This is a genomic window from Sandaracinobacter neustonicus (assembly GCF_006385875.1).
GTDB classification, from domain to species: domain Bacteria; phylum Pseudomonadota; class Alphaproteobacteria; order Sphingomonadales; family Sphingomonadaceae; genus Sandaracinobacteroides; species Sandaracinobacteroides neustonicus.
The window spans coordinates 1-100,505 of sequence record NZ_VFSU01000031.1 but is presented as its reverse complement, the minus strand read 5'-3'; the positions used below and the strand labels follow the sequence as shown (position 1 = coordinate 100,505).

General features: G+C 66.6%; 97 protein-coding genes and 2 pseudogenes. 60 read left to right on the top strand and 39 right to left on the bottom strand.

Going from position 1 to position 100,505, the window contains the following annotated elements; translation table 11 throughout:
• Positions 1-546 precede the first annotated feature (546 nt).
• A complete protein-coding gene (locus FJQ54_RS14460) occupies positions 547-1,881 on the bottom strand; it encodes an amidohydrolase (protein WP_140929127.1) in 1,335 nt (444 codons plus the stop codon).
• A 51-nt stretch (positions 1,882-1,932) separates the two neighbouring features.
• A complete protein-coding gene (locus FJQ54_RS14455; protein WP_140929126.1) occupies positions 1,933-2,325 on the bottom strand; it encodes a metallopeptidase family protein in 393 nt (130 codons plus the stop codon).
• Positions 2,326-2,346: 21 nt separating this feature from the next.
• Between FJQ54_RS14455 and FJQ54_RS14450 the strand changes: the two genes are divergently transcribed.
• On the top strand, positions 2,347-2,649 hold the full coding sequence (locus tag FJQ54_RS14450; RefSeq protein WP_140929125.1) for a 4a-hydroxytetrahydrobiopterin dehydratase: 303 nt from the start codon (positions 2,347-2,349) through the stop codon (positions 2,647-2,649).
• Between the two features lie 188 nt (positions 2,650-2,837).
• Here the strand turns inward: FJQ54_RS14450 and FJQ54_RS14445 are convergent, their stop codons facing one another.
• Both FJQ54_RS14445 and purH read right to left on the bottom strand, forming a co-directional pair.
• Complete coding sequence (locus tag FJQ54_RS14445) at positions 2,838-3,620, bottom strand: SDR family NAD(P)-dependent oxidoreductase (protein ID WP_140929124.1); 783 nt, start codon at positions 3,618-3,620, stop codon at positions 2,838-2,840.
• A gap of 650 nt (positions 3,621-4,270) precedes the next feature.
• Complete coding sequence (gene purH / locus FJQ54_RS14440) at positions 4,271-5,845, bottom strand: bifunctional phosphoribosylaminoimidazolecarboxamide formyltransferase/IMP cyclohydrolase (protein WP_140929123.1); 1,575 nt, start codon at positions 5,843-5,845, stop codon at positions 4,271-4,273.
• A 193-nt stretch (positions 5,846-6,038) separates the two neighbouring features.
• On the opposite strand from purH, the gene FJQ54_RS17860 reads away from it, so the two are divergent.
• Complete coding sequence (locus FJQ54_RS17860) at positions 6,039-6,713, top strand: PEPxxWA-CTERM sorting domain-containing protein (RefSeq protein ID WP_235890472.1); 675 nt, start codon at positions 6,039-6,041, stop codon at positions 6,711-6,713.
• Between the two features lie 162 nt (positions 6,714-6,875).
• Positions 6,876-7,304 carry a VOC family protein gene (locus FJQ54_RS14430; RefSeq protein WP_140929122.1) on the top strand — a complete coding sequence of 143 codons (429 nt, stop codon included), beginning with the start codon at positions 6,876-6,878 and terminating at the stop codon, positions 7,302-7,304.
• Positions 7,305-7,306: 2 nt separating this feature from the next.
• On the opposite strand, the gene FJQ54_RS14425 is transcribed toward FJQ54_RS14430, so the two are convergent.
• From FJQ54_RS14425 to FJQ54_RS14415, 3 genes are read right to left on the bottom strand one after another with little or no spacing between them, the layout of a single operon-like run.
• Positions 7,307-9,073: a heparinase II/III family protein gene (locus FJQ54_RS14425; protein ID WP_140929121.1), complete on the bottom strand. Its 1,767-nt coding sequence runs from the start codon at positions 9,071-9,073 to the stop codon at positions 7,307-7,309.
• Complete coding sequence (gene rpe / locus FJQ54_RS14420; RefSeq protein ID WP_140929120.1) at positions 9,073-9,732, bottom strand: ribulose-phosphate 3-epimerase; 660 nt, start codon at positions 9,730-9,732, stop codon at positions 9,073-9,075. Before rpe ends, FJQ54_RS14425 begins: the two co-directional genes overlap by 1 nt.
• Positions 9,733-9,782: 50 nt before the next feature.
• Positions 9,783-9,959: a DUF1289 domain-containing protein gene (locus FJQ54_RS14415; protein ID WP_140929119.1), complete on the bottom strand. Its 177-nt coding sequence runs from the start codon at positions 9,957-9,959 to the stop codon at positions 9,783-9,785.
• A 96-nt stretch (positions 9,960-10,055) separates the two neighbouring features.
• Here FJQ54_RS14415 and FJQ54_RS14410 point away from each other — a divergent pair, with 96 nt between their 5' ends.
• Positions 10,056-10,733: a DUF2490 domain-containing protein gene (locus tag FJQ54_RS14410; protein ID WP_181160183.1), complete on the top strand. Its 678-nt coding sequence runs from the start codon at positions 10,056-10,058 to the stop codon at positions 10,731-10,733.
• Between the two features lie 7 nt (positions 10,734-10,740).
• On the opposite strand, the gene FJQ54_RS14405 is transcribed toward FJQ54_RS14410, so the two are convergent.
• The 5 genes from FJQ54_RS14405 to FJQ54_RS14385 form a co-directional block, all read right to left on the bottom strand.
• The gene (locus FJQ54_RS14405; RefSeq protein WP_140929117.1) at positions 10,741-11,370 is read right to left on the bottom strand and encodes a DUF4230 domain-containing protein; all 630 of its coding nucleotides are present in this window, start codon (positions 11,368-11,370) and stop codon (positions 10,741-10,743) included.
• Entirely contained in the window at positions 11,367-12,248 is an 882-nt protein-coding gene (locus FJQ54_RS14400) for an MBL fold metallo-hydrolase (protein ID WP_140929116.1), read from the bottom strand. Before FJQ54_RS14400 ends, FJQ54_RS14405 begins: the two co-directional genes overlap by 4 nt.
• Before the next feature lie 560 nt (positions 12,249-12,808).
• Positions 12,809-14,452 (bottom strand): DNA repair protein RecN, encoded by a 1,644-nt coding sequence (recN, locus tag FJQ54_RS14395; RefSeq protein ID WP_140929115.1) that lies wholly within the window; start codon positions 14,450-14,452, stop codon positions 12,809-12,811.
• Positions 14,453-14,460: 8 nt separating this feature from the next.
• Positions 14,461-15,336, bottom strand: coding sequence for an outer membrane protein assembly factor BamD (locus FJQ54_RS14390; RefSeq protein WP_140929114.1), 876 nt, complete (start codon positions 15,334-15,336; stop codon positions 14,461-14,463).
• Between the two features lie 10 nt (positions 15,337-15,346).
• A complete protein-coding gene (locus tag FJQ54_RS14385; protein ID WP_140929113.1) occupies positions 15,347-15,862 on the bottom strand; it encodes a 2'-5' RNA ligase family protein in 516 nt (171 codons plus the stop codon).
• 62 nt (positions 15,863-15,924) lie between these two features.
• Here FJQ54_RS14385 and FJQ54_RS14380 point away from each other — a divergent pair, with 62 nt between their 5' ends.
• From FJQ54_RS14380 to FJQ54_RS17635, 7 genes and pseudogenes are all read left to right on the top strand, one after another.
• On the top strand, positions 15,925-17,859 hold the full coding sequence (locus FJQ54_RS14380; protein WP_181160182.1) for a peptidyl-prolyl cis-trans isomerase: 1,935 nt from the start codon (positions 15,925-15,927) through the stop codon (positions 17,857-17,859).
• A gap of 3 nt (positions 17,860-17,862) precedes the next feature.
• Positions 17,863-19,380: an anthranilate synthase component I gene (gene trpE / locus FJQ54_RS14375; RefSeq protein ID WP_140929111.1), complete on the top strand. Its 1,518-nt coding sequence runs from the start codon at positions 17,863-17,865 to the stop codon at positions 19,378-19,380.
• A gap of 63 nt (positions 19,381-19,443) precedes the next feature.
• Complete coding sequence (locus FJQ54_RS14370) at positions 19,444-21,147, top strand: DUF885 domain-containing protein (RefSeq protein ID WP_140929110.1); 1,704 nt, start codon at positions 19,444-19,446, stop codon at positions 21,145-21,147.
• 119 nt (positions 21,148-21,266) lie between these two features.
• Positions 21,267-22,265 carry a GTP 3',8-cyclase MoaA gene (gene moaA / locus FJQ54_RS14365; protein WP_140929109.1) on the top strand — a complete coding sequence of 333 codons (999 nt, stop codon included), beginning with the start codon at positions 21,267-21,269 and terminating at the stop codon, positions 22,263-22,265.
• Between the two features lie 4 nt (positions 22,266-22,269).
• Complete coding sequence (locus tag FJQ54_RS14360; protein ID WP_140929108.1) at positions 22,270-23,070, top strand: NAD kinase; 801 nt, start codon at positions 22,270-22,272, stop codon at positions 23,068-23,070.
• A gap of 25 nt (positions 23,071-23,095) precedes the next feature.
• Entirely contained in the window at positions 23,096-24,034 is a 939-nt protein-coding gene (locus tag FJQ54_RS17640; protein ID WP_207790437.1) for an alpha/beta hydrolase, read from the top strand.
• A 47-nt stretch (positions 24,035-24,081) separates the two neighbouring features.
• Positions 24,082-24,524, top strand: a pseudogene (locus FJQ54_RS17635) (RNA pyrophosphohydrolase).
• A gap of 399 nt (positions 24,525-24,923) precedes the next feature.
• Here FJQ54_RS17635 and FJQ54_RS14350 read toward each other — a convergent pair.
• The gene (locus FJQ54_RS14350) at positions 24,924-25,697 is read right to left on the bottom strand and encodes a ThuA domain-containing protein (protein WP_181160181.1); all 774 of its coding nucleotides are present in this window, start codon (positions 25,695-25,697) and stop codon (positions 24,924-24,926) included.
• A 110-nt stretch (positions 25,698-25,807) separates the two neighbouring features.
• On the opposite strand from FJQ54_RS14350, the gene dnaN reads away from it, so the two are divergent.
• The 3 genes from dnaN (at position 25,808) to ribD (ending at position 28,867) form a co-directional block, all read left to right on the top strand.
• On the top strand, positions 25,808-26,932 hold the full coding sequence (gene dnaN, locus FJQ54_RS14345) for a DNA polymerase III subunit beta (protein WP_140929107.1): 1,125 nt from the start codon (positions 25,808-25,810) through the stop codon (positions 26,930-26,932).
• Between the two features lie 26 nt (positions 26,933-26,958).
• Positions 26,959-27,420, top strand: coding sequence for a hypothetical protein (locus FJQ54_RS14340; protein ID WP_140929106.1), 462 nt, complete (start codon positions 26,959-26,961; stop codon positions 27,418-27,420).
• A gap of 442 nt (positions 27,421-27,862) precedes the next feature.
• On the top strand, positions 27,863-28,867 hold the full coding sequence (gene ribD, locus FJQ54_RS14335; protein ID WP_235890471.1) for a bifunctional diaminohydroxyphosphoribosylaminopyrimidine deaminase/5-amino-6-(5-phosphoribosylamino)uracil reductase RibD: 1,005 nt from the start codon (positions 27,863-27,865) through the stop codon (positions 28,865-28,867).
• Here the strand turns inward: ribD and FJQ54_RS14330 are convergent.
• Positions 28,822-29,286 (bottom strand): hypothetical protein, encoded by a 465-nt coding sequence (locus FJQ54_RS14330; RefSeq protein WP_140929105.1) that lies wholly within the window; start codon positions 29,284-29,286, stop codon positions 28,822-28,824. The genes ribD and FJQ54_RS14330 overlap by 46 nt on opposite strands.
• Positions 29,287-29,376: 90 nt before the next feature.
• Between FJQ54_RS14330 and FJQ54_RS14325 the strand changes: the two genes are divergently transcribed.
• Genes FJQ54_RS14325 through ribH form a run of 3 tightly spaced genes read left to right on the top strand, consistent with a single transcriptional unit; the run spans position 29,377 to position 31,749 of the window.
• Positions 29,377-29,994 carry a riboflavin synthase gene (locus tag FJQ54_RS14325; RefSeq protein WP_140929104.1) on the top strand — a complete coding sequence of 206 codons (618 nt, stop codon included), beginning with the start codon at positions 29,377-29,379 and terminating at the stop codon, positions 29,992-29,994.
• Positions 29,995-30,043: 49 nt separating this feature from the next.
• Complete coding sequence (gene ribB / locus FJQ54_RS14320; RefSeq protein WP_140929103.1) at positions 30,044-31,312, top strand: 3,4-dihydroxy-2-butanone-4-phosphate synthase; 1,269 nt, start codon at positions 30,044-30,046, stop codon at positions 31,310-31,312.
• An 11-nt stretch (positions 31,313-31,323) separates the two neighbouring features.
• Positions 31,324-31,749: a 6,7-dimethyl-8-ribityllumazine synthase gene (ribH, locus tag FJQ54_RS14315; protein WP_140929102.1), complete on the top strand. Its 426-nt coding sequence runs from the start codon at positions 31,324-31,326 to the stop codon at positions 31,747-31,749.
• A 354-nt stretch (positions 31,750-32,103) separates the two neighbouring features.
• On the opposite strand, the gene FJQ54_RS14310 is transcribed toward ribH, so the two are convergent.
• Genes FJQ54_RS14310 through metZ form a run of 3 tightly spaced genes read right to left on the bottom strand, consistent with a single transcriptional unit; the run spans position 32,104 to position 34,554 of the window.
• A complete protein-coding gene (locus tag FJQ54_RS14310; RefSeq protein WP_140929101.1) occupies positions 32,104-32,901 on the bottom strand; it encodes a LysR family transcriptional regulator in 798 nt (265 codons plus the stop codon).
• Positions 32,901-33,308 (bottom strand): Co2+/Mg2+ efflux protein ApaG, encoded by a 408-nt coding sequence (gene apaG / locus FJQ54_RS14305; protein ID WP_140929134.1) that lies wholly within the window; start codon positions 33,306-33,308, stop codon positions 32,901-32,903. The genes FJQ54_RS14310 and apaG overlap by 1 nt, the downstream gene beginning before the upstream one ends.
• 37 nt (positions 33,309-33,345) lie before the next feature.
• Positions 33,346-34,554 carry an O-succinylhomoserine sulfhydrylase gene (gene metZ / locus FJQ54_RS14300; RefSeq protein WP_140929100.1) on the bottom strand — a complete coding sequence of 403 codons (1,209 nt, stop codon included), beginning with the start codon at positions 34,552-34,554 and terminating at the stop codon, positions 33,346-33,348.
• Between the two features lie 328 nt (positions 34,555-34,882).
• Between metZ and FJQ54_RS14295 the strand changes: the two genes are divergently transcribed.
• The 5 genes from FJQ54_RS14295 to FJQ54_RS14275 all read left to right on the top strand — a co-directional run bounded on the left by FJQ54_RS14295 (position 34,883) and on the right by FJQ54_RS14275 (position 39,398).
• Complete coding sequence (locus FJQ54_RS14295) at positions 34,883-35,485, top strand: glutathione peroxidase (RefSeq protein ID WP_235890470.1); 603 nt, start codon at positions 34,883-34,885, stop codon at positions 35,483-35,485.
• The gene (locus FJQ54_RS14290) at positions 35,482-35,916 is read left to right on the top strand and encodes a lysozyme inhibitor (RefSeq protein ID WP_140929099.1); all 435 of its coding nucleotides are present in this window, start codon (positions 35,482-35,484) and stop codon (positions 35,914-35,916) included. The genes FJQ54_RS14295 and FJQ54_RS14290 overlap by 4 nt, the downstream gene beginning before the upstream one ends.
• 472 nt (positions 35,917-36,388) lie before the next feature.
• Positions 36,389-37,054 (top strand): hypothetical protein, encoded by a 666-nt coding sequence (locus FJQ54_RS14285; protein WP_140929098.1) that lies wholly within the window; start codon positions 36,389-36,391, stop codon positions 37,052-37,054.
• Between the two features lie 296 nt (positions 37,055-37,350).
• The gene (locus FJQ54_RS14280) at positions 37,351-38,061 is read left to right on the top strand and encodes a response regulator (RefSeq protein ID WP_140929097.1); all 711 of its coding nucleotides are present in this window, start codon (positions 37,351-37,353) and stop codon (positions 38,059-38,061) included.
• Positions 38,062-38,141: 80 nt separating this feature from the next.
• The gene (locus FJQ54_RS14275) at positions 38,142-39,398 is read left to right on the top strand and encodes a sensor histidine kinase (protein WP_140929096.1); all 1,257 of its coding nucleotides are present in this window, start codon (positions 38,142-38,144) and stop codon (positions 39,396-39,398) included.
• Between the two features lie 480 nt (positions 39,399-39,878).
• Here FJQ54_RS14275 and FJQ54_RS14270 read toward each other — a convergent pair whose 3' ends face one another.
• The 6 genes from FJQ54_RS14270 to rpmF all read right to left on the bottom strand — a co-directional run bounded on the left by FJQ54_RS14270 (position 39,879) and on the right by rpmF (position 44,020).
• Positions 39,879-40,607, bottom strand: a complete 729-nt coding sequence (locus tag FJQ54_RS14270; protein ID WP_140929095.1) for a ParA family protein — start codon at positions 40,605-40,607, stop codon at positions 39,879-39,881.
• Positions 40,608-40,655: 48 nt separating this feature from the next.
• Positions 40,656-41,129, bottom strand: a complete 474-nt coding sequence (locus FJQ54_RS14265) for a MerR family transcriptional regulator (protein WP_140929094.1) — start codon at positions 41,127-41,129, stop codon at positions 40,656-40,658.
• A 1-nt stretch (position 41,130) separates the two neighbouring features.
• Positions 41,131-41,436 (bottom strand): integration host factor subunit alpha, encoded by a 306-nt coding sequence (locus tag FJQ54_RS14260; RefSeq protein ID WP_140929093.1) that lies wholly within the window; start codon positions 41,434-41,436, stop codon positions 41,131-41,133.
• Positions 41,437-41,720: 284 nt separating this feature from the next.
• Positions 41,721-42,683 (bottom strand): beta-ketoacyl-ACP synthase III, encoded by a 963-nt coding sequence (locus FJQ54_RS14255; RefSeq protein WP_140929092.1) that lies wholly within the window; start codon positions 42,681-42,683, stop codon positions 41,721-41,723.
• Positions 42,684-42,688: 5 nt separating this feature from the next.
• Positions 42,689-43,771, bottom strand: coding sequence for a phosphate acyltransferase PlsX (gene plsX / locus FJQ54_RS14250; RefSeq protein ID WP_268920588.1), 1,083 nt, complete (start codon positions 43,769-43,771; stop codon positions 42,689-42,691).
• Positions 43,772-43,840: 69 nt separating this feature from the next.
• Positions 43,841-44,020 carry a 50S ribosomal protein L32 gene (gene rpmF / locus FJQ54_RS14245; protein WP_140929091.1) on the bottom strand — a complete coding sequence of 60 codons (180 nt, stop codon included), beginning with the start codon at positions 44,018-44,020 and terminating at the stop codon, positions 43,841-43,843.
• 139 nt (positions 44,021-44,159) lie between these two features.
• On the opposite strand from rpmF, the gene FJQ54_RS14240 reads away from it, so the two are divergent.
• From FJQ54_RS14240 to FJQ54_RS14230, 3 genes are read left to right on the top strand one after another with little or no spacing between them, the layout of a single operon-like run.
• Positions 44,160-44,564, top strand: a complete 405-nt coding sequence (locus FJQ54_RS14240) for an MAPEG family protein (RefSeq protein ID WP_140929090.1) — start codon at positions 44,160-44,162, stop codon at positions 44,562-44,564.
• A 19-nt stretch (positions 44,565-44,583) separates the two neighbouring features.
• Positions 44,584-45,600, top strand: coding sequence for a beta-N-acetylhexosaminidase (gene nagZ / locus FJQ54_RS14235; protein WP_140929089.1), 1,017 nt, complete (start codon positions 44,584-44,586; stop codon positions 45,598-45,600).
• Positions 45,597-46,370 (top strand): segregation and condensation protein A, encoded by a 774-nt coding sequence (locus FJQ54_RS14230; RefSeq protein WP_140929088.1) that lies wholly within the window; start codon positions 45,597-45,599, stop codon positions 46,368-46,370. The genes nagZ and FJQ54_RS14230 overlap by 4 nt, the downstream gene beginning before the upstream one ends.
• 755 nt (positions 46,371-47,125) lie before the next feature.
• Here the strand turns inward: FJQ54_RS14230 and FJQ54_RS14225 are convergent.
• The 3 genes from FJQ54_RS14225 to sseA are packed head-to-tail and all read right to left on the bottom strand — an operon-like array spanning position 47,126 to position 50,590.
• On the bottom strand, positions 47,126-48,553 hold the full coding sequence (locus FJQ54_RS14225) for an amidase (RefSeq protein ID WP_140929087.1): 1,428 nt from the start codon (positions 48,551-48,553) through the stop codon (positions 47,126-47,128).
• A complete protein-coding gene (gene metC / locus FJQ54_RS14220; RefSeq protein ID WP_235890469.1) occupies positions 48,550-49,743 on the bottom strand; it encodes a cystathionine beta-lyase in 1,194 nt (397 codons plus the stop codon). The genes FJQ54_RS14225 and metC overlap by 4 nt, the downstream gene beginning before the upstream one ends.
• A gap of 7 nt (positions 49,744-49,750) precedes the next feature.
• A complete protein-coding gene (sseA, locus tag FJQ54_RS14215) occupies positions 49,751-50,590 on the bottom strand; it encodes a 3-mercaptopyruvate sulfurtransferase (protein WP_140929086.1) in 840 nt (279 codons plus the stop codon).
• Between the two features lie 198 nt (positions 50,591-50,788).
• Here sseA and FJQ54_RS14210 point away from each other — a divergent pair, with 198 nt between their 5' ends.
• The 8 genes from FJQ54_RS14210 (at position 50,789) to rplI (ending at position 59,121) form a co-directional block, all read left to right on the top strand.
• Positions 50,789-51,472: a hypothetical protein gene (locus tag FJQ54_RS14210; RefSeq protein WP_140929085.1), complete on the top strand. Its 684-nt coding sequence runs from the start codon at positions 50,789-50,791 to the stop codon at positions 51,470-51,472.
• 141 nt (positions 51,473-51,613) lie between these two features.
• Positions 51,614-56,263 (top strand): NAD-glutamate dehydrogenase, encoded by a 4,650-nt coding sequence (locus tag FJQ54_RS14205; RefSeq protein WP_140929130.1) that lies wholly within the window; start codon positions 51,614-51,616, stop codon positions 56,261-56,263.
• Between the two features lie 192 nt (positions 56,264-56,455).
• A complete protein-coding gene (locus tag FJQ54_RS14200; RefSeq protein WP_140929084.1) occupies positions 56,456-56,713 on the top strand; it encodes a type II toxin-antitoxin system ParD family antitoxin in 258 nt (85 codons plus the stop codon).
• Positions 56,710-57,006, top strand: a complete 297-nt coding sequence (locus FJQ54_RS14195; RefSeq protein ID WP_140929083.1) for a type II toxin-antitoxin system RelE/ParE family toxin — start codon at positions 56,710-56,712, stop codon at positions 57,004-57,006. Before FJQ54_RS14200 ends, FJQ54_RS14195 begins: the two co-directional genes overlap by 4 nt.
• A 64-nt stretch (positions 57,007-57,070) precedes the next feature.
• On the top strand, positions 57,071-57,535 hold the full coding sequence (locus FJQ54_RS14190) for a hypothetical protein (RefSeq protein ID WP_140929082.1): 465 nt from the start codon (positions 57,071-57,073) through the stop codon (positions 57,533-57,535).
• Positions 57,536-57,828: 293 nt separating this feature from the next.
• Positions 57,829-58,284 carry a 30S ribosomal protein S6 gene (gene rpsF / locus FJQ54_RS14185; protein ID WP_140929081.1) on the top strand — a complete coding sequence of 152 codons (456 nt, stop codon included), beginning with the start codon at positions 57,829-57,831 and terminating at the stop codon, positions 58,282-58,284.
• A gap of 3 nt (positions 58,285-58,287) precedes the next feature.
• Positions 58,288-58,512 (top strand): 30S ribosomal protein S18, encoded by a 225-nt coding sequence (rpsR, locus tag FJQ54_RS14180; protein WP_140929080.1) that lies wholly within the window; start codon positions 58,288-58,290, stop codon positions 58,510-58,512.
• A gap of 12 nt (positions 58,513-58,524) precedes the next feature.
• Positions 58,525-59,121, top strand: a complete 597-nt coding sequence (gene rplI / locus FJQ54_RS14175; RefSeq protein WP_140929079.1) for a 50S ribosomal protein L9 — start codon at positions 58,525-58,527, stop codon at positions 59,119-59,121.
• A 523-nt stretch (positions 59,122-59,644) separates the two neighbouring features.
• Here rplI and FJQ54_RS14170 read toward each other — a convergent pair.
• Positions 59,645-61,411 (bottom strand): hypothetical protein, encoded by a 1,767-nt coding sequence (locus tag FJQ54_RS14170; RefSeq protein WP_140929078.1) that lies wholly within the window; start codon positions 61,409-61,411, stop codon positions 59,645-59,647.
• A gap of 78 nt (positions 61,412-61,489) precedes the next feature.
• On the opposite strand from FJQ54_RS14170, the gene FJQ54_RS14165 reads away from it, so the two are divergent.
• From FJQ54_RS14165 to msrB, 3 genes are read left to right on the top strand one after another with little or no spacing between them, the layout of a single operon-like run.
• Positions 61,490-62,095, top strand: a complete 606-nt coding sequence (locus FJQ54_RS14165; RefSeq protein ID WP_235890468.1) for a shikimate kinase — start codon at positions 61,490-61,492, stop codon at positions 62,093-62,095.
• Positions 62,095-63,222, top strand: coding sequence for a 3-dehydroquinate synthase (aroB, locus tag FJQ54_RS14160; protein WP_140929077.1), 1,128 nt, complete (start codon positions 62,095-62,097; stop codon positions 63,220-63,222). Before FJQ54_RS14165 ends, aroB begins: the two co-directional genes overlap by 1 nt.
• Entirely contained in the window at positions 63,219-63,620 is a 402-nt protein-coding gene (gene msrB / locus FJQ54_RS14155) for a peptide-methionine (R)-S-oxide reductase MsrB (protein WP_140929076.1), read from the top strand. Before aroB ends, msrB begins: the two co-directional genes overlap by 4 nt.
• A 457-nt stretch (positions 63,621-64,077) precedes the next feature.
• Here the strand turns inward: msrB and radC are convergent, their stop codons facing one another.
• The gene (radC, locus tag FJQ54_RS14150; protein WP_235890473.1) at positions 64,078-64,719 is read right to left on the bottom strand and encodes a RadC family protein; all 642 of its coding nucleotides are present in this window, start codon (positions 64,717-64,719) and stop codon (positions 64,078-64,080) included.
• A gap of 88 nt (positions 64,720-64,807) precedes the next feature.
• Positions 64,808-65,614: a type I methionyl aminopeptidase gene (gene map / locus FJQ54_RS14145; protein WP_140929074.1), complete on the bottom strand. Its 807-nt coding sequence runs from the start codon at positions 65,612-65,614 to the stop codon at positions 64,808-64,810.
• Positions 65,615-65,673: 59 nt separating this feature from the next.
• Between map and FJQ54_RS14140 the strand changes: the two genes are divergently transcribed.
• From FJQ54_RS14140 to FJQ54_RS14105, 8 genes are read left to right on the top strand one after another with little or no spacing between them, the layout of a single operon-like run.
• On the top strand, positions 65,674-66,450 hold the full coding sequence (locus tag FJQ54_RS14140) for a competence/damage-inducible protein A (RefSeq protein WP_140929073.1): 777 nt from the start codon (positions 65,674-65,676) through the stop codon (positions 66,448-66,450).
• Complete coding sequence (locus FJQ54_RS14135; RefSeq protein WP_140929072.1) at positions 66,447-66,776, top strand: LapA family protein; 330 nt, start codon at positions 66,447-66,449, stop codon at positions 66,774-66,776. Before FJQ54_RS14140 ends, FJQ54_RS14135 begins: the two co-directional genes overlap by 4 nt.
• Before the next feature lies 1 nt (position 66,777).
• Entirely contained in the window at positions 66,778-67,455 is a 678-nt protein-coding gene (pyrF, locus tag FJQ54_RS14130) for an orotidine-5'-phosphate decarboxylase (RefSeq protein WP_140929071.1), read from the top strand.
• A 13-nt stretch (positions 67,456-67,468) separates the two neighbouring features.
• Positions 67,469-68,107, top strand: a complete 639-nt coding sequence (locus FJQ54_RS14125; RefSeq protein ID WP_140929070.1) for a phosphoribosylanthranilate isomerase — start codon at positions 67,469-67,471, stop codon at positions 68,105-68,107.
• Positions 68,100-69,326 (top strand): tryptophan synthase subunit beta, encoded by a 1,227-nt coding sequence (gene trpB, locus FJQ54_RS14120; protein ID WP_235890467.1) that lies wholly within the window; start codon positions 68,100-68,102, stop codon positions 69,324-69,326. The genes FJQ54_RS14125 and trpB overlap by 8 nt, the downstream gene beginning before the upstream one ends.
• Positions 69,323-70,132 (top strand): tryptophan synthase subunit alpha, encoded by an 810-nt coding sequence (gene trpA, locus FJQ54_RS14115; protein ID WP_140929068.1) that lies wholly within the window; start codon positions 69,323-69,325, stop codon positions 70,130-70,132. The genes trpB and trpA overlap by 4 nt, the downstream gene beginning before the upstream one ends.
• Entirely contained in the window at positions 70,129-70,974 is an 846-nt protein-coding gene (accD, locus tag FJQ54_RS14110; RefSeq protein ID WP_140929067.1) for an acetyl-CoA carboxylase, carboxyltransferase subunit beta, read from the top strand. The genes trpA and accD overlap by 4 nt, the downstream gene beginning before the upstream one ends.
• Positions 70,971-72,296, top strand: coding sequence for a bifunctional folylpolyglutamate synthase/dihydrofolate synthase (locus FJQ54_RS14105; protein WP_140929066.1), 1,326 nt, complete (start codon positions 70,971-70,973; stop codon positions 72,294-72,296). The genes accD and FJQ54_RS14105 overlap by 4 nt, the downstream gene beginning before the upstream one ends.
• Positions 72,297-72,898: 602 nt before the next feature.
• Here the strand turns inward: FJQ54_RS14105 and FJQ54_RS14100 are convergent.
• Complete coding sequence (locus FJQ54_RS14100) at positions 72,899-73,657, bottom strand: SDR family NAD(P)-dependent oxidoreductase (protein WP_207790436.1); 759 nt, start codon at positions 73,655-73,657, stop codon at positions 72,899-72,901.
• A 108-nt stretch (positions 73,658-73,765) separates the two neighbouring features.
• On the opposite strand from FJQ54_RS14100, the gene serS reads away from it, so the two are divergent.
• The 3 genes from serS to FJQ54_RS14085 all read left to right on the top strand — a co-directional run bounded on the left by serS (position 73,766) and on the right by FJQ54_RS14085 (position 77,285).
• A complete protein-coding gene (serS, locus tag FJQ54_RS14095; RefSeq protein ID WP_140929065.1) occupies positions 73,766-75,034 on the top strand; it encodes a serine--tRNA ligase in 1,269 nt (422 codons plus the stop codon).
• Complete coding sequence (gene surE / locus FJQ54_RS14090; RefSeq protein WP_140929064.1) at positions 75,034-75,792, top strand: 5'/3'-nucleotidase SurE; 759 nt, start codon at positions 75,034-75,036, stop codon at positions 75,790-75,792. The genes serS and surE overlap by 1 nt, the downstream gene beginning before the upstream one ends.
• Before the next feature lie 596 nt (positions 75,793-76,388).
• On the top strand, positions 76,389-77,285 hold the full coding sequence (locus FJQ54_RS14085) for a M23 family metallopeptidase (RefSeq protein ID WP_140929063.1): 897 nt from the start codon (positions 76,389-76,391) through the stop codon (positions 77,283-77,285).
• Between the two features lie 215 nt (positions 77,286-77,500).
• On the opposite strand, the gene FJQ54_RS14080 is transcribed toward FJQ54_RS14085, so the two are convergent.
• Positions 77,501-78,127 (bottom strand): hypothetical protein, encoded by a 627-nt coding sequence (locus FJQ54_RS14080; protein WP_140929062.1) that lies wholly within the window; start codon positions 78,125-78,127, stop codon positions 77,501-77,503.
• An 88-nt stretch (positions 78,128-78,215) separates the two neighbouring features.
• Between FJQ54_RS14080 and gyrA the strand changes: the two genes are divergently transcribed.
• From gyrA to FJQ54_RS14050, 6 genes are all read left to right on the top strand, one after another.
• Entirely contained in the window at positions 78,216-80,951 is a 2,736-nt protein-coding gene (gene gyrA, locus FJQ54_RS14075; RefSeq protein ID WP_140929061.1) for a DNA gyrase subunit A, read from the top strand.
• Between the two features lie 13 nt (positions 80,952-80,964).
• The gene (tsaD, locus tag FJQ54_RS14070) at positions 80,965-81,999 is read left to right on the top strand and encodes a tRNA (adenosine(37)-N6)-threonylcarbamoyltransferase complex transferase subunit TsaD (protein WP_140929060.1); all 1,035 of its coding nucleotides are present in this window, start codon (positions 80,965-80,967) and stop codon (positions 81,997-81,999) included.
• Entirely contained in the window at positions 81,996-82,973 is a 978-nt protein-coding gene (locus tag FJQ54_RS14065; protein ID WP_140929059.1) for an NAD(P)H-dependent glycerol-3-phosphate dehydrogenase, read from the top strand. The genes tsaD and FJQ54_RS14065 overlap by 4 nt, the downstream gene beginning before the upstream one ends.
• Before the next feature lie 29 nt (positions 82,974-83,002).
• Complete coding sequence (locus FJQ54_RS14060) at positions 83,003-83,461, top strand: MBOAT family O-acyltransferase (RefSeq protein WP_140929058.1); 459 nt, start codon at positions 83,003-83,005, stop codon at positions 83,459-83,461.
• A 90-nt stretch (positions 83,462-83,551) separates the two neighbouring features.
• Positions 83,552-84,466, top strand: a complete 915-nt coding sequence (locus tag FJQ54_RS14055; protein ID WP_140929057.1) for a UDP-2,3-diacylglucosamine diphosphatase — start codon at positions 83,552-83,554, stop codon at positions 84,464-84,466.
• On the top strand, positions 84,463-85,545 hold the full coding sequence (locus tag FJQ54_RS14050) for a glycosyltransferase family 4 protein (protein ID WP_140929056.1): 1,083 nt from the start codon (positions 84,463-84,465) through the stop codon (positions 85,543-85,545). The genes FJQ54_RS14055 and FJQ54_RS14050 overlap by 4 nt, the downstream gene beginning before the upstream one ends.
• Before the next feature lie 127 nt (positions 85,546-85,672).
• Here FJQ54_RS14050 and FJQ54_RS14045 read toward each other — a convergent pair whose 3' ends face one another.
• From FJQ54_RS14045 to FJQ54_RS14020, 5 genes are all read right to left on the bottom strand, one after another.
• Positions 85,673-88,357, bottom strand: a complete 2,685-nt coding sequence (locus FJQ54_RS14045; protein ID WP_140929055.1) for a TonB-dependent receptor domain-containing protein — start codon at positions 88,355-88,357, stop codon at positions 85,673-85,675.
• Between the two features lie 69 nt (positions 88,358-88,426).
• Positions 88,427-89,953: a hypothetical protein gene (locus tag FJQ54_RS14040; protein ID WP_181160180.1), complete on the bottom strand. Its 1,527-nt coding sequence runs from the start codon at positions 89,951-89,953 to the stop codon at positions 88,427-88,429.
• A gap of 143 nt (positions 89,954-90,096) precedes the next feature.
• Positions 90,097-92,493 (bottom strand): ligase-associated DNA damage response DEXH box helicase, encoded by a 2,397-nt coding sequence (locus FJQ54_RS14030; RefSeq protein WP_140929052.1) that lies wholly within the window; start codon positions 92,491-92,493, stop codon positions 90,097-90,099.
• Between the two features lie 33 nt (positions 92,494-92,526).
• Entirely contained in the window at positions 92,527-93,162 is a 636-nt protein-coding gene (locus tag FJQ54_RS14025; RefSeq protein ID WP_140929051.1) for a hypothetical protein, read from the bottom strand.
• Between the two features lie 53 nt (positions 93,163-93,215).
• Complete coding sequence (locus tag FJQ54_RS14020; RefSeq protein WP_140929050.1) at positions 93,216-93,782, bottom strand: GNAT family N-acetyltransferase; 567 nt, start codon at positions 93,780-93,782, stop codon at positions 93,216-93,218.
• A gap of 191 nt (positions 93,783-93,973) precedes the next feature.
• On the opposite strand from FJQ54_RS14020, the gene FJQ54_RS14015 reads away from it, so the two are divergent.
• On the top strand, positions 93,974-94,759 hold the full coding sequence (locus FJQ54_RS14015) for a helix-turn-helix transcriptional regulator (protein ID WP_140929049.1): 786 nt from the start codon (positions 93,974-93,976) through the stop codon (positions 94,757-94,759).
• 81 nt (positions 94,760-94,840) lie between these two features.
• On the top strand, positions 94,841-95,236 hold the full coding sequence (locus FJQ54_RS14010) for a DUF4345 family protein (RefSeq protein WP_140929048.1): 396 nt from the start codon (positions 94,841-94,843) through the stop codon (positions 95,234-95,236).
• Between the two features lie 48 nt (positions 95,237-95,284).
• On the opposite strand, the gene FJQ54_RS14005 is transcribed toward FJQ54_RS14010, so the two are convergent.
• Genes FJQ54_RS14005 through mscL form a run of 3 tightly spaced genes read right to left on the bottom strand, consistent with a single transcriptional unit; the run spans position 95,285 to position 97,023 of the window.
• On the bottom strand, positions 95,285-95,701 hold the full coding sequence (locus tag FJQ54_RS14005; protein ID WP_140929047.1) for an META domain-containing protein: 417 nt from the start codon (positions 95,699-95,701) through the stop codon (positions 95,285-95,287).
• A 41-nt stretch (positions 95,702-95,742) separates the two neighbouring features.
• Positions 95,743-96,588 carry a bestrophin-like domain gene (locus FJQ54_RS14000; protein ID WP_140929046.1) on the bottom strand — a complete coding sequence of 282 codons (846 nt, stop codon included), beginning with the start codon at positions 96,586-96,588 and terminating at the stop codon, positions 95,743-95,745.
• 12 nt (positions 96,589-96,600) lie between these two features.
• Entirely contained in the window at positions 96,601-97,023 is a 423-nt protein-coding gene (mscL, locus tag FJQ54_RS13995) for a large conductance mechanosensitive channel protein MscL (protein WP_140929045.1), read from the bottom strand.
• Positions 97,024-97,178: 155 nt separating this feature from the next.
• On the opposite strand from mscL, the gene FJQ54_RS13990 reads away from it, so the two are divergent.
• The 5 genes and pseudogenes from FJQ54_RS13990 to FJQ54_RS13970 all read left to right on the top strand — a co-directional run.
• On the top strand, positions 97,179-97,763 hold the full coding sequence (locus tag FJQ54_RS13990; RefSeq protein ID WP_140929044.1) for a LemA family protein: 585 nt from the start codon (positions 97,179-97,181) through the stop codon (positions 97,761-97,763).
• Positions 97,764-97,765: 2 nt separating this feature from the next.
• Positions 97,766-98,554, top strand: coding sequence for a TPM domain-containing protein (locus FJQ54_RS13985; protein ID WP_140929043.1), 789 nt, complete (start codon positions 97,766-97,768; stop codon positions 98,552-98,554).
• Positions 98,548-99,222 (top strand): TPM domain-containing protein, encoded by a 675-nt coding sequence (locus tag FJQ54_RS13980; protein WP_140929042.1) that lies wholly within the window; start codon positions 98,548-98,550, stop codon positions 99,220-99,222. The genes FJQ54_RS13985 and FJQ54_RS13980 overlap by 7 nt, the downstream gene beginning before the upstream one ends.
• A 242-nt stretch (positions 99,223-99,464) precedes the next feature.
• Positions 99,465-99,719: a hypothetical protein gene (locus FJQ54_RS13975; protein WP_140929041.1), complete on the top strand. Its 255-nt coding sequence runs from the start codon at positions 99,465-99,467 to the stop codon at positions 99,717-99,719.
• A 21-nt stretch (positions 99,720-99,740) separates the two neighbouring features.
• Positions 99,741-100,505, top strand: a pseudogene (locus FJQ54_RS13970) (IS1380-like element ISKpn23 family transposase); the annotation flags it as partial.

The window sequence follows — 100,505 nt, the reverse complement described above, 5'->3', positions numbered from 1 at the left end:
TGCCCACCACCCGGCAGGGGCGTGACGCCCCTGCACCCCCGAACTTTTTCTGAGCCCCTCCCCTGTAGGGGAGGGGTTGGGGTGGGGGCTATCCGCTTGGCGCTAGGTTGGAAGTTATTGCCTGCGGCGCTTTGGGGCAGTCTCCCATTACCCCTCCCCCCGCTCAGGCTGAGCTTGTCGAAGCCCCATGTGGCATGACTGCGAGCTTAGCCGTTGCGCTTTTGCTTCGGGGGCTTCGACAAGCTCAGCCTGAGCGGGTTGGAGAGTGGGTTGGGGCGGCGGTGGGTTTGTGGGTGGGGGTGTGGGGACGCTGGCGGATCAGGCCAACCGGTGACACCCCCTCTCCATCTCTCCCCCTTACAGGGGGAGAGGGCTTCGGTGCGCCGCAGGCAATCAAGGTTGATCACCCGCACGGCGTTGGGAGTTCGGGCACAACGCTAATGTTGAGGGTGCAGGGAAATCATTTCCTTGGCACGGGTTCCAAGGGCAAAGCCCTTGGCCGCCGGAGGCAAAAAAACCGCCTCGTTACAGCCCCTAAAGCCCCCCTTAACTCCCCGGCTTGGCCGCCAGATCCAGCACGGCCAGCGTCATCGTCTGCGCGCCCAGTTTCACGGCTGCTTCGCCGTCCACTTTGAACAGCGGCGAGTGGTGGCTGGGAACCGGCGGCCCGCCCGCCTTGGCGGCGTCCAGCGCCGCCTGCGGGGTGCCGCCGACGTTGTAATAGACGCCTTTCACGCCCGGGCCGACGAGGTAGGGGAAGTCTTCCGCGCCCATGCTGTCTCGCGTGACGGTGGTGAAGATTTTGTCGCCATAGGCCTTGGCGTAAAGCGCGTGCAGGCGGCGCGTGAGTTCGGTGTCGTTGATGTTGGGGATGGCGCGTTCGTCTTCGCGGACGGTGACGATGGGCAGCTTGTCTTCGGGCAGGCCCCATTTGCGCCCCGTTTGCACGGAGATGCGCTTGATGCCGTCGATCAGCTTGTTGCGGGTTTCCAGATCGTCCGCGCGGACGGTAACGGACAGTTCAGCCTTGTCCGAGATGATGTTGTGTTTGGACCCGGCGTGGAAGGCACCGACGGTGATGACGGCGGGTTTCAGCGGGGCGATTTCCCGGCCGATGAAGCCTTGCAGCGATTGCACGATGTCGGATGCGATGAAGATCGGATCCTTGCCGCTTTGCGGGCTGGCCCCGTGCGCGCCGATGCCGGGGACGACGATGTCCACGGTATCCGCCGCGGAATAGGTGACGCCTTCGGCGAGGCCGATGGTGCCGGTGGGGAGCGCCGAAGCGACGTGCCAGCCGATGGCGTAATCGGGCTTGCCGAAGCGCTGGTAGAGATTGTCGGCCATCATCTTCTTCGCGCCGCCGACGATTTCCTCGGCGGGTTGGGCGACGAAGATCACCGTGCCGGACCATTTGTCTTTCAGCGCCGCCAACTGGCGGGCGGTGGCGACGAGGCCGGTGATATGCGTGTCATGGCCACAGGCGTGCATCACCGGCTGCTCCACCCCGCTGCGGTCTTTCTGGCGGACCTTGGACGCGTTGGCGAGGCCGGATTTTTCTTCAACCGGCAGGCCGTCCATATCCGCGCGGAGCAGGATGACGGGGCCGGGGCCGTTCTTCAGCACGCCGACGACTCCGGTGCCGCCGACCTTTTCCGTGACCTCCATGCCCTTCACCGCACGCAGTTCCTTCGCCATGCGGGCGGCGGTGTTCACCTCCACGGCGGAGAGTTCGGGGTTGCGGTGGAAATGATCGTAGAGCGGCGCGAGGTAAGTGGACCAATCCTGCGCGACGGCCTTTTCCAGATCGGCGGGCGTCACGTCCGCCGCCATCGCCGAGGCGGATGCCGTCAACAGGATGGCCGAAATCAGTCCCTTCATGCGCGAACTCCCTGAATGTCTGTTCAGGGGACGCTAAAGGGGCGGGCGCATCTAGTCCAGCGAGGCTTCGATTGCGTGCATATCATCGTCAGACAGGCCGAAATGATGGCCCACTTCATGCACCAGCACATGCGTCACCAGCGCGGCCAGTGTGTCTTGCCCGTGCGCCCATTCGTCCAGCATCGGGCGGCGATAGAGATAGATGGTGGGGGGCAGCGCGCCGCTATACTCCGCGCCGGGATTGCCGACATGATGGCCCCAATAGAGGCCCAATATGTCCCACTCGCTCTCCAGCCCCATGGCCTGAATCACATCTTCGTCCGGAAAATCCTGCACTTTCAGGATGACGTTGCCGAGATGGCTGCGGAACAGCTCTGGCAGGCGCTCCACGGCGGCTTGCGCGAGGGCTTCGATGTCGGCGAGAGAGGGGGCATGGCGAAACATGCAGCAGAGATAGGGTGAGGGATGGCGAAGGTCGAGAAGCTGGACGCGGCGGCGCGCGCGGAACTGGGCGCAGCGCTGCCGGAATGGGCGCTGGAGGGCGAGCATCTGAAGCGCACGTTCCGCTTCCGGGATTTTTCCGAAGCGTTCGGATTCATGGCGCGGGTGGCGCTGCTGGCCGAGCAGCAGGAGCATCACCCGGAATGGTTCAACGTGTGGAACCGGGTGGACATCGCGCTGACCACGCATGACGCGGACGGATTGAGCGCGCGGGATGTGCGGATGGCGAAGGCGATTGATGGGATGGTTGGGGTGAGTTTGGGGTGAAAGCGGGGGACCGGCCGGCGGCTAAGCCGCCGAGTCCGGTTGAGGTTAAGGAAGGAAGGAAGACAGAAAGCAAAAGTCCCGGCAAAGCCGGGACTCGTCGGACTGGCGGGCGATAGAGATCGCCCGCTCAGCCGGCCGTGCTTTCGCCGAGTCTGCGAGTTAGCGCTTCGCGCTAATCGCAGCCGGCTTCAGCGCGGTGCCATCCGAATGGACCCATCAATCCGCACATCCTCACCGTTAAAGTAGGAATTCCGGATCATCTCCAGCGCAAGGCTCGCATATTCCTCCGGATTGCCAAGGCGCTTCGGATAGGGAACCGAAGCCGCCAGCGCCGCCTTCACATTATCCGGCGCGGCCGCCAGCAGCGGGGTGTTGAAAATGCCCGGCAGAATCGTGTTCACCCGGATGCCTTCGCTGGAAAGGTCGCGCGCGATCGGCAGCGTCATGCCCACAACCCCGCCCTTCGAAGCGGAGTAGGCAGCCTGCCCGATCTGGCCGTCTTCGGCGGCGACGCTCGCCGTGTTCACGATTGCGCCACGCTCGCCATACTCACCGATGGGCGGCAACGTCATTATGCCCGCCGCCGACTTGGCGATGCAGCGGAAGGTGCCGACAAGGTTGATCTGGATGATCATGTTGAAGGCATCCAGCGGGAAATGCTTGATTTCGCCGGAGTCCTTGGCGCGGCTCGCCGTCTTGATGGCGTTGCCGGTGCCCGCGCAGTTCACCAGAATCCGCTCCTGCCCGTTGGCAGCACGCGCCTTGGCGAAACCGGCATCGACCGACGCGTCATCCGTCACATTCACCTGGCAGAATACGCCGCCCAGCTCGGCCGCCAGCGCCTCGCCCTTCTCCGCGTTCAGATCGAACAGCGCAACCTTCACGCCCTCCGCCGCCAGCCGCCGCGCCGTCGCCGCACCCAGCCCGGACGCGCCGCCCGTAATCACCGCCGACAATCCCTTGATGTCCATGAATCTGTCCCTTCTCGCAAAACGGTTTGGTAGCCTGCCTATGCGCGGACCCGCCCGGCCTTAATCCCCAAACTTGGGAGGGTGGGCTGTTCGTGCAGCGTTGGGTGCTCCGGCCGGAGGTGTTGGAGGCCTCCGGCGGGCCGGGCTCTGCCCGGCACCCGGCAGGGGCGTGACGCCGCTCGCACCCCCGACATTCTTAAGCCCCTCCTCCTTTAGGGGAGGGGTTGGGGTGGGGGCCATCCGCTTGGCGCGTGGTTGGGGTTTGATTGCCTGCGGCGCTTTGGTGAGCCCCCTTAATCCCTCCCCCCGCTCAGGCTGAGCTTGTCGAAGCCCCATGCGGCATGACCCACGACCTCAACCATTGAGCCTTCGCTTCGGGGGCTTCGACAAGCTCAGCCTGAGCGGGTTTGAGAGTGGGCTGGGGGGGTGTGGGGATGGAGCGCATCAGGCCCGGCGGTGACACCCCCTCTCCATCTCTCCCCCTTGCAGGGGGGGAGGGCCACGTAGCGCCGCAGGCAATCGAATCCGATCACCCGCACGGCGCTGGAGTTCAGGCGCAACGCAAATATTGAGGGTGCAGGGAAATCATTTCCCTGCCGGGGTGAAGGGGCAGAGCCCCTTCGAACACGCCCCCAAACGCGAACCCGCGCTTAGTGGTTGAAATGCCGAAGCCCGGTGAATGCCATCGCCAGCCCGCGTTCGTCGGCGGCGGCGATCACTTCGGCGTCGCGCATGGAGCCGCCCGGCTGGATCACGGCGGTTGCGCCTGCGTCGGCGGCGGCGAGCAGGCCGTCCGCGAAGGGGAAGAAGGCGTCGGACGCCACCGCGCTGCCGATGGTGCGGGGCGTTGGCCAGCCCGCGGTTTCGGCGGCTTCCTTGGCCTTCCACGCGGCGATGCGGGCGCTGTCCACCCGGCTCATCTGGCCTGCGCCGATGCCGGCGGTCGCGCTGCCTTTGGCGTAGACGATGGCGTTGGATTTCACATGCTTGGCGACGATCCATGCGAACAGCATGTCGTTCAGTTCCTGCGGGGTCGGCGCGCGCTTCGTCACGATCTTCAGCTCATCCACCAGCCGGTTGTCGCGCGTTTGCAGCAGGAAGCCGCCGGACACGCTTTTCAGCTGGAAGCCGATCCGCGCCGGATCCAACAGCGGTGCGATCAGCAGGCGGAGGTTCTTCTTGCGCGCCACCGCCGCGCGGGCGGCTTCGTCTGCGGCCGGCGCGATGATCACTTCGGTGAACAGCTCGGTGATCGCCTCGGCGGTGGGGCCGTCCAGTTCGCGGTTCAGGGCGATGATGCCGCCGAAGGCAGAGACGGGGTCGGTCGCCTTGGCGGCTTCATAGGCTTCGATCAGCGTCGGCGCGCTGGCGACGCCGCAGGGGTTGGCGTGCTTGATGATGGCAACCGTCGGTTCCTTGTCGCGGAATTCCGAGATCAGGTTGAACGCGCCATCCGCATCGGCGATGTTGTTGTAAGACAGCGCCTTTCCCTGCACCAGTTCGGCGCTGGCGATGCCGCCGGGGCGCGCCTGCGCACCATAGAGCGCGGCTTGCTGATGCGGGTTTTCGCCGTAACGCAGCGTGTCCACCCGGCGCATCACCACCGGGAAAATGGCCGGATACATCTCTTGGCTGTCGGCAAATGAGAACCAGCTGGCGATGGCCGCATCATAGGCGGCGGTGGCCTGAAACGCCTTGGCGGCCAGCTTGCGGCGGGTGGCCAGCGAAAGTCCGCCGTCTGCCAGTTCCGCCGTCAGCGCCGCATAATCCGCCGCATCCGTCACGCAGGCGACGAATTCATGATTCTTCGCGGCAGAGCGCACCATCGAAGGCCCGCCGATATCGATATTCTCGATCACCTCGTCGCGCGCCGCGCCCTTCGCCACCGTCGCTTCGAACGGATAGAGGTTGATCACCACCATATCGATGGGCGGAATGGCATGTTCCGTAGCAGACGCCTGATGCCCGGCGTCATTCCGCAGCGCCAGCAGCCCGCCATGCACCTTCGGATGCAGGGTTTTCACCCGGCCGTCCATCATCTCCGGGAAGCCGGTGTGCTCAGACACGTCCTTCACAGCCAGCCCCGCCTCGCGCAGCGCCTTGGCCGTGCCGCCGGTGCTCAGCAGTTCCGTGCCATGCGCGGCCAGCGCCTGCGCAAATTCGACAAGGCCGGACTTGTCGGAAACGGAGAGCAGGGCGCGGCGAATGGGCAGGCGATCGGTCATGAGGGGGACTCGCTGGAACTGGGGGATAAGGATTGCGCGCCCCGGTGCCCGAGGCGAAGCGATGGTGCAACCATGTTTGCGCGAACACCGCTGACGATGCCGCTGTCAAGGCGGTGCAACATCGGCGTGCAATCGCTCCGGCAGGCGGCTGCCGCATCGGCAGAGTCGCTGCGTTCGGAACAGGGGACATCGCATGAAGCGGATTGCAAAACAGAGCATCGTCGCACTGGGCCTGCTGGCCACGCTGGGGGCCACGCCGGCCGCTGCCGTCACCATTAGCAACCCCACCAACACCCACGACCTCGGCTATCTTTCCGGCAGCCTGACGGGCGGCAACCAGACGCAGTTTCTGGGCCAGACCTTCACCGCGCCCGTGACGGGCGAACTGACCAACTTCCAGTTCACGCTGAACAGCTCCACGCTGCAATCGCTCTATGGCGTCGTCTATGTGTGGAACGGGTCCGCGCCCACCACGGAAGTGTGGCGCAGCGCGATCACCCCGGGCACGGCCGGGCTCGTCAGCTTCAACCCCACCGGCGTCACGCTGACGCAGGGCACAACCTATGTCGCCTTCCTCAGCACCTATGGGCTGGAGGGCAATAGCGGGCTGGCATCGATGGGCACCTGCCTGACGTTCGTCGGCTGCAATTCGAACCTGATCCCGAACCTCGGCACGCTCATCATCGGCAATATTCTGGGCGATGGCCCGGTGTTCAGCCCGATCGTCAACAACTCGCGCGACGCAACCTTCTCGGTGAGCATCGCCGAAGCTGCTGTCCCGGAACCCGCGACTTGGGCGATGCTGATCATCGGCTTCGGCACGGTGGGTATGGCGGCACGCCGCCGCCGGGTCGGCGCGGCGCAATAATCGCCGTCCGCCTGCAGGGAGAGGCCGCCGCTCGAAAGACCGGCAGCCCTTCGTTGCGCTTTGATCGCCGCCAGATCGACGGGCGGGATGATATGGGCGCACAACTGATGTAACGTCATCGCCCGTATCAACCTTCAGCCATATTCCGCACGGAGGCTCGGTTTGGAAACATCGCAACTGCATCGTGGTCGGCTGATCGATCATATCCAACTCGTGGTGGCGGACCTGAAGGCAAGTCAGGATTTCTACACGGCCGTGCTGGGCGTGCTGGAAATCCCCATCGTCAGCACGGGCGATGGCTATTTCTGGGCCGATGAACTCGTCGTCTCCTCGGCAGACAGCCCGGCGGCGCTGAGGGTGCTGACGGGGCGGCATCATCTGGCGTTTCAGGCGAAGGACCGCGCGACGGTGGATACCTTCTATCGCTCGGCGCTGGCCCATGGCGGGCAGGATTTTGGCCCGCCCGGCGAGCGGCCCTATCATCCCGGCTATTATGCGGCGTTCGTGCTCGATCCCGATGGCAACAATATCGAGGCCGTCTATCATGGCGAGGCGAGGCGCAGCGCGGCCTCTGTAGTGGTGGATTTCTAACCCTACTGCCGCTTGAAGCTCCAGCTCACGTCCGCAGGCTTGCCCGGCTCCACCAAAGTCGTCAGCAGCAGTTGCTGGATTTCATGCGTCGCGCCCTCGCTGTCCACCAGCAGGCTGGGTTCGATGGCGACGAGGCCGGGGGCGTTGTTGAAGCTGGCGCGGAAGGCCCATGCGATGGCCGGTTCCCGCCCGTGCGCGGCCAGCCGAATCAGCGCACCTTTTCCATCCTGCGTGGGGGTGGCGCTGGCGTCCGCGCCTAAATGGAAGCGGATGGCGACGGGCAGCGGCGCCTTGTGCCGGGCCAGCGCCAGCGTGCCTTTCACCGGCAGCAGATGGTCTTCGCCGCGCAGGTCCGTGCCGTCCGGGTTCAGCCACAGGCGGCGCAGATGGTCATAGCCGTGGCGGCGGCGATAGCCGTCGTGCCGCCCTTCCAGCCACTGGCCGTCGCGGGTGATGCGGGCTTCCACCAACACTTCCTCCACCCCGCCCAGCCTGCGGGGGCCGCCATCGTGCAGGCGGCTGCTGTTGGTATCGGCCAGCACCAGCGTGCTGTGCCCGGCGGTGGAGCGCAGGCCCATCACCAGTTCGGGCGGGAAGTTGCGCGACCCCGCGCTGCCGCGTTCCGCCCCGCAAGACAGCACCACCGCGCGCGCGCCATCGGTGAAGGCGAAGGCCAGCGTGGAGGCATGGGTGGCGGGGTTCAGCCGCGCTGACGGCGGCGGCCCGGCATCCGCGATCAGCCGCACGCTGCCCGCCGCCAGCCGCTGGAACCCGGAGGAGCGCGGTGGCGGCGCGTCCGCCGGCTTCACCCCCAGCCGCGCCAGTTGAGCCTGATCCGGCTGGCCGCCATGCCATGGCGCGGGCACGCCATCGCCCATCGCCAGCGTGCCCAGCGCGGTGCGCGCCAGCTCCAGCGTGCGGGCGACGGTTTCAGACGGCTTCTGCATGCGCGCGGTGTGAAAGGCAGACAGGACCAGCATCTGGTCCGCGATTTCGGCAAGGTCCAGCGGAGAGCGGGACACGGGCGCGCCATCTTCCGCCATCAGGTCCGCCAGCGTTTCCTCCAGCAGTGCCAGCGCCCTGCCCTGCCGCTCGTCGCCGCCGGGCAGCATCAGCGCGGCGGAGACCAGCCCGCCCGCCGCCTGCAGCTTCGGCAGGCCCGGCTGCATGCGCGGCGCGGCGCGGTCCAGATGCCGCGCCCAGCGGGCGATGCCGTTCAGCACGGCGGACCGGTGGACATGATCCTTGCCGGGCATCACCAGCGGCGCGTGCAGGATCGCCATCTGGATGCGGCTGCCGGTGGCGTCGGGCGCCCATGCGGCTTCGTCATAATCGTGGAAATGCGCCAGCCAGCGCTTCGCCAGCGCCTCTGCACGGGCCGCTTCGCCCGCCGTCAGCTCCACCATGGAAAGGTCGCGCAACCAGCCCCAGCCATGCACCCAGCGCCGCCAGCTGGCGGGCGCGTCCGGGTGATCCAGCCGGGCATCCAGCATGCCCTGCCCATAGCCGCCCCGGAACAGCCGCCCGCCCTTCAGCCGCTGGCCGATGGCGGGATCGCCGGGGATCGGATCCTCGGGGATGGCGATCAGCTTCAGCGGGAAGCGCCCCTTCAGCCGCATGCGATGGAAGGGCGAGGCGAACGACAGCCGATCCAGCCGATCGGACAGCCGCTCTGCCAGAGACGGGCCGCGATCCCCCAGGTTGCGCGTCAGGCGCAGTGCCTCCGGCTCCTGCTCCTCCGGCATGTCCTGCGGTTCCGCGCTGGCCATCAGGCGGCCTTCAGCGCCGCGATGTTGGCGGCATAGCGATCCGGCCCACCCCTGAAGCTGGCGGTGCCCGCCACCAGCATGGTGGCCCCGGCGGCGGCCAGTCGGCCCGCATTGCCGGCATCCACCCCGCCGTCCACTTCCAGCTCGATGGACTTCCCGCTGGCGTCGATGCGCTTGCGGATCGCCTCGATCTTGGGAAGCGCGCTTTCGATGAAGCTCTGCCCGCCAAAGCCGGGGTTCACGCTCATCACCAGCACAAGGTCGATCAGGTCCATCACATGGTCCAGCGCGCTCAGCGGCGTCGCCGGGTTCAGCACCACGCCCGCCTGCTTGCCCAGCGCGCGGATGCGCATCAGCGTGCGGTGCAAATGCGGCCCGGATTCCGGGTGGACAGAGAGGATATCGGCCCCGGCCTCGGCAAAGGCCTCCACCAGCGCGTCGGCGGGCTGCACCATCAGATGCACGTCGAACGGCTTCTGGCTGTGCGGGCGCAGCGCCTTCACAACCATCGGCCCGATGGTGAGATTGGGGACAAAATGATTGTCCATCACGTCCACATGAATCCAGTCTGCCCCGGCGGCATCGATGGCGCGCACCTCCTCCCCCAGCTTGGAAAAGTCGGCAGAGAGGATGGAGGGGGCGATGCGAACGGGGGGCATGTTCCAGTGTTAGCCGTTGCCCGATTCGCCGCCAAGACGCTGATTGCCGTTCAGGCGCGAATTCTGCCCGCCGCGCGCGCCCGAATGGCCAGTTTCACCGCATCCGGCGCGGTGGGCCATGCGGCGATCTCTTCCATGGTGCGGCCGCAGCCGGTGCAAAGCCCACGCTTCAGCCGGCAGATGTTGCGGCAGGGCGATGCGACGGCAGAGGCGGCCAGTTCGGGCATGCGCGCCGTTCTGCTGTCTTCAGCGCGTCATGGGAAGGGGGCATGTGGCGCAGGCGCGATCTTGCGCGAACGGGGCAATCTGCCAATGCAGGCCGCATGACGTTTTTAAGACAATTCCTCGCGCTGGCGCTGCTGCTGGGCATGGCCACCGGCGTGCGCGCCGGTGACGACAATGACGCGCAGGTCTGGCTGTCTCTGGCGGCGACGAAGAAGCTCTCATCCGATTTCGATCTGGTGATGGATATGAACAGTCGCCATTCCGACAATGCCACCCACTTCGGCCATTTTCAGGTGCGCGGCCTGCTGGGCTGGCGGCCGCCGAGCGGCGGGCTGCTGGGTGCCGGCTACAGCTATGTCTGGTCCAAAAGCCTCAGCGGGCAGGTGGAGCATGAACATCGCATCTACCAGCAGGCGAACTACAAGCTGATGTCCATCGGCAAGGCGGAACTGCTGGGCCGCACCCGGCTGGAGGAGCGCTTCTTCAGCGATTCCGACGGGATGGCTGTGCGGGTGCGGCAGCAGTTGCGGCTGAACATCCCGCTGAAGGGGCCGGAGGGGCTGAAGGCGATTGTCCACACGGAATTGCTGGCGCTGCTCTCCAGCCCAGAGGACGACGGGCTGGAAGGCGTGAGCCAGTTCCGCACCTTCGCCGGGCTGGGCATCCCGCTGACAAAGACGGTCGTGCTGGAGGCGGGCTATCTCAATCAGGCCGTCGTCACCGGAGACGACCGCGTCAACCATGCGCTGAGTTTGGGGCTGAACACGAAGTTCTGACCAACCCTCAGCGGCTGACGATCACCTTCGCATCCGTGAATCCCGCCGCCACCAGCGGCATGCGGAAGCTGGTTTCCAGCGCCTGATCGGCGGCATGATCGGCCATTGCCAGCAAATCCTTCGCACCCGCCTGCGCCGCGAACTGGCCGGGGGCCTTTTGCTCATTGTCGCGCTTCAGATTGGCGGACACGCCCGTCAGCGCCGTCTGCCAGCCGCTGTCCTCGAACGTCTGCGCCTGCCCCCAATCGATGCTGGCGGGCATCGGCCGCACCGGCGGACGCTGCACGCGCAGCGTCTCAGTCTCCCGATCCCAGTTCAGGTCAGACGACTTCAACGCGGAGAGATCCACCACATAATTCACCGTGGCGGGCAGGATCGCCGTCTGCCGCGTGGTGGCGACGGTGATGGAGCCAAAGGTGGTATCGCGCGCAGAGGAAACCGGCAGCACCAGCCGCGCCGTCAGCACCAGCAGCTTCTGTTGCTTCTGCACCGATACCAGCATCGCCCCCAGAAAATCCGGCCGCTCGCACAGGCCGATGGAGATGCACGCCTGCTGCCGCCGCTCCGGCCCGGCAGCCAGCCCCAGCGCGACGCCGATCAGCGCCAGCGCGCCGATGATCGAAAGAAGCCGCTTCATGGCCGCATCACCCACATCTCGCCATCCGGCAGCACGCGACCGCGCGCCTGCAAATCGATCAGATGCGCCAGCACGCTGCGCCCGGCCGCCGGCCACAGGCGCGGATCAATCGCCGCATACATCTGCTCCACCAGCGCCGGGATCGCGCGCGGCCCCGCCCCCAGCAGCGCCAGAATCTGGTTCTCCCGCTGGCGGCGGTGGCCGATCATCGCCCGCACCAGCCGCTGCGGCTCCTCCACCGGCGCGCCATGGGTGGGGAAATAGCGCGTGTCCGGCCGCTCCAGCAGCTTTTGCAACGAAGCCATATAGGCCGCCATGTCCCCATCGGGCGGCGCGACCACGCTGGTGGACCAGCCCATCACATGGTCGCCGGAAAACAGCGCGCCCTCCTCCTCCAGCGCGAAACACAGATGGTTGGAGGTATGCCCCGGCGTGTGCACCGCCGTCAGCGTCCAGCCGGGGCCCGACACGCTCTCCCCATCGGCCAGCACCTGATCCGGGGCATAATGCGGATCGAACCCGGCATCCGCACGCGGGCCGTCGTCACTCAGCGCCAGCGGCGCGCACCCGGCGATCACCCCGCCCAGCCGCGCCTGCAACGGCCGCGCGCCGGGCGAATGATCCATATGCGTGTGCGTGACGAGATGGTGCGAAACCACCTCCCCCTCCAGCGCCGCCGCCACCGCATCCAGATGCGCCGGGTCAGCCGGGCCGGGATCGATCACGGCCACAATGCCATTGCCGACGATATAGGTGCCGGTGCCCAGAAAGGTGAACGGCGACGGATTCTGCGCCAACACCCGCCGCACCAACGGAGACAAACGCTCCACCCGGCCATAAGGGGCTTCCGCCACCAGCTTTTCATATTCCGCGTTCATGCCCGCAGACATGTAGGGCGTTCGGAGCCGGGGGCAAAGCCCGCGCATGTTGGGGGGCTGCGGGGCGTGGGGCGTGGGGGCCTCCGGCGGGCAGGGCTCTGCCCTGCACCCGGCAGGGAAATGATTTCCCTGCACCCTCTAAGTTTGCGTTGCGCCCCAACCCCAACGCCGTTCGAGTGATCAGATTCGATTGCCTGCGGCGCACCGCAACTCTCTCCCCCTGTAAGGGGGAGAGTAGGAGAGGGGGTGTCACCGGTAGGCCTGATCCACAACATCCCCACACCCCAACCCGCTCTCTATCCGCTCAGGCTGAGCTTGTCGAAGCCCCATGTGGCATGACCCCCGGCTCGGCCGCCGCAGCTTCGCTCCGGGGGCTTCGACAAGCTCAGCCTGAGCGGGAAATGATAACGTCACACCGCCCCAAAGCGCCGCAGGCAATCAAACCAACCGCAAACCAACCCTATCCGAAAGACCTACAAATGTGGGTGTAGGGAGCACAGCTCCCTGCCGGGTTCCAAGGGCAGAGCCCTTGGTCTTCCACAGCTAGGGACAACGCCCCATCACCGCCGCAGCAACGTCTCCGCCGCCGCCCTTGCCTCGGCCGTCACTTCCGCGCCGGACAGCATGCGCGCCACTTCGTCGCGGCGGGCGTCGGCGTCCAGTGGTTCCACTGTTGTGGCGCCGCTGGCTTTGCTGATGCGCAGATGGTGCGCGCCTTCGGCTGCCACTTGCGGGCTGTGTGTCACCACCAGCACTTGCGCACCGTCTGCCACGCGGGCGAGGCGGCCGCCGATGGCGCTGGCGGTGGCACCGCCCACGCCGCGGTCGATCTCGTCGAAGATCAGCGTGCCGGCGGTGCCGGTGCTGGCCAGCGCCACTTTCAGCGCGAGGATGAAGCGGGAGAGTTCGCCGCCTGAGGCGATCTTCGTGAGGGGGCCGAAGTCTGTGCCGGCGTTGGTGGCGATTTCGAACCGCACCTGATCGCCGCCGGTCGCGCCCAGAGCGGCCGGGGCCACCACCGTGCGGAAGCGCGCGGAGTCCAGCTTCAGCGCGGGCAACTCGGCGTTCACCGCCGCATCCAGCCGGGTGCCTGCGGCCGTGCGTGCGGCGCTCAGCTTCGCGGCCAGCTGCTCCAGCACGGCCAGCGCGGCGGCTTCCGCCTTCGTCAGCGTGCCGATCCGATCGCCCGCCACCTCCAGCGCGGCCAGCCGCGCCAGCAGATCGGCGGCGAGCGCGGGCAGCGCCTCCACCTCCACCCGGTGCTTGCGCGCCATGGCGCGCAGTTCGAACAGCCGCGCTTCGGCGGCCTCCAGCGCATCGGGAGACACCAGAAAGCGTGAGCGCACCCGTTGCAGCGCCGCTTCCACGGAATCGCCTTCCACCAGCGCCCGGTCGATTCCGTCCAGCGCCGCCTGCAAATCCGCGTCGCCCTCGGCGATGCGTTCCAGCCGCCGCGCCGCCTGTCGCAACTGCCCCAACGCACCGTCTGCGGCAGAGACGAGCGCGTCCACGGATTCCAGCGCATCGGCCAGCCGCGCGCCCTTCTGCATATTGCTGCGCGTCTCGGCCAGTTCGGCCTCCTCGCCGGGCAGCGGCTTCAGCGCCTTCAATTCGCCCGCGGCATGCTCCAGCCAGTCCCGGTCTCGCGCGTCTTTCTCGGCGGCGGCCTCGGCGGCTTCGCGCGCATCCTGCGCCGCGCGCCATTCGGCATAGGCGACGGCAACATCGGCCAGCGCCGCCGAATGCCCGGCGAAACCGTCCAGCAACTCCATATGCCCGCGCGGGTTCAGCAGGCCGCGTTCGTCATGCTGGCCATGCACTTCCACCAGCAACTGCCCCAGCTGGCGCAGCAGCGTGGCGGAAACCGGCACGTCATTCACATGCGCGCGGCTGCCACCATCGGCCTTCAGCGTACGGCGCAGCACAATCTCGCCGGGGGTGTCGCTTTCGATTCCGTTTTCCGCCAGCAGCAGTGCGGCGGCATGGCCGGGGGCCACTTCGAAACTGGCGGTGGCGACAGCCTGTGCCGCGCCCTTGCGCACCATGGCGGCGTCAGCGCGCTCGCCCAGCGCCAGCCCAAGGCCATCCAGCAGGATGGATTTCCCCGCCCCCGTCTCGCCCGTCAGCACGGTCAGCCCCGGCTCCAGCTCAAGCGCGACCCGCTCGATCAGCACCAGATCCCGGATCGAAAGCCCCCTGAGCATCCGGGGCGTCAGGCGCCGCCGGGGGTGGCCCCTGCGGCCTTTGGTGCCTCCACGGTGGCGTTGGGGGCATATTTCCGCATCAGCGCATAGGCCCGCTCATACCATTTGGAGCCGGGATAGTTGGCCGACAGCACAGCCGCGTTGCGCAGCGCCTCGTCCTGCAAGCCCAGTGCCAGATTGGCTTCCACCAGCCGGTAAAGCGCTTCGGGCACATGGCTCGTCGTCTGATACTCGTCGATCACGTTGCGATAGCGGACGGCGGCGGAAATCCACTGCCGGTTGCGCGCGTAGAAGCGGCCGACATCCAGTTCCTTGCCGGCCAGATGGTCGTTCACAAGGTCGATCTTCAGCCGCGCGTCTGCGGCATAGCGGCTGTCCGGGAAGCGCCGCACCAGTTCCTGCAACGCCGTCAGCGCCTGTTGCGTGATCTTCTGATCCCGCGCCACATCGGCGATCTGTTCATAATAGCTCAGCGCGATGATGTAATAGGCATAGGGCGCATCGCGGTTGCCGGGGTGCAGGCTGAGGAAGCGCTGCGACGTCATGATCGCTTCGGGATATTGGCGCGATGCGTAATAGCTGAACGCAGACATCAGCTGCGCGCGGCGCGCCCACACCGAATAGGGGTGCTGGCGCTCCACCTCGTCGAACATCATCGCGGCCAGCTTGTAATCGCCCTTCTCCAGCGTATCGCGGGCGATGGAATACAGCGTCTCCACATCGCGGGCGACATAGGCCTGATCCTGCCGGGGCTTGTTGCGGTTGCGCGCGCAACCGGCGGTCAAGGCAAGCGACACGGCCAGAAGGGATGCGGCCAACATGCGGCCAGTGGGCATGCGGCCAGTGGGGCGCACCCGGAAGGCCGGAACGGAGCGGATTGTCATGGCCCCCGCCTTACCGGCGGAAACGGCATGCCACAAGCGGCCTCCAGCACGCCTTGTCGTATTGCCACAGCAGCAGCCCGCAGGCGCGCCACGGTCCTTCCGGCAGCGGCGGCGGCGAATCGGGGCCACCGCACAGGCTGATATGCAGCCGTGGCCGCCCCATATCGGGCGCAGCCAGCAGGCCGTGCCAGCGTGCGGCCAGTTCGTCGCGCAGGGCGTCCAGCCCCGTTGCCGGGGCCACCCACAGCCTGTCCCACCGCTGCGGCGGCCCCAGCCGGAACGTCGGCGCAGTGCCCGTCGCCATGGCCCGCATGTCCGCCTCGATGATGGCCGCCTGCAACCCCGGCAAATGCCGGAACAGCCCCAGATGCGCGGGCGCATGGGCGGCGGCCTCCGGTGCCAGCCGCCCGCGCAGGGCGTCCGTTGCGCGCTGCAAGGCCTCGGGCAGCGCCAGCGTCAGGATCAGCGGGGCCGCGCCCGCCGCTGCGTCGGGCTGCCGCCAGCCCGCTGGCCAAAGCCCTGCCATGCCGCTAACAGGTGCCCCAAATGCCGCCCGATGGGTGGCCAGTGGTTTCAAGAAGGTCTTTCATGCTCCAGATCCTGCGCAAGTCGGTGTCCTCATGGGTCGGGATTCTCATCCTCCTGCTCGCGCTGGGGGCGCTTGTCGTCACCCTGTTCCATCCCACCGGCCCCGGCGGCGGCTCCGGCCCCAGCGGCAAGGTGATGGCCACGGTTGGCGATTCTCCCATCAGCGAAACCGATTACCAGAAGCTTGTCGATCGCGCCGTGGCGCGCGAACGGCAGCGCACACCTACCATCACCAACCCTGATTTCATCAAGGCCGGTGGCGGCGAGATGGTGCTGCAGCAGATGATCTCGGGCAAGGCGATGCAGGCCTTCGCCGGCAAGAACGGCATGGCGATCTCCCGCCGGATGATCGACGGTGAAATCGCCTCTGTCCCGGCTTTCCACGTGAACGGCAAGTTCGACGAGCCGACCTTCCGCCGCCTGCTGGCGGATCAGCGCCTGTCTGAGCAGGAACTGCGCGATTCGGTGGAGCAGGACCTGCTGCGCCGCCAGCTGCTGCAACCGGTGGTGGCAGGCACCAGCGTGCCGCGCGGCATGGCGGAACCCTTCGCGGCGCTGCTGCTGGAAGTGCGGCGCGGCAGCATCCTGCCGATCCCCTCGGCCGCGATGCCCGATCCGGGCAAGCCGAGCGACGCGCAGCTGAAGGCCTTCCATGATGAAAACAAGGCCGCCTACACCCTGCCGGAACGCCGCGCCTTCCGCTTCGCAGAAATCGACAGCTTCGCGCTGGCCGAAAAGGCCCGCCCCACGGCGGCCGAGGTGCGCAAATATTATGACGAGCATCAGCAGGAATTCGGCGGCGTGGAGCAGCGCGAAGTCCGGCAAGTGGTGATTCGCGACGAAGCGGCGGCAAAGGCCTTCGTCAGCGCCGTTCGCGGCGGCAAGCCCTTCCTCGAAGCGGCGGCGGGCGAAGGCTATGCCGATGTCGACACCGTGCTGGGCGTGCACAGCGCCGCAGACCTCGCCAAAACGGTGAACGAAGGCGTCTCCAAGGCGGCCTTCGCGCTGAAATCCGGTGGCGTGTCCGATCCGGTGCAGTCGCCGCTGGGCTGGCATGTGCTGATGGTGGACCGCATCCTCCCGGCTGCCGCCCGCCCCTTCCCGTCCGTCAGCGCAGAGATTGAGAAGAAGCTGACAGACGAAAAGACGACGGACCTTCTGTCTGACACGGTCGCCAAGGTGGAAGATCGCCTGCAGGGCGGCGAATCGCTGGGCGATGTCGCGAAATCGCTGGGAATCGCGGTGCAGACCTCCCCCGCGCTCGCGGCGGACGGCCGCCTGTTCGATGCCAATTATCAGGTCACCCGTGTGGAGCAGCCGCTGCTGCCCAAGGCCTTCGATGCTGATCCCGGCGAAGGCCCGCAGGTGGTGGAGCTGGAAAACGGCCGCTACGCCCTGCTGGAAGTGACGGACGTGATCGCCCCCGCGGTGGTGCCGGTGGACAAGATCCGCGCCGACGTGGAAATGGCGTGGGGCATCAAGGCCCGGTCAGACGCCGCCAAGGCAGAGGCGGAGCGCATTGCCGCCGCCGTCAGCAAGGGCGAAACGCTGGCGCAGGCGGGCGCAGGCAAGGCGCTGCCGCCCGCCCAGTCGCTGTCGGTGCGCCGCCTCGAACTCACGCAGATGGCGCAACAGGGCCAGCAGGTGCCGCCGCCGGTGGTGTTGCTGCTCAGCACCCCCAAGGGGCAGGCCCGCGTGCTGGCCGCACCGGGCGGTCAGGGCTGGTTCGTGGTGAAGGTGGATGACGTGACGCCGGGCAACCTCGCCGAAGCGCCGCAACTGGTGGACGCCGTGCGCCAGAGCCTGCTGCGCGACGCGGGCAATGAAATGGCCGAAAGCTTCGTGCGCACCATCGAGCGCGACGTGGGCGTGCGCCGCAACCCCGAAGCCATCAAGCAGGTGAACAGCCGCCTGACCGGCGCGATCGCCCAATAAGCGATGGCGGCGGCGGGGGCAGATTTCGCGGGCGCGCTCGCGCGCCTGAAGGCCGGGCAGCACGCCTGCCGCCACCTCATACTGGGGGCTGATACGGAAACCCCGGTGTCGGCATGGCTGAAGCTGGCGCAGGAAGGCCGGGGCGACTTCCTGCTGGAATCGGTGGAGGGCGGCCGCACGCGCGGGCGTTATTCGCTGATCGGGCTCGATCCCGATCTCGCCTTCCGCGCACAGGGTCACGCCGCCGAACTGAACCGCCACTGGCGCACAGACAGGGCCGCCTTCTCCCCCGCGCCGGCCCCCACGCTTCAGGCACTGCGTGAACTGGTCGCCTCCATCCGCATGGAGGTGCCCGCCGGGCTGCCGCCGGCGCTGCCCTTCCTCGTCGGCTATTTCGGCTATGAAACCGCCGGTCTCGTCGAAAAACTGCCCGTGCCCACGGCAGACCCGCTGGGCGTGCCGGACATGGTCTTCGTCCGCCCCGGCCTGCTGCTGGTGTTCGACAGGCTGGCCGACACCCTCACCCTCGTCGCCCCCGTCTATGCCGATGGCGCGACGGACCCGGAACAGGCGCTCGCCGCAGCCGATGACCGGCTGCACGCGGCCGCCGCCCGCCTGTCGCAGCCGCTGCCGCCGCGCGCCGCCACGCCCGATCTGCCCGCCGCCACCACGCCGACACCCGCCGTGCCGCCCGGCCGCTACGCCGACATGGTCGCCGCCGCGAAAGACTATATCGCCGCCGGAGACATTTTTCAGGTCGTGCTGGCCCAACGCTTTTCGCTGCCGTTCCCGCTGCCGCCGTTCCAGCTCTATCGCGCGCTCAGGCGGGTGAACCCCTCGCCTTTCCTCTATCACCTCGATCTCCCCGGCTTCGCGGTGATCGGCTCCAGCCCGGAAATCCTCGTCCGCGCGCGTGACGGAGACGTCACCATCCGTCCCATCGCCGGCACACGGCCAAGGGGCGCGACAGAGGCGGAGGATGAAGCCAACCGCCAGTCGCTGCTGGCGGACCCGAAGGAACTGGCCGAACATCTGATGCTGCTCGATCTCGGCCGCAACGATGTCGGCCGGGTGGCAGAAGCGGGCAGCGTGCAGGTGACGGAACGCTTCACCATCGAACGCTACAGCCATGTGATGCACATCGTGTCCAACGTGGTCGGCCGCCAGAAGCCGGGCACGGACGCCATCGACGCGCTGCTGGCGGGCTTCCCGGCGGGCACCGTGTCCGGCGCGCCCAAGGTGCGGGCGATGCAGATCATCGCCGAACTGGAAGGCGAAAAGCGCGGCCCCTACGCAGGCGGTGTCGGCTATTTCGCGCCGGACGGCGGGATGGACAGCTGCATCATCCTGCGCACCGCAGTGGTGAAGGACGGGGTGATGCACGTAACGGCAGGCGCGGGCATCGTCGCCGATTCCGATCCGGCCGCCGAACAGCGCGAATGCGAGCATAAATCCGGCGCGCTGATGGCCGCCGCCCGCGCCGCACTGGCAGCCGCCGCCGAACCGGGCTTCGGGCAGTAAAAGCCCCTTTGCGGCACCGTCAAACGATGCTCTAACCCCCCGGTCTCAAAAGGGGGTCCGATCATGCTGTTCCGCGCATTTGCCTGCCTGCTTCTCGCAACGCCCGCCGCCGCCAACCCGGCCCTCAACAGCGCGATCGACAGCTACAGCCAGTTCAGCGCTCAAAGAGACGTCGCCGCGCGCATCCACGCCGGTCTGGCCGTCCCCGCCCTCCCCTCCAGCAGTCCCGCCAGCCTGAAATCGAACAGGCAATTCGCCGAACGGCTGCTGGCGACGATTGCGGCCATCGATCCCGCCACACTCAGCGAATCCGAACGGCTCGATCTCGGCGCGCTCCGCCACCAGTTGCGCACGCTTGCGCATGAAGAGGCCGATTACGCCTATAGCATCCCCGGCCCCTATTCGCTGTGGCCGCTGGACATCGCCGGGCTGGCGCTGGCCTCCAACCCGCTGAAAACGCCTGCAGATGCTGCCGCCTATGTCTCGATGATCCAGTCGCTGGAGCAGGAACTCGGCCATATCAACGCCCGGCTGGCGGTGCAGGCCGAACGCGGCATCCGCGTGCCGCGCGCACAAATCCCCCGCGCGCTGACCAAGCTGGACGGAATCGCAACCCAATCCGCCAACTGGGCCAACCTGCCAGACGAGCGGCTGGCCGCCCTCTCCCCGGCAGAGCGCGACCGCCTGCGCACAGAGGCGAAAGCCGCCGCCGCCCGCATCCCGGAGGCCGTGGCCGCCATCCGCACCAGCTTCTCCCCCGCCTATCTCGCCGCCGCGCCGCTGAATGTCGGCCTTGCGCAATATCCGGGCGGCAAGGCGCATTATGAAGCCGTCGCCGCCCTCGTCACCACGCTGCCCGCCACCCCGGCCGAACTCGCCGCAATCGGCCGGGACGGCCTTGCCCGCACCAACGCCGAACTGGAAGCGGTCGCCACCGCGCTGGGCGTCCCGGGCGGCAGCGCAGGCATCCGCCGCTATGCGAGGGAAGATGCGCAATTCCGGGATGCAACGGCGGAAAAGGTGGTGGAGCGCTACAACCGCTGCCTCGCGCTGATCGAGCCAAATGTCCCGAAATTCTTCGCCACCGCGCCAAAGGCCCCTTATCGCGCCGTTCCCGCCGACACGCCGGGCATGACCTTCGGCTATTATCAGCAACCCTCGCCCACGAACGCCGCGGGCGAATATCGCTTCCCGGCCTCCAACGTGGAAAGCCGCAGCCAGGCCAACGCCTGCGCGCTGATCTACCACGAGCTGATCCCCGGCCATCATTTCCAGCGCGCGGGCGCACTGGAAAACAACGCCCTCCCGGAATTCCGCCGTCTCGCCCCCGTCACCGCCTATGTGGAAGGCTGGGGCGAATATGCCTCCCGGCTGGCAGGGCGCATGGGCGGATACGCAGACCCGAAAGACCGCCTGAGCCGCCTGATGCTGGACAGCATGATCTACACACGCCTCGTGGTGGACACCGGCCTGAACCACGAAGGCTGGAGCTTCGATCAGGCCCGCAGCTTCATGCAGCAGAACACCTTCCTGACAGACGCCGAAATCGAATCCGAAGTCTTCCGCTATGGTGCGGACATCCCCGCGCAGGCACTGGCCTATGGCGCGGGCTCCGCCGCGCTGGAGCAAATGCGCAGCGAAGCCGAACAGGCATTGGGCAGCCGCTTCGACATCCGCAAATTCCATGCCCTCGTGCTGGACGGCGGCCAGCTGCCGATGGACGTGCTGCGCGGGCACGTCCGCCGGGGGTTGGGGCTGCCGGAGTGAGATTGGGGTGAAGGAAGGCCAAGGGCTCTGCCCTTGGAACCCGGCAGGGGCGTGACGCCACTCGCCCCCCCAAAAAATCCACCTTTGTGCCCCGGCCCCGCAGCGCCTACACAGGCACCATGTCGGCACGTCCCCTTATAGACGGTTTCGGACGGCGCATTTCCTATGTGCGCCTCTCTGTGACGGACAGGTGCGATTTTCGCTGCACTTACTGCATGCCGGACAGCATGACGTTCCTGCCCAAGCGCGAGGTGCTCACGCTGGAGGAGCTGGACGCGATCGGCTCGGCCTTTGTCGCACGCGGGGTCTCCCGCATCCGGCTGACGGGGGGCGAGCCGTTGGTGCGCCGGGGGCTGATCGGCCTTGTGCAATCGCTGTCGCGGCATCTGGGGGCCGGGCTGGATGAACTCACGCTCACCACCAACGCCAGTCAGCTGGCCAGCTTTGCAGAGCCGCTGCGCGCGGCTGGCATCCGCCGTGTGAATGTCAGTCTGGACAGCCTCGACCCCGGCCGTTTCCGCCAGATCACCCGGCGCGGCGAACTGGCCCCGGTGCTGGAGGGGATCGCCGCCGCGAAGGCGGCCGGGCTTCGGGTGAAGATCAACATGGTGGCGCTGAAGGGCCTGAACGAAGACGAGATTTTGCCCATGGCCGCATGGTGTGCGGGCCATGGCTTCGATCTCAGCTTCATCGAAACCATGCCGCTAGGCCTTGTGGAGGAGGACCGCACGGATCGCTACCTGCCCCTCACCGATGTGCGCCGCGCGCTGCAACAGCGGCTGACGCTGGTGGACAGCCCGGAACGCACCGGCGGCCCGGCGCGCTATGTCCGGGTGGCGGAAACCGGGCAGCGGCTGGGCTTCATCACCCCGCTCACCCACAATTTCTGCGAAAGCTGCAACCGTGTGCGCGTGACGGCCACCGGCACATTGTTCATGTGTCTGGGGCAAGAGAGCAAGGTGGAACTGCGCGATATCCTGCGGCACGAAGGCCCGGCGGCGCTGGACGCCGCGCTGGATCGCGCCATGCAATTGAAACCAAAGGGCCATGATTTCAGGATCGACCGCCGCGCCGCGCCCCCCGCCGTTCCCCGCCACATGTCGATGACGGGCGGCTGAGCCGATGCGTGGGGAGAACAGCCTGTGGGTGCATGAAGCGCCCAAGCTGGGCCTGCTGGTGTCCGACACCCCGCAGGCGGAGGAAGCCGCGCGTGAACTGCGCGCCGCGCATCGCTTCGTCGCCGTGCCGGATTCGGATGCAGTCGTGGTGGTCGGCGGGGACGGCTTCATGCTCTCCGTGCTGCACCGGGTGCTGACGGTGGAAAAACCCAAGCCCGTGTTCGGCATGAACCGGGGCACGGTGGGCTTCCTGATGAACGATTACCGGGCCGGGGATCTGGAAGAGCGCGTCCGCCGCGCCACCAGCTTCTTCCTCTCCCCCCTCACCATGGAGGCGACGACGACATCGGGGCAGACCATCGTTTCGCCTGCCATCAACGAGGTCTCGCTGCTGCGTGAAACAAGGCAGGCCTCCAAGATCGAGATCAGCATAGACGGCAAGGTGCGGCTGGAGGAACTGGCCTGCGACGGCGTGCTGGTCTCCACGCCCGCCGGTTCCACCGCCTATAATCTCTCTGCGGGCGGGCCGATCCTGCCGCTCGACGCCGATCTGCTCGCCCTCACCGCGCTCAGCCCGTTCCGCCCCCGCCGCTGGAAGGGCGCGCTGGTGAAGAACAATTCCACCATCGAGTTCCGCATCCTTGAGGCCGGGCGCAGGCCGGTGTCCGCCGTGGCGGATCAGCTGGAGGTGCGCGACGTCCGGCATGTGAAGATCATATCCAACCTCAGCCACCGGCTCGAACTGCTGTTCGATCCCGATTATGCGCTGGATGATCGCATATTGATGGAACAATTTATCGCCTGAAAACAGGCAAATCGGGGAGAGAGAGATGACCTACGTGCGCGACGATGTGAAGAATCTGCTGGGCATGATGGCGGCGGTGGAAGGCCCGCAAATGCACGAGGTGGATGCCGAAACCGCCCGGCAAATGTATCTGCAAATGGGCGCCATCGCCGAGCGTCCGGCCCCCGCAGACGTCGCCACCGCGAATTTTGAAATCCCCCGTCCTGCTAATTCTGGCCCGGCAGGCGCGATCAAGGCCCGCAGCTATCGCCCCGCCAACGCAGCGGCAGATGGACCCACCATCTGCTTCTTCCACGGCGGCGGCTGGGTGATCGGCGATCTGGACAGCCACAACAGCCTTGTCGCGGAAATCGCCAAGCTCACCGGCTTCAACGCCGTCGCCGTCGATTACCGCCTCGCCCCCGAAGCGCCATGGCCCGCCGCCGTGGACGATGCGCTGGCCGCCGCCCGCTGGATCGCCTCCTCGCCGGCCTCCCTCGGCTTCAAGGTCTCGCGGTTGATCTTCGCGGGCGATTCGGCGGGCGGCAACCTCTCCGCCATCTCCGCCCGCGCCCTGCGCCGCGAGCTGCCCGTCGCCGCGCAATGGCTGATCTACCCCGGCACAGACATGGCGGCAGACAGTGGCTCCATGGTGGAATTCGCCGAAGGCTATCTGCTCACCGCCGCCGGAATGGCGTGGTTCGGCACCCATTACGCCCCCGATCCCGCGCACGAACTGGCCTCGCCCATCCTCTCCGCCGATTGGGCCGATCTGCCGCCCGCGCTCGTCTTTACCTGCGGTCTCGATCCGCTGCGCGATCAGGGCCGCGCCTATGCCGCCAAGCTTGCCGCCGCAGGCACCCGCCTCATCACCCGCGAAGCCGCCGGGCAGGTGCATGGCTCCGCCCAGTTGCGCGCTGCGATCCCCTCCGCCCAGGCAGACCTCGAAGCGCAGGTCGCCGATTTGAAAGCCCTGCTCGCGTGAAGCCGCATCTGAAACACAGCCTGCCCTACCGTCCCGGCGTCGGCGTCATGCTCGTCAACGCCGACAACCGCATCTTCGTCGGCCAGCGCTTCGATTCCACCGTCGAGGCCTGGCAGATGCCGCAAGGCGGCATCGACGATGGCGAAGACCCCTACACCGCCGCGCTGCGCGAACTGGAAGAGGAAACCGGCGTGCTGGCCCACCTCACCAGCCTGATCGCCGAAACGCCGGACTGCTGAGCTACGACCTGCCGGACAACCTCGTCGGCACGATCTGGAAAGGCAAATATCGCGGCCAGCGGCAAAAATGGTACGCCCTGCGCTTCCATGGCACAGACGCAGACGTGAACCTGCTGGCCCACGAAGCGGGAGGCCACGCCGAGTTCAAAGCATGGCAATGGGCCAGCCTCACCCAACTCGCAGAGCTGATCGTGCCGTTCAAACGCGAACTGTACACGCAGATCGTCGCGGAGCTTGGGCCGAAGCTGTAGGGGCTTTTTTTGCCTCCGGCGGGCAGGGCTCTGCCCTGCACCCGGCAGGGAAATGATTTCCCTGCACCCTCTAAGTTGGCGTTGCGCCCCAATTCCAACGTCGTGTGAGTGATCAGATTCGATTGCCTGCGGCGCTGCGTGACTCTCTCCCCCTGCAAGGGGGAGAGTTGGAGAGGGGGTGTCAGCGGTTGGCCTGATCCACTGTCTTCACAACAAGTGCAACGGAAGCGCCGCAGGCCATAACCCCAACCTCGCGCTAGGCGGACAGCCCCCACCCCAACCCCTCCCCTAAAGGAGGAGGGGCTAAAAAGCTCGGGGGTGCAGGGGCGTCACGCTCCTGCCGGGTCTCGGGCAGCGCCCGAGCCGCCGGAGGCCTCCAACCTCACCGCCCCCAAAGAATCACCGCGCCTCTCCCAACCCGGTCGCAGTCCACCAGATCCCCCCCATCAACTGCTCCAGATAGTGCGGGTCGCGATACGCCTCCACATCATGCCCCAGCGTCGTCACGAACACCCGGCTTTTCCCCGGCCGGTGATACCAGGCCACCGGATGCTCCCGCCCCATCGGTTTCGCCACCTGCCCCGGCCAGATTTTGGTGGGGTCATAGCTTGTCTCGTCCACGTTCAGCACCGGGGTGATGCGCACGCCATAGGGGTTGGTGGTCACATAATATTCGTCGCTCCACAGCCAGCGCTCGGGCAGGCCCCACACCGCGGGGAAGCCCCGGTCCGCCACCGTCACCGCGGCCGTCTGCAACATCGGGTGCACCCCCACCGTCCGCCCCACCAGCCGTTCGTACCAGGGCCAGCTGTTCGCGGGCAGCGCGATGGCCGCGCGGTGCACGATCATCACATTGCCGCCGCCGTTCACATAGGCTTCGAACCCGGCGCGCTGGGCGGGGTTCAGATCCTCCACCGGGGTGTTCAGCAGCAGGATCGCGGCATAGCCGCCAAGATCGCCCTCCAGCACCTGCGGGCTGCCCGCCCACTCCATGTCGAACGCATGCTGTCGCGCCATCCGCTGCAACCCTTCGCGCGCAACTGGCACATATTCATAATGATATTTGCTGGGCATCGCGATCACCAGCAACCGGTACTGGCTCTCCGCCCGCACAGGCCCGCCGGACAGCAACAGCCCCAGAACGGCCCCCAGCATCAGCAACAACTGTCTCATCGCCTCTCCTCATTCATCGCCACAGGCAGCAGTTGCAACAAGCCGCTTCCCCGCCCCCTTGCTTGCTGTATAGAAGATGGAAAAATCTTCTGGCAGGGAATCCGTCACGCATGAAGCTGGTTGTCGAACGCGCCGCACTCCTGAAGGCGCTGGGCCATGTGCAATCGGTGGTGGAGCGGCGGAACACCATCCCGATCCTCTCCAACGTGCTCCTCGCGGCGGATGGCCAGTCGTTGAAGCTGATGGCGACCGATCTTGATCTGCAGATCGTGGAGGAAGTGCCCGCCACGGTGGAAACCGCCGGTGCCACCACCGTCTCCGCCCACACCCTGTTCGATATCGTCCGCAAGCTGCCCGATGGCGCGCAGGTCACGCTGGACGCCGCCGCCTCCAAGATGGCCGTCACCGCCGGGCGCGCGCGCTTCTCGCTGCAAACCCTCCCGCGTGAAGATTTCCCGGTGATCGGCGAAAGCGACCTGCCCGTCTCCTTCAGCCTGCCCGCAGACACGCTGGTGATGCTGGTGGATAAAACCCGCTTCGCCATCTCCACCGAAGAAACCCGTTACTATCTGAACGGCATCTTCGTCCACGCCCCCGCACAGGGCAGTCAGGGCGCCCCCGGCGGCACCCTTCGCGCCGTCGCGACAGACGGCCACCGCCTCGCCCGCGTGGAAATCCCCCTGCCTGAAGGCGCGGCCGGGATGCCGGACATCATCATCCCCCGCAAGTGCGTGGCCGAAGTCCGCAAACTGCTGGATGAACGCGGCGGAGACGTCGGCATTTCGCTCAGCCAGTCGAAAATCCGCTTCGCCATCGGCCAGGCCGTGCTCACCTCCAAGCTGATCGACGGCACCTTCCCCGATTACAGCCGGGTGATCCCCACCGCGAACGACAAGCTGCTGAAGATCGACCCGGCGACGCTCGCCGAAGGCGTGGACCGCGTCACGGCAATCGCCAGCGAAAAAACCCGCGCCGTGAAGCTCAGCCTCGATCGCGACCGCGTCACCCTCTCCGTCACCAGCCCGGAAAACGGCACCGCCAGCGAGGATGTCCCCGCCGATTACGCCGCCGCCGGGTTCGATGTCGGCTTCAACAGCCGCTACCTGCTGGATATCCTCTCGCAGGTTGAAGGCGATCTGGTCGAAGTCCATATGGCGGATGCCGCCGCCCCCACGCTCATCCGCGAATCCGAGGACTCTCAGGCCCTCTATGTGCTGATGCCGATGCGGGTCTGACACGCGGCGCACAGGATCGCCCGCCCATGCTGAAAAAGCCCAAAGCCGTCAAAATGCCGCAACCCTTCGCCGACCAGCACGCGTCGGAGGATGACGACGCGCGCCGCCGCGCCGTGCTGATGAAGCGCGAGCTGGACGAAGCCGAAGGCTTCAGCTGGAACATGCCGCAACAGGGCCTGATCGCCCGCTGGCGCGAACAACCGCTCTACAAAACCGTCTTCGGCGTCGGCGCGCTCGCCATGGGCGCGCTCATCGTCGGCAGCTTCCTCATCGCCATGGACAGCGGCATCGAAGTGCCGGACCGCATCGTCTATTTCGAAAGCTGGAGCGGACAGCGAACCTCGGAAGACGCCATCTCCGAACGCGAAGCCGCCATGGACAAGCTGCGCGCGCAAGTGGAAGCCAACCGCCGCGCCTACGAAGCCCAGCAAGCCCGGCAAAAAGCGCTGGAAGCCGAACGCGCCGCCGCACAGCAAGCGAGCAGTTGATGCCCGTCCGGCCCGCTTGGGGGGAGAGCGGGCAGGTGTTTTTGCCTCCGGCGGGCAGGGCTCTGCCCTGCACCCGGCAGGGAAATGATTTCTCTGCACCCTCAAAATTGGTGTCGCGCACCAACTCCAACGCCGTTTGGATGACCAGATTCAATTGCCTGCGGCGCACCGCAGCCCTCTCCCCCTGCAAGGGGGAGAGATGGAGAGGGGGTGTCACCTCCGGGCCTGATCCACAACGCAAACACCTCCCACCCGCCACCCCAGACCAAGTCCGGGCTGACGAGCGGAAAAACCGGCAAAACACCCCCCAAAGCGCCGCAGGCAATCACCCAATCCCCCGGCACACCCCATTCGCTCACCCAACAAATGAGGGTGCAGGGAACATAGTTCCCTGCTGGGGGAGCTTGAGGGGGCAAAGCCCCCTCAACCCCAACGCCCGAACATGACCCCAACCGACCAACAATGGATGGCCGCCGCGCTCACCCTCGCCAAACGAGGACGCGGCCGCACAGCCGCCAACCCAAACGTCGGCTGCCTGATCATCCACAACAACCGCGTCATCGGCCGGGGCTGGACGCAGGACGGCGGCCGCCCGCACGCGGAGGCCATGGCGCTGCAGCAGGCGGGCACGGCCGCGCGCGGGGCCACCGCCTATGTCACGCTGGAACCTTGCGCTCACCTCTCCCCGCGCGGCGCGGCTTGCGCGGACAGCCTTGTGGCCGCCGGGATCGCCCGCTGCGTGGTGGCGATGCAGGATCCGGACCCACGCACGGCGGGCAAGGGGCTCGCCCTGCTGCGGGCGGCAGGCATCGAAACCACCACCGGCGTGCTGGCGGCGGAAGCCCAAGCCGAATTGCGCGGCTTCAGCAAGCGGCTGGCGGGCCGGGGCGCAGAGCTCACCCTGAAACTGGCGCTCTCGCTGGACGGCCGCCTCGCCATGGCAGACGGCCGCAGCCAATGGATCACAAGCGAACCGGCCCGCGCCTACGCCCACGCGCTCAGGGCCGAATCCGATCTCGTGCTGGTCGGCGGCGGCACGCTCCGCGCGGACGCGCCGCAACTCACCGCCCGCCTGCCCGGCGGCAGCGCGCCGCAACCGCTGCGCGCCGCGCTCACCACTGGCCCGGTGCCCGATGGCTTCATCGCCTTGCCCTCGCTCGCCGCGCTGGATGCGCTGGTGGCGGAGAGGCAACTGAACCGCATCCTGTGCGAAGGCGGCGGTGGTCTTGCCGCCACGCTGCTGGCGGCGGGCCGGGTGGACCGGCTGGCGATCCTGCGCGCCCCCATCCTGATCGGCGCGGGCATCGGGCTGGAAGGGTTGTACCCCGCCGATCTCGCGGAAACCCATGGCAGATGGCGCTTGCAGGACAGCCGGATGCTCGGCCCGGACAGGCTGGACCTCTACGCCTCATCCTCCTCGTCGAACGCCGCCGCCACCCGGCCGTAACGCCCGCGCCGGGTCGCCGGGTCGCGCCGCACCTTGCCCACCCACCACAGCGCCGCGCCGATCAGCGCCATCGGCAGGCTGGTCAGCAACAACCCCATCGCAGACAGCCGCAATTCCCGCCCCGGCGCAATCGCCTCCAGCAGCGCCGGGTTGCCCACCGTGGCGCTCAGGATCAGCGTCAGCGCCACCCCGCCCGCGCCTGCGCCCATCAGGATCAGCCCGGCCGGAATCATCCGCCCGTCCGGCTCCGTCAACAGCCCCAGCAGCAGCGGGATCAGCGCGATCAGCCCATACAGCAGCAGCGCCATCCGCGTCTGCACCGTGCCGCCATCATGAAAGGCCATCGCCCCGAACAGCGGCGTCAGCGCGAGCATCAGGATCGCCAGCAGATACAGCAGCACCGCAACAATCTTGCGCACGCGAGCCCTCCTTCGCGCCGAGGACGCTAGCGCCGCCGCCAACGCTGTTCCAGCCCTTTCATGCTGAACGCGGCGCGCCTACACAGGCCCATGTTCACCGGAATCATCACAGACATCGGCGAAATCACCGCCGTCACCCGCAAGCCCGGCGCAGACCTGCGGCTGACCATCCGCGCCACCGCCGATCTGTCGAGCGTCGCCATCGGCGCCTCCATCGCCTGCTCCGGCGTCTGCCTCACCGTCACCTCCAAATCGGCGGACAGCTTTAGCGTGGATGTCTCGGGCGAAACCGTTTCCCGCACCGCCGCCGCGCTTTGGGCCGAAGGCGCGCGGCTGAACCTCGAACGCGCGCTGAAGCTGGGCGACGAACTGGGCGGCCATATCGTCACCGGCCATGTCGACGCCATCGGCACGGTGGAACGGGTAGAGGCGGTGGATGGCTCCACCCACATCGCCATCCGCGCGCCAGCCGCGCTCGCGCCGATGCTCGCCCCCAAAGGCTCGATCACGGTCGACGGCGTCTCGCTCACCGTGAACGCCGTGGAGGATTTGCCCGGCGGCGACGCGCTGTTCCACCTCAACATCATCCCCCACACCGCGCTTCACACCACGCTGGGCAGCGCCACCGCCGGGCGGCAGGTGAATCTGGAGGCGGACGTGCTCGCCCGCTATCTGCAACGCATGACGAGCACCCGATTCACAGCCTGATGTGATGTGCGGGGTTGCGCATCACATTTTGATGTGACACTGCGCGCCCATGCCGCAACATATCCTCGACCGCATCCGCGCCCATCTCGCCGAAACCGGCCTCAGCCGCTCCGGGCTGGCGCGCGCCGCCGGGCTGCACGCCAACACCCTGCGCGATCTGGACACCCCCGGCTGGAACCCCACGGCGGAAACCCTGAAGAAGCTGGAGAGCTTCCTCTCCGGCAGCGGCCCCTCCCCGCTCGTCCCCATCGAGGAGATCATCGCCGAAGCCCGCAACGGCCGCATGTATATCCTCGTGGACGATGAAGACCGTGAGAATGAAGGCGACCTCATCATCCCCGCGCAGATGGCAACGCCCGACGCCATCAACTTCATGGCCACCCACGGGCGCGGCCTCATCTGCCTGTCGCTCAGCAAGGCACGGGTGGATCAGCTCGGCCTGCCGCTGATGTCCGCCATGAACCGCACCCGGCACGAAACCGCCTTCACCGTCTCCATCGAGGCGAAAGACGGCGTCACCACCGGCATTTCCGCCGCAGACCGCGCCCGCACCGTCGCGGTCGCCATAGACGCGTCCAAAAGCGCCGCTTCCATCGTCACCCCCGGCCATGTCTTCCCGCTCGTTGCCCGCGACGGCGGCGTGCTGGTGCGCGCGGGCCACACCGAAGCCGCCGTGGACGTCTCCCGCCTCGCCGGGCTGAATCCGTCCGGCGTCATCTGCGAGATCATGAACGAAGACGGCTCCATGGCCCGGCTGGATGATCTGATCCCGTTTGCCCGCCGCCACGGCCTGAAAATCGGCACCATCCGCGACCTGATCGCCTATCGCATGCGCCACGATCATCTGGTCGCCAAGGTCGCCGAGGTCGAGATCGACAGCGAATATGGCGGCCGCTGGACGGCGATCACCTACGCCAACACCGCCGAATACACCGAGCATCTGGTGCTGATGAAGGGCCGCATAGAGCCGGGAAAACCCACCCTCGTCCGCGTGCACAGCCTGAACCCCTTCGCAGACCTGCTGGGCGAAACCGGCGGCCGCGCCGGGCTGATCGGCCACGCCATGCAGGCCATCGCCACCGAAGGCGCGGGCATCCTGATCCTCATCCGCGACAGCCGCGCAGATGGCCTCTCCCAGCAAATGAAAGCGCGCGGGATGGGCGATTTCAGCCATGTGCGCGAACTCGGCGTCGGCTCGCAAATCCTCGTCGATCTGGGCGTGACGGATATGGTCCTTCTCTCCACCGGACATCGCGCCTATGTCGGCCTCGAAGGCTATGGCCTGAAAATGGTGGCGGAACGTCCGCTGATCGGTTGAAGGAACAGTCCATGGCCAAAATTCTGATCGTCGGCGCCGGTTTCTACCGCCATATCTATGAGTTGCAGCTGCAAGGCGCGAAAGCCGCGCTGGAAGCCGGCGGCCACAAATATGACGTGCTCGAAGTCCCCGGCGCACTCGAAATCCCCGCCGCCATCTCCATGGCCGCAGACACCGCCGCCTACGACGGTTTCGTCGCGCTGGGCTGCGTCATCCGTGGCGAAACCTTCCATTTCGAAGTGGTCGCCACCGAAAGCGCCCGGGGCCTCATGGCCCTCACGCTGGACGGCCTCCCCATCGGCAACGGCATCCTCACAGTGGAAAATGAAGCGCAGGCCCTGACGCGAGCCGACCCGGCGCAGAAGAACAAGGCCGGCGAAGCCGTGGGTGCGGCGCTGGCGCTGCTGACCCTGAAACGCCAGTTCGAACAAGGCTGAACGGGGAGGGCCGGCCTGCCACGAGACAGGTTTTCGCCTCCGGCGGGCAGGGCTCTGCCCTGCACCCGGCAGGGAAATGATTTCCCTGCACCCTCTACATTTGCGTCGCGCCAAAACTCCAGCCCCGTGGACGTGACCGGATTCGATTGCCTGCGGCGCTCCGCAGCCCTCTCCCCCTGCAAGGGGGAGAGATGGAGAGGGGGTGTCACCGCCGGGCCTGAGCCACTGCCCTCCTCAAAACCGTCACCCCGGACTTGATCCGGGTCCAGCTGCCCTTCGGCAACGTCGGAGTAGAGAGCTGGCCCCCGGATCAAGTCCCGGGTGACGAACGAAGGGGTAAGCAGCCCCCCCACACTACCCCAGCAACATCTCCACCAGCCCCTTCACCTTCGCCCCCTTCCACTGCGGCGCAGGCGCACAAATCCAATAACCATCCTCCGTCGGCACCCGCTCGCCCCGTTCCTCCAGCAACCCTGCGGCCAGCGCATCCGCCGCCAGCGTCAGCGGCACCTGCGCTTCGCCCAGCCCCGCCAACGCCCAGTCCAGTGCCTGCCCCGCATCCGGCAACGCCACCGCCGGGCCATCCATGCTGCGCCAACCCAGACTTCGCTGAACGGGGGCCCGCGCAGGGTTCCCCGGCGCGGCCACCGTCACCAGCAGTTCATCCGCCAGCTTGCGCCCGAACACCCCTTCAGCATCCGGAGCGGGGCCGAAACTCAGGGCGAGGTCCAGATTGGCCTGCGCGAAATCCACCGGCCCATCCAGCGCCAGCACCTGCACATGCGCGTCCGGATTCGCTTCCAGCCAGCGCGCCAGCCGCGGCATCAGCCAGTGGCGGATCGCCCCCCGCGCACAGCCGATGGAAAGCCGCGCCGCCGCCTGCCCTTCCTGCAAGGCCGCCACCGATTCCTCGAACGCGGAAAAACCTTGCCGCAAATGCGGCAACGCCCGCAACGCCTCCGGCGTCAGTTCCAGCCCGCGCGCGGTCCGGCGGAACAGGATCACCCCCAGCGTTTCCTCCAGCGCCCGAATCTGCTGCCCCACGGCGGCCGGCGTCACCGCCAGCTCGTCCGCCGCGCGCGTGAAAGACAAGGATCGCGCCGCCGCATCGAACACCCGCAACGCGTTCAGCGGCAACAGGGAGCGCTTCATCAATTCGCAGCCCCCTTCGCATCCGGGGAGAGCAGGTCAAACCCCGGAATCGCCACTTCGAACCGGCGTCCGCCGCCGTCCACCATGCCGAATCGCCCCACCATATACCCCATCGGCGTCGCCAGCGGGCAGCCGGAGACATAATCGTAACTGCCCCCCGGCGCGATCACCGGCTGCTCCCCCACGACGCCTTCGCCCATCACATCCTTGCGCACGCCATGGCCGTCGGTGATGATCCAGTGCCGGTCGATCAGCTGCACCTCCATCCCCGAACCATTTTCCACGCGGATATGATAATGCCACACCCAATGCCCGTTCGCCGGGTCCGACTGGTCAGCCGCATAGCGCGGCTGCACGCGCACGCTGATCCCCTCCGTCGTCGCCACCGCCGAAAAGAGACCCGGCAGGCTCACAGGCCTGCCTCTTTCTGAAAATCGCGCAGGCTCAAAGCCCGATCGCCCGCAACGCCTGATCCAGATCGTCGATCAGATCGTCCGCATCCTCCAGCCCCACCGAAAGCCTGAGAGTCCCCTCCACGATCCCCATTTCCTCGCGCGCCTCCACGCTCATACTGGCATGGGTAGTGGAGGCCGGATGCGTCATCAGCGTCCGGCTGTCCCCCACATTGTTGGAGATATCGATCAGCTGCAGCGCATCCAACAGCCCGTGCGCCTCGGCACGCCCGCCCTCCAGATGCAGCGCGATGATCGTCCCCCCGGCCCGCATCTGGCTCATCGCCAGCGCATGTTGCGGATGGCTTTCCAGCCCCGGATACAGCGTCCCCGGCACCCGCTGGCTCAGGAAGCGCGCCACCTTCAGCGCATTCTCGCAAGCCCGCGTCACCCGCAGCTCCAGCGTCTCAAGGCTTTTCAGCACCACCCACGCATTGAACGCGCTCAAAATCGGCCCGGTATGGCGGGTGAAAGCCAGATAGCTTTTCTCCATCCACTCCTCCGGCCCCAACACCGCCCCGGCCAGCACGCGCCCCTGCCCGTCCATCAGCTTGGTCGCGGAATAAGCGACGATATCCGCCCCCAGCTCCAGCGGCCGCTGTACGATGGGGGAGGCAAAGGCGTTGTCCACCATCACCAGCGCGCCGCCGTTGTGCGCGATGTCGGCCACGGCGCGCAAATCCACGATATCCAGCGTCGGGTTGGCGGGCGTCTCCAGAAACACCGCCCTGGTGTTCGGCCGCATCGCCTTCGCAAACGCCTGCGCATCCCGCGCATCCACCGTGGTCGTCTCGATCCCGAAGCGCGGCAGAATATTATCCACCAGCACCCTGCAAGACCCGAACGCCGCCCGCCCGCCGATCAGATGATCCCCGGCAGACAGCGTGGACATCAACATCCCCGTCATCGCCGCCATGCCGCTGGCGGAAACCCGGCAGGCCTCTGCGCCTTCCAGCAGCGCCAGCCGTTCCTCCAGCATCTCCACCGTGGGGTTCTGCAGCCGCGAATAGGTCATGCCCTTCGCCTCACCCCGGAAGCGCGCAGCGGCTTCCTCGGCATTGTCATAGCAAAAGCCGGACGACAGGAAGATCGCCTCTGACGTTTCGCCATAATTGCTGCGCGCGGTCCCCCCGCGCACCATCTGCGTCGCCGGCCGCCAGCGGGCGGTGATTGCGCGATCCTGTCCTGTGGTTTTCTTCATGGTGCCGCACCCCTAGCGCCAAAGCAGCCAGATGGGAAAGAGTTGGGCGATAGCATCCTCTGCAAACAGGCATGGCTTGCCTGTTCCCCGCCCTCCGTCCCTTGTCCTCTGTCCCGCTACCTCTCCTCCCGCTCAGGCTGAGCCTGTCGAAGCCCCGGACGCGAAAGCACAACATGCCCCACGGGCTTCGACAAGCTCAGCCTGAGCGGGAGGAGGGAGAGGCAGCGAAGCCAACGTGTTCACAAAGAACAGCATCACCAAGACTTGCCGTTGCAGCCGACTCCGCGTTGGAGTAAGCGCAGCGAAATATCCTTAACAAGGGGTCCTCATGCGGATCTGGCTTCCCATTCTCGGTGCCGTCACCCTCCTGTCCGCAGGGGGCATGGTCTTCTCCGCCACCCGCGCGCAGACCCCACCGCCACCTGCCCCGAAGCCTTCCGCTCCGGCCGCGAAATCCGCCTATGATTTCACCCTCACCCGGATTGATGGCAAGCCGCTGCCGCTCTCTGCCTACAAGGGGCAGGTGGTGCTGCTGGTGAACACCGCCAGCTTCTGCGGATTCACCCCGCAATATGAAGGGCTTCAGAAGCTGCAACAGGCCTATCAGGCCAAGGGCTTCACCGTGCTCGGCGTCCCCTCGGGCGATTTCATGAGCCAGGAGTATGACGACAACGGCAAGATCAAGCAGTTCTGCGACACCAAGTTCGGCATCACCTTCCCCATGGCCGAAAAGGCGCATGTGAAGGGCGATCAGGCGATTCCGCTCTACCGCTGGGCCAAAACCCAGATCCCGGTCGAGAATGAGCCGAAATGGAACTTCCACAAATTCCTGATCGGCAAGGATGGCAAGATCATCGCCGGCTTCAACTCCAAGGTCACACCGGAAAGCCCGGAACTCACGGCCGCCATCAACAAGGCACTGAAGGCATGAAGCGCCTCCTCTCCGCCGCCGCGCTGCTAGCTCTGGCCGCCTGCGGCCAGAAAGCCGAAGCCCCGAAGGCAGAGGCCCCCGCCGCCGCGCCGTCACTCGCCAAGGCCAGCCGCACCATCTCTTACACCTGCGAGAAAGACCTGCCGATCACCGCGATCCACGGCACCAACGCCGAAGGCAAGCCAGACCTCGCCCTCATCATCCGCGGAGACGATTTCCGCCTGACGCCCACCGATGCCACCCCGGGCACCCGCTACACCACCGAATATGGCCTCGAACCCGGCCTCGGTCTCGCATGGTGGGAACAGCCGGATGGCACCGTCCTGCTGCAACAATCCAAGTTCAAAACCATCAACGACCCAACCACCGCCGAAACCCTGCGAACCTGCAAAGTCAAAACCGAGCCGGACGGTGCCAAAGCCGCAAAGTAGCGCCCGACGCGCCCGACAGAGCAGCTGACGCCAGACATCCCCGCCGCAGCCAACGCGACCGCCCCACCGCTCAGCCAACGCTACCCACCCGCTCAGCCTGAGCCTGTCGAAGGCCCCTGAGCAAACCCACAAACCTCCCCACAACCGTCACCCCGGACTTGATCCGGGGTCCAGCTTCTCCCCGCCAACCTCAGAGTTGAGGAGGCTCCGCCCCCTCAAACTCCCCCGGCAGGGAAATGATTCCCCTGCACCCCCAACACCTTAAAGCCCCTCCCGTTGACGCTCGCGTCAGCTTCGCTTCCAGGGGAGGGGTTGGGGTGAGGGGAGCGCCACAACCACAAGGCTGGACAAAATAGGGAGACACGATAGATATTCAGCCAACTACTCACTGCAAAGGCTGAATTTTTAAGCATATGATGACGGTGATGAATTATGTATTGCGCCCCGGATTATGCGCAACGCTGGAGGGGCCATGAGCACCAACCTAAAAACCATACTAATCTCACTGACCGTCGCGGTCGCAGCAATATTCACTTATGTCCAAGTAGACAAATACTTGGAGGCCAAGAAAGAAGCTGAAACTGAATTCAAAGACGGGAAGAAATTAGTTTCATCTGCTTCTGCTAATGCTGAAAATGTCCTTCGCGTAGAATACGAAGATAGCAATATTACCTTCAATGAGCTTTTTGATAAGGTGGATGAGGCCGTCAAAGAAGCAGACAAGGCCATCATATTCGTTAGCAGCTCAGAGATAGACGATGGATGGAAGAAGAGCGCCATTGCCTATCTAACGGCATCACAGGACGCTCTGCGGGCGATGAGAAGCAAGTATCAGAAGAGCCTGGATTTTTCTAGTCACCTAGATTTTGTGAAAGATCGGCTAGAGGACTACCGCACCTCACCCTATAATGAGTATTCTGATGCTGCGGACAGGCAGCGGCTAAAGCGCTACAGCGAAGAACTCGACGAGAAGAACGCTGCTGTCAATGCAGCAAATCTAGAGTATTACAACTCGATAAAGAAACTTGAATCCGCCTGGAAAGCCAACAATCAATCCATAGGAAAAGAAATAATGATTAAGAAAGACGTTATTGATAAGGTGGAAAAAAAACTCACGCCCACTCCTGTCAAACCCTAAGCATTAGAATAGAAATTTCGAAAATCAGGGGACACAATGCATATTTCGAATTCCGGGAATGACACACCGCAGCCTTGAGTCCCCCCTTCACTACACCGCAACCAATTGCCAGCCTCCCGCCCGCTCTTTGAACCCCGCATCTCGCCCCCACTGGCCACAACGCCACCCATGCAACCCCGCACGGGCATGACTTTCATGACCTTTCGCGGCCCACCCGCCGCCGAAAAGGAAAGCTTTACAGCAGCACCCGCCACGCTAGGGGTTATGGCACTGTAAGGACCAACAAGGCCAAACCCATGCCGAATATCCTGCTGGTGGATGATGACCCCGGAATCCGCGATCTGGTCTCCGATTTTCTGGGCCGCCACGGCTATTCCGTGACGACAGCCGAAGACGGCATCACCATGGACCGCGCCATTTCCGCTGCCCCTTCGCCCTTCGATCTCGTCGTGCTCGATCTGATGATGCCCGGCGAACATGGGCTGGAAATCGCCCGCCGCATCTCCACCCCCGGCGGCCCCGGCATCATCATGCTCTCGGCCATGGGGGAAGACAGCGATAGGATCGTCGGCCTCGAAGTCGGCGCAGATGATTATCTGCCCAAGCCCTGCAACCCGCGCGAACTGCTGGCCCGCATTCGCGCCGTGCTCCGCCGCAGGCAGGGCAGCAACCCCGAAGCCGGCGGCGTCATCGCCGAATTCGATGGCTGGAAGCTCGATCTCGTCCGCCGCGAACTCACCTCGCCCGATGGTGTGCTGATCGCCCTGTCAGATGGCGAATTCTCCCTGCTGCGCGTATTCGTGGAACGCCCGCAACAGCCGCTGGGCCGCGAGGAACTGCTGGAACTGGCCCGCGGCCGCGATGCAGACAGCTATGATCGCTCCATAGACGTGCAGATCAGCCGCCTGCGCCGCAAGCTGGACGGCGCCGTGAAAAATCGCGAGGAACTGATCCGCACCGTGCGCAACGAAGGTTATATGTTCACGCCGAAGGTCATTCGCCGCTGAGCGAGTCCGGCAAACAGGAAGGCGCGCCGCCCGCCCGGCGGGAGGTTCCCAGCAGCCTGTTCACGCAGATTTTCGCGCTGGTGCTGGCCACCGTTGCCATCGCCCAGCTGATCAATCTGGCGCTGCTCGCTCTGCTGCCGCCCGATCCGCCGCAAACGGTGCCGGTCGCCACGCTCGCCGAAGCGATTCTTGAACGCAACGAACGCGCGCTCACCTTCCGCCCCGTCCCCGCCGCCCCCTTCCGCCCGGAAACCGCCGGCCCCGCCGCCGCCCGCGCCGAAATCGAACTGGCCAACCGGCTGGGCCGCATGCCCGGAGACGTCGCGCTGGACATGACAGACGCGCAAGGCCGCAAGTTCGTGGAGCTTTACCCGCGCGCCGGCGGCCCGCCCGTCACCGCCCTGCAAGGCCATTTCCGCCTGCTGCTGCGCGAACGCGACGGCTGGCTGCTGATCGAACCACGCAACCAGCAGCTGTTCGCCACCCGCGAGCGCCAGTTCCTGCTGCTCTTCCTCCTCTCCGCACTCGCCATGCTGCCCATCGCCTGGATTTTCGCCCGCCGCCTGTCCGAACCGTTCGAGCGCTTCGCAGACGCCGCCGAGGCGCTGGGCCGCGATCCGCGCGCCACCCCGCCCAACGTGGACGGCCCCGCCGAAATCGAACGCGCCGCGCAAGCCTTCCAGCAGATGCAACAACGGCTGAAAGCCTATGTGACAGATCGCACGCAGATGCTGGGCGCCATCGCGCACGATCTGCGCACCCCGCTCACCCGCCTTGCCTTCCGCATGGAATCGCTGCCCGAAGCAGACCGCGCCCGCATGTCCGCCGACGTCGCGGAAATGGAAGCCATGGTCCGCTCCACCCTCAGCCTCGCCCGCACAGACAGCGAGCCGCTGAACCGCCAGCGGCTGGAACTCGGCTCGCTGCTGGAACAGGCTGCAGACGATCTGGCGCTGACGGGCCGCAAGGTCTCCGCCGAGGCAGACGAACCCCTTATCGTCGAAGGCGATCCCGTCGAACTGAAACGCCTGCTCACCAACCTGCTGGAAAACGGCGAAATCTACGGCAAAAAAGCCCACGCCCGCGCATGGAGAGACGGCGGATCAGCCGTGATCGACGTGGACGATGAAGGCCCCGGAATCCCGGTGTCCGAAGCCGAACGGGTGTTCGAACCCTTCTACCGCCTCGAACGCTCGCGCAGCCGCGAAACCGGCGGCACAGGCCTCGGCCTCTCCGTCGCCCGCTCCATCGCCCGCGCCCACGGTGGCGACGTGGTGCTGAGCAACCGTGACAAACGCGGGTTGCGGGCGCGGGTGACGATTCCTCTGGCGCGGTGAGTTTGGGGGTGGGGAGCGTGGGGTTGAAGCGATGAGGTTTTTTGCCTCCGGCGGGCAGGGAGCCGTGCTCCCTGCACCCACATTAATAGGTTCATCGGATGGGTTGGGATGGCGGGTGGTTTGATTGCCTGCGGCGCCTTTCGGGGAGTGGTCCACCCGCTTCTCTACACGTTGCCCCGGATCAAGTTCGGGGTGAGACGGTTGCGGGTGGGGGGAGGGTGCGGGTTTTCCGGGGCCTTCGACAAGCTCAGGCTGAGCGGGTGGGGAGGCTGGTGGGCCATACCCGGCGTTGCTCCCCTCTCTCCAGCTCTCTCCCCAACGGGGAGAGAGAGTCATGTTGCGCCGCAGGCAATGGAATCTGATGACCCGCACGGCGTTGGTGTTTGCGCACAACGCAAATGTTGAGGGTGCAGGGAAATCATTTCCCTGCCGGGTCCGGGCAGAGCCCGGCCGCCGGAGGCCAAAACCCCTCCGTCGCCCCTATCGCAACAGCGCCGCTTCCACCTGCGCCCACAGCCCGGCGAAGGCGCGGGCGGCGGGGCTGTTGGGTTGGAACTGGGCGACGGGGGCGCGGTGGACGGCCATTTGTTCGACGGCGGTGGAATAGGGGATGGCGGGCCAGTCCGGGTGGGTGCTGACGGTTTCGCGGTGCAGTTTGCGGCGGGCGTCCACCATGCTCCAGACGGGGAGGAGGGCCGGGCGGTTGATGCCGCCGCGGGCCAGTTCCTGTCGCAGCTGGCCGGCGGCGCGTTCGCTGAGCGGGGAGGGGATGGTGGGCAGCACGATCAGGTCTGCGGCGCGGAAGATGCGCTCGGCCAGTTCGGAGAGGCCGGGCGGGCAATCGATCAGGATGCGATCATAGCTTTCGGTGAAGCTTTTCAGCTGTTTTTTCAGCTGCTTCGCCTTGTCTGACTGGGCGAGGTCGCCTTCCAGCCGACGCAGCGAGCGGTCTGCGGGGAGGATGTCGAGGTTCGGGAAATCCGTGTGGAGGACGAGGCCGGGCAACGCCTCCTCTCCGGCGAGCGCGGCGCGGGCTTTCTGGCCGGGGGTAGGTTCGCGTTGCAGCAGCCATGTGGCCGCGCCTTGCGAATCGAGATCCCACAGCAGGGTTCGGCGGCCGCCGGTGGTGGCGGCTGCATGGGCAAGGTTCACGGCGCAGGCGGATTTGCCGACGCCCCCCTTGATCGAAAAGACAGCGATGGATTTCACGCCCGGAGTATGCGGGCGGGATATGTCAGCCGCAAGCGTGGAAGGGTTTTAGGCCGCCAGAGCGGAAGCGAGACGGTCCCGCAACACCAGCAGTTCGGTGAGCAGGCTGTGCGACGTAGCGGCAGCCGTGGGCAGCGGGATCGGTGCCGGAGCGGGTTCGGAGGCGATCGGGGTAACCGGCGCGATGGCCGCAGGACGGCCCCGGCCTTTGGCCGCGACGGATTCGCCATTGGCGATGGCGACGAGATTGCCCGCGCCATGATCCGTGATGAGCTTGCGCACGCCCTTCACGGTGTAGCCGTCCTTGTGGAGCAGCTTGTGCAGCGCGGAGGCGAAGGCGACATCGCCGGGGCGGTAATAGCGACGGTTGCCGCCGCGTTGCAGCGGCTTCAGCTCCGGAAAGCGGGTTTCCCAGAAGCGCAGCACATGTTGCGGCACGTCGAGAAGTTCGGAGACTTCGCGAATGGTGCGAAAGGCCGCCGGATCCTTGCCGTCGGCGTCTGCTTCCGGGGGGAGCGCCATCTCAGTCGTTCAGCTTCTGCCGGAGCAGCTGGCTCGGGCGGAAGGTGAGCACGGTGCGCGGCTGGATCGGCACTTCCACGCCGGTTTTCGGATTGCGGCCCACGCGCAGCCCCTTCTTGCGCAGCATGAAGCTGCCGAAGGAGGAGAGCTTCACATTGCCGCCGTCCAGCAGCGCCTCTGTGATGGTGTCCAGCACCTGTTCGACCAGATCCGCCGATTCCGCGCGGGACAGGCCGATGGTCCGGTGCAATTCGTCCGCCAGATCCGCTCGTGTGAGCGTCGGCACCGATTTCTGGGTTTGAACCATTCAGCCCCCCGAAACTGGCAATTCAGCCTGCCGCCAATTCGGCCTGCAGCCCTTGTTGCCATCTGCATTTCTGCCACCTGCAAACCAGCCAACTGCGCACCAGTTGGCGGCCAACCGAATCACACATGGGAAGCGCGCGACTCGGACACAAGCTTTATGAACGGGAAGGCTAATCAAAAGCGTGGCTTGGCGGAAGCCCTTAACAGCAGGGAAATGCTTAATCCGAAAGGATTTTACGCTTGGCCGCCGCATGCGCGCGGCAGAGCGCCCCCGAAACCGGCGAATCAGGCCCTGAGCAGCACCGCGCCCCATGTGAAGCCACCACCCATCGCTTCCAGCAGGCAGAGGTCCCCCGGCTTGATCCGGCCGCTACGCACGGCCGCATCCAGCGCCAGCGGCACGGATGCGGCCGAAGTGTTGGCATGGCCGGACACCGTCATGATCACCCGCTCCATCGGCAGGCCCAGCTTTTTCGCGGTGGCCTCCAATATGCGGGCGTTGGCCTGATGTGGCACGATCCAGTCGATCTCGCTGGCGGAAAGCCCGGCGTCTTCAAGGACTTCGAAGGTAACAGAGGCGAGGTTGGCAACCGCGTGGCGGAACACCTCCCGCCCCTTCATGCGCAACTTGCCGACGGTGCCGGTGCTGCCCGGGCCGCCATCCACATAGAGTAGATCGTTGTGCCGCCCATCCGCATGCAGGCGGGCAGAGAGAATACCGCGCGAATCCGTCTCCTGCGCTTCCAACACGACAGCCCCCGCGCCATCCCCGAACAGCACGGCGGTGGTGCGATCCTCCCAATCGAGGATGCGGCTGAACAGTTCCGCGCCGATCACCAGCGCCCGGCGGTGCGCGCCGGTTTTCAGCATCGCGTCCGCCACCGTCAGCGCATAGACGAAGCCCGAGCAGACGGCGGCGACGTCGAACGCCGCGCCCTGCCGGATGCCCAGCCGCGCCTGCACGGTGGTGGCGGTGGCCGGGAAGGTCTGATCCGGGGTGGCGGTGGCGACGATCACCAGATCGATGTCCGCCGCGCCGACGTTCGCCGCCTGCATCGCCGCCTCCGCCGCCTGCACGGCAAGATCGGAGGTTTTCACCCCCGGCGCAGCGACATGGCGTTCGCGGATGCCGGTGCGCTCGACGATCCACTCGTCAGACGTGTCCAGCCGGTCCGCCAGATCGGCGTTGGTGACGATTTCGGGCGGCAGCGCGCTGCCGGTGCCGATGATGACGCTGCGGCGGGCCATGGGGTTCAGGCTGCTCCCACCGCCGGTTCCGGCGATGGCGGGGCCGGGCGGTGCGCGGCGAAATTCTTCAGATCCAGCTGGATGCGGCTGTTGATATCCTGCGTCACCAGATCGTGCGCGACGCCGATGGCATTGGCGAAGCCCTTGATATTGGCCGCGCCATGGCTTTTCACCACCACCCCGTTCAGGCCCAGGAACACCGCGCCATTGTGGTTGTTCGGGTCCAGCTGATCACGCAGCGCGCGCAGCGCGGGCCTCGAGAACAGATAGCCGATCTTCGTGAGCAAGGAGGCGCGATAGGCGTTCGCCAGCAGCCCGGTGACGAGCTTGGCCGTGCCTTCCGCCGTTTTCAGCGCGATGTTGCCGGAAAAGCCGTCCGTCACGATCACGTCGGTGTTGCCCTGCGCGATGCCATTGCCTTCGACATTGCCGAGGAATTCCAGCGGCAGGTCCACGGCCGCCGTGCGGATCAGGGCAGCGGCGTCGCGGATCGCTTCCGTACCCTTCATATCTTCCTCGCCGATGTTCAGGAAAGCGACCTTGGGCTTGTCCAGCCCCAGCACGGTGCGGGCGAAGGCCGCGCCCATCACCGCGAACTGCACGAGATTTTCCGCATCGCATTCGGTGTTCGCGCCCAGATCGAGCACCACCGAATCGCTTTTCAGCGTGGGCATCAGCGCGACGAGCGCGGGGCGGTCGATCCCCTGCATGGTGCGCAGCGCCAGCTTCGCCATCGCCATCAGCGCGCCGGTGTTCCCGGCGGACACGGCGGCCTGCGCCTCCCCTGCCTTCACCGCCTCGATCGCAAGGCCCATGGAGGTGGATTTGGCGCGGCGGATGGCCTGACCGGGCTTGTCCGTGCCCAGCACCACGCCCTCTACATGGACGATTTCCGCCTCCGCCGCGATGCGCGGAGCGGCGGCGAGCGCGGCGCGAATCAGCGGTTCCTGCCCATACAGGCGGAAGCGAAGCTCCGGATAGCGCTCTCGCGCGAGTTCGGCCCCGCCGATCACGACTTCGGGGCCGACGTCTCCGCCCATTGCGTCCAGGGCAATGAGCGGGCGTTTCAGGGTTTTGTCAGCAGTCACGCGGCGTGACTAGCCATGGCCGGGCGGGGTATCAAGCGCGGTTTCGCGTGGCCACCCCTCCCCCTTCGATCAGTCTTCCGACGCGATCACTTCGCGGCCGTCGTAAAAGCCGCAGGCCGGGCAGATGTGATGGTTCAGCTTCAGCTCGCCACAGTTGGTGCATTCTTGCGGTTGCACCGCGACCAGCGCGTGGTGGCTGCGCCGCATGTTGCGCCGGGAAGGCGAGGTCTTGCGCTTGGGGACGGCCATGAGGCACCTTCTTCAAATCAAAAGGGCGGGAAGCGCGACAGACGCGCCCGAACCGCCCGGACAGTTGGGAATCGAGCGCGCGGTCTTAGCCAGAATCCGGAAAAAGGCAAGTGGCAAGCGCGAAGGGGAGAGCGGAAACATGCCGGTGACGATGATTTCGGCGGGGATATTGGGCCTGTTGCTTGTGGCTCTGGCGCTGCGCATTTCCATCCGTCGGCGCGCGGCGGGCATATCGCTGGGCGATGGCGGAGACGCGGAGTTGCTGGCCCGGGTGCGGGCGCACGCCAACTGCGCGGAGTGGGTGCCCATCGGCCTGATACTGCTGGCGCTGGCGGAGCGCAGCGCGGGAGCCACCCCGATTGTCATCGCGCTGGCGGCGCTGCTGGTGGGCGCGCGGCTGCTGCACCCGCTGGGGATGAGCCGCCCTGCCCCGAACGCGCCGCGCTTTCTGGGGGCGGTGCTGACCTATCTGGCCGTCGCCGCGCTGGCCCTGCTGGTGATCGCGCGGGGATTCCCGCCCTGCGCGTCTTGCGGCGCGGCATGAGGAGAGGCATGGACGGTCGATGATTCCCGCCTTCTTCGGCCTTGCCGGCACCCATATCACCGATGACGAGCGTGCGCTGTTCCGCGCCTGCGATCCCGCCGGTTACATCCTGTTCAAGCGCAACATCGACACGCCCGATCAGGTGCGGGCGCTCACCGATTCGCTGCGCGCGCTGTCTGGCAACGCGCAGGTTCCGATCCTGATCGATCAGGAAGGCGGCCGGGTGGCGCGGCTGCGGCCGCCGCACTGGCCGGAATTCCCGCCGCCCGCTATGTTCGGCGAAGCATTCGCCAAGGCCCCGCTGACGGCGATGGCCGCCGCGCGAGCCAATGCGCAGGCGCTGGGCGTGATGCTGGCAGAACTGGGCGTGAACGTCGATTGCCTGCCGCTGCTGGACGTAAAAGCCGAAGGCATGCACGAGGTGATCGGCGACCGCAGCTATGGCACCGATCCGGCGATGGTCGCCTCGCTGGGCCGCGCCACGCTGGACGGGCTGAAGTTGGGCGGCTGCGTTGGGGTGGTGAAGCATATTCCCGGCCATGGGCGCGGCACGCTCGATTCGCATCTGGCGCTGCCCACCGTCACGGCGAGCGCCGAGGAACTGGAAACGGACCTGATCCCGTTCCGTCGCCTCGCCGATGCGCCGATGGCGATGACGGCGCATATCCTCTACACCGCGTGGGACGAGACCTTCTGCGCCTCCCTCTCCCCCACGATCATCCGCGACATCATCCGTGGCTCCATCGGCTTTGATAATTTGCTGATGTCAGACGATCTGGGCATGCAGGCGCTGGGGTTGCAGCCGGGCGGCAACACGATGGGCGGCCGCGCCACCGGGGTGATCGAGGCGGGCTGCGACATCGCACTGCACTGTTCCGGCGATTTCGCAGAAATGCGCGAAGTGGCGGATGCGCTGGGGCCGATTTCCGCCACGGCGGCCGAACGGCTGGCGCGGGCGATGGCGTGGCCGGTCGCCCCGGCCGGAACCGTCACCAAACTGGCAGAGCGGCGAGACGCCTTGCTGGCGGCGGCATGAACCAGCCGTTCGCGGAAGACCCGCCGCGGACCCCGCCGCTGCCCGAAACCCTGATCGTCTCGTTCGAAAGCTGGGAAGGCCCGCTGGACCTTCTGCTGAACCTTGCGCGGCACCAGAAGATCGATCTGGCGAAAATCCCCATCCTGCCGCTGGTGGAGCAATATCTGGCCTTCATCCAGAAGGCCCGCGCGCTGAAGCTGGAGATCGCAGCCGATTATCTGGTGATGGCGGCATGGCTCGCCTATCTGAAATCCGCCCTGCTGCTGCCGCGCGAAGAACAGCCCGATCCCGATCCGAACCTGCTGGCCGAACGGCTGCGCTGGCGGCTGCAACGGCTGGAAGCCATGCGCGATGCGGCGGACAGGCTGATGCAGCGAGACCTGCTGGGCCGCGACGTGTTCGCGCGCGGCAAGCCCGAAGGGCTGCGCACCGTGCGCCAGTCGCAATGGGACGCCACGCTCTATGACCTGCTGCAAGCCTATGGCGCGCTGAACCAGCGGCCCAAGCCCGGCCCATGGACCCCCCACAATCGCGGCGCCATCTGCACGCTGGAAGACGCGCTGCAACGCCTCTCCAGCCTGATCGGCACCGCGCTGGACTGGACGGAACTGGCGAAATTCCTGCCCACCACCGAAGACCGGCAACTCGCGCGCTCCACACTGGCGTCCTCGTTCGTGGCGGCGCTGGAACTCACCCGCACCGGGCAAGCGGAACTCACACAGAGCGGCGCATTCGGGCCGCTGATGCTGCGGATGCGGAGCGCAGGGTAGGGGCGGGCTGGCGGGAAAGTTTGCCTCCGGGTCCGGGACAGGCCAAGCAGGGCTCTGCCCTGCACCCGGCAGGGAAATGATTTCCCTGCACCCTCTAAGTTGGCGGGGTGGCCTAATTCCAACGCCGTGTGAGTGATCAACTTTGATTGCCTGCGGCGCAACGCGGCTCTCTCCCCCTGCAAGGGGGAGAGTTGGAGAGGGGGTGTCCACGCCGGGCCTGATCCACCAACCGCCCCACCCGCTCAGCCTGAGTCCTGAGCTTGTCGAAGGGTCGAAGGCCCCCTGAGGAACCCACCACGCTCCCCACACCCACAACCGCCACCCCCGGATCAAGTCCGGGGCGACGGGTGGAGGGGTAGGTGGTGCACGCCCTGAAACGCCGCAGGCACTAAATCCCCAACCTCGCGCCAAGCGGATGGCCCCCACCCCAACCCCTCCCCTGCAGGGGAGGGGCTAAAAAACGGCGATTCTATCCTTTGCAAACCCGCCGACTTTTCGGCTTTTGCTGCTACCCTCTTCCCCCGCTCAGGCTGAGCTTGTCGAAGCCCCATGGGGCGACCCCCGACCTGCTCAGCCGTTGAGCATTCACGTCCGGGGCTTCGACAAGCTCAGCCTGAGCGGAACGGAAGACAGGCAGGCGATTTCGGTTTGCAAAAGATACAATCGCCAAAAAAACTGGGGGCGCGCGAGCGGCGTCACGCCCCTGCCGGGTCCCGGGCAGCGCCCGGGCCGCCGGAGGCCCCCAGCGCCCCCCCTCAAATATGCGGCCGCCGCCCTGCCCACGGCACTTCCGTTTCCAGCTCGGCGGCGATTTGCAGCAGCAGGTCTTCGCGGCCAAAGGGGGCCATCAGCATCACGCCGATGGGCAGGCCGTCGTGGCTGGTGCCCAGCGGCAGGTTGATGGCGGGGCAGCCGCTGATGTTGGCCAGTGAGGCGAAGGGTGAAAAGGCGGAGAATTCCGCACCGAAGCGGGAGGGATCGTCCTGATCCAGATGCAGCACGCCCAGTTCCACCGGAGGTTTGGCAAGCGTGGGGCTGAGCAGCAGGTCGTGGCTTTCGAAGAAGCTGTCCACGGCGATGGCGGCGGCTTCGAAGCTGGCGATGGCGGCTTGCAGCTGTTCGCCGCTGCGGCTGGCGGCGATGTGCCGCCACATGGCGGTGATTTTCTCGATCGACTCCGGCGCGGCTTCATGGCCGACCAGTTCGGCGTGGGTGGCCAGCGTGCGGGCGGTGCAGATGGCGATGTTGGTGACGTTGGCATCCATCATCGCGGCCCAGTCCACATCGGGGCGGGCTTCACGCACGCTGTGGCCAAGGCGGCCCAGCAGCAGGGCCGTGTCATGCACCACGCCATGCACGTCTGGATCGAGGTGATCGCCGCTATAGGGGGTGAGCATCAGGCCGACATCAAGGCGCGGGGCCTTATGCCGGATCGCTTCCAGCCAGCCGCCCTCGGGGGCGGCGGGGCGCACGCGATCGCCGGGCGCAGGGTGGGCGAACACGTCCAGAAAGGCGGCAGCGTCGCGGACGGTGCGGCTGATCGGGCCGATGCCGGACAGGCCGTTCCAGTCCTCCACCTTGCCCGGGCCGAGCGGGATTCGCCCGCGCGAGGTTTTCAGGCCCAGAAGGCCGCAGCAGCTGGCGGGCACCCGCACCGAGCCGCCGCCGTCTGACGCCTGCGCCAGCGGCACGGTTCCCACCGCCACGGCCACGGCGGCCCCGCCAGACGAGCCGCCTGCGGTTCTGCCACTGTTCCACGGATTGCGGGTGAGGCCATTGGCGATCGATTCGGTGGTGACGGTCAGGCCCAGTTCCGGCGTCGCCGTCTTGCCGAAGGTGAGCAGCCCGGCGGCGTCGGCGCGATCGACGAACAGCGAATTGGTGACGGGCAGATGCTCCAGATAGCGGCTGCCGGACCCGGTGCGGACGCCCGCGATATTGATGCCCAGATCCTTCACCAGGAAGGGCACCCCGGCCAGCGGCGATTCCGGCAGCGGCGCGGCCGCCTGCGCCTGCGCGCGATCCAGACAATCCTGCGCCATATAATCCAGCAGCGGGTCCGTCGCGCGGACGCGCTCCACGGCGGCTTCCAGAAGCTCCTCCCGCGTCACATCCCCCTTCTTCACCAGCCGGGCCAGGCCCGTTGCATCAGTGTCGCGATAGAGGGATGCGATGTCGGTCATTCCATGCTCCTCAGCCTGTCCAGTGCGGCGGACAAATCTGCGATGAGATCGTCCGGGTCTTCCAGCCCGATGGACAGCCTGAGGCTCAGGCCGGACGGGGTGAAGCTGTTCAGCCTGCGGATCTTTTCCGGGCTGGTGGGAATGGCGATGCTTTCGAAGCCGCCCCAGCTAAAGCCGATTCCGAACTGTTGCAGCTGATCGAAGAAGCGCGGCGCATCCGCGCGCGAGCCGATGTTCAGCACCACCCCGAACAGGCCGGAGCTGCCCGAGAAATCACGTTTCCAGATCTCGTGCCCCGGGCAATCCGGGAAAGCCGGATGCAGCACGCGGTCCACCAAAGGGTGCGCCTTCAGCCAGTGGGCGACGGTGAGCGCGGATTGCTGATGCCGGGCCATGCGCATGGGCAGGGTGCGGAAGCCGCGCAACGCCAGCGCCGCTTCATCGCCCGAAACGCACTGCCCCAGCTGCCATGCGGTGTTGCGTAGACGCGGGAAATAGGCGGCCGTGGCGGACACACTGCCCATTATCAGGTCCGAATGGCCGCCGACATATTTGGTGAGCGCCTGCACCACCATGTCGCAACCCGCCGCGATTCCCTTGAAGAAGTGGCTGGCGGCCCATGTGTTGTCCAGCAGGGTGGGGATGCCCGCCGCCTTCGCCGCCGCCGCGATGGCGGGCACATCCTGCACTTCGAAGGTGAGGGAGCCGGGCGATTCCAGCAGCACCAGCGCGGTTTCCGGGCGGAACAGTTGCGTGATTCCGGCCCCGATCAGCGGATCATAGGGCTGCGCTTCCACGTTCAGCCGTTTCAGCATTCCCTGCCCGAACAGGCTGGTGGGATCATAGGCGCTGTCCGGCAGCAGGATATGATCGCCGGGCTTCACCACCGACAGGATGGCCCCGGCAATCGCCGCCACGCCGGAGGGGTAGAGCATGGTGCCCGCCGCGCCCGGTTCCAGCCCCGTCAGCGCTTCGCGCAACGCCCATGTGGTGGGGGTGCCCTTGCGGCCATAGAACAGGGTTTCGTCCTGTAGGCCGTTGGCAGCGTCCATCGAGGCGATGTCCGGGTAAAGAATGGTGGAGGCGCGCCACACCGGCGGGTTCACGATCCCGCCGGTGCCTTCGCGATTCTGTGTCCACTCCGGCCGGCGGCCTGCGTGCGCCGCCCAACTATCGGGTTTTTCCGCCAAGCCCCTCTCAGGCCCCCGTGACGACCGGCGTATCCGCCTGCGCGCCCCATTCGGCCCAGCTGCCATCATACAGCGCCGGGCTTTTCGCACCCAGCAGGGTGGCGGCCAGCACGATGCTGGAAGCGGTGATGCCCGAACCGCAAGTGGCGATCAGCGGCTTCGCCGGATCGACTCCGGCAGCGGCGAAGGCGGCATTCAGCCCCTCTGCGTCCTTGATGGTGCCGTCTGCATTATACAGCTCGCTGTAGGGAAGGTTCTTCGCGCCCGGAATATGGCCGGGGCGCACGCCGGGGCGGCTTTCCGGCTCCGCACCGGCAAAGCGCGAGGGCGATCGGGCATCGACCAGTTGCGCCGCGCCGGTTTTCAGATTGTCGCGCACGGCGGCCAGATCGCGCACGGAGGACATATCCGCCCACACCGTGAAGTGGCGGTGGCGCACCACCGGCTTGCCGCTTTCCAGCCCGCCGCCGGCTGCCTTCCACGCCTCCAGCCCGCCATCCAGCACGGCCACCTGATGCGCGCCGAACAAATGGAACATCCACCACGCCCGCGCGGCCGTGCGCAGCGGCGAGTTATCGTAAACGACGATGCGCGAGCCATCGCCCAGCCCCAGCGCCTGCGCGCGGGAGGCGAATTTTTCCGGCTTGGGCAGCATGAACGGCAGGCCGGACGACGTGTCAGCGATTTCCTCGATATCGAAGAACACCGCGCCCGGAATGTGCGCGGCTTCGAATTCGACGCGGGCGTCGCGGCCATGATCGGGCAGGAACAGGGTGGCATCCACCACGCGCACGTCGCTCTTGGAAATCTCGGCCTTCAGCCATTCGGCGCTGACAATCGCGTCCATCAAGTCCCCCGGTCACCATTGGCCAGTCGAAATTCCGGCCATCTGTTTCTGCCGCGCTGGCCTTGGCCAGCTCTCCCTGCGGCTCTTACCGGCCCCCGGTAGCGGGGACAAGTCAGCTATGATGCGCTCACCTGATAGCAGGCACGCAACTTTCGGCGCGGCGGGCCGTGATCTCAGCCGATGCCGAAAGGGATGGAGATGGCCGACACCCCCGTGCTGGGCCCGGAGAAGGGCCTGCACCCCCCGAATCCAACCCAGAATCCATGGGCGACCGCCCGGCGGCGGCGCGGCGCGTTGCAGCCGTTCGACGCCGCCTCTGCCACCGCGCTGGCGGGGGAGGCCCCGCCGTCCGGGATCGAGCGACGGCTGTCCAACAGGGCGCAGGCGCTGTGGATGCGGCTGCGCGGGGAGCGGCGGCTGCCATCGGCCGATGGCGCGACCGCGCTGCTGGCACCGCCGTTTGCCGCGCAGGCGATGCGGGTGGAGCGCAGCCGGGGCGGGCTGGTGACGATCCGCGAGGTGGGTGCAGAGTTGCTGCGGATGCAGTTCGCACATGAGGGCACCGCCATGAACATGGCGGCCTCGTCCGCCAATGCGACGCTGGGCGTGGGCGAGCGCGCCGTGGCGCTGGCGCTGGAAGCGATCGCCGCCGGGCAGCCGCTGCATCTGGACAGCGATTTCGACCCCGACATCGGCGGGCCGCGCCCGGCCATCCTGTTCCGAGCAGTGGCCCTGCCCTTCGCACCGGAGGCCGGGCAGGGGTTGACCGGCGTCGCGGTGGCGCTGATTTCCTGGCGCACCCTGCTCTCGCAGGCGGAAACGGACGATCTGCACCGGGAACTGGGCGCGGCCATCGCCTGGCTGGCGAACAACTCGCGATGAAGCCCATGGATTGCCGCAGAAAATTCGGAAGCCGCCGCAAGATTCCGACGCCCTCGCTGCTTGAAGCCCTGTAAAGGGAGGCGCATAGCTCCGACACGGTTGGGCATTTGATGCCGCCGAGGTGACAGAGAGACGATGCGAATGCCCAGCACGGCGAAAACGGCGGCCCCGCCTACGGATCTGCAGAGGTTTCCAACCGCGCTGAAGCGCCAGTTCCGCGACCTGCTGTTCGGCAGCGCGGCGCTGTCCGAGATCGAGGGGCTTTCGGACCCCGATCTGGACCGGCTGGCGGATTTCGCCTTCCGCACCTTCGCGGTGCGGCTGCCGGGCGCGCACAATGTGGAAGTCGGTTCCGGCGAGGGCGACGCGGGCAACCGCCACATGGCGGTCGCGCTCTCCACCGATGATATGCCCTTCCTCGTCGATTCGGCGACTGCCGTGATGGGCAGTTTCGGGCTGGAGATTCAGCGGCTGTTCCACCCCATCATGGGGGTGCGACGCGACGGTGACGGCCGGGTGGTGGCGCTGGGCGAGCCGGATGCGCCGCGCGAAAGCCTGATCCTGATGGACGTGGAGCGCGCGCCCGCCAAGCGCCGCGCCGACCTCGCGCAGCAGCTGGGGCTTGTCTATGGCGATGTGCGCCGCGCCGTGACGGACTGGCAGCTGATGCTGCGCGAACTGCGCGCCGCCGCGCGGGAGCTGAACGACCGGCCGCCGCCGATTGCCCCGCATGTGCTGGCCGAAACCATCGCCTTCCTTGAATGGCTGGCCTCCGACAATTTCACCCTGCTGGGCTTTGCCGATGGCGAAACGCGGCTGGGGCTGATGCGCGACCGCGAGCGCTGGCCCGCGCCGCAGGATGAGGCCGGGGCGAGCGAGCCGCTGAGCATCCACAAATCGCCGCTGCGCTCCACCGTGCACCGCATCGTGCCGCTGGACGTGATCAGCGTGCGCCGCTTCGATGCCAAGGGCAGCGTGGTGGGGGCGGTGCATTTCCTGGGCCTGTTCGCCAGCGCCGCGCTGCGCGAAAGCCCGCGCCGGGTGCCGCTGGTGCGGCGCAAGGTGGCCGAAGTGGCCGAGCAGCTGGGCTTCACCCCGCGCAGCCACGCGGGCCGCGCGCTGACGCATGTGATCGAGACTTTCCCGCGCGAGGAAATGTTCCAGATCGACACCGACGAACTGCTGGAGATGGCGCGCGGGCTGCTGAGCCTGCTGGACCGCCCCCGCCCGCAGTTGTTTGCGCGGCATGATTCGCGCTCTGCCAAGGCCTCCTTCCTCGTTTACATCCCGCGCGAAACCTATTCGGCGGATTTGCGCGCCCGCATCGGCCGCATGCTGGAAGGCGAAACCGGCGGCAAGCTGGACAAATTCGACGCGGAACTGCGCGCCGAGGGCCTCGCGCGGGTGCATTATGTGGTGGACGGCGTGGCGACCGCGCCCGACGCCGCATCGCTGAACCAGAAGCTCGTGCAGCTGACGCGCGGCTGGGACGACGAGCTGGAGCTCGCCCTGCGCGACCGCGCAGGCGCAATCCGCGCGGCGCGGCTGGCACTCTCCCACGGACGCGCCTTCTCGCCCGGCTACCGATCCGAATTCACCCCCGCCGAAGCGGCGGCCGACATCCTGCGGCTCACGGAACTCTCCACCCCGGATGATCGGCATGTGGCGCTCTATCGCCGCGCCGGAGACCCGGACAGCATCATCCGGCTGAAAATCTACCGGCTGGGGGAGATCATCCCGCTGTCCGATTCGGTGCCGATGCTGGAGAATTTCGGCTTCCGGGTGATCGAGGAAGTCCCCTACGACCTCGCCGGGGGCGAGCTGGGCTGGATCCACGATTTCACGCTGGAAGCCAATGTGCCCGCCGCCGAACTGCCGCCCTTCTGTCAGGTAGTGAACCCGGCGCTCGACGCGGTGCTGACAGGCACGCAGGAAAATGACGGCTTCAACGCGCTGATCCCGGCCTGCGGGCTGACGGCGGAGGAGGCCAACTGGTTGCGCGCATGGTTCCGTTACCTGCGGCAGACGGGCAGCGCCTATTCGTTGCAGACCGTGGTGGACGTGCTGAAGCGCAACAAGCCCGCCACGCTGGCGCTGATCGCGCTGTTCCGCGCGCACCACGCGCCGGACGGCACGAAAAAGGCCGCCGAAGCCGCGAGCGAACGCTTCCGCGAAACGCTGGACGCCGTGCAGGCGATCGACGACGACCGCATCCTGCGGCTGTTCCTGGGGCTGGTGCAGGCGATGCTGCGCACCAATGCCTTCGTCCCCGGCGGGCCTGCCGCGCTGGCCTTCAAGCTGGAATCGGCGCGCGTGCCGGGCCTGCCCAAGCCGCTGCCCTGGCGCGAAATCTGGGTGTATAGCCCGCGCGTGGAAGGCATCCACCTGCGCGGCGGCCCTATCGCGCGAGGCGGGCTCCGCTGGTCTGACCGGCGCGACGATTTCCGCACCGAAGTGCTGGGCCTTGTGAAGGCGCAGATGGTGAAGAACAGCGTGATCGTGCCCACCGGCGCGAAGGGCGGTTTCTTCCCCAAGCAGCTGCCCGATCCCGCCGCCAACCGCGACGCATGGGCGGCGGAGGGCCTTGAAGCCTATAAGCTGTTCATCCGCACCCTGCTCTCCATCACCGACAATCTGGATGCCGAAGGCAAGGTGGTACCGCCGCATCATGTGAAGCGACTGGATGCGGACGACCCCTATCTGGTGGTCGCGGCAGACAAGGGCACGGCCACCTTCTCAGACACCGCCAACGGCCTCGCGCTGGAGGCGGGCTTCTGGCTGGGCGACGCCTTCGCCAGCGGCGGCTCCGTCGGTTACGATCACAAGGCGATGGGCATCACCGCGCGCGGGGCATGGGTTTCCGTGACCCGCCACTTCGCCGAAATGGGCGTGGACGTGCAGGCCGATCCCGTCACCGTGGCGGGCGTGGGCGATATGTCCGGCGACGTGTTCGGCAACGGCATGCTGCTGTCGAAAAGCCTGAAATTGGTGGCGGCGTTCGATCACCGCCACATCTTCCTTGATCCCGCGCCGGACCCTGCCGCCAGCTGGGCCGAACGCGCCCGGCTGTTCGCGCTGCCGCGCTCCAGCTGGGCCGATTATGACGCGAAGCTGATTTCCAATGGCGGCGGGGTGTTCCCGCGCAGCCAGAAATCGATCCCGCTGTCGGCCGAAGTGCGCGCGCTGCTGAATATCGACGCCGAAGCGCTGGCCCCGGCCGAACTGATGACGGCGATCCTGAAGGCCCCGGTGGACCTGATGTGGTTCGGCGGCATCGGCACCTATATCAAGGCGACGTCTGAATCGAACGGCGACGTTGGGGACCGCGCCAACGACGCGCAGCGGGTGAACGGGCAGGATGTGCGCGCGAAGGTGATCGGCGAAGGTGCGAACCTTGGCGTCACACAGGCCGGGCGCATCGAGTTCGCCAGCCATGGCGGGCGTCTGAACACCGACTTCATCGACAATTCGGCGGGCGTCGACACTTCCGACCATGAAGTGAACATCAAGATCGCGCTGGGCGCGGCCACCCGCGCCGGGCGGCTGACGGAGGACGCGCGCGACACGCTGCTGGCCGAGATGACGGACGAAGTGGCGGCCCTCGTGCTCTCCAACAATTCGGCGCAGACGCTGATCCTCTCCGTGGTGGAAGCCAACGCCCGCGAGCGGCTGCAGGCGCATGTGCGGCTGATGGAAATGCTGGAAGCCTCCGGCCGGCTGGACCGGCAGGTGGAAGGTCTGCCCGGCCCGCGCGACATCGAAGAGCGCAAGCGGCTGGGCCGGGGCCTGACGCGGCCGGAACTGGCCGTGCTGCTGTCTTACACCAAGATGGAGCTGAAAGACGCGCTGGTCGAATCCGATCTGGTGACCGACCTGCTGCTGGAAGAGGATCTGTTCCGCGCCTTCCCGCCGATGATGCGCGGCCCTTACGAGGCCGAAATCCGCGGCCACCAGCTGCGCCGCCAGATCATCGCCACCAAGCTCGCCAACTTGCTGGTGAATCGCGGCGGGCTGACGCTGGCGCATGACCTGTCGGCTGAACTGGGGCTGCCGCTGTCCACCATCGCCGCCGCTTTCGTCTCCGCGCGGACCCTGTTCGATCTGGAAAGCCTGTGGGCCGCCATCGACGCCGCAGAGGTGCCGGCAGCGCAAGCGCTGATCTTCCATGGCGAAGCCGCCGGCCTCACCCGCGCGCTGGTGGGCGATCTGGCCGTGCGCACCGGCGCGGAAAACCCCGAGCGGCTCTCCGCCCGCCTCGCCCCCGGCCTGAAGCGACTGCTGCCCCGGCTGGACAAGCTGCTGCGCCCGGAACCGCGCGCGCAGGTGGAAGCCGTGCGCCAGCGCCTCACGCTGGCCGGTGCCCCGGCGAATGTGGTGGACTGGATCGCCACGCTGAATGCGCTGTCCGGCGCAGCAGGCGTGGTGGCGCTGGCCTCAGACCTAGAACTGGACGAAGGCAAGACGGCCGAAGCCTACACAAGGCTGGGCGAAGCGCTGGGGATCGACTGGGCGCACGGTGCCACCCGCGCCCTGCACCCCGCCGACAGCTGGGAACGGCTGCTGGCAGCCACAGCCGCCCGCGCCTTCGAAACCATGCGACTGGACCTGATCGGCCGCCTGACGCCCAAAGGCGGAGACCCGCTGGCGGAAACCAACAGCTGGCTGAAAGCCCATGCAGCACAGGCCGACGCCATCGCCCGCACCATACAAGCCGCCCGCATCACCGGCGCGCCGACGCTGGCGATGCTGGCGCATCTGGCAACAGTGGCAAGGGCTGCGCTGATCGGTTGACGGGTTTGGGGGGAGTAAATGAAGGGGCTCTGCCCCTTCACCCCGGCAGGGAGCCGTGCTCCCTGCACCCTATTTCCTCCGGTTTCCCTGACTTTCGGCCTGCTGCGTGCCCGCATGATGTCGCGAACTTGCGCGACAGTCTTTATCAACTGTTGATAATGCACTATCCGTCGCGGCAGCAGGAGATTGCTGATGATTAGCGCAGATCTGGGGCAGCAGCTTGAGCAGTTCGTGGCCAGCCTTGTGTCGACCGGCCGCTACAACTCGAAAAGCGAGGTTCTCCGCGAAGGGGTGCGACTGATTCAGGATCGGGAAACGCGTTTGGCGGCGCTTGATGCCTCGATCACGCGCGGTCTGGCCGATGCCGACGCCGGGCGAACTGCCGCCGCGGACACCGTGTTTGATCGGCTGGAGGCAAAATATCGTGCGATGGCCGCCCCTGACAGATGATCGTCCATCTGTCGGCCGAAGCCGAATATGATCTTGAGGCGATCGGAGACTATATCGCGCAGGACAACCCGCAGCGCGCGTTGAGCTTCCTGCACGACCTCCGGATTAAATGCACGGAACTGGCGGATATGCCCGAGCGATTCCCGCTCGTTGCACGCTATGAGGCATCCGGCGTACGGCGGCGTATCCATGGCGATTATCTGATTTTCTATCGCGTCGAACCCGGAAAGATCGTGATTCTGCACATCCTGCACGGCGCGCGGAACTACAGCGCGATTCTGTTCCCCTTCTGAACTCTGATCATATGAGTATCGCGCTGAAACGATAGGCTTTTGAGTAACAAGGAGTCATCTGACAATGCGGACAGACCACATCCTATTCACGAGTGTCGCAATTATGGCAGGCATGCCGACCTTGGCATCTTCCGATGCGAAATGGACAGATCATCTCAAACTAAAATGCTCTTTCAGAAGCTCCACGCATTGCAACGAACGCGGGAATTCCTGCACGAAATCGGATACTTCGGAAGGGATAACAGGAAATATTTTGATCGACTTTGACAAAAACACATTCATCCATAGCTCAGAATTTCAAGGAATACCCGCATCAAGTGAGCCAACTTCCGGCAAAATTCTCAATCTCCTATGGTATCCTCCAGAAGAATACAGAGGAACTGTAATTCTATTTTTAGATAGCGGGCGCATGGTCAGCATACATGCGCAATCACTGGACGCAGTCATTCAAAGCGCAGCATTTGCTGAGCCGCATACAGCGCTTTACCATTGCAAGCGTGTTGAGGACATCACACACTCTCTTAAATAAGGTTTGAAAGTGTCCGCCTTGCTCTCGTCACATCAATATCAGGGCAAGCCGTCAGCGTTGCAGGCTATCAACACTGTTCAATGGTACATTTGACCGGATGGCGCACAACGCCAATGTTGAGGGTGCAGGGAAATCATTTCCCTGCCCGCCGGAGGCAAAAAAGCCCCACGCTCAGCCCCCGCCCTTGCCTCGCCGCCGACTTTCCCCTATGGCCCGCCGCTTCAAGATAGCCGGAGGGGCCATGCGCGGAATTCGCCGCGAGGTCAGCGATCGGCAGAGGAAGAGAGACACGCATGCCGTTTTACGAGCATGTCTACCTCGCGCGTCAGGATCTGGCGCCTGCGCAGGTGGAGAGCCTCACAGAGGCGTTTACCAAGGTTGTCACCGACATGGGTGGTGAGGTGAAGGGCACCGAATATTGGGGCCTGCGCACCATTGCCTATCGCATCGCGAAGAACCGCAAGGCGCATTATGTGCTGCTGAACATCGAGGCCCCGGCGCCTGCGATTCAGGAGCTGGAGCGTCAGGTTTCGCTGAACGAAGACGTGATCCGCTATCAGACCATCCGTGTCGACGCGCTGGAAACCGGCCCGTCCGCGATGATGAAGAAGTCTGACCGTGCCGAGCGCGGCGAACGTGGTGAGCGTGGTGACAGGGGCGATCGTGGTGATCGTGGCCCGCGTGGAGATCGCGGCGATCGCGGCCCCCGCCCGGACCGTGCCCCCCGGGTTGAAGAAGGAGCCTGGTAAGCCATGGCACGCCCGTTTTTCCGTCGCCGCAAGAGCTGCCCCTTTTCGGGCAACAATGCGCCGAAGATCGATTACAAGGATATCCGCCTGCTGCAGGGCTTCGTCTCTGAACGCGGCAAGATCGTCCCTTCGCGCATCACGGCGGTTTCCGCCAAGAAGCAGCGCGAACTTTCGCAAGCCATCAAGCGCGCACGCCATCTCGGCCTGCTGCCCTATCTCGTGAAGTAAGGAGCATATTCGATGGATGTGATCCTTCTTGAGCGCGTCGAAAAGCTCGGCCGCATTGGTGATGTTGTGTCTGTGAAGCCCGGCTTCGCGCGCAACTTCCTGCTGCCGCGCGGCAAGGCGCTTCGCGCCACAGACGCCAACAAGGCGAAGTTCGAAGCGCAGCGCGCAACGATCGAAGCCGACAACGCCAAGCGCCGTGAAGCGGCCGAAGCGCAGGCCGCCACCATGACCGAGGTTTCGGTCGTGCTGATCCGCCAGGCTTCGAACGCCGGTGCGCTGTATGGTTCGGTTTCCGCCCGCGACGTGGCGGATGCCGTGACCGAATCCGGCCACAAGGTGCTGAAGAGCGCCGTGGTGCTGGACAAGCCGATCAAGACGCTGGGCATCACCACGGTGAAGCTGGTGCTGCACCCGGAAGTGACGGTTTCCGCCAAGGTGAACGTCGCCCGTTCGCCGGAAGAAGCCGAACTGCAGGCCAAGGGCGTCGACGTGACGGCCGACCTGTTCGAACGGGAAGAAGCCGGCTTCACGGAAGAATTCGACGCCAGCGCCGAACCGGGCACCCTGCCCGAGGACGACGCCACGGCCGAGGAAACGACCGAAGCCTAAGGGTTCTGCCCTTGCGAGGTTTGAGAAGGGGCTTCCGGGAAACCGGGGGCCCTTTCTCGTTGGGGGGCTGTGGGTTCGGGTGGGGCGTTTCTGTTTTATCCGCGGTGGTTTTTCACCGTCACCCCGGACTTGATCCGGGGTCTGGCTTTTCAACTCCAGCCTTGCCGAAGAACAGCTGGACCCCGGATCAAGTCCGGGGTGACGGTTGTGGGCGTGGGAAGGTTGGGGAGTCTCTCAGGGGCCTTCGACCCTTCGACAAGCTCAGGACTCAGGCTGAGCGGGTGGCGAGGTTGGGGGTGGGATGAGGTTGGTTGGTCAGGCCCGGCGGTGACACCCCCTCTCCAACTCTCCCCCTTACAGGAGGGGAGAGTTGCGGTGCGCCGCAGGCAATCGAATCTGATCACTCGAACGGCGTTGGGGTTGGGGCGCAACGCCAACTTAGAGGGTGCAGGGAAATCATTTCCTTGGCACGGGTTCCAAGGGCAAAGCCCTTGGCCGCCGGAGGCACAAAACCCGCCCCGCCCTACCCCCGCGTCGCGGCCTCCGCCACGATCAGCCGCGCTTCGGGCGCGTGGCCGATGGCGACCAATGCGCGGGCGATGCGGCGGAGTTGGTCCGGGTGGACTTCGGCCCAGCTGCCGCGCAGGGCGTTGGTGGCGATCACGATGACTTCGCCGGGGTGGCGGGCGGCGACGGCGCGGTCCAGCGCGCGGGTCCAGTCATTGTCCAGCGGGGCGAGTTCGGGGCCGACCTTGCCGCGCCCCAGCCCTTCCAGCCCGGCGGCGAGCAGTTGCGCGCGATGGGCGGGCACGGTTTTCGCCCAATCGTTGTAGAGGCCGCCTTCCACCGGCACGCGCGGCGAGGCGGCGGCGAGCGGCCCCCATGCGGCGGCGCGGTCATCGCTGTCGGCGCTGGCGAGGACGGGCCACCAGCGTTCGGCGATGGGAACGATTCCGGCCGCGAGCAGGCTGGAGACGAGCGCGGGCGCGTCGGCCGACAAGGCAGCGTCGGGGCTGATGCGGGCGGCCGCGGGCGCGGTGGCGACTTTCCAGCCATAAGCGGCGGCCGAGTTGGCGGGCGCGAGGCCCCACAGCGCCTTCATCGCGGCGATGCGATCAGGCAGCGCGGCGGCGACATTGGCGCTGCGCAGGCGGCCGCCGGGACTTTGGCCGACGGCGGCGGGGTTCAGACCGTCTGCTTCGGCGGCGAGGATGCGGTTGATTTCCGCCGTGCTGATCGCACCGGTGGCGGCGGCATCTGCGGCGAAGCCGGCGCGGCTTTCCAGCGCGGGGCCGGGCAGGCGGACATACCAGGCCTTCATCTGCGGCGAGGCAGCGGTCAGCAGATTTGCGGGGATTTCAAGCCCGGCGGCGCTGGCAAGACCAATGCGCCATGCCGTGAGGCCGGAGGCGGCTTCGTCCCACTCCGGGTTCGCGCCGCGACGGCCCGCGCCGGTGGCAGAGGCGACGCGTTCGGCGAGGCCGATATCGAACGCGGTGATCTGCTGCTTGCGGCGCAGCTGATCGAACTGCGAGGCGGCCCCCACATCGTCGCCCAGAATCGCCAGGCACATGGCGTCTGCCAGCGCCCAGTCCGGGCTTTCGGTGAGGACGCGGGCGAGCGGCGACAGCGGGCACATCGCCATCGGGTCGCCCGCCGCCGCAGAGCTGAGCAGCGCCGCATGATAGAGCGGCACGGTGTAGCGATCCACCGCGATGGACGAGACGAGGCGGTGCGCATCCGCCGCCGAGCCGATGGCGACGAGGGCGCGGGCGCGGGCCGAAACCCAGTCCGCCGGGTTGATCGGGCCGGGGGCATCCGCCGCCGTCAGCAGCGCGCGTTGCAGCAGAATCTGCCCCCAGCGGCTGGCGAGCGGGCGATCAAGCCGGGCGAGCAGCGCGGTGAGGAAGCGCGCATCGGAGCCGGTGAACAGATCGGCGCGATAGCCGCCGTTGCCGATGCTGAGCGGCCCGGCGCGTTCCGGCTGCGCGGTGGGGCCTGCCAGTTCCGCCAGCGGGTCGGTGGGTTCAGGCTCCGGCGGCGGGGGTGGCGGCGGCGCGACCGTGGGCAGCGGCTCGAACCCCGGCAGCGGCGTTGGGGCGGAAGGGGCCATCTGCACGGCGCCTTCCACCGTGCCCGGCTGGGGGGCGGCGGGTTCCGCGATATCATCGGGCAGCAGCGATTTCGGCGCGCCCGCGGGCTGGGCCTGCGCGGCGAGCGGCGCTGTTGGCAGCAGGGCTGCGGCCAGAAGCAGAATCCAGCGGCGCGATCCGGTGGCCGGTGCCGTCACGCGGGGGGCTGTATCACGGGCAATCGGGGCGTTTGCGCAAGCTGGCATCTGGCCCCTATAGCGGGGCCTGTGAAGCCAGTGGAAGCCCCCTCTGACATGCCGCCGAGCGCGCGGGGGCATCGCGGCGTGCGCCGGGTGGACGGCGTGCGCGCGGATTGGCGGCGGCGGCCCATCGTTCTGGTGGGGCTGATGGGCAGCGGCAAGACGACTGTGGGCAAGCGGCTGGCGGCGAAACTGCGCTGGCCCTTCGTGGACGCAGACGCCGAGATCGAGGTGGCGGCGCAAATGCCGATCTCCGAAATCTTCGCGCGCTTTGGCGAATCGCATTTCCGCGACGGCGAGCGGCGGGTGATCGGCCGGCTGATGGAGGGCGGACACAAGATCATCGCCACCGGCGGCGGTGCCTTCGTGGACGCTGAGACGCGGGCGCTGATTCTGAACGAAGGCACCGCGATCTGGCTGGATGCGGCCATCGAAACGCTGGCGGCACGGGTTTCCAAGCGCAATCATCGCCCTTTGCTGATCGGAAAAGACCCGAAACAGGTGCTTGGCGAGTTGATGGAGTTGCGTGCGCCCTGCTACAGGCAGGCGCCAATTCACATCATTTCGGCCGACGGACCGCATGAAGAGACGGTAAATGCCATCCTTCATGCGCTGATTGGCCGGGATTCGAAGGCAGTTTGATGATCGAAGTCCCCGTTGCGTTAAACGACCGAAGCTACCGGATCGCCATCGGCCCCGGCGTGCTGGCCTCCGCCGGGGCGCGGCTGTCCGCGCTGGTGAAAAGCCGCCGGGTGGCAGTGGTGACGGACGAGACGGTGGCAAAGCTGCATCTTGAGCGGCTGACCGCCGGGCTGAGCGGGTTCGAGGTGATCCCCATCATCCTGCCTGCCGGGGAAACGACCAAGGGATTCGCCGCGCTGGAAGCGCTGGTGGACCGGCTGCTGGAACTGGAAGTGACCCGGTCAGACGCGGTGATCGCGCTGGGCGGTGGCGTGATCGGAGACCTGACGGGATTCGCGGCCTCTATCGTGAAGCGCGGCATGGGCTTTGTGCAGGTGCCGACGACGCTGCTGGCGATGGTCGATTCATCTGTCGGCGGGAAAACCGGGATCAACACGAAGGCGGGGAAGAATCTGGTGGGCGCGTTCCACCAGCCGCTGGCGGTGTGGGCCGATCTCGATTGCCTGCAAAGCCTGCCGGAGCGCGAGATGAAGGCGGGCTATGCCGAAATCGTGAAATATGGGCTGATTTCAGACCCGGCCTTTTACGAATGGTGCCTTGCCAATGCGGAACGGCTGCTGGCCAAGGATGCGCAGGTGCTGGCGCATGCGGTGGCGCAAAGCTGCCGCGCCAAGGCGGCCATCGTCGCCGCAGACGAGCGCGAGACCAACGATATCCGCGCGCTGCTGAACCTGGGCCACACCTTCGGCCATGCGCTGGAGGCGGAGACGGGCTTTTCCAGCCGCCTGCTGCACGGCGAGGCCGTGGGTATCGGCATGGCGCAGGCGCTGCGCTTTTCCGCCGCCGCGAAGCTGATGAGAAAGGCGGATGCGGATCGCTTCACCCGCCATCTGCAATCGCTGGGGATGATGGCATGGCCGCGCGAACCGGGCATCGCCGCAGATGCCGCGCCGCGCCTGATCGCGCACATGCGGCAGGATAAAAAGCGCACGGCAGAGGGGCTGCCCTTCATTCTGGCGCGCGGGCCGGGCGACAGCTTTTTGGCCAAGGATGTGTCGCTGCAAAGCGTGGAAGCGTTTCTGGCGGCGGACCTTTCGGTGCAACCGGCGGCGAGGAAAGCGGCATGAGCACTCCCTTTGAACTGACAGACGCCGAATGGCGGGCAAAGCTGACGCCCGAGCAATATCGCATCATGCGCCAGCATGGCACCGAAGCGCCGGGCAGCTGCGGGCTATTGCGGGAAAAGCGCCCCGGCGTGTTCCGCTGCGCCGGTTGCGGCGCGGCGCTGTTCGAAGGCGCGACCAAGTTCGAAAGCGGCACCGGCTGGCCCAGCTTCGACACGCCGGTGGAAGGCGCGCTGGAAACCACGCGCGACACCAGCCACGGCATGATCCGCGTGGAAGTGCATTGCGCCAATTGCGGCAGCCACATGGGGCATGTGTTCCCCGATGGCCCGCCGCCGACAGGCTTGCGTTACTGCATCAACGGCGTGGCGCTGGAGTTTGAGCCTTCAGCCGAAGGGTGATTGGGCGGGGAGTGTTCCCGGTGTGCCTCCGGCGGGCCGGGCTCTGCCCGGCACCCGGCAGGGGCGTGACGCCGCTCGCACCCCCAACGCTTTTAGCCCCTCCTCCTTTAGGGGAGGGGTTGGGGTGGGGGCCAACCGCTTGGCGCGAGGTTAGGGGTTTGTGACCTGCGGCGCATTGGAGCATGTCCCACCCACCTCTCCACACGTCACCCCGGATCAAGTCCGGGGTGACGTGTGGCTGTTGGGATGTCAGCGGATCAGGCCAACCGGTGACACCCCCTCTCCATCTCTCCCCCTTGCAGGGAGAGAGTGCTCCGCAGCGCCGCAGGCAATCGAATCTGATCACTCACACAGCGCTGAAGTTCAGGCGCAACGCAAAGTTTGAGGGTGCAGGGAAATCATTTCCCTGCCCGCCGGAGGCAAAAAATGACCTGCCCGGGCCGGGGGCAGGCCCCCCTCAGATCAGCCCATCCGCGCGGAGGCTGCGGTGGCCGGTTCGGGCGATGATGAGGTGATCATGGACGGCGATGCCCAGCGGTTTGGCGGCGTCTGTGATCGCTCGCGTGAGCTGGATGTCGTCGCGGCTGGGGGTTGGATCGCCTGAGGGGTGGTTGTGGACGAGGATGACGGCGCTGGCTTGCAGTTCGATGGCGCGTTTGACGATTTCGCGCGGGTAGGCGGGGGCCTGATTGACGGTGCCTTCGCCGAATTTCTCGTCGCGGATCAGGCGATTCTTGTTGTCGAGGAACAGCACGCGGAATTCCTCGGTGAGTTCGTGGGCGAGGCGGGCGTGCAGATAATCGGTGACGCTGTCGAAGTTGGAGAGCAGCGGCTTTTCCAGCGCCTTGCGTTGCAGCTGGCGGATGGAGACGGCCTCCACGAATTTCAGCGCGGCGGCGACGGACTCCCCCACGCCTTTCAGCCGGGTGAGTTCGCCGGGCGAGGCGGCGAGCAGGGTGGGCAGATCGCCGAACTGGATGAGCAGTTCCTTGGCGAGCGGCTTCACATCCTGCCGGGGGATGGCGAGCGCGAGCAGATATTCCAGCAGCTCATAATCGTGGAAGCCGTCTGCGCCGCCTTCGAGCAGGCGCTGGCGCATACGATCACGGTGGCCTGCCTTGCGGGCGGGATCCTCGGCTTCGCCGAACAGCCCCGGCTCTTCGCGGACGTGCCGGGGCGGCATCGGATCAGATGGCGTAGGGCGGGTGGCTGAGCCCGGCGGGGGAGGCGGTGAAAATCTCGTGCCCCGTTTCGGTGATGCCGATGGAATGTTCGAACTGCGCGGACAGCGAGCGGTCGCGGGTGACGGCCGTCCAGCCGTCGTCGAGGATTTTCGCGTCCGGGCGGCCGAGGTTCAGCATCGGTTCGATGGTGAAGAACATGCCGGGGCGCAGTTCCGGGCCTTCGCCGGGGCGGCCTGCGTGGACGATGTTGGGGGCCATGTGGAAGCGGCGGCCGAGGCCATGGCCGCAGAAATCGCGCACCACGGAATAGCGGTGCTTTTCCGCATGTTTCTGGATGGCGGCACCGATGTCGCCGACGGTGTTGCCGGGCTTCGCCTGTTCGATGCCGATCAGCAGGCATTCATAGGTGACATCGACGAGGCGGCGCGCCTTCAGCGGCGGATCGCCCACCAGATACATGCGGCTGGTGTCGCCATGCCAGCCGTCCAGCACGACGGTGACATCGATGTTCATGATGTCGCCTGCCTGCAGCGGCTTGGCGTTGGGAATGCCGTGGCAGATCACATGGTTGATGCTGGTGCACAGCGCATGGGCATAGCCGCGATAGAAGATGGTGGCCGAAACCCCGCCGTGCGATACGACATACTCATAAGCGAGTTGGTCCAGCGCCAGCGTGGAGACGCCGGGGCGGACGTGCGGCACCAGCATATCCAGCACTTCGGCCGCAAGGCGGCCCGCGGCGCGCATGCCTGCGAAACCGTCTGCATCGTGAATCACGATGGTGCGTTCGTCTGTGTCGATGTCTGTCATGCGTGTCTCTGGCTTTCTGACCCATGGATTTAGGGCGTGGGCTGCGTTAGGGCAATGCCATGGTGGATGTTGACGCCCGCGCGAGCGAACAGGAAAAGATCTGGACGGCGGCTCTCGTCATCATTGGCGACGAGATATTGTCTGGCCGGACGCAGGATGCGAACCTTGCCTATCTGGCGCGCTGGCTGAACATTCAGGGCATCCGTTTGAAAGAGGCGCGGGTGGTGGCGGACGATACGGCCGCCATCGGCGAAGCGGTGAACGCCTGCCTTGCCGCGCATGATTATGTGTTCACCACGGGCGGCATCGGCCCCACGCATGACGACATCACCGTGGACGCCATCGCCGCCGCGCTGGGCGTGCCGGTGGTGCATCACCCGGACGCGGTCGCCATCCTGACGCGTTATTACGGGGATAAGGTGACAGAGGCGCGGCTGCGCATGGCGCGGGTGCCCGAAGGCGCGGAGCTGGTGCCGAACCCGGAAACCGGCGCGCCGGGCATCAGGCTGGGGCGGCTGTTCATTCTGGCCGGGGTGCCGAAGATCACGCAGGGCATGCTGCGCGGGCTGGACGGCCAGCTGGCGGGCGGTCGGCCGGTGTTATCCCGCGCGGTGGGGGCATGGGCGCAGGAAAGCGCCGTGGCAGACCTGCTGGCGAAGGTGCAGGCCGATCATGATGGCGTGCAGGTGGGTTCCTATCCCTTCTGGCGCGAGGGGAAGGGCGGGGCGAATTTCGTGCTTCGTTCGGTGGACGAGGCGCAGCTGGGGCTTGCGGTGGAAGCGCTGAAAACGGCGCTGACGGCCAAGGGAATCGACGCACAGGAGGGTGAGATATGAGCCAGATACGGACGGCGCTGGTGGTGCTGCTGCTGGTGGGGCTGACGTTGTTCTCTGTTGTGAACAACAGCTTCGTGGCGGTGAACCTGGGCTTCCAGCAGTTTGACGTGTGGTTGCCGCTGCTGGTGCTGGGCAGCTTCGCGCTGGGGCTGTTGCCCGTGTGGGCGTGGCTTTCCACCGACAAGATGATGCTGAAGCGCAAGGTGGCGAAGCTGGAAGCCAGCCTTGGCAAGACGGAGAGCGAGCTGGCGCAAGCCAAGGTGGAGCTGCTGCGGCCGCCCGCCGCGCAGGCTGTGCCGACGCCCGCGCCGCCGCCGGGGACGTAAGTTGGCCGCCAATCCGATCTATGTGGGGCTGGATACGCCCGACCTTGCCCGCGCGCAGGCGCTGGGGCGGGCGGTTGCGCCCCATGTCGGCGGGCTGAAGCTGGGGATGGAATTCTTCATGGCCAACGGGCCGGAGGGAGTCCGGCGGATGGCCGATGTGGGGCTGCCGCTGTTCCTGGACCTGAAGCTGCACGACATTCCGAACACGGTGGCGGGGGCTTTGAAGTCCCTCTCTGTGCTGGATGTGGCGATTGTGAATGTGCATGCGGGCGGCGGGCTGGCGATGATGCAGGCGGCGCGCGCGGCGTGCCGGCCGGGCACCAAGCTGATCGCGGTGACGGTGCTGACCAGTCTGGACGAAGCCGATCTGTGCACCATGGGGGTGTTCGGCGACCCCGCCGCGCAGGTACACCGGCTGGCGGTGCTGACGCGCGAGGCCGGGCTGGATGGCGTGGTCTGTTCCGCGCACGAGGTGGCGCGGCTGAGCGGCGAGTGGCCCGCCGGGCTGTTCGTGGTGCCCGGCATTCGCCCGGCAGGCGCGGACATCGGCGACCAGAAGCGAATAATGACGCCGCGCGAGGCGCTGGATGCGGGTGCGGGCGTGCTGGTGATCGGGCGGCCGATCACGGCAGCGGCAGACCCGGCTGCGGCGGCCGAGGCCATCGCCGCGACTCTGTGACGGGGCTGTGACGGTGCGCACGCGAATCAAGATTTGCGGCATCACCACGCCGGACACGCTGGTGGCGGTGCTGAACGCCGGGGCGGATGCCTGCGGCTTCATGTTCTATCCGCCCAGCCCGCGCGCCTTAACGCCGGAAGCCGCGCGGCCGCTGGCGGCGCGGGGGCCGCATCTGTTGAAGGTGGGCGTATTCGTGGATGCGGACGATGCGCTGATCGGCGCGGCGGTGGCGGCGGGTGCCTTGGGGGCGTTGCAGTTGCAGGGCGCGGAAGGCCCGGCGCGGGTGGCGGAATTGCAGGCGCGGTTCGGCCTGCCGGTGTGGAAGGCGGTGGGGGTAAAGACGGCGGCCGATGTGGCCACCGCCGCGCGCAGCTTTGCCGGGGCCGATCTGCTGCTGCTGGATGCGAAGCCGCCGGAGGGGGTGACGCTGCCCGGTGGGAACGGGTTGCGCTTTGACTGGCGGATTTTGAACGAGGCCAAGCCCGCGATGCCATGGGGACTGGCGGGGGGGCTGACGGTGGAGACGGTGGGCGAGGCAATCCGGCTGACGGGGGCGCCTTTGGTGGATGTGTCATCCGGGGTGGAGAGTGCGCCGGGCGTGAAGGATGTTGCAAAGATCGGCGCTTTCGTGGAAGCGGCGCGCCGTGCCTGAGCAAATCTCCCTCGCAGAACCGGCCAGCCTGAAGGCAGGACCGGACACGCGCGGCCATTTCGGCCAGTTCGGCGGCCGTTATGTCGCCGAAACGCTGATGCCGCTGATTCTGGACCTTGAACGCGAATATCGCGCGGCAAAGGCCGATCCGGCCTTCAAGGCCCAGTTCGACGATCTGATGACGCATTATGTGGGGCGGCCGAGCGCGCTCTATTATGCGGAGCCGCTGACGAAACATCTGGGTGGCGCAAAGATTTATCTGAAGCGCGAGGAACTGAACCACACCGGCGCGCACAAGATCAACAATTGCATCGGCCAGATCCTGCTGGCGCTGCGCATGGGGAAAACGCGGATCATCGCGGAGACCGGCGCGGGGCAGCACGGCGTGGCGACCGCCACGGTGGCGGCGCGCTTCGGCCTGCCCTGCACCATCTTCATGGGCGCGCGCGACATCGCGCGGCAGGCCCCCAACGTGTTCCGCATGAAGCTGCTGGGGGCGGAAGTGCGCCCGGTGACGGCGGGAGCGCAGACGCTGAAGGATGCGATGAACGAAGCGCTGCGCGACTGGGTGACCAACGTGCACGACACTTTCTACATCATCGGCACGGTGGCGGGGCCGCACCCCTATCCGGAGCTGGTGCGCGACTTCCAGAGCGTGATCGGCACGGAAGCCAGGGCGCAGCTGTTCGAAGCCGAGGGGCGTTTGCCAGACGTGGCGGTGGCTGCCGTGGGCGGCGGTTCGAACGCCATCGGGCTGTTCCACCCCTTCCTCGACGATCCCGTGGAACTGGTGGGAATCGAGGCGGCCGGGCATGGGCTGCAAACCGACCAGCATGCCGCCAGCCTTGCGGGCGGCAGGCCGGGCATCCTGCATGGCAACAAGACCTATCTGTTGCAAGACGCGGACGGGCAGATCACCGAAGCGCATTCGATTTCGGCGGGGCTGGATTATCCCGGCATCGGGCCGGAGCATGCCTGGCTGCATGAGATCGGCCGGGTGCGCTACGAAGGCATCACCGATGACGAGGCGCTGGCGGCGTTCCAGTTGCTGGCGCAGGTGGAGGGGATCATCCCGGCGCTGGAATCCGCGCATGCGCTGGCGTGGGTGGTGAAGGCCGCGCCCGCGATGCCGAAGGACAAGATCATATTGGTCAACCTCTCCGGCCGGGGGGACAAGGATATTTTCACCGTGGCCGATGCGCTGGGGGTGAAGCTGTGAGGGACCGGCTGGCTGCACGTTTCGCGAGCCTGAACGGCCGCGCCGGGCTGGTGACCTTCGTGTGCGGGGGCGATCCCTCGCCGGAGCTGACCGCGCCGATCCTGCATGCGCTGGTGGCGGGCGGGGCCGACATCATCGAGATCGGCATGCCCTTCACCGATCCGATGGCGGACGGGCCGGCCATTCAGGCGGGCAATATCCGCGCGCTGGAGGCGGGCATTTCGCTGAAGAAACTGCTGGGGATCGTGCGGGAATTTCGCGCCAAGGACGCCGCGACGCCGCTGATCCTGATGGGCTATGCCAACCCTGTGCTGGCCTATGGGCCGGGCTTTGCCGCCGATGCGGTCGCCGCGGGGCTGGACGGGGTGATATTGGTGGACCTGCCGCCCGAGGAATCCGGCGAACTCGATCTCGGCGCGCTGCACCTGATCCGGCTGGCGACACCCACCACAGACGACGCCCGGCTGCCCACCGTGCTGACGGGCGCTTCGGGCTTCCTCTATTATGTCGCGGTGGCGGGGGTGACAGGGCAGAACAGCGCCGACGCCGCCGATGTGGCGGCGGCCGTGGCCCGGCTGAAGGCGGCGACAGACCTCCCCGTGGCGGTGGGCTTCGGCGTAAAAACGCCCGCGCAGGCGGCGGCCATCGCGGCCCACGCCGATGCCGTGGTGGTCGGCTCCGCCATCGTCGATCTGGTGGGGGCTGCGGCGGCGCGGCAATCCAATGATATTCCCGGCGAAGTGCAGGCGTTCGTGTCGTCTCTGGCGGCCGCCGTGCGTTCGGCCCGGCTGGAGAGTGCGGCATGACCAGTTGGCTGACCCGATCCCGGCAGCGCCTGACGGGCTTCATCGCCCGGCGCGAGACGCCCGACAATCTGTGGACCAAGTGCAAATCCTGCGGGGCGATGCTCTATACCAAAGAGTTCGAGGCGAACCTCAGCGTCTGCCCCGAATGCGGCCATCATGAGCGCATCCGCGCCGCCGAGCGGTTCGGGCAGGTGCTGGACGAGGGCTGGACGCCGATTGCCGTCGCCAGCCCGTCCGACGATCCGCTGAACTTCAAAGACCAGAAGCGCTATCCGGACAGGCTGAAGGCCGCCCGCGCCGCCACCGGAGAGCCGGACGCCATGCTGCTGGCCAAGGGGCATATCCGCGGCCATCAGGCCGTGGTGGGGGTGCAGGATTTCGCCTTCATGGGCGGCTCCATGGGGATCGCGGTCGGCAACGCCTTCGTCACCGGCGCGCGCGCGGCGATTGCGGCGCACTGCCCCTTCGTGCTGTTCACCGCCGCAGGCGGGGCGCGGATGCAGGAGGGCATTTTGTCCCTGATGCAGATGCCCGCCACCACGGTTGCCATTCAGGAGCTGAAGGACGCGCGGCTGCCCTATATTGTGGTGCTGACGGACCCGACGACCGGCGGGGTGACGGCCAGCTATGCCATGCTGGGCGATGTGCATATCTCCGAACCCAATGCGCTGATCGGCTTCGCGGGCGCGCGGGTGATCGAATCCACCATCCGGCAGAAGCTGCCCGAAGGCTTCCAGCGGGCGGAATATCTGCTGGAGCATGGCATGGTGGATATCGTGGTGAAGCGCCACGATCTGGCCGACACGCTGGGCCGCCTCATCGGTTTGCTGATGCGCGCATGAGCCTGCAGCCGGCGGATTTCGCCCGCTCTGACCATCCCGTGCTGGACCGGCTGCTGAAGGCGGCCGGGCAGCAGCGCGTGCAAGGCGTGGACCTGACGCTGGACCGCATCGAGCGGCTGCTGAAGCGCATGGCCAGCCCGCATCTGAAGCTGCCGCCGGTGTTCCATGTGGCGGGCACCAACGGCAAAGGCTCCACCACCGCCTTCCTCCGCGCCGGGCTGGAGGCCTCGGGGCATCGGGTGCACATGTTCACCTCGCCGCATCTGGTGCGGGTGAACGAGCGCATCCGCGTGGCCGGAACGCTGGTGTCTGACGAGGATTTCGCCGAGGCGCTGGCCGAAGTGCTGAAATACAACGCCAGCCAGCCGCTGAGCTTCTTCGAGGCGATCACCGCAGCGGCCTTCCTGCTGTTCGCCGCCACCCCCGCCGACGCCACGATCCTTGAAGTGGGGCTGGGCGGGCGGCTGGATTCCACCAACGTGGTGCCGAAACCGCTGGTCACGGGAATCGCCAGCCTCAGCCTCGATCATGTCGCCATCCTTGGCCCCACGCTGCGCCACATCGCGGCGGAAAAGGCCGGAATCGCCAAGCGCGGCGTGCCGCTGGTGACGCAGAAATATCCGGCGCAGATCGCCGGTGCCGTCGCCGAAGTGGCGATCCCGCGCGGCGCGAAGCTGATGGCGCGCGGCGAAGCATGGGACGCAGCGGCCTATGAAGGCGCGCTGGGCTTCCGCCTGCTGAACGTGGCCGACGCCGAGCCGCTGAAGCTGCCCATCCCCAAACTGCCCGGCGCGCACCAACTGGACAATGCCGCGCTGTCCGTGGCGATGATCCGCGCGCAGGACGCGCTGAGCGTGCCCGACAGCGCGCTGCGCAGCGCCATGGGCTGGGCGCAATGGCCCGCGCGGCTGCAACGGCTGACGAGCGGGCCGCTGGCCGCAATGCTGCCCGCTGGTTCCGAACTGTGGCTGGATGGTGGGCACAACCCCGCCGCCGGGAAGGTGTTGGCCGCGCATTTGGCGCAAGGGAGCGCCCTGCCCGCGCATCTGGTGATGGGGCTGCTGCCCTCCAAGGATTTCGCCGGCTTCATCCGCAGCTTCCCGCGCGGCACCCGGATGACGATGGTGCCGATTCCCGGCCACCCGCATGTGCCGCCCGCCGAACTGGCGGCGCTCGCCAACACGCATGGGATGAAGGCCGATACGGCCGGGGATGTGGAGGCGGCGCTGGCGGGGGTGAACGGGGCCGGACGGGTGCTGATCTGCGGATCGCTGCATCTGGCGGGTGAGGTGCTGCGGGTGAACGGGCCTTTGCCGGTTTAGGTTGGGCGTTTGAAACGAAGGGGCTCTGCCCCTTCACCCCGGCAGGGGCGTGACGCCCCTGCACCCACGGACTTTTTCTGAGCCCCTCCCGTTGACGCTTCGCGTCAGCTTCGCTTCGAGGGGAGGGGTTGGGGTGGGGGCCATCCGCTTGGCGCGAGGTTGGGATTTATAGCCTGCGGCGCTTTGGAGCGTATCTCACCCACCTCTCCACCCGTCACCCCGGACTTGATCCGGGGTCCAGCTTTCATCTCCAACCTTGCCGAAGAACAACTGGACCCCGGATCAAGTCCGGGGTGACGGTTGTGGTTGGTGGAGAGGTTGGTGGGTTCCTCAGGGGCCTTCGACAAGCTCAGGCTGAGCGGGTGGGGAGGTTGTTGGTTTGTTGTGATGTCAGTGGATCAGTCCCGGCGGGGACACCCCCTCTCCAACTCTCCCCCTTGCAGGGGGAGAGAGCCACGTAGCGCCGCAGGCAATCGAATCTGATCACGTCCACGACGCTGGAATTCAGGCACAACGCAAACTTAGAGGGTGCAGGGAAATCATTTCCCTGCCCGCCGGAGGCAAAAAAACCGGAGGCCGGGTTCCTGCCCAACGCCCTCCGGTCACGCGTTCCGCGCCATCAACCCTCCGTCCACCGGGATTGTCGCGCCGGTGATGTAGCTGGCGCCGGGTTGGCACAGGGCCACCGTGATGTGGGCGACTTCTTCCGGGCGGCCATAGCGGCGGAGTGCGGTTCGGCGGCGGGCGTAGGTGTCTTTGTCGGTGTCTGGCACGTTCGCTGTCATGCCGGTGTCGATGGGGCCGGGGCAGATGCAGTTGACGGTGATGCCTTCCTTGCCGAGTTCGACGGCGAGGGCGCGGGTGAGGCCGGTGACGGCGGCTTTGGCGGCGCAATAGGCGCTGTCTTGTGCTGTCGCGCCCAGCGCTTCGGTGCTGGCGATGTTGACGATTCGCGGGTGTTCCGAGCGGCGGAGTAGCGGGAGCGCGGCGCGGATGACGCGCATTTCGCCGCTGGCGTTCACGCGCAGGATGCGATCCCAAAGTTCCTCATAATCGGGGTGATCTATGGGGGCGAAGCCTGCGATTCCGGCGTTGTTCACCAGCGCGTCGAGGCGGCCTGCCCAGTTTTCGATTGTCGCGAGCGTGTCGGCGATGCTGGCCGGGTCTCCGACATCCAGCGCGAAGGCGCGGGCTTCCGGGCCGCATTGGTGGGCGACGGCTTCGGCACCGGCGAAGTTTACGTCTGTGACTGCGACTCGCGCGCCTTGCGCGGCGAGCAGGCGGGCGGTGGCCGCGCCCATGCCGCTGGCGGCGCCGGTGACGAGGGCGATTGCGCCCTGAAGGTTGCTGCTGGTCATCATCTGTCTCCCTCCGCTGGTGGGTGCACCTGTGGCGGGCGGGGCGCAACTGGCGGGGACGGGAGGGTGGTGGCTTGCCGCGCGCGGGCGGTGGGGCCATAGGCGCTGGCCATGCATGACCTGAAACTGATCCGCAGCGATGCCGCCGCTTTTGATGCCGCCTTGGCCCGCCGGGGGGTGGTGAATGCCTCTGCCCCGATATTGGCGGCGGATGCTGCGTTGCGCGCCGTGCAGACGGCGTTGCAGACGGCGCTGGCGCGGCGCAACGAGGCTTCGAAGGCGATCGGCGCGGCCAAGGCGCAGAAGGATGAGGACAAGGCCAACGCGCTGATGGCGGAGGTGTCGGTGCTGAAGGCGGAGATCGCCGGGGCCGAAGCTGAGGAGCGCGAGCGGGCGGCGGCGGTGGAAGCGCTGGTCGCCTCCATTCCCAACCTGCCCGCAGACGATGTGCCCGACGGCACGGACGAGCATGGCAATGTGGAAACGAAGCGCTGGGGCACGCCGCGCAATGGCGGGGCCGAGCATGACGCGCTGGCCGAGGCGCTGGGCTGGAACCCGGAAGGGGCGGCGAAGCTGTCCGGCGCGCGCTTCATGGTGCTGGGCGGGCAGCTGGCGCGGCTGCACCGGGCGCTGGGGCAGTTTATGCTTGACCGGCAGGTGGAAGCCGGCTGGCGCGAGACGGTGGTGCCGCTGCTGGTGCGCGACGACGCCATGTATGGCACCGGGCAGCTGCCGAAGTTCGCCGAGGATCTGTTCCGGACGACGGACGGGCGCTGGCTGATCCCCACGGCGGAAGTGAGCCTGACCAACCTTGTGCGCGAGCAGATTCTGGATGCCGATGTGCTGCCGCTGAAGCTGACGGCGTTGACGCCCTGTTTCCGCAGCGAGGCGGGTGCGGCCGGCAAGGACACGCGCGGGCTGATCCGCCAGCACCAGTTCGAGAAGGTGGAACTGGTGACGATCTGCAAGCCGGACGAGTCCGACGCCGAGCATGAGCGGATGCTGCTGGCCGCCGAGGCGATCCTTGAGGCGCTGGAGCTGCCCTATCGGCGGATGCTGCTGTGCGCGGGCGACATGGGCTTTTCGGCGCGCAAGACCTTCGATCTGGAAGTGTGGCTGCCGGGCGCCGGGGCCTATCGGGAGATCAGCTCGGTTTCCAACTGCGGGGATTTTCAGGCCCGGCGGATGGATGCGCGCTGGAAGGTGCGCGGCGACAAGGGCACGAATTTCGTTCACACGCTGAACGGATCGGGCCTCGCCGTGGGGCGGACTTTGGTTGCGGTGCTGGAAAACCACCAGCAGCCGGACGGAAGCGTGAGGGTTCCCGACGTGCTGAAGCCCTATATGGGCGGCATCGACACATTGATTCCGGGGGCCTGATGCGCATTCTTCTGACCAACGACGACGGCATTCACGCGCCGGGCTTTGCCGCGCTGGAGCGGATCGCGCGGCAGGTCTCCGACGATCTGTGGTTTGTCGCCCCGGCCGAGGAGCAATCGGGCGCGGGCCATTCGCTGACGCTGACGAAGCCGATCCGCGTGCGCGAACTGGGGCCACGCCGCTTCGCGGTGGCGGGCACCCCGACCGACAGCGTGATGATGGCGCTGGGGCAGCTGATGGGCGGGCTGAAGCCGGACCTGATCCTGTCAGGCGTGAACCGGGGGCCGAACATGGCCGAGGACCTCACCTATTCCGGCACGGTTTCCGCCGCGATGGAGGGCACGCTGGCGGGCATCCGCTCCATCGCGCTGTCTCAGGCGATGGCGGATTACAGCTTCGGCAAGGAAAGCTTCGCCGCCGCCGAAGCGACAGGCGCGGACATCATCCGCAAGGTGGCTGAAGCCGAATGGGGCGACGGCGTGCTGGTGAATATCAACTTTCCGCCGCTCGCCGTGCCCCATGGCGTGCGCGTGACGGAGCAGGGCTTCCGCGATTACGGGCATATCAAGATCGACGCCCGCACCGATCCGCGCGGCTTTCCCTATTACTGGTTCGGCTATGGCCGCGAAGTGGAGACGCCCGCCCACCGCAGCGATCTGGAAGCGGTCCGCGACGGCTTCGTATCTGTCACGCCGCTGCATCTGGACCTGACGCACCGGCAGACGATGGCGGCGCTGACAGCGAAGCTGGAAGGCTGACGCGGCGGACCCGGCCCGAACGCGGGCCTGATCCTGAAACGAAGGGCGATTGCAGTCTTTGCAAACCCGTCGGCTTTTCGGCGCTTGCCGCCCCTCCCTTCCTCTCAGGCTACCCTGTCCCGCTCAGGCTGAGCTTGTCGAAGCCCGTAGCGCAGGCCCCCCTGCTCAGCCGTCGCGCTTTCACGTCCGGGGCTTCGACAAGCTCAGCCTGAGCGGGGGAGAGAGGGTGGGCGCGGGACAGAGGACGGGCGAGCGATGCACGTTTGCAAAGGTTATAATCGCCCGAACAGGGGCCTGAAACGAAGGGAGGCGGCAGCGCCCCCGCGCTGCCGCCTCACCGTGACGATCCTGATCGCCCACCCCTGTTGCTGGTGACGAACCTGTCTCGTGCCGGAGATTGCCCCCACCGGCCCCTTCGCACATGCACATGGTATGCCAACCATCGAGACTAAAAATTATCATTATATTTCAATATATTAAATCTCCATCCCGACACCCACTCCCTGCCACGCTGTAAAAATTTCCGACTCTTTTCGGCGCTGCGGTATGGTCAAGCGGGATTCCCCGACGGCTTCCGATCCTCTAAGGCTGACAGCGTGCGACGCCTTTCCCCCCTTCTGACACTCGCGTTGATCAGCGCCTGCGCCACCCCGCAGCCGCCCAAGCGGTCCGCCAGCCGCATCACCGTGCAGCCGCCCGCCCCGCCGCCCAAGCCGCCGCAATCCGGCTGGCAGCCCGCCGCCGTGAAGGCAGATGGCGCTGCCGTGCCCGGCGGCCGCCGCCACATCGTGAAGCGCGGGGAAACCGGCCTCGCCATCGCCAAGGCCTATGGCGTGCCATGGGGGCGAATCACCGCCGCCAACAAGCTGGATCGCGATTCGGTGATTCAGGTGGGGCAGGCGCTGTTCATTCCCATCGGCGCGCCGCCGCAACAGGCCAGCCGCACCCAGCCCGGCCAGCCCACGACAGGCCAGTCGCGCCCCACACCGCCCCGAACCGCTCCCTCGGGCGGCTTCGCGCTGGACGTGGACGACGCCATCAGCGGCTCCGCCCCCGCCGCCGAAGCCGGGGCCGCCCGCCCGCAAGTGCCGCCCACGCAAGCCGCCGCCACCGTGCCGCAACTCTCATGGCCGGTGGACGGGCGCGTCATCCTCTCCCGCTATGGACCCAAGGCCGGGGGGCGCTTCAACGACGGCATCAACATCAAAACCACCAAAGGCGCGACCGTGCGCGCCGCCGCAGACGGCGAAGTCGTCTATGTCGGCGATGCCATCACCGGCTTCGGCCTGATGATCCTGATCCGGCACCCCGGCGGCACCGTCAGCGCCTACGGCCACCTCGAAGACGCCCTCGTGGACCGCGGCACCAAAGTCCAACGCGGCCAACCCATCGCCCGCGCCGGCACCAGCGGCTCCGCCAACGAACCGCAACTCCACTTCCAGCTGCGACAAGGCCGACGCACATTGGATCCGGTGTTGTATCTGCCGCGTTGAGCGTTGGAGGCAGGGGGCTTTGCCCCCCGCACCCCCCACAAGGGGCGTGACGCCCCTTGACCCCCGAAGTTTTTGAAAAGGCCCCCCGGCAAGCGCTGGCTGGGAGCCAACATCTGCCGGGGGGCCTTTTCAAAAACTTTGGAGGTGCAGGAGGGTCACCCTCCTGCCGGGGTGCAGGGGCAGAGCCCCTGCCTCCTCCCCTCACCGCATCAGGCTCAACGCCCGGGGCACTGCGCTTCGGCGTTGACGCTGAAGCTGGAGGTGGAGGCGTTGTTGGGGGTGGCCAGTGTGAGGTCGATGCGGCCCGGGGTGCTGGCGCGGGTGGTGAGGCGGATCAGGCGGCAATTGTGTGGGAAGCAATCCTGCGTGTTGGGGTTTTGCGCGGCGGGCACGTTGGCGGCGGTGGAGCGCAGGTGGGTGATGGTGACGGCGGCCGAGGTGGGGGCTGTCAGGGTGACGTCCTGCCAGCCGACGTTGGCGCCGCGGACGGCGATGATATTGTCGATGGTGGGGTTGGTGGGGCATTGCATGGTGGGGCGGGCTTGTCCGGGCACGCCGCGCACGGGGCCGAGCGGCAGGCTGGCGTAGCAGTCGCGCCGGGGTTCGGCGGTTTCCACGCGCACCGGCCCGGGCTGGCGGCAGCGGGTGACGGGTCCGACGGTTTCGGTGACGAAGCCGCGCGGGCAGGTGAAGCCGCGCGGGGTCAGCTGGGCGGGGATCACGTTATCGGGCCCCCGCACTTCGACGCGGGCGGTGGCGGGGAGGGCTGCGCAATGGCTGTTCTGCGCGGCCACGGGGGCGGCCAGCGTGGCGAGGAGGGCGGTGGCGATGAACAGGCGCATTGCGTGATTCTCCATATGCTCGGTTGAGGCTTCATGACCTGTCTCTGGGTGCTTTCCAAGAGCGGCGCGGGGCTGTAGGCGATTTCCCATGTCCGACACGATTGAACCGACCGCGCCCCTGCCCGGGGACGATATTGCGCCCGTGAGCCTCGTGGAGGAGATGCGCACCTCTTATCTCGACTATGCGATGTCGGTGATTGTCGCGCGGGCGTTGCCCGATGTGCGCGACGGGTTGAAGCCGGTGCACCGGCGCATCCTGTTCGGCAGCCATGAAAATGGCTTTGGTTCGGGCAAGCCGTTCCGCAAATCCGCGCGGATCGTCGGTGACGTGATGGGGAAATATCACCCGCACGGCGACAGCGCGATTTACGATGCGTTGGCGCGGATGGCGCAGGACTGGTCGATGCGGCTGACGCTGATCGACGGGCAGGGCAATTTCGGATCGATGGACCCGGATCCGCCGGCCGCCATGCGTTACACCGAGGCGCGGCTGAGCAAGGCGGCGGAAGCGCTGCTGGACGATCTGGACAAGGACACCGTCGACTTCGTCCCCAACTATGACGGGCAGGAGCAGGAGCCGAGCGTGCTGCCCGCGCGCTTCCCCAATTTGCTGGTGAACGGGGCGGGCGGCATCGCGGTGGGCATGGCGACGAACATCGCCCCGCACAATCTGGGCGAAGTGGTGAACGGCTGCCTTGCCTATCTGGACGATCGGGCGATCACGGCGGAAGCGCTGATGGAGTATGTGCCCGCGCCGGATTTCCCGACGGGCGCGCTGATCCTGCGCACCAACGGCATCGCCAGCGCCATGACCACGGGGCGCGGATCGATCCTGATGCGCAGCCGCCATGTGATCGAGGAGCGGCGCGGCACCGGTCAGCAGATCGTGCTGACGGAAATTCCCTATCAGGTGGGCAAGGCCGGGCTGGTGGAGAAGATCGCCGAGGCCGTGAAGGACAAGCGCATCGAGGGCGTGTCCGACCTGCGCGACGAGAGCAACCGCGAGGGCGTGCGCATCGTGCTGGAACTGAAGCGCGACGCGGTGGCGGATGTCGTGCTGAACCAGCTGTGGCGCTATACTCCGGCGCAATCCAGCTTTCCGGCGAACATGCTGGCGTTGCGCGGCGGGCGGCCGGAGCAGCTGAACCTGCGCGACGTGATCGAGGCCTTCATCGCCTTCCGCGAGGAAGTGATCGGGCGGCGTTCGCGCTTCCTGCTGCAGAAGGCGCGGGACCGGGCGCATCTGTTGCTGGGCCTTGTGATCGCGGTTTCGAATCTGGACGAGGTGGTGGCGATCATTCGCGGCTCTGCGTCTCCGGCGGAGGCGCGGGAGAGGCTGCTGGCGCGGCAATGGCCGGTGGCAGAAATCGCCCCCTATCTGAAGCTGGTGGATGATGCCGAGCTGGAGCTGGAGGGCGAGGACCTGACGTCGGGCAGCTACCGGCTGTCTGACGCGCAGGTGCGCGCCATTCTGGACTTGCGGCTGCACCGGCTGACGGCGCTGGGCCGCGACGAGATCGGCGAGGAGTTGAAGGAACTGGCGGCGACCATCGCCGACCTGCTGGAGATTCTCTCCAGCCGGGCGCGGCTGGAGCAGGTGATGCGCGAGGAACTGACCGCCGTGCGCGACCAGTTCGCCACGCCGCGCCGTTCCGAAGTGGTGCAGGCCGACGATGTGGACGATGAGGATCTGATCGCCCGCGAGGACATGGTTGTGACGGTGACGCATTCGGGCTGGATCAAGCGCGTTTCGCTGGACAGTTACCGGGCGCAGAAGCGCGGCGGCAAGGGCCGTCAGGGGATGGCGACCAAGGAAGAGGATGTCATCACCGAGCTGTTCGTGGCGATGACCCACGCGCCGGTGCTGTTCTTCTCCACCTTCGGCAAGGTTTACCGCATGAAGGTGTGGAAGCTGCCCGAAGGCACGCCGCAATCCAAGGGCCGGGCGATGGCGAACCTGCTGCCGCTGGAGCCGGGCGAGACGATCCGCACCGTGCTGCCGCTGCCCGAGGATGAAGCGGAGTGGAGCCAGCTGCACGTGATGTTCGCAACCGCCAAGGGGTTGGTGCGGCGGAACAGCATGGATGCGTTTGCCAATGTTCCGTCCAACGGCAAGATCGCGATGCGCTTCGACGAAGGCTCGGACGACCGGCTGATCGGCGTGACCTTGTGCCACGAAAGCGAGGATATCCTGCTGGCCGCGCGCAGCGGCAAGGCGGTGCGCTTCGAAGTGACGGCGGTGCGCGAATTCCAGAGCCGCACCGCAACCGGCGTGCGCGGCATGGATCTGGAAGATGGCGACGAGGTGATCTCGCTGTCTGTGTTGCGGCGGGGCGGCAACAGCACCGAGGCGCGGGAGCAATATCTGCGCTCGGCTGCGTGGAAATCCGAACCGGCGACGCTGGAAGGGCTGGAACTGGCGCAGTTCGAGCAGATGGCGGCGAACGAGCAGTTCATCCTGACCATCACCGCCAACGGCTATGGCAAGCGCAGTTCGGCCTATGAGTATCGGCGCACCAACCGGGGCGGCAAGGGGATCGTGAACATCGACACTTCTGCGCGGAATGGCGAAGTGGTGGCGAGCTTCCCGGTGGAGCCGGCCGAGCAGCTGATGCTGGTGACGGATCAGGGCAAGCTGATCCGTATGCCGGTGCGTGACATCCGCATCGCCGGGCGGGCGACGCAGGGTGTGACCTTGTTCAAGGTGGCGGATGCCGAACATGTCGTTTCCGCCGCGCGGATTCGCGAGAGCGATGATGAGGATGAGGGCGAAGGCCCGGCGGACGAGTCCGGCGCACCCGAAGCGGAGGCTGCGCCCGAATGATGCTGGTGCCCGAATGACGTTGGTTCTGGGCATTGAGTCGAGCTGCGACGAAACCGCTGTTGCGCTGGTGACGGCGGACGGGCGGGTACTGGCGGAGCGCATCGCCAGTCAGGAGGCCGAGCATCGGCCATTTGGCGGTGTGGTGCCGGAACTGGCGGCGCGGGCGCATGCCGAACGGGTGGGGCCGATGGTGCAGGCCGTGCTGGCGGACGCCGGGCTGGCGCTGAGCGATGTGGACGCCGTGGCGGCGACGGCGGGGCCGGGGCTGGTCGGCGGCGTGATGGTGGGGCTGGTGACGGGCAAGGCGCTGGCTTTCGCTGCTGATAAGCCCTTGTGGGGGGTGAATCATCTGGAGGGGCACGCGCTGTCGCCCCGGCTGGTCGCGCCCGAATTGCAGTTTCCCTATCTGCTGCTGCTGGTCTCCGGCGGGCATTGCCAGTTGATCGCGGTGGAGGGCGTGGGGGCTTACCGGCGGCTGGCGACCACCATCGACGATGCCGCAGGCGAAGCGTTCGACAAGGTGGCGAAGATGCTGGGGCTGGGCTTTCCCGGCGGCCCGGCGGTGGAAATTGCGGCCCAGCATGGCGACCCGAAATCGGTTCCGCTGCCGCGCCCGCTGCTGGGGTCCGGCGAGCCGCATTTCAGCTTTGCCGGGCTGAAGACCGCGGTGCTGCGCGCGGTGGACAGCGGGCGATATGCGGTGCCCGATATCGCCGCCAGCTTTCAGGCGGCAGTGACCGATTGTCTGGCGGATCGCACGACCCGCGCGGTCCGGGCGATGCCGGATGCAACGGCGCTGGTGGTGGCTGGCGGGGTGGCTGCCAACAAGGCGGTGCGCGCCGCGCTGGAGGCGGTTGCCGTGCAACATGGCCTGCCCTTCATCGCCCCGCCGTTGAAGCTGTGCACGGACAACGCCGCGATGATCGCATGGGCCGCGCAGGAACGAATTGCCGCCGGACTCGCGCCGGAGCCGGACCCACAGGCCCGTCCGCGCTGGCCGCTCGATCTTTCGGCAGAACCCGTTCGAGGAGCAGGGGTTAAGGCATGATCGCAGTTATCGGTGCGGGTGCATGGGGCACGGCGCTTGCCAATGCCATGGCGCAGGGTGAGGATGTGCTGATCTGGGCGCGCGAGCCGGATGTGGTGGCGTCCATCAACAGCGATCATAGCAATCCGCTGTTTCTGCCGGGTGTTGAGTTGAGCGCGCGGGTGCGGGCGACCACCGATCTGAGGGATCTGGCCGGGATCGATCTGTGGCTGGTGGTGCCGCCTGCGCAGTTTCTGGGGCGGGTGCTGGGCTCGGCTCCGCTGGAGGCCAAGCCGACGCTGGTCTTGTGCGCCAAGGGGATCGAGGCGGGGTCGCACCGGCTGATGGCGGAGGTGGCGGCCGAAGCTGCGCCGGGTGCGCCGCTGGCGGTGCTTTCCGGCCCCAGTTTCGCGGCGGAAACCGCACGCGGGCTGCCGACGGCGGTGACGCTGGCGGCGGCGAGCGAGGGACAGGCGGCTGCTCTTGCCGAGCGGATCGCGCGGCCGACCTTCCGGCCTTACGCCTCTGACGATATCGTCGGCGCGGAGATCGGCGGCGCGGTGAAGAATGTGCTGGCGATTGCCTGCGGCGTGGCGATCGGCGCGGGGTTGGGCGAAAATGCCCGCGCCGCCATCATCGCGCGCGGCTTTGCGGAAATGACCCGCTTCGGCGTGGCGCGCGGGGCGCGGGCGGAAACGCTTGCGGGGCTGTCGGGCCTTGGCGATCTGGTGCTGACGTGCGGCAGCACGCAATCGCGCAACATGCGGCTGGGGATGGCGCTTGGCGAAGGGCAGACGGCCGAGCAGGCGCTGGCCGGAAAACTGTCTGTCGCGGAAGGCGCGGCGACGGCTCCGGTGCTTGCCGAGGCTGCCGCGAAGGCCGGCGTGGACATGCCCATTTCGGCCGCCGTCGCCAGCCTGCTGGCCGGGCAGGCCACCGTGCCGGAGGTGATGGACCGGCTGCTGAACCGGCCGCTGCGCGCGGAAGTCCGCTGAACGCGCAGCACGGGCGGCGCGGTGCCCGGATGACGCTGGCGGCCTATGTGCACCGGCGGAACGGGGTTCCGCTGGGGGCGCGAGGCTCGATGCGGAACATGCTGCAGCGGTCGCTCGGGGCCACCAGCTTCGCCGGTTTCTGGCGGCACTGGAACCCGATCTGGAGCTATGGCCTCTCCCGTTTCGTTTTTACGCCGCTCAACGGCTGGCTGCCACCTGCAGCCGCGCTCGTTGCTACCTTCCTTGTCAGCGGGCTGATCCATGATGCCGTGATCATGGCCGTTCGAGGCCAGCCCGCGCTGCTGTTCACGCCATGGTTCCTGCTGATGGCGCTGATCCTGCTGCTGGGCGAGGCACGGCGCTGGAACTTCGCCCGTCTGCCCGGCCCGGCGCGGGCGGCGATCATCATGGCTTATGCGGGCGGCACATTGGCAATCGCGGTCAGGATGGATCGCGGCCTTCAGGGCTGGCTTGCCGGGGCACCGTAACGGGATCGCCACTCATTTGTCATCCTGAGGTCATCGCCCCCAGATATAGCGCGCAGGCAATCGCCCACCCACAAGCCTGAGGGGCATTGCATGGCCAGCATCGCCAGACTGGAAGATGGTTCGAGAGCGTATCCCCGGCTGGCGTCTTTGCCGACGCCACCATGGCTGGATGCGCCCGACGAGGAGGAACCGAAGCGCAAGCTGAAGTTCCGCACCGTGTTCATTTCCGACACGCACCTTGGCACATCCGGCTGCAATGCCGAGCTGCTGTTCGATTTCCTGAAATCCATCGAGTGCGAGACGCTCTATCTGGTGGGTGACATCATCGACGGCTGGCGGCTGAAGCGCGGCTGGTTCTGGCCGACGCGTCACAATGACGTGGTGCGGCGGGTGCTGAAGATGGCGAAGAAGGGCACGCGCGTCGTCTATGTGCCGGGCAACCATGACGAGGTGCTGCGCGACTTCATCGGCCTTGGGTTCGGCGATATCGAAATCCGGCCCGAGGCCGTTCACATCACCGCCGATGGCCGCAAGCTGCTGGTGCTGCACGGCGACGAGTTCGACGGGGTGGTGCTGTATCACCGCTGGCTCGCCTTCGCGGGCGACCATGCCTATGTCGCGCTGCTGAAGCTGAATATCGGCTTCAACTGGTGCCGTCGGCAGTTCAACCTGCCTTACTGGTCCCTTTCGGCCCACATGAAAAAGCGGGTGAAGAACGCGGTGGAGTTCATCTGCCGTTACGAGGAAGCCGTGGCCCATGCCGCCAAGGAACGGGGGGCCGATGGCGTGGTGTGCGGGCATATCCATTCCGCCGAAATCCGCCAGTTCGGCGACATCACCTATTACAACGACGGCGACTGGGTGGAGAGCTGCACGGCGCTGGTGGAGCATGCCGACGGGCATATGGAAATCCTCGACTGGGCCGAGCGGGTGCGTGCCGAGGCGAACGCCGGGCAGCCGCTGAAGCTGCGGAAATCGAAGGGCGAACTGGTGCCCGTGGCATGAACAGCCTCGCGCTGGTATCCGACGCATGGTCGCCACAGGTGAATGGCGTGGTGCGGACGTTGCAGACCACCGCCGGGATGCTGGCAGAGCGCGGCTGGGCGGTGACGGCGATCACGCCGGACAAGTTCCGATCCATGCCTTGCCCCACCTACAAGGAAATCCGGCTGGCGATGACGCGGCCCGGTGCTGTCGGGCGGATGATCGAGGCGAGCGGCGCGGGCGCGGTGCATATCGCCACTGAAGGCCCGCTGGGGCTGGCGGCGCGGCGGCATTGCCTGCGCACGGGGCGGCCCTTCACCACCAGCTTTCACACCCGTTTCCCCGATTATCTGAACGCGCGCTTCCACCTGCCGGTTTCGCTGAGCTGGCGTTACCTGCGCTGGTTCCACGGCCCCGCGCGCGCGGTGCTGGTGGCGACCCCCCGGCTGGCGGCGGAACTGAACGGGCATGGTATTGCGCAGACGCGGCTGTGGTCGCGCGGGGTGGATCTGTCCCGCTTCCGGCCGAACTTGCCTGCGCCGGAGGCCTATCATGCGTTGCCGCGCCCCATCCTGCTGAACGTGGGGCGGGTGGCGGTGGAGAAGAATATCGAGGCGTTTCTGGCCGCCGATGCGCCGGGATCGAAGGTGGTGGTGGGCGACGGCCCGGCGCTGGCGGGCCTGAAGGCGCGCTTCCCCGACGCCCTGTTCATGGGGGCTTTGGCGGGCGAGGAACTGGCGCGCGCCTATGCAGGCGCAGACCTGTTCGTGTTCCCCAGCCGCACCGACACCTTCGGGCTGGTGCTGGTGGAGGCGATGGCCGCCGGGTTGCCGGTGGCCGCCTATCCGGTGGCAGGCCCGCTGGATGTGGTGGGTGACAGCGGCGCAGGCGCGCTGAACGAGGATCTGGGTGCAGCAATCGCGCAGGCGCTGCGCATCCCGCGCGCGGCCGCCATCCTGCATGCGCAGGGCTTCAGCTGGGATGCCGCCGTGAGCCAGTTCGAAGCGGCGGTGGCGGATTGCCTTGAAGCAACGCTGCGGCCGAAGCGCGGATTGCTGCGCCGGGGGCCTGCCCAAAAAATGGGGCCGGCCGCAGGCTGACGCCCGCGAACCGGCCAGGGTTCAGGAAGGAACTTGCAAGATATGAAGGCTGGCCGACGTGGCGGTTGCCGCGGCTGCCCGGCCTTTGTGATCGCGGGTTTCTGCCGTGCAGAAACCCGCGACCGGATCAGAATTTGGCGGTGATCCCGAAGGAGATCAGGCGGCCGATGTCATATTTGTTGTTGTAGACCGTGCTGTCGCCCAGCGTCTGGCTTTCGCGGTAGCCGGTGCCGAGGATGTTGCGGACTTCGAGCTTCAGTTCCAGCGGCGTCTTGCCGATGGAGACTTCCTCCCGCGCGACGAAATCGAGGCGGACGCCGGGGCGTTCGATGAGATCGGGCGTGTCGCCAAGGCCGCGCTGCGTCACGCGATCCGAGGCGTAGGACAGCAGGATCGTCTGTTCCGACAGCTTTTCCTGATTTTGCAGGCCCAGTTGCAGGTTGGCGACATGATCCGACTGGCCTGTCAGCGGCGCGCCGTCGCGGAAATAATCCGACGCCGGGGCGTCTGCCCCGCCGCCGCCCGGCGGACGGGTGGTGTCGCCGTCGGACACTTTGATCTTCGAATCCGTGAAGGTGTAGTTGGCGCTGGCAAAGATGCGGCGATCCGCGAAGAAACCGCTTCCACCCAGTTCGAAATATTTCTGCACTTCGGCTTCAAGGCCATAGAGTTCGGCCTTGGGGGCGTTGGCGAAGGTGGTCGTCAGCGCGCCGCCGTTGTTGAACGAGATGGTTTCGATGGGCTTGTCGATCTTCTTGTAGAACGCGCCCAGCGTCAGCCGCTCGTCGCGGCCGATATACCATTCATAGCGGCCTTCCACGTTCAACAGCTCGGAATCGACCAGATAGGGGTTGCCGAAGCTGGTGCGGTCCGTGTCGGTGTCGGTGTAGGTTTGCGCCGCGAGTTCGCGGAATTGCGGGCGGGCGATGGTTTTCGAAATCGCGAAGCGCCCCTGCATGTCTTCCGCGAAATTCCATGTGAGCGTCACGCCCGGCAGCCAGTAGCTGTTGTCCAGATTGGTGCTGCCGCTGACTTCGCCGGTGCCGAACAGGTCGACCGGCGTCACATATTGCTTCGCCGTTTCATAGCGGACGCCGGCCGTCAGCCGGAAACCGTCGAACAGTTCCGCTTCCACCTGCCCGTACCCGGCGTGGATCGTCAGCCCGGCGTCATATTTCGCCACGCCTGCCGCCGCGCTGACTTCGGTGAGGTAGATATCGAACATCTGGATGTTGAACGGGGAGAGCAGGAAATCCGGCCGCTGCTGGCTGACGCCCACCGGCAGCACGTCGGCCGACTGGTAGCGGAAGTCGCGGCGGGTGGAGGTGCGGCTGTTGTCGGTATAGGCATAGCCCGCAGACAGGGTGATCGGGCGTTCGGTGGACAGCGTGTAGCCCACGTCCGCCGCACCGGCCCACACCTGATCCTCCAGCTTGGAGAAGGCGATGGTGGAGCTGGTGCCGCCGGTGCGCAGATCGTTGAAATAGCTGTCGATCACCGGATCGTAGCGATAGCTGTTCATCCGCTCATAGGGGCTGTCGCGGCGCGACTTGGCGTAGGTGCCGCGCAGGCCGAGCTTCCAGCTGTCCCATTTGAACTCGCCCACGAGCGAAGTGGAGAACAGCTGCCGCTCGAACCAGCTGGTGTAGTTCTTGTTGACCGGGTCTTCGCCGATGCCGACGTCGATGCCGTCCTGAATGCGGGCTTCCTTCAGCACGTCGCGGATATAGACGTTGGTGAAGCGGATGCGGTGTTCGCCGAATTCATAGCCCACGCCCAGCAGGCCGTTCAGCTGGATGCGGTTTTCCGTGGAAAGGAAGCGGAAATCCTGATCGGGGTTGATCACCTGATTACCAGACCCATCCACCGAAATGCCGAAGGTGGTCTGCTGCAGGCCGCCGCGCGTCTGCCAGCTGTTCGACCAGCTGACGCTGCCGATGACGCCGAGCCTGTCTTCGCCGATGTCCCATGCGGTGCCGCCGGTAACGCCCAGCGACATGTTGACAGGGATGGTGTCGTTCGACTGGATGAGGTTGGTCTGCTCGTTGTTGAGGCTCATCGTGATCGTCTTCAGCTCGTCGAGCGTGAAGTTCGAACGGCTGAGTGCGCGGCCCGAGTTGAGCGCCGCGTTGAGCGGGGTGGGGATGCTGCGGGTGCCGCTGTCGAAGCTCGTCCAGTCTGACCGGGAACCGCGATAGGTGTAGCCCAGCTGGCCGGTGGTGACGGTGTCGCCCGACAGCGAGCCGGAAAGGTTCAGGAACGGCTCGTCCGGGATGGCCTTGGTGGTGAGGTTGATGACGCCGCCGCCGAACTCGCCGGGGAAATTGGCGGAGTAGGACTTCTGCACCATGGTGGAGGCGAGCAGATCGGTCGGGAAGATATCCAGCGGAACGACGCGCTTCAGCGGTTCCGGTGAGGGGATCGGCAGGCCGTTCAGCAGCGCCAGCGAATAGCGTTCGCCAAGGCCGCGCACATAGACATATTTGCCGCCGACGACGGAGAGGCCGGTCACGCGCTTCAGGGCGCCCGCGATATCGCCTTCGCCGGTGCGAGCCATGTCTGCGGCGGACAGCACCGAGACGACCGACGGCGTGGCGCGGATCACGTTCGGGATGTAGCGGCCGACGACGACGATATCCTCTGCGTCCATCCCGCCTGCGCCCGGTGCGGACACATCGACATCCTGATCATCATCTGCCGGAGTTGGCTGGGCTGGCGCGGGCTGGGCCTGCGCATGAAGCGGAGCGGCCGCAACGACAGTCCCGAGCGCCGAGGTGGCGAGGAGCAGCCGGGCCAGGATCGACGTGGTCATCTGGGTATCCCCCTGAATTGGCCGGACCCGGGGCGACAGAAGGCCGCCCCGGATCCGTATTTTTTCGACTTACTGGATCGGCGTGGGGGCGACGGTGCAGGCAGGCGTGCTGCCGCCCAGACCGCATGTCCAGCCGTTGTACCAGGTGTCGCTGCTGCCGCTGAACGCGCCGATGTAGGACGTGTTGGTGAAGAAGCTGTTCGCGCCGTTGGCGTTGAACGGCGTGACCGCCAGCTCGTTCGCACCGGGGAACCAGGTGCCCGTCAGGGTGCTGGTGCCGGTGAGCACGTTGTTGCGGCCGGTTTCAGACAGGATATCCGTGACTTGCTGCGTGGTCACGCCGCCCGACCCGTTGGCGGCACCGCCGGCGCAGGCCATGAACACCGAGCGCAGGTTCGGCGGGCCGACCTTGTCGTTGGCGGAGTCCGTGGTGATGGTGAAGGCGTCGGCGAACTGCACGCAGGCGCCCTGATCCTTCTGGATCACCGAGTTCCAGACGTTGAAGTCCGTGCCGCCGCGGAACAGCAGGCCGTTCGGCGCGCGGCGACCGATGAAGCTGATGTTGGCGAAGGTGGGCCGCGAGCGCGGCGAGCGCAGATCGAAGCCGGTGGTTTCCGCCTCGATCATGCGGTCCCCGCCGCCGGAGCGCTGATAGACGAGGCCGAACTGGATGTTGCCGCGATAGCCGAAATCGGTGTCGAGGCTGTCATCATCCGCGCCGGTGATCACGACATAGCGGTGGTTCACCCGGCCGCCGAACCATTCGATGCCGTCATCCGAGCTGTTGTGGACCTGAATATTCTCCGCGAAGGTGCCGGAGCCGACGCCTGCAAAGGTGATGCCGTTCAGCTCGTTGTTGGTGGAAACTTCGAAGCCCGGATAGCGGACCTGCACATAGCGCAGACGACCGGAGTTGTCGGTGGGCGTCGCGCCGCCGTAGAAGCCGCCCGCGCCTTCCACCTGGCTTTCGCAGTTCACGCTGCCGCCGGTGATACCGGAACCGATGCAGGTGTGGATCGGTGCGCGGCCGAGGATGACGAGACCGCCCCACTGGCCGATCGCATTGTCGCCCGCCGTGCCTTCCATGTTGGTGCGGCTGGTGAACACGATCGGGCGGGTGGCGGTGCCTTCGGCGAAGATCTGCGAGCCGCGCTCGATCAGCAGGAAGTCCGCGCCGGAGGCCCCGAAGATGACGACGCCCGGTTCGATGGTGAGGATGCCCTGCGCGCCGTTCGGCTTGTCGCCCGCGCCGCCGATGTCGCGGCCGATGCGCACGCCGCCGTTCAGTGAATAGACGAGGTTCGCCGTGTAGCGCAGCAGCAGGTTGCCGGTGATCACGCCCGAGAGCTGGCAGTTGCGCATTTCGGTGCCGCCGACGCTGATGGTGCCGACGTTGGAGGTGCCGGTGGGGCAGTCCGTCGGGGTGGGCGTGGGGGTGGGAGTCGGCGTGGGTGTCGGGGTGGGCGTCGGAGTCGGGGTGGGCGTCGGCGGGACGACGATGACGCCGTCGCCGGGGGAGGCCACGTCGGTGGCGCCGGAGCAGGCGGCGAGCGCCACGGCCGACCCGAGCAGAAGCAGGGCACGAAGTTGTGACATGGAAATCCCCTTTTGGATTGTAAATTCCGGGTGCGGGGCCGCCCCTGTGACGACCCTGCGGACGGCGCCCCTCTAAACGGGGCTGATGTCAGTCGGATTTCGGAGGGGTTTCATTCATGTTTCGGAAAAGTTGCAGAATCGTGTCACACAACGGCGGACGAGCCTGCCAGTTCCGCAAGCAAGGCTTCATCGGTGCCGTGAGAGACACCTTCCCTGCCAATTTCGATCAGCACTGGAACCGAAAGCGGGCTGACCCCCTCCAGATGCCGCACGATCAGTTGCGACTCGGCGCGGTCGATCAGGCTGCGCAGCCGGTCCAGATCGGTGAGGCGGGCGCTGGCCTCTGTCCATGCGGCATCCAGCAGCAGGTGGCCCGGTTCATGCCGTTGCAGCACATCATAGATCAGATCGGTGGAGACGGTCATGGCGCGGCCGCTCTTGCGCTGGCCCGGCTGCTGCCGCTCCACCAGCCCTGAAACGATGGCGACATCGCGGAAGGCGCGGCGCAGGAAGGGGGTGGCGGCGATCCAGCTTTCCAGCTCCTCGGCGATGATGTCGCCGGACAGCAGGTCCGCCGGATCGGCAATCGGTTCCAGCCCCCACAGGCCCAGCACATAATCGGTGGCGACGAAGCCCAGCGGTTTCAGCCCGCGCTTTTCCATGCGCTGCGTCAGCAGCATGCCCAGTGACTGGTGGGCGTTGCGGCCTTCGAAGCCATAGAGGATGAGATAATGATGTTCGTCCCGCATGAAGGTTTCCGCCAGCAGCCGGTCTGCCGGGGGGAGGATGGAGCGCTGTTGTTGCAGGTGCAGCCAATCCTGCACGTCATCCGGCATGCGCTGCCATTCGGCCGGGTCCGCCAGCATCGTCCGCACCCGCCGGGCGAGGTTGGTGGACAGCGGCATCCGCCCGCCCGCATAGGTGGGGATGGAGGCGGAGCCGCGCCCCAGCCGGGTGTAAAGATCGGATTCGGATGCGCCGATCACTTGCAGCACTTGGCCTGCGAACAGGAAACTGTCCCCCACGCGCAGCTGGCTGGCGAACCATTCCTCGATCTGCCCCAGCGCCCGGCCGCGACCGAGGCGGACCGTCATGGTGGGCGCTTCCACGATCACGCCCGCGTTCAGCCGGTGTTGCAGCGCCAGCCGGGGGTGGCGCAGCCGCCAGTGGCCGGGGCTGTCCTCCACCAGCCGGGCGTAGCGATCATAGGCGCGCAGGGCATAGCCGCCGGTGGAGACGAACTGCAAAAGCCGATCAAACTCGGCGCGCGGAAGGTCGCGATAGGGGGCGGCGGCACGGATTTCCGCGAACAGCGCGTCGGCCTGAAACGGGCCGGAAATCGCCACGCCCATCACATGCTGGGCCAGCACGTCCAGCCCGCCGGGGCGCATCGGCTCGGCATCCAGCTCCCCGGCGTGCACGGCGTCCAGCGCGGCCAGCGCCTCCAGATATTCGAAGCGGTTGCCGGGCACGATGACGGCGCGGCTGGCTTCGTCCATGCGGTGATTGGCGCGGCCCACCCGTTGCAGCAGCCGCGCCGCGCCCTTGGGCGCGCCCATCTGGATCACCAGATCGACATCGCCCCAGTCGATCCCCAGATCGAGGCTGGAGGTGGCGACCACGGCACGTAAGCGGCCCGCCGCCAGCGCCGCCTCCACCTTCAGCCGCGCCTCCATCTCCAGCGAGCCATGGTGGATACCGATGGGCAGTTGGTTGTCGTTCACGGCCCACAGATCGTTGAAGATCAGCTCCGCCAAAGAGCGGGTATTCACGAACACGATCGCCTGCCGCGCGCCTTCGATCAGCTTCACCACCTCGCGTGCGGCATGGCGGCCGTTGTGACCGGACCATGGGATGCGGCCATCGGGCACGAGGATGCGGATATCCGGCGGCACGGCCGCCTCGCCCTCAACGATCAGCGCGTCGCCACCCGGTGCCAGCCAGTCCGCCATCGCGGCCGGGTCCGCCACGGTGGCAGACAGGCCGACCAGCCGCAGCGCCGGGTTCAGCCGCCGCATCCGCGCGGCGGCAAGCGCCAGCAGATCGCCGCGCTTGCTGTTGGCGAAGGCGTGAATCTCGTCGACGATCAGCGTCTCAACCGTTTCCAGCATCCGCTCGGCATCGGGCCATGTGAGCAGCAGGCTGAGGCTTTCCGGCGTTGTGAGCAGGATGTCGGGCGGGTTTTCCCGTTGCCGCTTCTTCGCGTCTGATCCGGTGTCCCCGGTGCGGGTTTCCACCTTCAGCGGCAGCTTCGCCTCGCGGATGGGGAGCAGCAGGTTGCGCTCCACGTCAGCCGCCAGCGCTTTCAGTGGGGAGACATAAAGCGCCTTCAGACCGGGACGTGGCCCCTGTTCCGCCGCTGCCGCCAGAACCGGGAGGAAGCCCGACAGCGTTTTCCCGGCCCCGGTGGCCGCCACCAGCAGCGTGTGCCGCCCGGCCCGCGCCGCCGCCAGCATCTCCATCTGGTGCCGGCGCGGCTGCCAGCCGCGCGTGGCGAACCAGCCGGCGAGCTGGGGCGGGAGATCGTCAGCGCCTGTCACGGTGAGGATAGTGGGGATCGCAAAGGCTGTTTGCTAGCGGGGATCGACCTTGCGGAAGCCCTGCCCATCCGGCGCGTCGACGGGCGCGAGCAGGCTTCCCCGAATCAGCAGCGGCCAATCCTGAAAATCCCGCACGCCGGTATCCGCCGGATCGAAGCGGAAGCGATAGCGGCGGGCCGTGGCGATATCGACCGGGAACGACGGCGAGGCGATATCGAACACCGGCACTTCGAAGCGGACGGACACGGGTATGCGGGAATCGAGGTCTGCTTCCAGCCATTCGTTCAGGGTCTGGCCGCGCTCTTCGCTGCCGTCGTTCATCTTCACATAGACGGTGAAGTTGGGAATCGGCTGGCCGCGCGGATTTTCCAGAATCAGCGCGAACACTTTCGGTTCGCCCGGCTCCGCATTCACGATCTCCCATTTCGCCGGGCGGGGCTTCGGCTCCGTCGTCAGCAGGACGCGGTCGCCCTCTTGCCGCCAGACGCCCTCCGCTGTCTCGTCCAGCGCACCATAGGTCAGGGCATAGCTGAAACGCCCGTCGGGCCGCAGTTCGAGGCCGCCGGCTGCCTCTCGCACACCGGTCAGGACATAGTCGCCAGCCAGCGGGGCAGGCCCGGCGGCCGCAAGTGCAAGCGCCGACAGCAGGATGAGGAGGGTGCGCAGCATTTCCACAGGCTGACACAAGCCGGGGGTTCGCGCCAGCGCCTGCGGCCCGAGGGTCAGGGGCGAAGCCGCCGCTCGATCTCCGGCCAGTCCGTATCGAGGATCGCCATCACATGCGTGTCTCGGACATGGCCGGTATGGGTGATCTTGTGGTGGCGCAGCACGCCGTCCCGCGTCGCGCCCAGCTTCAGCACCGCCGCCTGAGAGCGTTCGTTGCGGGCGTCGATGCGGAATTCCACGCGGTGGAAGCCTCGCCCAAACAGGAAATCCAGCATCAGCCATTTGGCGACGCCGTTCACATGGGTGCCGCGCGCGGCGGGGCGGAGGTAGGTGCCGCCCAGTTCGACCACTCCGGGCGTGCGGTCTTCCGGCCAGACGCCGGTGCAGCCCATCACCCGGCCGTTCCACAGTGTTGCCCAGTAACGCCAGCCGTTCGCACCCAGCATCGCGGCCTGCCACCAGAGATCGAAGCCGTCGCCCAACATGGAATGACTGTAGATCTGCCAGATCTCCTGATCCTCCGCAGTGGCGCGGCGAAGCTCATCGGCATGCGCCGGGGCGAGCGGTTCCAGCCGGACATCACCGTGGGAAAGGATCGGCAATGGTTGAGGCAGGCTGGGCATGGTTGCGCTCCCATGGGCTGGCGGGACGGGTGCGACGGCGTGGGCCTCTTGCAATCTCGCTGCTGCGGCGTAAGCAGGCGGCGACTGAAATCACAAGCCCCCCTCTGGGGTGCCCCGTCTGGAGTGCTTGGCGAATGGTGGAGGAGACACCATCTGCCTGGCAAGTGAAGGTCGCGATTGGGGAGACAGGAATGGGCGAGCAAAGCGCCAGCCTGAAGGAACAACTGGCCTGGGTGAATGTCACCTCGGTGAAGGATATCCGTGCCGCCGCCGAGGCGCTCAGGGACATCGCCTGGGATCGCGCGAACCTGCGCGTTGCACTGACGGACAATATCGCCAGCAAGAACCCGCTGATGGACGAGGACGGGGCCATTCTGGCCTCTGAGGTGTTCGGCTGGAACGCCCCGGACGAGCGCTGGTGGGCCGATACAAGGCTGGCGCTGTCGTCGCCGCTGCCGCGTGCCTGCCGTTATGAATCGGAGCCCTTCTGGGTGAATGCGGACGGCTTCCGCACCAGCCAGCCCAATCGCTATCTTGAGGCAATCGACCTTTCCAACTTCGAAAAGCGCACCAACACCAAATCGGCCATCGTGATCCCCGTGCACCTGCCCTTCGGGCAGATCGGCATCGCCTCTTATGGCGTGGCGGACCCGGATCGCAGCGACCTGACGGCGGAGTTCGAGGAGCATGCCGACGAGCTGTATATCCTGACGCACCGCTTCGTGGCGGGCTGCGTGAAGGCGCTGCGCAAGCGCCAGTGGCTGCCGGCGGACAGCCAGTTGACCAAGCGCGAGGTGGAGTGCCTGCGCTGGGCCTCCATCGGCAAGACGGACAAGGAGATTTCCATGATCCTTGGCCGCAGCCATGCGACGGTGCGCTTCCATATCCAGAATGCGGGCGAGAAGCTGGACGCGGTGAACCGCAGCCAGACCATCTTCAAGGCGGCGCAGCTGGGCTATCTGGGTTACGCCGCCTGAGATTGCCCCGCGGGATTATGGCACTCGAAGGGCTGGAATAATCGGCACGTCCTGCTAACCTTCCAAACGGGAGGAAATTCTATGACGTTGATTGTGCGCCTGATCATCGGCCTTGTGGGGCTGTTCAATGTGGCCGTGGGGCTGATGTTTCTGTTGAACCCGGCCCGGATGGGGCCGGAATTCGCGCTGTCTCCGCTGGGAAGTCAGGGGCTGGCGACCATGCGGGCGGACTTTTCCGCCTTCTTTCTGGTGGGCGGGCTGTTTGCCCTGCTGGGCGCGATCCGCACGGACCCGTCGCCGCTGAAGGTGCCGCTGCTGCTGCTGGCGATCGCCCTGTTCGGGCGCACGCTGAGCCTGATTCTGGATGGAACCGCCCCCACCGCCTATCCGCCGATGCTGGTGGAAGCGGTGATGATCGCGCTGCTGCTGCTGGGGCAGTGGGTGTTTGCCCGCGCCCGGCAATCAAAGGCACGGTAAGCAAGGAACGGAAGGGGCCGGGGCGCTTGCGCCACCGGCCCCTTCGTTTCAGCGCTTCGCCTTCACCACCACGCCGTCAGCCGACGACAGGCTGAGCACGCCGCCCGCCACGGAGTAGCTGGCGACGCTTTCCAGCGACTTCAGGAACAGCCCTTCCTGCTGCATCAGCGGATCCGGGCAGGCCATCATGGTGGAAGCCATTTGCGAGAAGGTCAGCTTCAGGCCATCGGGGGCGATGGTGTAGCCGCCCATGAAGCGGTTGCAGCTGCCCGCGCCCGAAACCCGGCCATCCTCGAACTTGATGCTGGGGGTGGAGCCGGGAACGATGGGCTTGCCGGCGATTTCAAACACCGTCCACTCCGCGCCCTGCAGCGCCGCGCCGCCTGTGGGGGCGGCCGCTGCGGGCTTGGTTTCCGGCGTGGAGGTGGAGGCGCAGGCGCCCAGGCTTCCGATTGCCGCTGTCATGGCGAGTCCGATCAACAAGTTGCGCACGCTTTGTTCTCCGCTCAAGGGTTTACGCCTGATAGCATAGGCTGCGGCGCGGCGGGAACAGCCAGTTTTGCCGCACGGATTTGCGCCTGCACTTCCAGCAGCGCGGCCTGCGGCGTGACGATGGTGCCGGAGCGCGGCCTGTCCAGATCGGCGATCAGCAGCAGGACCAATGTGAGCAGCAGGATCAGTTCGGTGGAGGCCATGAAATGCGCCCCGATCAGCCGCCCGCTGACATAGCCGATCAGGATCAGGCTCGCCACGGGGAACAGGATCAGCAGCGCCACCAGCGTGGGCGGCAGCCGGTTGGCGAGCGCTGCGTCGCGCACCATCGCGGCATCGAACATGGCGTTCGCGCTTTCCACCAGCAGCATGCGCACCGCCGTATCGGGCACCTGCGGCCCCACGGCCATCATATGCTTCCACACCCGTTCGGCCACCTTGCCGGTTTCGGCATGCGCCTTCAGCACCGCCTCGCTGGTTTCGCCCATGCGGCCCACCGCGAGTCGCGCCTCTACATAGCGATCCAGTTCGTCCAGCGTGGTGGCGCGCAGCGCGGGCGGCATCAGATCTGTGCGGTAAACGAAGGTGCCGATGGCATTGCCTTCGTTCAGCGTGGCGGCGCGGCGGCCGTCATAGCGGCTGACCGCCATGGAAACGGTGAAGCCCAAAAGCAGCGCCAGCAGGCCGAGCGAGGCCGAGACGATGAACGCCGGATCGCTCTTGTCCTCGGGCGTTGCTGCCTTGCCCGCCCGTTCGCGAAGCCAGCGGCCAAGCGCGGCCGCCGACCAGAACAACAGCATCAGAATCAGCCCCAGCAGCCACAGCGGGGCGGCTTCCATCGCCCGGAACAGCGACTCCACCGGGGCCGTTCCTTACTTCTTCAGGCTGTCGCGGATTTCGCGCAGCAGCAGCACATCTTCCGGCGTCGGCGGCGCGGGCGGCTCCATCTTGGCGAAGAAGCGGTTGGCATTCTTCACGATCAGGAACACCGCGAAGGCCAGAATCAGGAAGTTGATGACCGCCGTGAGGAAGGCCCCATAGCCCAGCATCGGCACCCCGGCCGCCTTCAGCGCGGCATAATCGACGGCCTTGCCCTGAAGTTCGGCGGGAATCGGGCCGAGGCGGAGATAATTTTCGGTGAAGTCCGCGCTGCCCGTCAGCAGCGAGAGCACGGGCATGATCACATCGCCCGTGAGAGAGCTGACGATGGTGCCGAACGCGCCGCCGATGATCACACCGACTGCGAGGTCGAGCACATTGCCCCGCATGATGAATGCCTTGAATTCGTTGAGCATCGAGACCCCCTTTTCAATACGCGCGCCAACAGAGCCCAGCGCGCGCCGGAGTGCAAGCGCAAAAGCGCATGCATTCCGGCGACTTGCTCTTGACGCGAACGCTGCTTCAGCGGCAAGTCTGCGCCCGGATTAACCAACCCCCGGGGGTCAAAATCATGCGTGTCGTTCGTCTTGCCCTGCCGCTGCTCGCCGCGCTCTCGCTCAGCGCCTGCGGCATCAACTCCATTCCTACCAAGGAAGAAGGCGTGAACGCCGCCTGGGGCGAAGTGGAGAATCAGTATCAGCGCCGGGCCGACCTGATCCCGAACCTCGTTTCCACCGTGCAGGGCTATGCCAAGCAGGAGCAGGCAGTGCTGGTGGGTGTGACGGAAGCGCGCGCCAAGGCGACTTCGGTGCAGCTGAACCCCGGCGACCTTTCCGATCCGGCCAAGGTGGCCGCCTTCAGCCAGGCGCAGGACGGTCTCTCCTCCGCGCTGTCCCGCCTGATGGTGGTGGTGGAAAAATACCCCGAGTTGAAGTCGGACCAGAATTTCCTCGCGCTGCAATCGCAACTGGAGGGCACGGAAAACCGCATTTCCGTCGCCCGGCGCGACTATAACGAGGCGGTGCGCGTGTATAATGTGGAAATCCGCACCTTCCCGGCGATCATCGCCGCCAAGACCATCTATGGCGCGTCACCCAAGGAACCCTTCAAGGCCACCGCCGCGAACGCAGAGACCGCGCCGCAAGTGAAGTTCTGACGATGCGGCGCCTGCTGGCGCTGCTGCTGTTGCTCCTCGCCGCGCCCCTTGCGGCGCAGGAGTTTCCGGCGCTGTCCGGCCGGGTGGTGGATGCCGCGAACATCCTGCCGCCCGAGATCGAGGCGCAGATCAGCGCCAGATCAGAAGCGGTGGAGAAGCAGACCGGCGCGCAGCTTGTGGTGGCCACGGTTCCCAGCCTCGATGGGCTGGAGATCGAGGATTATGGCTATCGGCTGGGGCGGCACTGGGGGATTGGCCAGAAACGGCAATCCTCCGCCAGCGGCCCGGCGAGTGGTGACAATGGCGTGATCCTGCTGGTGGCCCCCAACGAGCGCCGGGTGCGGATCGAGGTGGGTTACGGGCTGGAGCCGGTGCTGACGGATGCGCTGTCTTCGGTGATCATCCAGCGCGCGATCATCCCCGCATTCAAGGCGGGCGACATGCCGGCTGGGGTGCTGGCGGGCTTTGACGCCATCGCCAAACAGGTGGAACTGCCGGCCGATCAGGCCGCGCAGAATGTGGCCAATGCCGAGCAGCAGGCGGCGGCCGGGGGGGAGGAAGGCTTCCCCATAGGCCTCGTCATCTTCCTCATCATCCTGTTCATCTGGTTCGTGATGGCTTCACGGCGGACGAAGGGCGGGCGGCAGGCGCGCCGCGGCGGCCCGATCGTGATCTGGGGCCCCGGCGGCGGCTGGGGTGGTGGCGGCGGTGGTGGCTGGGGCGGCGGAGGCGGCGGCTTCGGCGGCGGCGGCGGCAGCTTTGGCGGCGGGGGAGCCAGCGGCGGATGGTAGCCCTGACCGAACATGATCATGGCCGGATCGAAACCGCCATTTCCACAGCCGAGGCGATGACCTCCGGCGAGATCGTCTGCACGCTCTCCACGGAACGGCACCGCTATGTGGAATGGGTGCTGGCGCTGGCGGCGCTGATCGCCTTCCTGCTGCCCGTGCTGCTGACGCTGGCGGGCTATGGCCCCAGCTTCTGGGCGGCGGCGTTCGGGCTGTGGCGCGAGCACCAGCTGACGGACTGGCAGACGGTGGAAATCTTCGCGCTGATGCAGGTCGTCACACTGGCGCTGGCGACGCTGGCGCTGTGGTGGTCTCCGCTGGCGCAGCGCTATGCGCCGCTGTCGATCCGGCGGGAGCGGGTGCATGAAATCGCCCTGAAGCAGTTCCTCACCCGCGGCATCCACCTGACGGAGGCGCGCACCGGCGTGCTGATCCATGTGTCGGTGGAAGATCATGTGGTGGAAGTGATCGCCGACGAAGGCATCTATCGCCGGGTGGAGCCGGAGCATTGGGGCGACGCCGCAGCCGTGCTGCTGGCCGGGCTGAAAAGCGGCGACCCGACGCAGGGCTTCATCAACGCAATCGGGCTGGTGGGCGGCGTGCTGGCCACCTACTTCCCGCCCACGCCAGACAATCCGGACGAACTGCCGAACCGGCTGATGATCGTGTAATTTCGCCCTTCCCGTTCTCCTGCGTCGACTTCGGCCGATGCTGAATGGGTGCTGCTGGCACCGTATATGCCGCCGCCTGTGGGGCGGAGTTGAGTATACTGTCCCCGGAATTCCCCTCGTTGTGGTACTTTCCCGTCGCAGTCTGATAGACACCTGCGCGCCAGATACTTGCCAGTACCGAGGTTCACGGCTTAGGTTCTATGCGGAGGAGATGCCTACCTATGAGAAGGATCTGCACCGCCATGCTGGCGATGCTGGCAATGACAATCACGCCTGCGAACGCGCAGGAACGATGGACCCACGCCGCCAGCGGAACGTCGTTTCCCGAGGCATTCGAGACTCAGGCGCTCGTCAAGCGACTTGATCTCGGCACCCCTAACGACACTGTCATTGACTACGAGGCGGCAACCGGAACAGAGTCGACCCCACATTCCCCAAGTAAATCGCTGATTTTGCTGTCAGGATCTCAATATTTCCGATATAAATCATGGTGTTGATGGCCGTGAGGGGCGCGTTTGATGGATCACCCAGAGGGTGCGGGTTCGAAGCGGGCAGATCGGGTCGAGTTCGACCGCCGGGTGCATGTGGAGTTCCGAGGTGCGCAGCTCAGTTCCGACGGCGGCCTGCTGGTGATGCGCGAGCTGGATGACGCGCTCGGGCTGTCCGATCTGGCGGCAAAAGCATTGCGCGACACCCGGCGCGGCAAGAACACGGTCCACCGGCTTGACGGGTTGTTCCGGCAATCGGTGTTCGGGCGACTGGCCGGATACGAGGATGTGAACGACGCCGACCGCCTGGCCCTCGATCCGGTGATGCGCCAGGTCGTGGGTGGAAGGGCTGTCGATGCGCAAGCGGCCTCGGCCTCGCAGATGGGACGGTTCGAGACCGAGACACTGGCACAGCCCGAGAACCGTGCCGCGCTGGCCGACCTGAATGGCCAATGGATCGACCGTTTCCATGACCGTAACGGGCTGAAGTACATCGTTCTGGACATGGACAGTTCGGTCAGCCCCACCCATGGCGATCAGGAGGGCGCGGCCTGGAACGGGCATTTCGACTGCACCTGCTATCACCCGAACTTTTTGTTCAACCAGTTCGGCATGCTGGAGCGCTGCGCCTTGCGCCATGGCAACGTCCACAGCGCCGATGGCTGGCGGGACGTTCTCGACCCCGTCATCGCCCGCTACGCGGAGCGCGACCTTTGCGGCCGGTTCTTCCGGGCTGACGCCGCCTACGCGATCCCCGCGATCTATGAGCGGCTGGAAGAAGCCCGATTCTTCTAC

What these genes read in the sequence shown, in the direction of transcription:
- aroB (WP_140929077.1), top strand. Translation starts at nt 62,095, where the DNA reads ATGATCGAAGTCCCCGTTGCGTTAAACGACCGAAGCTACCGGATCGCC.
- FJQ54_RS14200 (WP_140929084.1), top strand. Translation starts at nt 56,456, where the DNA reads ATGATTAGCGCAGATCTGGGGCAGCAGCTTGAGCAGTTCGTGGCCAGC.
- FJQ54_RS14450 (WP_140929125.1), top strand. Translation starts at nt 2,347, where the DNA reads ATGGCGAAGGTCGAGAAGCTGGACGCGGCGGCGCGCGCGGAACTGGGC.
- FJQ54_RS14020 (WP_140929050.1), bottom strand. Translation starts at nt 93,782, where the DNA reads ATGCCCAGCCTGCCTCAACCATTGCCGATCCTTTCCCACGGTGATGTC.
- dnaN (WP_140929107.1), top strand. Translation starts at nt 25,808, where the DNA reads ATGAAGCTGGTTGTCGAACGCGCCGCACTCCTGAAGGCGCTGGGCCAT.
- FJQ54_RS14445 (WP_140929124.1), bottom strand. Translation starts at nt 3,620, where the DNA reads ATGGACATCAAGGGATTGTCGGCGGTGATTACGGGCGGCGCGTCCGGG.
- FJQ54_RS14410 (WP_181160183.1), top strand. Translation starts at nt 10,056, where the DNA reads ATGACGTTTTTAAGACAATTCCTCGCGCTGGCGCTGCTGCTGGGCATG.
- FJQ54_RS14080 (WP_140929062.1), bottom strand. Translation starts at nt 78,127, where the DNA reads ATGCGCCTGTTCATCGCCACCGCCCTCCTCGCCACGCTGGCCGCCCCC.
- nagZ (WP_140929089.1), top strand. Translation starts at nt 44,584, where the DNA reads ATGATTCCCGCCTTCTTCGGCCTTGCCGGCACCCATATCACCGATGAC.
- FJQ54_RS14240 (WP_140929090.1), top strand. Translation starts at nt 44,160, where the DNA reads ATGCCGGTGACGATGATTTCGGCGGGGATATTGGGCCTGTTGCTTGTG.
- FJQ54_RS14405 (WP_140929117.1), bottom strand. Translation starts at nt 11,370, where the DNA reads ATGAAGCGGCTTCTTTCGATCATCGGCGCGCTGGCGCTGATCGGCGTC.
- FJQ54_RS14065 (WP_140929059.1), top strand. Translation starts at nt 81,996, where the DNA reads ATGATCGCAGTTATCGGTGCGGGTGCATGGGGCACGGCGCTTGCCAAT.
- accD (WP_140929067.1), top strand. Translation starts at nt 70,129, where the DNA reads ATGACCAGTTGGCTGACCCGATCCCGGCAGCGCCTGACGGGCTTCATC.
- FJQ54_RS14210 (WP_140929085.1), top strand. Translation starts at nt 50,789, where the DNA reads ATGGCCGACACCCCCGTGCTGGGCCCGGAGAAGGGCCTGCACCCCCCG.
- rpe (WP_140929120.1), bottom strand. Translation starts at nt 9,732, where the DNA reads ATGCCCCCCGTTCGCATCGCCCCCTCCATCCTCTCTGCCGACTTTTCC.
- gyrA (WP_140929061.1), top strand. Translation starts at nt 78,216, where the DNA reads ATGTCCGACACGATTGAACCGACCGCGCCCCTGCCCGGGGACGATATT.
- FJQ54_RS14260 (WP_140929093.1), bottom strand. Translation starts at nt 41,436, where the DNA reads ATGGTTCAAACCCAGAAATCGGTGCCGACGCTCACACGAGCGGATCTG.
- FJQ54_RS14350 (WP_181160181.1), bottom strand. Translation starts at nt 25,697, where the DNA reads ATGAGACAGTTGTTGCTGATGCTGGGGGCCGTTCTGGGGCTGTTGCTG.
- FJQ54_RS14015 (WP_140929049.1), top strand. Translation starts at nt 93,974, where the DNA reads ATGGGCGAGCAAAGCGCCAGCCTGAAGGAACAACTGGCCTGGGTGAAT.
- FJQ54_RS14055 (WP_140929057.1), top strand. Translation starts at nt 83,552, where the DNA reads ATGGCCAGCATCGCCAGACTGGAAGATGGTTCGAGAGCGTATCCCCGG.
- purH (WP_140929123.1), bottom strand. Translation starts at nt 5,845, where the DNA reads ATGACCGATCGCCTGCCCATTCGCCGCGCCCTGCTCTCCGTTTCCGAC.
- radC (WP_235890473.1), bottom strand. Translation starts at nt 64,719, where the DNA reads ATGCGCCAGCGCCTGCTCGAAGGCGGCGCAGACGGCTTCCACGATTAT.
- FJQ54_RS14325 (WP_140929104.1), top strand. Translation starts at nt 29,377, where the DNA reads ATGTTCACCGGAATCATCACAGACATCGGCGAAATCACCGCCGTCACC.
- map (WP_140929074.1), bottom strand. Translation starts at nt 65,614, where the DNA reads ATGACAGACATCGACACAGACGAACGCACCATCGTGATTCACGATGCA.
- ribH (WP_140929102.1), top strand. Translation starts at nt 31,324, where the DNA reads ATGGCCAAAATTCTGATCGTCGGCGCCGGTTTCTACCGCCATATCTAT.
- FJQ54_RS14255 (WP_140929092.1), bottom strand. Translation starts at nt 42,683, where the DNA reads ATGGCCCGCCGCAGCGTCATCATCGGCACCGGCAGCGCGCTGCCGCCC.
- rpsF (WP_140929081.1), top strand. Translation starts at nt 57,829, where the DNA reads ATGCCGTTTTACGAGCATGTCTACCTCGCGCGTCAGGATCTGGCGCCT.
- FJQ54_RS14285 (WP_140929098.1), top strand. Translation starts at nt 36,389, where the DNA reads ATGAGCACCAACCTAAAAACCATACTAATCTCACTGACCGTCGCGGTC.
- recN (WP_140929115.1), bottom strand. Translation starts at nt 14,452, where the DNA reads ATGCTCAGGGGGCTTTCGATCCGGGATCTGGTGCTGATCGAGCGGGTC.
- FJQ54_RS14360 (WP_140929108.1), top strand. Translation starts at nt 22,270, where the DNA reads ATGCGTGGGGAGAACAGCCTGTGGGTGCATGAAGCGCCCAAGCTGGGC.
- FJQ54_RS14390 (WP_140929114.1), bottom strand. Translation starts at nt 15,336, where the DNA reads ATGACAATCCGCTCCGTTCCGGCCTTCCGGGTGCGCCCCACTGGCCGC.
- FJQ54_RS17860 (WP_235890472.1), top strand. Translation starts at nt 6,039, where the DNA reads ATGAAGCGGATTGCAAAACAGAGCATCGTCGCACTGGGCCTGCTGGCC.
- FJQ54_RS14370 (WP_140929110.1), top strand. Translation starts at nt 19,444, where the DNA reads ATGCTGTTCCGCGCATTTGCCTGCCTGCTTCTCGCAACGCCCGCCGCC.
- FJQ54_RS14415 (WP_140929119.1), bottom strand. Translation starts at nt 9,959, where the DNA reads ATGCCCGAACTGGCCGCCTCTGCCGTCGCATCGCCCTGCCGCAACATC.
- tsaD (WP_140929060.1), top strand. Translation starts at nt 80,965, where the DNA reads ATGACGTTGGTTCTGGGCATTGAGTCGAGCTGCGACGAAACCGCTGTT.
- FJQ54_RS14010 (WP_140929048.1), top strand. Translation starts at nt 94,841, where the DNA reads ATGACGTTGATTGTGCGCCTGATCATCGGCCTTGTGGGGCTGTTCAAT.
- rpmF (WP_140929091.1), bottom strand. Translation starts at nt 44,020, where the DNA reads ATGGCCGTCCCCAAGCGCAAGACCTCGCCTTCCCGGCGCAACATGCGG.
- FJQ54_RS14455 (WP_140929126.1), bottom strand. Translation starts at nt 2,325, where the DNA reads ATGTTTCGCCATGCCCCCTCTCTCGCCGACATCGAAGCCCTCGCGCAA.
- FJQ54_RS14025 (WP_140929051.1), bottom strand. Translation starts at nt 93,162, where the DNA reads ATGCTGCGCACCCTCCTCATCCTGCTGTCGGCGCTTGCACTTGCGGCC.
- FJQ54_RS14005 (WP_140929047.1), bottom strand. Translation starts at nt 95,701, where the DNA reads ATGACAGCGGCAATCGGAAGCCTGGGCGCCTGCGCCTCCACCTCCACG.
- FJQ54_RS14135 (WP_140929072.1), top strand. Translation starts at nt 66,447, where the DNA reads ATGAGCCAGATACGGACGGCGCTGGTGGTGCTGCTGCTGGTGGGGCTG.
- FJQ54_RS13990 (WP_140929044.1), top strand. Translation starts at nt 97,179, where the DNA reads ATGCGTGTCGTTCGTCTTGCCCTGCCGCTGCTCGCCGCGCTCTCGCTC.
- FJQ54_RS14195 (WP_140929083.1), top strand. Translation starts at nt 56,710, where the DNA reads ATGATCGTCCATCTGTCGGCCGAAGCCGAATATGATCTTGAGGCGATC.
- metZ (WP_140929100.1), bottom strand. Translation starts at nt 34,554, where the DNA reads ATGAAGAAAACCACAGGACAGGATCGCGCAATCACCGCCCGCTGGCGG.
- FJQ54_RS14045 (WP_140929055.1), bottom strand. Translation starts at nt 88,357, where the DNA reads ATGACCACGTCGATCCTGGCCCGGCTGCTCCTCGCCACCTCGGCGCTC.
- FJQ54_RS14400 (WP_140929116.1), bottom strand. Translation starts at nt 12,248, where the DNA reads ATGAACGCGGAATATGAAAAGCTGGTGGCGGAAGCCCCTTATGGCCGG.
- msrB (WP_140929076.1), top strand. Translation starts at nt 63,219, where the DNA reads ATGAGCACTCCCTTTGAACTGACAGACGCCGAATGGCGGGCAAAGCTG.
- FJQ54_RS14205 (WP_140929130.1), top strand. Translation starts at nt 51,614, where the DNA reads ATGCCCAGCACGGCGAAAACGGCGGCCCCGCCTACGGATCTGCAGAGG.
- FJQ54_RS14280 (WP_140929097.1), top strand. Translation starts at nt 37,351, where the DNA reads ATGCCGAATATCCTGCTGGTGGATGATGACCCCGGAATCCGCGATCTG.
- FJQ54_RS13985 (WP_140929043.1), top strand. Translation starts at nt 97,766, where the DNA reads ATGCGGCGCCTGCTGGCGCTGCTGCTGTTGCTCCTCGCCGCGCCCCTT.
- FJQ54_RS14290 (WP_140929099.1), top strand. Translation starts at nt 35,482, where the DNA reads ATGAAGCGCCTCCTCTCCGCCGCCGCGCTGCTAGCTCTGGCCGCCTGC.
- FJQ54_RS14190 (WP_140929082.1), top strand. Translation starts at nt 57,071, where the DNA reads ATGCGGACAGACCACATCCTATTCACGAGTGTCGCAATTATGGCAGGC.
- FJQ54_RS14295 (WP_235890470.1), top strand. Translation starts at nt 34,883, where the DNA reads ATGCGGATCTGGCTTCCCATTCTCGGTGCCGTCACCCTCCTGTCCGCA.
- moaA (WP_140929109.1), top strand. Translation starts at nt 21,267, where the DNA reads ATGTCGGCACGTCCCCTTATAGACGGTTTCGGACGGCGCATTTCCTAT.
- FJQ54_RS14040 (WP_181160180.1), bottom strand. Translation starts at nt 89,953, where the DNA reads ATGTCACAACTTCGTGCCCTGCTTCTGCTCGGGTCGGCCGTGGCGCTC.
- ribD (WP_235890471.1), top strand. Translation starts at nt 27,863, where the DNA reads ATGACCCCAACCGACCAACAATGGATGGCCGCCGCGCTCACCCTCGCC.
- FJQ54_RS14385 (WP_140929113.1), bottom strand. Translation starts at nt 15,862, where the DNA reads ATGGCAGGGCTTTGGCCAGCGGGCTGGCGGCAGCCCGACGCAGCGGCG.
- FJQ54_RS14225 (WP_140929087.1), bottom strand. Translation starts at nt 48,553, where the DNA reads ATGACCGACATCGCATCCCTCTATCGCGACACTGATGCAACGGGCCTG.
- rplI (WP_140929079.1), top strand. Translation starts at nt 58,525, where the DNA reads ATGGATGTGATCCTTCTTGAGCGCGTCGAAAAGCTCGGCCGCATTGGT.
- trpE (WP_140929111.1), top strand. Translation starts at nt 17,863, where the DNA reads ATGGCGGCGGCGGGGGCAGATTTCGCGGGCGCGCTCGCGCGCCTGAAG.
- FJQ54_RS14310 (WP_140929101.1), bottom strand. Translation starts at nt 32,901, where the DNA reads ATGAAGCGCTCCCTGTTGCCGCTGAACGCGTTGCGGGTGTTCGATGCG.
- FJQ54_RS14380 (WP_181160182.1), top strand. Translation starts at nt 15,925, where the DNA reads ATGCTCCAGATCCTGCGCAAGTCGGTGTCCTCATGGGTCGGGATTCTC.
- rpsR (WP_140929080.1), top strand. Translation starts at nt 58,288, where the DNA reads ATGGCACGCCCGTTTTTCCGTCGCCGCAAGAGCTGCCCCTTTTCGGGC.
- sseA (WP_140929086.1), bottom strand. Translation starts at nt 50,590, where the DNA reads ATGGACGCGATTGTCAGCGCCGAATGGCTGAAGGCCGAGATTTCCAAG.
- FJQ54_RS14425 (WP_140929121.1), bottom strand. Translation starts at nt 9,073, where the DNA reads ATGGCCAGCGCGGAACCGCAGGACATGCCGGAGGAGCAGGAGCCGGAG.
- FJQ54_RS14105 (WP_140929066.1), top strand. Translation starts at nt 70,971, where the DNA reads ATGAGCCTGCAGCCGGCGGATTTCGCCCGCTCTGACCATCCCGTGCTG.
- FJQ54_RS13975 (WP_140929041.1), top strand. Translation starts at nt 99,465, where the DNA reads ATGCTGGCGATGCTGGCAATGACAATCACGCCTGCGAACGCGCAGGAA.
- FJQ54_RS14100 (WP_207790436.1), bottom strand. Translation starts at nt 73,657, where the DNA reads ATGATGACCAGCAGCAACCTTCAGGGCGCAATCGCCCTCGTCACCGGC.
- FJQ54_RS13980 (WP_140929042.1), top strand. Translation starts at nt 98,548, where the DNA reads ATGGTAGCCCTGACCGAACATGATCATGGCCGGATCGAAACCGCCATT.
- FJQ54_RS14140 (WP_140929073.1), top strand. Translation starts at nt 65,674, where the DNA reads ATGGTGGATGTTGACGCCCGCGCGAGCGAACAGGAAAAGATCTGGACG.
- FJQ54_RS14230 (WP_140929088.1), top strand. Translation starts at nt 45,597, where the DNA reads ATGAACCAGCCGTTCGCGGAAGACCCGCCGCGGACCCCGCCGCTGCCC.
- FJQ54_RS14460 (WP_140929127.1), bottom strand. Translation starts at nt 1,881, where the DNA reads ATGAAGGGACTGATTTCGGCCATCCTGTTGACGGCATCCGCCTCGGCG.
- mscL (WP_140929045.1), bottom strand. Translation starts at nt 97,023, where the DNA reads ATGCTCAACGAATTCAAGGCATTCATCATGCGGGGCAATGTGCTCGAC.
- serS (WP_140929065.1), top strand. Translation starts at nt 73,766, where the DNA reads ATGCATGACCTGAAACTGATCCGCAGCGATGCCGCCGCTTTTGATGCC.
- FJQ54_RS14340 (WP_140929106.1), top strand. Translation starts at nt 26,959, where the DNA reads ATGCTGAAAAAGCCCAAAGCCGTCAAAATGCCGCAACCCTTCGCCGAC.
- FJQ54_RS14050 (WP_140929056.1), top strand. Translation starts at nt 84,463, where the DNA reads ATGAACAGCCTCGCGCTGGTATCCGACGCATGGTCGCCACAGGTGAAT.
- FJQ54_RS17640 (WP_207790437.1), top strand. Translation starts at nt 23,096, where the DNA reads ATGACCTACGTGCGCGACGATGTGAAGAATCTGCTGGGCATGATGGCG.
- ribB (WP_140929103.1), top strand. Translation starts at nt 30,044, where the DNA reads ATGCCGCAACATATCCTCGACCGCATCCGCGCCCATCTCGCCGAAACC.
- FJQ54_RS14265 (WP_140929094.1), bottom strand. Translation starts at nt 41,129, where the DNA reads ATGGCGCTCCCCCCGGAAGCAGACGCCGACGGCAAGGATCCGGCGGCC.
- FJQ54_RS14060 (WP_140929058.1), top strand. Translation starts at nt 83,003, where the DNA reads ATGACGCTGGCGGCCTATGTGCACCGGCGGAACGGGGTTCCGCTGGGG.
- surE (WP_140929064.1), top strand. Translation starts at nt 75,034, where the DNA reads ATGCGCATTCTTCTGACCAACGACGACGGCATTCACGCGCCGGGCTTT.